The 115,343-nt window shown below is 51.6% G+C and carries 98 protein-coding genes and 3 pseudogenes (2 of these 101 cut by a window edge); 88 read left to right on the plus strand and 13 right to left on the minus strand.

Annotated features, from left to right (window positions below):
- From M3194_RS05490 to M3194_RS05525, 8 genes are all read left to right on the plus strand, one after another.
- Positions 1-96 carry the 3' end of an ABC transporter substrate-binding protein gene (locus tag M3194_RS05490; protein ID WP_251652275.1) on the plus strand. 906 nt of this gene lie to the left of the window's left edge, so only the last 96 of its 1,002 coding nucleotides appear in the window; the start codon falls outside the window, past its left edge; the stop codon is at positions 94-96.
- Positions 97-98: 2 nt separating this feature from the next.
- Positions 99-848: an IucA/IucC family C-terminal-domain containing protein gene (locus M3194_RS05495; protein WP_251652277.1), complete on the plus strand. Its 750-nt coding sequence runs from the start codon at positions 99-101 to the stop codon at positions 846-848.
- A gap of 150 nt (positions 849-998) precedes the next feature.
- On the plus strand, positions 999-2,702 hold the full coding sequence (locus M3194_RS05500) for an AraC family transcriptional regulator (protein WP_251652279.1): 1,704 nt from the start codon (positions 999-1,001) through the stop codon (positions 2,700-2,702).
- A gap of 286 nt (positions 2,703-2,988) precedes the next feature.
- Complete coding sequence (locus M3194_RS05505) at positions 2,989-3,798, plus strand: ABC transporter ATP-binding protein (protein WP_251652280.1); 810 nt, start codon at positions 2,989-2,991, stop codon at positions 3,796-3,798.
- Between the two features lie 26 nt (positions 3,799-3,824).
- A complete protein-coding gene (locus tag M3194_RS05510) occupies positions 3,825-4,649 on the plus strand; it encodes an ABC transporter permease (protein WP_251653179.1) in 825 nt (274 codons plus the stop codon).
- Positions 4,650-4,713: 64 nt separating this feature from the next.
- Positions 4,714-6,060, plus strand: coding sequence for an LLM class flavin-dependent oxidoreductase (locus tag M3194_RS05515; RefSeq protein WP_251652281.1), 1,347 nt, complete (start codon positions 4,714-4,716; stop codon positions 6,058-6,060).
- 26 nt (positions 6,061-6,086) lie between these two features.
- Positions 6,087-7,109, plus strand: coding sequence for an ABC transporter substrate-binding protein (locus tag M3194_RS05520; protein ID WP_251652283.1), 1,023 nt, complete (start codon positions 6,087-6,089; stop codon positions 7,107-7,109).
- 30 nt (positions 7,110-7,139) lie between these two features.
- Positions 7,140-8,495: an LLM class flavin-dependent oxidoreductase gene (locus M3194_RS05525; protein WP_251652285.1), complete on the plus strand. Its 1,356-nt coding sequence runs from the start codon at positions 7,140-7,142 to the stop codon at positions 8,493-8,495.
- 58 nt (positions 8,496-8,553) lie between these two features.
- Here the strand turns inward: M3194_RS05525 and M3194_RS05530 are convergent, their stop codons facing one another.
- Positions 8,554-9,465: an SDR family oxidoreductase gene (locus M3194_RS05530; protein ID WP_251652287.1), complete on the minus strand. Its 912-nt coding sequence runs from the start codon at positions 9,463-9,465 to the stop codon at positions 8,554-8,556.
- Positions 9,466-9,575: 110 nt separating this feature from the next.
- Between M3194_RS05530 and M3194_RS05535 the strand changes: the two genes are divergently transcribed.
- A complete protein-coding gene (locus M3194_RS05535; RefSeq protein WP_251652288.1) occupies positions 9,576-10,535 on the plus strand; it encodes a helix-turn-helix transcriptional regulator in 960 nt (319 codons plus the stop codon).
- Positions 10,536-10,623: 88 nt separating this feature from the next.
- Here the strand turns inward: M3194_RS05535 and M3194_RS05540 are convergent, their stop codons facing one another.
- The 4 genes from M3194_RS05540 to M3194_RS05555 form a co-directional block, all read right to left on the minus strand.
- Entirely contained in the window at positions 10,624-12,027 is a 1,404-nt protein-coding gene (locus tag M3194_RS05540; protein ID WP_251652290.1) for a family 43 glycosylhydrolase, read from the minus strand.
- A 224-nt stretch (positions 12,028-12,251) separates the two neighbouring features.
- Positions 12,252-14,441 carry a catalase/peroxidase HPI gene (gene katG, locus M3194_RS05545; protein WP_285889151.1) on the minus strand — a complete coding sequence of 730 codons (2,190 nt, stop codon included), beginning with the start codon at positions 14,439-14,441 and terminating at the stop codon, positions 12,252-12,254.
- Positions 14,442-14,588: 147 nt separating this feature from the next.
- Positions 14,589-14,795, minus strand: a complete 207-nt coding sequence (locus tag M3194_RS05550; protein WP_251652292.1) for an alpha/beta fold hydrolase — start codon at positions 14,793-14,795, stop codon at positions 14,589-14,591.
- A gap of 276 nt (positions 14,796-15,071) precedes the next feature.
- Positions 15,072-15,467: a VOC family protein gene (locus tag M3194_RS05555; RefSeq protein ID WP_251652294.1), complete on the minus strand. Its 396-nt coding sequence runs from the start codon at positions 15,465-15,467 to the stop codon at positions 15,072-15,074.
- A gap of 360 nt (positions 15,468-15,827) precedes the next feature.
- Here M3194_RS05555 and M3194_RS05560 point away from each other — a divergent pair, with 360 nt between their 5' ends.
- From M3194_RS05560 to M3194_RS05660, 21 genes are all read left to right on the plus strand, one after another.
- On the plus strand, positions 15,828-17,816 hold the full coding sequence (locus M3194_RS05560; protein ID WP_251652296.1) for an RICIN domain-containing protein: 1,989 nt from the start codon (positions 15,828-15,830) through the stop codon (positions 17,814-17,816).
- Positions 17,817-17,925: 109 nt separating this feature from the next.
- On the plus strand, positions 17,926-19,695 hold the full coding sequence (locus tag M3194_RS05565; protein WP_251652298.1) for a sensor histidine kinase: 1,770 nt from the start codon (positions 17,926-17,928) through the stop codon (positions 19,693-19,695).
- Entirely contained in the window at positions 19,696-21,267 is a 1,572-nt protein-coding gene (locus M3194_RS05570; RefSeq protein ID WP_251652300.1) for a response regulator transcription factor, read from the plus strand.
- Between the two features lie 106 nt (positions 21,268-21,373).
- Positions 21,374-22,300 (plus strand): ABC transporter permease, encoded by a 927-nt coding sequence (locus M3194_RS05575; RefSeq protein ID WP_251652302.1) that lies wholly within the window; start codon positions 21,374-21,376, stop codon positions 22,298-22,300.
- A gap of 19 nt (positions 22,301-22,319) precedes the next feature.
- Positions 22,320-23,222, plus strand: coding sequence for a carbohydrate ABC transporter permease (locus M3194_RS05580; RefSeq protein WP_251652304.1), 903 nt, complete (start codon positions 22,320-22,322; stop codon positions 23,220-23,222).
- A 66-nt stretch (positions 23,223-23,288) separates the two neighbouring features.
- Positions 23,289-24,872, plus strand: a complete 1,584-nt coding sequence (locus M3194_RS05585; protein ID WP_251652306.1) for an extracellular solute-binding protein — start codon at positions 23,289-23,291, stop codon at positions 24,870-24,872.
- A 78-nt stretch (positions 24,873-24,950) separates the two neighbouring features.
- Entirely contained in the window at positions 24,951-27,179 is a 2,229-nt protein-coding gene (locus M3194_RS05590) for an FAD-dependent oxidoreductase (protein WP_251652308.1), read from the plus strand.
- A 27-nt stretch (positions 27,180-27,206) separates the two neighbouring features.
- A complete protein-coding gene (locus M3194_RS05595; RefSeq protein ID WP_251652310.1) occupies positions 27,207-29,645 on the plus strand; it encodes a family 78 glycoside hydrolase catalytic domain in 2,439 nt (812 codons plus the stop codon).
- A 215-nt stretch (positions 29,646-29,860) separates the two neighbouring features.
- Positions 29,861-32,131, plus strand: coding sequence for a helix-turn-helix domain-containing protein (locus tag M3194_RS05600; RefSeq protein WP_251652312.1), 2,271 nt, complete (start codon positions 29,861-29,863; stop codon positions 32,129-32,131).
- Positions 32,132-32,521: 390 nt separating this feature from the next.
- A complete protein-coding gene (locus tag M3194_RS05605; protein ID WP_251652314.1) occupies positions 32,522-34,138 on the plus strand; it encodes an extracellular solute-binding protein in 1,617 nt (538 codons plus the stop codon).
- A gap of 89 nt (positions 34,139-34,227) precedes the next feature.
- Positions 34,228-35,130: an ABC transporter permease gene (locus tag M3194_RS05610; RefSeq protein WP_251652316.1), complete on the plus strand. Its 903-nt coding sequence runs from the start codon at positions 34,228-34,230 to the stop codon at positions 35,128-35,130.
- A gap of 38 nt (positions 35,131-35,168) precedes the next feature.
- Positions 35,169-36,044: a carbohydrate ABC transporter permease gene (locus tag M3194_RS05615; protein ID WP_251652318.1), complete on the plus strand. Its 876-nt coding sequence runs from the start codon at positions 35,169-35,171 to the stop codon at positions 36,042-36,044.
- 46 nt (positions 36,045-36,090) lie between these two features.
- On the plus strand, positions 36,091-37,041 hold the full coding sequence (locus M3194_RS05620; protein WP_251653181.1) for a sugar phosphate isomerase/epimerase family protein: 951 nt from the start codon (positions 36,091-36,093) through the stop codon (positions 37,039-37,041).
- 5 nt (positions 37,042-37,046) lie between these two features.
- Positions 37,047-37,739 carry a hypothetical protein gene (locus M3194_RS05625; RefSeq protein WP_251652320.1) on the plus strand — a complete coding sequence of 231 codons (693 nt, stop codon included), beginning with the start codon at positions 37,047-37,049 and terminating at the stop codon, positions 37,737-37,739.
- Positions 37,736-39,502 carry a hypothetical protein gene (locus M3194_RS05630; RefSeq protein WP_311289768.1) on the plus strand — a complete coding sequence of 589 codons (1,767 nt, stop codon included), beginning with the start codon at positions 37,736-37,738 and terminating at the stop codon, positions 39,500-39,502. The genes M3194_RS05625 and M3194_RS05630 overlap by 4 nt, the downstream gene beginning before the upstream one ends.
- Entirely contained in the window at positions 39,499-41,721 is a 2,223-nt protein-coding gene (locus M3194_RS05635) for a glycoside hydrolase family 88/105 protein (RefSeq protein ID WP_251652322.1), read from the plus strand. Before M3194_RS05630 ends, M3194_RS05635 begins: the two co-directional genes overlap by 4 nt.
- 32 nt (positions 41,722-41,753) lie before the next feature.
- Positions 41,754-42,425 (plus strand): MgtC/SapB family protein, encoded by a 672-nt coding sequence (locus M3194_RS05640; RefSeq protein ID WP_251652324.1) that lies wholly within the window; start codon positions 41,754-41,756, stop codon positions 42,423-42,425.
- Positions 42,426-42,518: 93 nt separating this feature from the next.
- Complete coding sequence (locus M3194_RS05645) at positions 42,519-43,559, plus strand: LacI family DNA-binding transcriptional regulator (protein ID WP_251653183.1); 1,041 nt, start codon at positions 42,519-42,521, stop codon at positions 43,557-43,559.
- 177 nt (positions 43,560-43,736) lie between these two features.
- The gene (locus M3194_RS05650) at positions 43,737-44,816 is read left to right on the plus strand and encodes a Gfo/Idh/MocA family protein (RefSeq protein WP_251652326.1); all 1,080 of its coding nucleotides are present in this window, start codon (positions 43,737-43,739) and stop codon (positions 44,814-44,816) included.
- 95 nt (positions 44,817-44,911) lie between these two features.
- Complete coding sequence (locus M3194_RS05655) at positions 44,912-45,406, plus strand: VanZ family protein (RefSeq protein ID WP_251652328.1); 495 nt, start codon at positions 44,912-44,914, stop codon at positions 45,404-45,406.
- A gap of 25 nt (positions 45,407-45,431) precedes the next feature.
- A complete protein-coding gene (locus M3194_RS05660) occupies positions 45,432-45,683 on the plus strand; it encodes a helix-turn-helix domain-containing protein (RefSeq protein ID WP_251652330.1) in 252 nt (83 codons plus the stop codon).
- A gap of 271 nt (positions 45,684-45,954) precedes the next feature.
- On the opposite strand, the gene M3194_RS05665 is transcribed toward M3194_RS05660, so the two are convergent.
- Entirely contained in the window at positions 45,955-46,782 is an 828-nt protein-coding gene (locus M3194_RS05665; RefSeq protein WP_251652332.1) for a helix-turn-helix domain-containing protein, read from the minus strand.
- 118 nt (positions 46,783-46,900) lie between these two features.
- Here M3194_RS05665 and M3194_RS05670 point away from each other — a divergent pair, with 118 nt between their 5' ends.
- Entirely contained in the window at positions 46,901-48,958 is a 2,058-nt protein-coding gene (locus tag M3194_RS05670; protein WP_251652334.1) for a beta-galactosidase, read from the plus strand.
- A 62-nt stretch (positions 48,959-49,020) separates the two neighbouring features.
- Here M3194_RS05670 and M3194_RS05675 read toward each other — a convergent pair whose 3' ends face one another.
- A complete protein-coding gene (locus tag M3194_RS05675) occupies positions 49,021-49,884 on the minus strand; it encodes an AraC family transcriptional regulator (RefSeq protein ID WP_251652336.1) in 864 nt (287 codons plus the stop codon).
- Positions 49,885-50,069: 185 nt separating this feature from the next.
- On the opposite strand from M3194_RS05675, the gene M3194_RS05680 reads away from it, so the two are divergent.
- The 15 genes and pseudogenes from M3194_RS05680 to M3194_RS05755 all read left to right on the plus strand — a co-directional run bounded on the left by M3194_RS05680 (position 50,070) and on the right by M3194_RS05755 (position 69,424).
- Positions 50,070-52,043, plus strand: coding sequence for an alpha-L-rhamnosidase-related protein (locus tag M3194_RS05680; RefSeq protein WP_251652338.1), 1,974 nt, complete (start codon positions 50,070-50,072; stop codon positions 52,041-52,043).
- A gap of 475 nt (positions 52,044-52,518) precedes the next feature.
- Positions 52,519-52,845: pseudogene (locus M3194_RS31200) on the plus strand (ATP-binding domain-containing protein); the annotation flags it as partial.
- A 107-nt stretch (positions 52,846-52,952) separates the two neighbouring features.
- Positions 52,953-53,090 carry a hypothetical protein gene (locus M3194_RS05690; protein WP_251653217.1) on the plus strand — a complete coding sequence of 46 codons (138 nt, stop codon included), beginning with the start codon at positions 52,953-52,955 and terminating at the stop codon, positions 53,088-53,090.
- Positions 53,091-53,214: 124 nt separating this feature from the next.
- On the plus strand, positions 53,215-54,054 hold the full coding sequence (locus M3194_RS05695) for a helix-turn-helix transcriptional regulator (RefSeq protein ID WP_251652341.1): 840 nt from the start codon (positions 53,215-53,217) through the stop codon (positions 54,052-54,054).
- A gap of 175 nt (positions 54,055-54,229) precedes the next feature.
- Entirely contained in the window at positions 54,230-55,183 is a 954-nt protein-coding gene (locus M3194_RS05700) for a glycoside hydrolase family 43 protein (RefSeq protein WP_251652343.1), read from the plus strand.
- Between the two features lie 200 nt (positions 55,184-55,383).
- Positions 55,384-57,129, plus strand: a complete 1,746-nt coding sequence (locus M3194_RS05705) for a type 2 periplasmic-binding domain-containing protein (protein WP_251652344.1) — start codon at positions 55,384-55,386, stop codon at positions 57,127-57,129.
- 91 nt (positions 57,130-57,220) lie between these two features.
- Entirely contained in the window at positions 57,221-58,135 is a 915-nt protein-coding gene (locus tag M3194_RS05710) for an ABC transporter permease (RefSeq protein ID WP_251652345.1), read from the plus strand.
- A 19-nt stretch (positions 58,136-58,154) separates the two neighbouring features.
- Entirely contained in the window at positions 58,155-59,054 is a 900-nt protein-coding gene (locus tag M3194_RS05715) for a carbohydrate ABC transporter permease (protein WP_251652347.1), read from the plus strand.
- 22 nt (positions 59,055-59,076) lie between these two features.
- Complete coding sequence (locus tag M3194_RS05720; protein ID WP_251652349.1) at positions 59,077-60,819, plus strand: glycoside hydrolase family 2 protein; 1,743 nt, start codon at positions 59,077-59,079, stop codon at positions 60,817-60,819.
- A gap of 302 nt (positions 60,820-61,121) precedes the next feature.
- On the plus strand, positions 61,122-63,170 hold the full coding sequence (locus tag M3194_RS05725; RefSeq protein WP_251652351.1) for a GxGYxYP domain-containing protein: 2,049 nt from the start codon (positions 61,122-61,124) through the stop codon (positions 63,168-63,170).
- Positions 63,171-63,485: 315 nt separating this feature from the next.
- Complete coding sequence (locus tag M3194_RS05730) at positions 63,486-64,475, plus strand: cell wall hydrolase (RefSeq protein WP_251652353.1); 990 nt, start codon at positions 63,486-63,488, stop codon at positions 64,473-64,475.
- Positions 64,476-64,766: 291 nt separating this feature from the next.
- Complete coding sequence (locus M3194_RS05735; protein ID WP_251652355.1) at positions 64,767-66,617, plus strand: assimilatory sulfite reductase (NADPH) flavoprotein subunit; 1,851 nt, start codon at positions 64,767-64,769, stop codon at positions 66,615-66,617.
- Positions 66,618-66,695: 78 nt separating this feature from the next.
- Complete coding sequence (gene cysI, locus M3194_RS05740; RefSeq protein ID WP_251652356.1) at positions 66,696-68,420, plus strand: assimilatory sulfite reductase (NADPH) hemoprotein subunit; 1,725 nt, start codon at positions 66,696-66,698, stop codon at positions 68,418-68,420.
- Between the two features lie 302 nt (positions 68,421-68,722).
- A pseudogene (locus M3194_RS31815) lies at positions 68,723-69,170 on the plus strand (transposase); the annotation flags it as partial.
- 11 nt (positions 69,171-69,181) lie between these two features.
- Positions 69,182-69,424: a transposase gene (locus M3194_RS05755; protein ID WP_251652360.1), complete on the plus strand. Its 243-nt coding sequence runs from the start codon at positions 69,182-69,184 to the stop codon at positions 69,422-69,424.
- A 99-nt stretch (positions 69,425-69,523) separates the two neighbouring features.
- Here the strand turns inward: M3194_RS05755 and M3194_RS05760 are convergent, their stop codons facing one another.
- Positions 69,524-70,687 (minus strand): ROK family protein, encoded by a 1,164-nt coding sequence (locus M3194_RS05760; RefSeq protein WP_251652362.1) that lies wholly within the window; start codon positions 70,685-70,687, stop codon positions 69,524-69,526.
- Positions 70,688-70,897: 210 nt separating this feature from the next.
- Between M3194_RS05760 and M3194_RS05765 the strand changes: the two genes are divergently transcribed.
- The 39 genes and pseudogenes from M3194_RS05765 (at position 70,898) to M3194_RS05955 (ending at position 107,443) form a co-directional block, all read left to right on the plus strand.
- On the plus strand, positions 70,898-72,166 hold the full coding sequence (locus tag M3194_RS05765; protein ID WP_251652363.1) for a nickel pincer cofactor-dependent isomerase, group 22: 1,269 nt from the start codon (positions 70,898-70,900) through the stop codon (positions 72,164-72,166).
- Between the two features lie 27 nt (positions 72,167-72,193).
- Complete coding sequence (locus M3194_RS05770; protein WP_251652365.1) at positions 72,194-72,967, plus strand: SDR family oxidoreductase; 774 nt, start codon at positions 72,194-72,196, stop codon at positions 72,965-72,967.
- Between the two features lie 8 nt (positions 72,968-72,975).
- The gene (gene larE / locus M3194_RS05775; RefSeq protein ID WP_251652367.1) at positions 72,976-73,785 is read left to right on the plus strand and encodes an ATP-dependent sacrificial sulfur transferase LarE; all 810 of its coding nucleotides are present in this window, start codon (positions 72,976-72,978) and stop codon (positions 73,783-73,785) included.
- Between the two features lie 69 nt (positions 73,786-73,854).
- On the plus strand, positions 73,855-75,327 hold the full coding sequence (locus M3194_RS05780; protein WP_251652369.1) for a gluconokinase: 1,473 nt from the start codon (positions 73,855-73,857) through the stop codon (positions 75,325-75,327).
- A gap of 27 nt (positions 75,328-75,354) precedes the next feature.
- Positions 75,355-76,113: a nickel pincer cofactor biosynthesis protein LarB gene (larB, locus tag M3194_RS05785; protein ID WP_251652370.1), complete on the plus strand. Its 759-nt coding sequence runs from the start codon at positions 75,355-75,357 to the stop codon at positions 76,111-76,113.
- Entirely contained in the window at positions 76,110-77,030 is a 921-nt protein-coding gene (gene larC, locus M3194_RS05790; protein WP_251652372.1) for a nickel pincer cofactor biosynthesis protein LarC, read from the plus strand. Before larB ends, larC begins: the two co-directional genes overlap by 4 nt.
- A 26-nt stretch (positions 77,031-77,056) precedes the next feature.
- Positions 77,057-77,545: a nickel pincer cofactor biosynthesis protein LarC2 gene (larC2, locus tag M3194_RS05795; RefSeq protein WP_251652374.1), complete on the plus strand. Its 489-nt coding sequence runs from the start codon at positions 77,057-77,059 to the stop codon at positions 77,543-77,545.
- 11 nt (positions 77,546-77,556) lie between these two features.
- The gene (locus tag M3194_RS05800; RefSeq protein WP_251652376.1) at positions 77,557-78,201 is read left to right on the plus strand and encodes a HupE/UreJ family protein; all 645 of its coding nucleotides are present in this window, start codon (positions 77,557-77,559) and stop codon (positions 78,199-78,201) included.
- Between the two features lie 219 nt (positions 78,202-78,420).
- Positions 78,421-78,765 carry a hypothetical protein gene (locus tag M3194_RS05805; protein WP_251652378.1) on the plus strand — a complete coding sequence of 115 codons (345 nt, stop codon included), beginning with the start codon at positions 78,421-78,423 and terminating at the stop codon, positions 78,763-78,765.
- 207 nt (positions 78,766-78,972) lie between these two features.
- Positions 78,973-79,422 carry a hypothetical protein gene (locus M3194_RS05810; protein WP_251652380.1) on the plus strand — a complete coding sequence of 150 codons (450 nt, stop codon included), beginning with the start codon at positions 78,973-78,975 and terminating at the stop codon, positions 79,420-79,422.
- On the plus strand, positions 79,415-79,675 hold the full coding sequence (locus M3194_RS05815; protein WP_251652382.1) for a hypothetical protein: 261 nt from the start codon (positions 79,415-79,417) through the stop codon (positions 79,673-79,675). The genes M3194_RS05810 and M3194_RS05815 overlap by 8 nt, the downstream gene beginning before the upstream one ends.
- A 1-nt stretch (position 79,676) precedes the next feature.
- Positions 79,677-81,032, plus strand: coding sequence for a phage tail sheath family protein (locus M3194_RS05820; protein ID WP_251652384.1), 1,356 nt, complete (start codon positions 79,677-79,679; stop codon positions 81,030-81,032).
- Positions 81,033-81,035: 3 nt separating this feature from the next.
- Positions 81,036-81,485: a phage tail tube protein gene (locus M3194_RS05825; protein ID WP_091187394.1), complete on the plus strand. Its 450-nt coding sequence runs from the start codon at positions 81,036-81,038 to the stop codon at positions 81,483-81,485.
- Between the two features lie 29 nt (positions 81,486-81,514).
- Entirely contained in the window at positions 81,515-81,952 is a 438-nt protein-coding gene (locus tag M3194_RS05830; RefSeq protein ID WP_251652386.1) for a phage tail assembly chaperone, read from the plus strand.
- Positions 81,953-82,036: 84 nt separating this feature from the next.
- Complete coding sequence (locus tag M3194_RS05835; protein WP_251652388.1) at positions 82,037-82,186, plus strand: hypothetical protein; 150 nt, start codon at positions 82,037-82,039, stop codon at positions 82,184-82,186.
- Positions 82,159-85,230 (plus strand): phage tail family protein, encoded by a 3,072-nt coding sequence (locus M3194_RS05840; protein ID WP_251652390.1) that lies wholly within the window; start codon positions 82,159-82,161, stop codon positions 85,228-85,230. Before M3194_RS05835 ends, M3194_RS05840 begins: the two co-directional genes overlap by 28 nt.
- Positions 85,220-85,870, plus strand: a complete 651-nt coding sequence (locus tag M3194_RS05845; RefSeq protein WP_251652392.1) for a LysM peptidoglycan-binding domain-containing protein — start codon at positions 85,220-85,222, stop codon at positions 85,868-85,870. Before M3194_RS05840 ends, M3194_RS05845 begins: the two co-directional genes overlap by 11 nt.
- On the plus strand, positions 85,867-86,829 hold the full coding sequence (locus M3194_RS05850) for an XkdQ/YqbQ family protein (protein WP_251652394.1): 963 nt from the start codon (positions 85,867-85,869) through the stop codon (positions 86,827-86,829). The genes M3194_RS05845 and M3194_RS05850 overlap by 4 nt, the downstream gene beginning before the upstream one ends.
- Before the next feature lie 25 nt (positions 86,830-86,854).
- Entirely contained in the window at positions 86,855-87,334 is a 480-nt protein-coding gene (locus M3194_RS05855) for a DUF2577 family protein (protein ID WP_251652395.1), read from the plus strand.
- Positions 87,335-87,351: 17 nt separating this feature from the next.
- Entirely contained in the window at positions 87,352-87,810 is a 459-nt protein-coding gene (locus tag M3194_RS05860) for a DUF2577 family protein (RefSeq protein WP_251652397.1), read from the plus strand.
- A 25-nt stretch (positions 87,811-87,835) separates the two neighbouring features.
- A complete protein-coding gene (locus M3194_RS05865) occupies positions 87,836-88,237 on the plus strand; it encodes a DUF2634 domain-containing protein (RefSeq protein ID WP_251652399.1) in 402 nt (133 codons plus the stop codon).
- 1 nt (position 88,238) lies between these two features.
- Complete coding sequence (locus M3194_RS05870; protein WP_251652401.1) at positions 88,239-89,249, plus strand: baseplate J/gp47 family protein; 1,011 nt, start codon at positions 88,239-88,241, stop codon at positions 89,247-89,249.
- On the plus strand, positions 89,246-89,974 hold the full coding sequence (locus M3194_RS05875; protein ID WP_251652403.1) for a hypothetical protein: 729 nt from the start codon (positions 89,246-89,248) through the stop codon (positions 89,972-89,974). The genes M3194_RS05870 and M3194_RS05875 overlap by 4 nt, the downstream gene beginning before the upstream one ends.
- Positions 89,975-90,038: 64 nt before the next feature.
- On the plus strand, positions 90,039-90,554 hold the full coding sequence (locus M3194_RS05880) for a hypothetical protein (RefSeq protein ID WP_251652404.1): 516 nt from the start codon (positions 90,039-90,041) through the stop codon (positions 90,552-90,554).
- A 12-nt stretch (positions 90,555-90,566) separates the two neighbouring features.
- Positions 90,567-92,627, plus strand: a complete 2,061-nt coding sequence (locus tag M3194_RS05885) for a DUF4815 domain-containing protein (protein WP_251652406.1) — start codon at positions 90,567-90,569, stop codon at positions 92,625-92,627.
- An 11-nt stretch (positions 92,628-92,638) separates the two neighbouring features.
- A complete protein-coding gene (locus M3194_RS05890; protein WP_251652408.1) occupies positions 92,639-93,802 on the plus strand; it encodes a hypothetical protein in 1,164 nt (387 codons plus the stop codon).
- Between the two features lie 19 nt (positions 93,803-93,821).
- Positions 93,822-93,995: a ribbon-helix-helix domain-containing protein gene (locus tag M3194_RS05895; protein WP_251652410.1), complete on the plus strand. Its 174-nt coding sequence runs from the start codon at positions 93,822-93,824 to the stop codon at positions 93,993-93,995.
- 3 nt (positions 93,996-93,998) lie between these two features.
- Positions 93,999-94,337, plus strand: a complete 339-nt coding sequence (locus tag M3194_RS05900) for a hypothetical protein (RefSeq protein WP_251652411.1) — start codon at positions 93,999-94,001, stop codon at positions 94,335-94,337.
- Between the two features lie 4 nt (positions 94,338-94,341).
- Positions 94,342-97,119: a DUF2190 family protein gene (locus M3194_RS05905; protein ID WP_251652413.1), complete on the plus strand. Its 2,778-nt coding sequence runs from the start codon at positions 94,342-94,344 to the stop codon at positions 97,117-97,119.
- A gap of 31 nt (positions 97,120-97,150) precedes the next feature.
- Positions 97,151-97,825 carry a glucosaminidase domain-containing protein gene (locus M3194_RS05910; RefSeq protein WP_251652415.1) on the plus strand — a complete coding sequence of 225 codons (675 nt, stop codon included), beginning with the start codon at positions 97,151-97,153 and terminating at the stop codon, positions 97,823-97,825.
- A 564-nt stretch (positions 97,826-98,389) separates the two neighbouring features.
- A pseudogene (locus M3194_RS05915) lies at positions 98,390-100,174 on the plus strand (glycosyl hydrolase family 18 protein); the annotation flags it as partial.
- Complete coding sequence (locus tag M3194_RS05920) at positions 100,163-100,534, plus strand: fibronectin type III domain-containing protein (protein WP_251653185.1); 372 nt, start codon at positions 100,163-100,165, stop codon at positions 100,532-100,534. The pseudogene M3194_RS05915 and the gene M3194_RS05920, both read left to right, overlap by 12 nt.
- Before the next feature lie 75 nt (positions 100,535-100,609).
- Entirely contained in the window at positions 100,610-101,731 is a 1,122-nt protein-coding gene (locus M3194_RS05925; RefSeq protein ID WP_251652417.1) for an S-layer homology domain-containing protein, read from the plus strand.
- 216 nt (positions 101,732-101,947) lie between these two features.
- Entirely contained in the window at positions 101,948-102,973 is a 1,026-nt protein-coding gene (locus tag M3194_RS05930) for an ATP-binding cassette domain-containing protein (RefSeq protein ID WP_251652419.1), read from the plus strand.
- Positions 102,970-103,773: an ABC transporter permease gene (locus M3194_RS05935; RefSeq protein ID WP_251652421.1), complete on the plus strand. Its 804-nt coding sequence runs from the start codon at positions 102,970-102,972 to the stop codon at positions 103,771-103,773. Before M3194_RS05930 ends, M3194_RS05935 begins: the two co-directional genes overlap by 4 nt.
- Positions 103,774-103,942: 169 nt before the next feature.
- Positions 103,943-105,106, plus strand: a complete 1,164-nt coding sequence (locus M3194_RS05940) for an FAD-dependent oxidoreductase (protein ID WP_251652423.1) — start codon at positions 103,943-103,945, stop codon at positions 105,104-105,106.
- 164 nt (positions 105,107-105,270) lie between these two features.
- Complete coding sequence (locus M3194_RS05945) at positions 105,271-105,693, plus strand: hypothetical protein (protein WP_251652425.1); 423 nt, start codon at positions 105,271-105,273, stop codon at positions 105,691-105,693.
- A 21-nt stretch (positions 105,694-105,714) separates the two neighbouring features.
- The gene (locus tag M3194_RS05950) at positions 105,715-106,074 is read left to right on the plus strand and encodes a winged helix-turn-helix transcriptional regulator (protein ID WP_251652427.1); all 360 of its coding nucleotides are present in this window, start codon (positions 105,715-105,717) and stop codon (positions 106,072-106,074) included.
- Positions 106,075-106,270: 196 nt separating this feature from the next.
- The gene (locus tag M3194_RS05955) at positions 106,271-107,443 is read left to right on the plus strand and encodes an MFS transporter (RefSeq protein WP_251652429.1); all 1,173 of its coding nucleotides are present in this window, start codon (positions 106,271-106,273) and stop codon (positions 107,441-107,443) included.
- A gap of 94 nt (positions 107,444-107,537) precedes the next feature.
- Here M3194_RS05955 and M3194_RS05960 read toward each other — a convergent pair whose 3' ends face one another.
- Positions 107,538-108,422: a helix-turn-helix domain-containing protein gene (locus M3194_RS05960; protein ID WP_251652431.1), complete on the minus strand. Its 885-nt coding sequence runs from the start codon at positions 108,420-108,422 to the stop codon at positions 107,538-107,540.
- 294 nt (positions 108,423-108,716) lie between these two features.
- Between M3194_RS05960 and M3194_RS05965 the strand changes: the two genes are divergently transcribed.
- From M3194_RS05965 to M3194_RS05975, 3 genes are all read left to right on the plus strand, one after another.
- Entirely contained in the window at positions 108,717-109,646 is a 930-nt protein-coding gene (locus M3194_RS05965) for an ABC transporter permease (protein ID WP_251652433.1), read from the plus strand.
- A 66-nt stretch (positions 109,647-109,712) separates the two neighbouring features.
- On the plus strand, positions 109,713-110,534 hold the full coding sequence (locus M3194_RS05970) for a carbohydrate ABC transporter permease (RefSeq protein ID WP_285889174.1): 822 nt from the start codon (positions 109,713-109,715) through the stop codon (positions 110,532-110,534).
- Positions 110,535-110,610: 76 nt separating this feature from the next.
- Positions 110,611-112,284: an ABC transporter substrate-binding protein gene (locus tag M3194_RS05975; RefSeq protein ID WP_251652437.1), complete on the plus strand. Its 1,674-nt coding sequence runs from the start codon at positions 110,611-110,613 to the stop codon at positions 112,282-112,284.
- A gap of 67 nt (positions 112,285-112,351) precedes the next feature.
- Here M3194_RS05975 and pstB read toward each other — a convergent pair whose 3' ends face one another.
- From pstB to M3194_RS05995, 4 genes are all read right to left on the minus strand, one after another.
- Positions 112,352-113,110, minus strand: a complete 759-nt coding sequence (pstB, locus tag M3194_RS05980; protein WP_251652438.1) for a phosphate ABC transporter ATP-binding protein PstB — start codon at positions 113,108-113,110, stop codon at positions 112,352-112,354.
- A 218-nt stretch (positions 113,111-113,328) separates the two neighbouring features.
- Entirely contained in the window at positions 113,329-114,216 is an 888-nt protein-coding gene (pstA, locus tag M3194_RS05985) for a phosphate ABC transporter permease PstA (RefSeq protein ID WP_251652439.1), read from the minus strand.
- The gene (gene pstC / locus M3194_RS05990) at positions 114,213-115,115 is read right to left on the minus strand and encodes a phosphate ABC transporter permease subunit PstC (RefSeq protein WP_251652441.1); all 903 of its coding nucleotides are present in this window, start codon (positions 115,113-115,115) and stop codon (positions 114,213-114,215) included. Before pstC ends, pstA begins: the two co-directional genes overlap by 4 nt.
- Before the next feature lie 93 nt (positions 115,116-115,208).
- A protein-coding gene (locus M3194_RS05995; RefSeq protein ID WP_251652443.1) for a phosphate ABC transporter substrate-binding protein crosses the window boundary here: on the minus strand, positions 115,209-115,343 show its 3' end. The gene runs 801 nt beyond the window's last position; the window shows 135 of its 936 coding nt (coding positions 802-936); the start codon falls outside the window, past its right edge; the stop codon is at positions 115,209-115,211.

Consider the following 115,343-nt stretch of genomic DNA (forward strand, 5'->3'; position numbering starts at 1 on the left):
AAGGTGGACACCACAACATGGATCGCCTATTATGGTCCCATCGCGAACAGCATGATTATTGATCAGGCTGCGGAAGCTTTGCTGGGGCAGCTATAGGGATGGATCCATTTCTGTCCTCCGACGCTTGGGCAGAGCTTGCCAGCGATTATAACCTGGCAGTTGGCGAGGTTCCCAAGCAAAGTCTCAAGTCGCTGGCCTTAAGCGAGCTGATGGAGGAGGAGACCTGCAAAGCATACATAGATTGGCTGATGGGTCATATTGGCGCTTCTCATGCCAGCGTGGCCTCCTCCATGCTTGTCAAAAGATTGGGAAGACTGCTTGTCGCACCTGTGCTTAGCGCCATGTCCTATTACAATCAAGGGATGGGCATAAAGCTCGAGCACTGCCAATTGTTTCATGCGGATGCTTCCGCTGCCGGAACGACTTTTCCTTTTGCGACGCTGACGGATGTTACGGTCACCACGCCTGATGCTCATCGTCGAGAGACGTGGCGGGCTGAAGTGCTCCATCAATTGTTCGCCGAACGATTGACCCCGCTCATGAGGAATATAGCTGAGGCGGGCTCGGTATCGATGGCGATTTTGTGGGAAAATGTGATGGTTCGCATCGCTCCCGTGTTTGCTTGCGACAAGAACCAGGACGAAGAATGGAACCAGCGGGTACGGGAGGATTTTTTCTTTCTTGCAAGGGAAGCTCCCGGCGAGTTGTTTGGCATGAGGAAAAATCCTCTAGCCTCCTTTGCGGAGACTAGAGATGGCTGTCAACTTGCGGGACGAAGCAGGCGTCTGACTTGTTGTCTCTATTATCAGATGGCACCGGAATATTGCTTGAAGTGCCCAAAGCTATAATCCGCCTAATGTGACTTAAGAACCTTTTTAACCATTATGAAGCGTCGCAATTGACTATGAAAATCATTTTCATTTAAAATGAAAGAAGCGGAAAATGATGCATAACAAGCGTATAGCTCCATGATGACAACAGGTTTGGAGATGTGTTGGATGCCACTACAGGAACAATTACCGCCATGGAACGATATGGCGGTCAAGGTGCTTGAGGTTCAGCGGGAAAGCTTGCTTCCGGGCAGCGATTTCCGCCATTATGCCATGCCGGCCAATATGCTGTTTTTTGCGCGCAGCGGACACGGAAGACTGCTTATAGACGGGACCTCTCATACGATTACCCCCTTTTTTATTTGCCATGCCGGCAGGGATGCGGCTGTCAATCTGGTGGCGGATACGGAGCCGATTGAATATATCGCCATTTATTATCGGGCAGAGCTCATGCCTTCTTCCGGCAGAGAGCTGCCCTCTCATCACGATTTGCAGATTGCGTTTGGCTTCAGTCCTTCCAAGCGGCTGTCATTGCATCAGGTTATGGAACAAATTGAGCACAAATGGAGCATGAGCAACGGAATGGAAGGCTTTCATGCCAACGCGCTCCTGCAAAGCTTGCTCTACGAGCTGCTCAAGCAGCAGCTGGCGGTGGGCTATCAAACCCCGTCAGAGGCAGTAAGCATCGTAACGAAGCACATTGACGCCCATTATAATAAGCCGTTAAGATTGGATTCATTGGCCGAGCTAGTGCATTGCAGCTCCAGGCAGCTGCAGAGGTGGTTCAATCAGCGGCTGCAGCTTGGACCTATGGAGTATGTGATAAAGGTCAGAATGAACCATGCGGTACGGCTGCTGCAGCATACCGAGGCAACGATGCAAGAAATTGCGCAAAGCACCGGCTATCGCGATCTATATTATTTCAGCCGCGCTTTTAAGATTTATTACGGGCGAGCTCCGCTCGACTTTCGCCGGGCTTACCATTCCGATGAAGTTTTTGCCTATCCGGCTTCGCATTCGATAGACAATGCTATCGTTATTAAGCATGTAAAAGGAGAGCTTCGGCTGCCTGCGCCGCCAAAGCGCATTGCCGTGCTTGATGTTCAATATGCGGACCAGCTGTTCGCGCTAAACGAATTCCCTGCCGGCAGCGTGGGGATAGGGGGTGCCGAGCTCTCCTGCTTCCCCGATTATTTGCAGAACAAGCTGGGGCAATTTACGGTGCTCGGAACTTGCGAGAAGGTTAATATGGATGCTATTGCGGCATTGCAGCCCGATCTAATTATTTGCACGGATTTGCATGAGAAGCTTTATTCGAAGCTAAGCCAGCTCGCTCCGGCCCTGATGTTTGGGCGCAACGAGGATTGGCGCAAAATACTGGCTATCTTTGGCGCGCTCATGGGTAAAAGGCAAAAGGCCGACCAAGTATTACTGGAGTACCGCGAGAAGACGGCAAGGTTGTCCGACAAGCTTGCCGAGAAGCTGCGGGGCCAGCATGTTGCTTTAATCCGCCCGCGTGATACGTCGATTCGCCTCCATACGGCAACGCATCGCACGGGCGCCGTCTTGTACGAGGATTTGGGATTGCCTGCGCCATTTTATATTACCGGGGACTCCGTCTCCGATACCGCATACCATATTTCGCTTGAGGATCTGCCTGAAGTGAATGCCAGCCATTATTTTCTGCTCAGCAATGACATGTTCAAGGAGCAGGTAACGGATATGCAGAAAAGCGTGGAGTGGAATTCGCTAAACGCCGTAAAAAGGCAGTGCGTGTATACCGTGGATGCTTCAACCTGGATAGGGTCTTACGGTCCAACGGGCATTAACCGCATTGTGGATGAGGTGGCTCGATCCTTGCTTGGAGCTTAGGCAGCAGGATGAGCTTGGCGTAACGGATAAAGAAAGGATTGCGCCGAATTGGAGTTTGCTATGACCAAACCCCTTCAAAATTGGCCTAAATGTCCTATATTGACAACTGAAATGTTTATGCTATATTAATCTCATGGTTTTACTTGGTATTATATGGGTTGAACGGATGGAGCATCCAAAATAGTAATCGCTGACCGGGTAACTGGAAGCGCAGAAGGCCAATGCTTGTTGTGGCCAGCTGCGCTTTTTTGTTTTCTGCCAGGCTTAAAGAGAAAGGGTGAGAGAAATGCCGGCGAATGAAAAAATCAGGTTTGAGAACGTAGCGAAGAGCTTCATCGTGCGCGATCCGAAGCAAAAAGGGGCGACGCAGTCTTTCACAGCGGTGAAGGATTTGAGCTTTACCGTGAAGGAAGGCGAATTCATCACCTTGGTAGGACCAAGCGGCTGCGGCAAATCAACGCTGCTCGACTTGATCAGCGGGTTATCAAGTCCATCCAGCGGACGTATCTGCATGGACGGCAAGGAAATTACCGGCCCCGGTCTGGATCGGGGGATTGTATTTCAGCAGTATGCTTTATTTCCGTGGAAGACGGCACGCGGGAACATCGAGTTTGGACTGGAAGCTAAGGGAATACCAAAGCACGAGCGCAAGGAGTTAGCCGAGCATTTTCTGTCGCTGGTTGGACTTAGTGCCTTTGCCAACCGCTATCCCCATGAGCTGTCCGGAGGAATGAAGCAGCGCGTAGCGATTGCGAGAAGCCTTGCATTCAACCCGGATGTTCTGTTAATGGATGAACCGTTCGCGGCGCTGGATGCGCAGACGCGGGAGACTTTGCAAAGCGAGCTGCTCCGAATCTGGCAGAAAACGAAGAAAACAATCATTTTCATCACGCATGGGATTGATGAGGCCGTATATCTCGGAGAACGCGTTGTTGTTCTGACTCCGGGGCCGGGAACTGTGAAGAAGATCGTGGACATCCCTCTTAAGCACCGGCTGGAGGATGCCGATATCCGCTCTCATCCGGAATTTGTGAAGGCGCGGCATGAGGTGTGGAACTTGCTTCACGAGCTGGAATACCAAGGAGCTTATATTTAATTTTTCAAGGAGAGGAGTGCATGAATATGGAAAACGTGAAAGCCGTTCCGGCAGCCCTGCAGACCAAAAGGATTAAAATTAACTTTCCGCTTAACCTCCGAAAGCTGTTCAAACAATCTATCGTGCTTGTCTTGTTAGCGCTGGTATGGGAGTTCGCTCCGCTTACGGGATTTGCGGACCCGGCCTTTTTACCACCATTCACGGATGTCATTCAAGCGCTTTGGAATCTGATCTTGTCCGGCGAATTGTTTCATCATTTTGCTGCCAGCATGGTTCGTTCCTTAAGCGGGTTTGCCCTGGCGCTCGTTATCGCCATCCCGTTAGGACTTACGATCGGCTGGTATCCTCTTGCCAGAGAACTCTTGAACCCGGTGATGGAATTATTCCGTAATACAGCGGCATTAGCCTTGCTCCCGGTATTTATGCTGATTCTCGGAATAGGGGAGACATCCAAGATTGCTATCGTCTTGTTCGCCTGCACATGGCCAATCCTTCTCAATACCATTGCCGCTGTAGGAAACGTGGATCCTTTGCTGATCAAATCGGCACGCTCCATGAACATCTCCTCGTTCAAGCTGTTTGTTAAGGTTATCCTTCCGGCTTCCGTGCCTACGATCTTTACCGGCATCCGGATGGCGGGAACGGGGGCGATACTGGTCTTGATCGCAGCTGAAATGGTAGGGGCCAAGGAAGGGCTCGGTTATCTCATTACCTATTCCCAGTACAACTTTGAAATTCCCGAAATGTTCGCTGGCATCCTCACGATCGCTTTGCTTGGCCTTATAATTAATCAGGGCCTAAGCATGATGGAACGCAAATTGTCCAAATGGAAGCAGCAAGTAAACGGATAACCTTATTTTTTTGAACCAAAAGTTGATTAAAAATATAGGATTAGTAGGAGTTGGAGTGAGTTATATGTCTAATAAACAAATGAAGCTTGGTGCTTTCTTTAACCTGCCGGGTCATCATGTGGCCAGCTGGCGTTATCCTTCCACGGATCCCCGCCGAACCCTGGACCTGGAGTATTTGAAGGAGCTGGCGCAGACGGCGGAACGGGGCAAATTCGATATGATCTTTTTCGCCGATATTCTTGGTTTGAAGCGCCTTGGGAATTTCGCGACCTCAACGGTTAAGCTCGATCCGCTTATTATTATCGCTGCGCTTGCTGCGGTCACCCGCAATATCGGTCTGACGGCGACTCTGACCACCACTTATAATGAGCCGTTCCAGGTAGCGCGCAAGTTCGCGGCCATCGATCATCTATCCGGAGGACGCGCAGGCTGGAATGTGGTGACCTCCGGCAACGAGAAGGAGGCACAGCTGTTCGGCAAGGAGAAGCATCTTGAGCATGCGCGCCGCTACGAGCGGGCAGAAGAGTTCGTGGAGCTTACGAAGAAGCTGTGGTTCTCGATCGAAGAGGAGGCGCTTGTCATCGATAAAGAGAATGGCCGCTTCCTGGCTGTGGATAAGGTTCATCCCGTGGATCATCACGGGGAGTGGTTCAAGGTACAAGGCTTGCTAGATGCCCCTTCAACGCCGCAGGGACATCCCGTTATCGTGCAGGCGGGGTCTTCGGAAGCGGGGAAAGAGCTGGCGGCGAAGACGGCCGAAGTGATTTTTACCGCATGGCAGACGCTGGAGGAAGCGCAGTCTTTCTACCGGGATGTGAAGGGACGCCTCGCGAAATACGGCCGGCAACCGGATGATCTGAAGGTAATGCCCGGCGTATTTATTACGGTTGCCGGAACCGAAGCGGAGGCCATCGCAAAGCGCAAGGAGCTAAACAGCTACATTTCGCCGGAAGTCGGCCTGGAGTACTTGTCTAATTTTATTGGGGTGGATTTGAGCGGTTACGATGTTGACGCGCTGCTTCCCGCAAGCGGGGAGATAGAGGATAAGACCAATCCGCAGACCCGAACGAATATCATTAGGGCTTTGGCGGAACGCGAAGGCTTGACTACCTTGCGCGAGGTTTACGAATTTATCGCGGGCGCACGCGGTCATCGGGAAATCGTTGGCACGCCTGCGCAGATTGCCGATCAGCTGGAAGAATGGTTCTTGAATGACGGGGCGGACGGATTTAACGTGATGCCGCCCACGTTCCCGGAAGGCCTAAACGATATTGTCGAGCTTGTTATTCCGGAATTGCAGCGCCGCGGATTATTCCGAACGGAATACGAAAGCAACACGCTTCGCGGAAATTTGGGATTATCCATTCCCGTAAATCCGTACCGGAAGCAGCCGCAGCAAACGAATCATTAAATAAGAATAGGTCGGGGGATTGCCATATGAAAAAGAAACGGTTCAAACAGACAAGTTCATTCTTGCTAACCTTGGGATTAATCAGCGCGCTTCTGTCCGGCTGCTCGGAGGACAAGGCGAAGCCGGGCGAACAGGATAAGGTATTGCAGTACAACGCGGCGCCTGGAAGCGTATCGTTTCCGGAGCTGGCGAAGGATCTTGGCTATCTTGGGGATCTGGAGCTGGAGTCGATCGGGAGCACCACCGGCGGACCGGAAAGCATTCAATTGACGGCAACCAAACAGATCGACTTTGGATCGGCTTTTAACGGGGCCATTATCAAATCCATCTCGCAAAACGTCAAGATCAAATCCGTTATCGGTTCATACGGCAGCGATAAGAACACCTACATAGGTGCTTATGTGCTAGAAGGAAGCCCGATCAAATCGCCTAAAGATTTTATTGGTAAAAAAGTAGGCGTCAATACGCTTGGCGCGCATTTGGAATTTGTGACGAAGGATTATTTGCGCAAAGGCGGCTTGACCGAGAAGGAAATCGAACAAGTAACGCTGGTGACGATTCCGTCCGCAAATGCGGAGCAAATTCTTAGAAGCAATCAGATCGACGTGATCTTATCCAGCGGTATAGCAAGAGACCGTGCCCTGGACAAGGGCGGCATTGTCGAGCTCTTCAAGGATATCGACGTCTACAAATCCGAGTTCACGGCAGGAGACTACTTCTTCCGGGAGGAGTATATCAAGAAAAACCCCGACACCGTCAGGCAGTTTGTTGAAGGGGTGGCCAAGGCTATCGAATGGGCACGCACAACTCCCCGGGAAGAGGTCATCAAACGGTTCGAAGAGATTATTAAGAAACGCGATCCTAACGAACCAACCGACAACCTGAAATATTGGAAGAGCACAGGAATTGCTCTAACCGGCGGCGTTATAACGCAGGATGAATATCAGGTCTGGATAGACTGGCTGGTAGCTAACGGCGACCTGAAGAAAGGGCAAGTCAAGGCTGAGGATCTGTATACAAACGAATTTAATCCATACGACAAGAAATAACCAAATATAAAAGAGACGGAGTGGAGAAGAATGACGTTGAGACAAATAAAGCTTGGAGCCTTTATTATGCTTCCCGGGCATCATGTGGCAAGCTGGAGACAGCCTTCCTCAGGCGCGGACCGTACCTTTGATCTGGCCTATTTAACGGAGATCGCCCAAACGGCGGAACGCGCCAAGTTCGATATGATCTTCTTCGCTGATGGGTTCGGCTCCAATCTGAATGCGCATTCCAGTTCGGCGCTTAAGCTTGACCCGGTTGTTCTAATTTCCGCGCTTGCAGCCGTCACGGACAAAATCGGGTTAGCCGCTACTTTGACGACTACTTATAACGAGCCTTTCCATGTTGCGCGTAAATTTGGATCCATCAACCACCTGTCGAATGGCCGTGCAGCCTGGAATGTCGTGACATCGGCCAACGATAAGGAGTCCTTCTTGTTTGGCAAAGAGAAGCATCTGGAGCATGCCAGCCGCTATGAACGGGCAGAGGAATTTGTGGAGCTTGTTCAGAAGCTGTGGCTGTCAATCGATTCGGATGCAATCGTCATCGATAAGGAAAACGGGCGTTTCCTTGATGTCGATAAAGTACATCCCGTTGATCATGAAGGGCAATGGTTCAAAGTAACGGGAACGCTGGATTCTCCGTCTCACCCGAATGGCAACCCGGTTATCGTGCAGGCCGGCTCCTCGGAAGCGGGCAAAGAGCTTGCCGCCAAGACGGCGGAGGTCATATTTACCGCATGGCAGACGCTGGAGGAAGCGCAGGCCTTCTACCGGGATGTCAAAGGACGTCTTGCCAAATACGGACGTGATAAGGACGAATTGAAAATTATGCCTGGCGTCTTCATTACGGTCGCCAAGACGGAAGAGGAGGCGCTCGCGAAGCAGAAGGAGTTAAACGGCTATATCTTGCCTGAGGTTGGGTTGGCTTATCTGTCTGCCTTCACGAATACCGATTTGTCCGGCTACGACGTGGATGGGCCGCTGCCGGAGTTTGATGCGATTGAGGACAAAACGAATCCGCGCATCCGCTACAACATTATCCGCGAAATTGCCGAACGGGAGAATTTAACCTCCATTCGGGCCGTATACGAACGGATTGCCGGAGCCCGCGGACATCGCGAAATCGTCGGAACGCCTTCGCAGATCGCCGATCAGCTCGAGGAATGGTTCTTGAATGAAGGCGCGGATGGCTTCAATATCATGTCCCCGTATTTCCCTGGGGGCTTCGAGGATATTATCGAGCTTGTTATTCCGGAGCTGCAGCGGAGAGGCTTGTTTCGCACGGAATACGAGAGCAGCACGCTTCGCGGGAATTTAGGTCTTCCTCTACCTGTGAAGGAGAGCGTGCAGGAGAGCGAGAAGGATCGGGCGGTTGCTCGCCATTAAATCTTTGTACGCAAAAAACGCAACCCGGAAGGGTTGCGTTTTTTGCGCGGCTGCCGGGTTATTTATAACCGCTGACGTCTGCTGGTTTCCCCGCCTCGATGACCTCAACCAGATAAGGCATGCAGTTCGGCCGGGAGCCGTCTAGATCCGTGAAGCCATATACCTGCGCAAGCTGGCCGCTGGAGAGGGATTGTCCGCTCCAGCGCGTAACATCGGGATCCCCTGCAAGCGCGGCAACGGCGCGGCCCACATAACGGGGAGATTCGGAGATCAGAAAATGGGGCTCTTCGGAAGTTGCATCCTGCCAGTTCTCTTCTGTCACCTTGAAGTGCTCCAGCATGATCTCGGAACGAAGCCAGCCGGGCGTAAGGGAGACAGCAGCGCAATGATAGGGCTTAACCTCTTGGGCAAGCCCCCAAGCCATGCGAATGATAGAAGTTTTGGCCATGTCGTAATACATGGACAATCGGTAGTGCTGCTCATTGTATTCGGCCGTTCCGTCCGTCATCTCCACGATCAGCCCGTTCTTGTTCTTGATCAGGAGGGGAAGAACGTAATGACTCGTAATCAGATGGGTATCGATGGCGAGTCTCAGCAGACGTAGTCCTTTCTCAAGCGAATGCTCCCACACCGGAACATTCCATTCTACGAGATATTCGCCTCCCCAAATATCGTTGACCAGAATATCAAGCCGTCCTTGCTCCTGCTCAATGCGGTTCGCCAAGGCCTGTACCTGTTCAGGGACCAGGTGGTCCACCTGCACGGCTATCCCTGTTCCGCCTGCTTTGGTCACAAGCTCCGCCGTTTCCTCAATGGTTTCCGGACGGTTATATTCGGAGGTTTGCGTCCGAGTCGTACGTCCGGTCACATATACCGTTGCGCCCGCTGCACCTAGTTCAACGGCTATGCCACGCCCGGCTCCCCGTGTTGCTCCGGCTACCAAAGCGACTTTTCCTTGTAATGGTTTCATTGTAAGCCTCCTTATTATCTTGTTGAAACTTAAGATCATTGTAGACTATAATGACGACATCTTTTGTCATATATAAAATAATGATTCGCGCAAAGTGAAGGTGAAGCGGAATGAGGGCGGACCGCCTGCTTAGTATTATGATTTTGCTCCAGAATCATGAAATAATGACAACAAAGGAGCTGGCCGGCAAGCTGGAGGTATCGGATCGGACGATTTTGCGGGATATGGATGCATTAAGCCTTGCGGGGATACCGGTTGTTGCGGACCGAGGGAAAGCAGGCGGATGGCGGCTGATGGATCACTTCCAGAGTTATTTGAGCGGGCTCAAGCTGGAGGATACGAAGGCCTTGTTTATCCTTCCCTCGGAACAAATGCTGGAGGATTTGGGCGTAGAGGTGGATGGACTGGGGATTCGGCAGAAGCTGCTGGCTTCGTTGCCTGGTTCTACGAAAAGCGAGGCTCGGCACTATATGGAGAAAATCTATATGGATACCGGAACCTGGAAGCCGGCCGGTGACAAGAATAAAGCATTGCTCACGATTCAAACCGCGTTATGGGAGAATGCCAAGCTGGACATCGCTTACCAGAAAGCCGACGGCACCAGCTCGCGAAGAATCGTTTGTCCTCTTGGATTAGTGGCAAAAGGAAGCTCCTGGTATCTGGTTGCCATGAATGACGCTGGCGAGTATCGGAGCTTCAAGGTGTCGAGAATTACTCAGGCTGAAGCAACAGCAGAGTTATTTGCCAGACCGGATCAGTTTGACCTCGCTAAGTATTGGAAACAAAGCAAGCGGGATTTTGCAGGCTCGCTTCCTGCCTTTGAGGTGGAGGTTGCTGCACATCCCTCCATTATGGGCCGTCTCACCTTTACGGACCGATTTGTAGAGAAGGTGGATTCGCATAAATCGGCGGAGGATGGGTGGGTTCCCGTAACCCTTTGTTTTAACACGGAGCAGGAGGCTGCGGAATATGTACTTGGCTTTGGCGGAGCTATCAAGCTAGTGCAGCCGGAGTATTTGATCGAGAAGGTCGTGCAGCAAGCCAAGGCCGTAATGGCCATGTACGAATAGCTAATAGCTATTTCAACTTAGGTTTGTGCATGAGAAAGAAAAAGAACCGCAACCAGTCTGGTTGCGGTTCTTTCTGTATGTCGCTTGGTTAATTAGCGGGGAAGATATCAAAGCAATCCAGTTCTCCGTATCCTTCGCCTTTGGAGAAGCGAATTTTGTTCCAGCCCGCGTTCAGTGCGAGGCGCGTGACGGAAGCTCCCCAGTTCTCCCAGCCCTTGTTGGCTATGTACAAGTTACTCGGGCTCGCGTTATTGACCGTCAGGACTAAGTATGACCAATCCAATCCGGTTGTCCCGTTACCCGTTCGTGCGGACATCACATAATCTCCGGCTGTTGCCGCATAGACGTCAAACTCTACATAACTATCTGCCGTATCGATATGGCCGGCTTTACTGCCGCCGGAACCGTTCGGACTGGAGGAAGCATAAGCAACGCCTCCAAATACGCCGGCCTCTCCTTCATAACGGGAACGGACCGTGTCTCCGGATGGAATGGCGATTGGGGTATTCGGGGCAGAGGGAGCTCCGAGATTCGGAGTGTTGTCCGTGTTCCAAGTGAACTTCTGTGCGCGGATTTCTCTATTCCATCCGCCTCCGGCATACTTGGCCGTATGATACACGATCCAATCCTCCGTGCCGTCCGGTGATTTCGTAAAGGAATGATGACCGGGACCGTATAAGCCGTTGCCGGATTTGAAGATCGGCTGAGCGCGTTTGCTCCATGAGGCGGCTTGCAAGAGATTGCTGCTCGTATTTGCGGTAATAAGCCCCAAGCAATAGCCGTCCGTCCAGCTTCCGCTTGCGGAGTAGACGAGGCTAATGACGCCGTTGCGAACAATAACCTGAGGTCCTTCGTTAACGGAAGGGGAGGTGTTGGTCTCCCAGGAATAGGTTGGATGCGCGATCTCGACCCGAGCCGAGTCGATCGTCCACGGATTGCTCATATGGGCAATGTACAGCTTCTGCGAAACATTCGTTGTTCCTTCCCAACCGGACCAGATGAAATACAAATGGTTATTGGCTTGCAAGACGGTTCCGTCGATTGCCCAACGGTTCGTAGAATCGGTAATTTGACCTTTATTGACCCAGGTACCCGTCATTGGATCGGCAGAGGTGTTCTCCAATACGTACATGCGGTGATTGTCGTTGTTGCCGTCATCCTTGGCGAAATAGATATACCAGGCACCGTTGATGTAATGGATTTCTGGAGCCCAGACGTTGCAGCAGCCGGTGGAGATCACTCTCTTCGTGCCGGCATCTACCCCGGTAAGCGATTTGGATTTCCAGATCGTCACGTCGCCGCCAGTTGTCTTCGTGAAGTAATAAAAGCCGTCGGTATGCTTGTAGATCCAAGGGTCTGCGCCGTCCTGGAAAATCACGTTGTAAAAGTTGCTGCTTTGCGTGGAGGGAGTTGCGTTTGCCGCACCTGGCACAAGGAGAAGCAGGAGCAGGAGAAAAGCCAAACCTTTGATAGCGGTTACACGAAATTTCATTATGACACCAACCCTTCGCATTGAATTTATATTCAGGTATAGTTAATCATTTCCAATCGGGCGGTAACAGGACATGATTATAGATCGTGCGGACATATTTTTAGTCATGCCAAGCTGCAAGAACGGCTTCCGTTTTGGAGGGCGGATCGTCTATAAAGAGAGCAGCATGCAAAGAGCCCGTTGAGTAATCTCAACAGGCTCTTATATGTCTATAAGGTATGCAATTAGTTCGCTTGAAGATCGTAACGATCGGCGTTCATTACTTTCACCCATGCCGCAATAAAGTCGCGCACAAACTTCTCTTGGTTATCGTCCTGGGCATACACTTCAGCAATGGCACGAAGTACGGAGTTGGAGCCAAATACGAGGTCTACCCGGGTTGCCGTGCGGTCGACTCGGCCAGTCGTACGGTTGCGTCCATAATAAATGCCGCCGTCTCTTGGCTCCCATGCCATATTCATGTCGAGCAGCTTAACGAAGAAGTCGTTCGTGAGTGTGCCTACACGATCCGTGAACACGCCATGCTGGGTGCCGCCGTGGTTCGTGCCGAGAACGCGCAGGCCCCCAACAAGAGCGGTCAACTCCGGTGCGGTAAGATTAAGAAGTTGAGCTTTATCTACCAGCAGCTCTTCCGCGCTTACGCTATATTGCTTCTTCAGATAGTTGCGGAAACCATCCGCCACAGGCTCGAGCACGGCAAAGCTTTCTTCATCGGTCTGTTCCTGCGAGGCATCGCCGCGTCCCGGAGCGAAAGGCACCGTAACGGCAAAACCTGCGTCTTGCGCGGCTTTTTCGACTGCAGCGCTGCCGCCAAGCACAATCAGGTCGGCGATGCTGACCTTCTTCTCCAGATCCTCCTGAATGCCCTCCAGAATCGTCAAGACCTTGGTAAGCTGCTGCGGCTGATTGACTTCCCAATCCTTCTGCGGGGAGAGACGAATGCGGGAGCCGTTGGCGCCGCCGCGCATATCGGAGATGCGGAAGGTGCTGGCCGAAGCCCATGCCGTGGTAACCAGCTCGCTGATTGTGAGACCCGAATCCAGAATTTTGCCTTTCAGCTCCGCAATTTCTTCATCGGATAAGGTATAGTCGGCAGCCGGTACAACGTCCTGCCAGATGAGCTCTTCCTCGGGAACCTCCGGACCGAGATATCTGGCGCGGGGACCCATGTCCCGGTGAGTCAGCTTGAACCATGCGCGTGCGAAGGCATCGGCAAACTCTTCCGGATTCTCATGGTAGCGGCGCGAGATTTTCTCGTATTCCGGATCAATGCGCAAGGCCATGTCCGCCGTAGTCATCATCGTTGGAACACGAACGGATGCATCCTCCGCATCTGGTGCAAGATGATTCTCATCCGGATTAATGGCTGCCCAGATATGAGCACCGGCCGGGCTTTTTGTCAGCTCCCATTCATAGCCAAACAGCATATCGAAGAAGCCGTTATCCCATTGCGTAGGATTAGGCGTCCAAGCCCCTTCAACGCCGCTCGTAATCGCGTCGCGTCCTTTGCCGGAGCCATGCGCGCTCAGCCAGCCAAGGCCTTGGGCTTCAAGAGGGGCCGCTTCGGGGTCGGGACCAACAAGAGAAGCATCGCCTGCGCCATGTGCCTTGCCAAAGGTATGGCCGCCGGCAACCAGCGCCACCGTCTCCTCGTCATTCATTCCCATGCGGCCAAACGTTTCGCGAATATCGCGGGCGCTGCCGGCAGGGTCCGGCTTGCCGTTAGGACCTTCCGGATTCACATAGATCAGGCCCATTTGAACAGCCGCGAGCGGGTTTTCCAAATCCCGGTCACCCGTGTAACGGTTGTCGCCCAGCCATTCTTTTTCGTTGCCCCAGTAAATATCTTCCTCCGGATGCCACACGTCGGCGCGTCCGCCGCCAAATCCGAAGGTTTTGCCGCCCATGGACTCGATAGCGACATTGCCCGTCAGAATCATCAGATCCGCCCAGGAGATTTTATTGCCGTACTTTTGCTTGATCGGCCAGAGCAGCCGGCGCGCTTTATCGAGATTGCCGTTATCCGGCCAGCTGTTAAGCGGAGCAAATCGCTGCGTGCCGCTTCCGGCACCGCCGCGGCCGTCGCCTGTCCGATATGTACCCGCAGAATGCCATGCCATACGAATAAAGAACGGACCGTAATGGCCAAAGTCGGCCGGCCACCATTCCTGGCTGTCCGTCATCAAATTGCGCAGATCCTGTTTAAGAGCCTGGTAATCCAGCTTCTTGAATTCTTCCGCATAATTAAAGTCTTCACCCATAGGATTCGATTTTCTGTCATGCTGGTGCAGAATGCCGAGGTTTAACTGGTTAGGCCACCAATCTCTATTTGAAGTACCAGTAGATTTGAAACTTGTAGCGCTTCCATGCATCACCGGGCACTTACCTGCGTTAGAAGGAACGATAGCGTCCATACGATCATCTCCTATTAGTCTTATTGAAGTGGCAAATGAAAGAAAAAAATTTGCACTTATCCTCTTTATAAAACGATATGAAACCGAAATCAATCCCAGTCGCGAAAATTCATCCAATCTTCACGCAAATCTGACAATTTGATAGGGTTAAATGGTTTTCGAAACGAGAAAATCAAGCACCTCTCTTATATACTCGGCGGGAAATTCTACATTAGGCAAATGGACGGCGGGGAACATGACGAGCTTCGAGCCCGATACCGGCTCCGCAATTCGTTCACTATGGCTTGGCAGAGTAACGGTATCGAATTGGCCGGCTATGATGAGCGTGGGACTGTTGATTTCATGCTTGCTCATCGTCATCAATCTCCCTTGCGGATCTCAGGAAGTGATAACAGGGTACCGGGAGAATACAATTATTTGATGAAGGTGGTAACCGAGACAAGCGGAACGATGGCTCAGTTTTGGATGCCTGCAATAAGTACGGCTTCTCGCTTCCCCTAATTGTGCTGACAACCCCGTTCGAGAATAGAAGCCTGGCTCAGCCCTTATCAATTACGAGGGAGATGCCATAATAACAAGGAAGGGCCGTCTCCCGTCATCATGGATGACCTTGAGACAGCCCTTTATTGTTTACTGCTTCGTTATCATCCAAGTGACCCCGTACGGATCGATCGCTTCTCCGTAATAAGCCCCCCATGGCTGAAGAGCAAACGGATATTTGCTTACTCCGCCTTCGCTCAGCTTGGCATAAGCCGACTCGGCTTCCGTTACATCATCATAGCTGAGGGAAAGACAAATACAACGGTTGTACGCGGCTTCATCGAAGGCGTCGGCCATCATTAACGGATTGGTACCGGCTACCGTCAAGGTCAGATGCATGACTTTATCCTTCATAGCCTCCGGCGTGCCCGGCGTCTCGCCGTATGTAGTGAGGAACTGAATTTCGCCGCCAAGCGCCTCTGCGTAAAACTTCGCTTGACCTCTAGCATCCTTTGACATCAAATAAGCATTCAGTTTTGCTCCCATTATTGTTCAACAACCTCTCTCATGAAATTTTTGACTTTCTATAGTAACGACGAAGGAACGACAGCGAAATCGACAAGCAAATATAAAAAAATATTTTCGATAAAAATCGACATTTTTCGAAATGTGTTCATTGAAATATAGCTCCTCGCTCGTACAATAGGATTAATATCTTATACTCCGTTGATTTGTTCTATATTTCGTTGCGCGCCTGCATGTTCAAAGCTTGAAACCATGCTCTACACTGAACTAGCAGAAAGCTTGAAAGCGCTTAAAGAATCCCTTGCTGCACGGGAGGAGAGATAGGTTTAGGGAGTAACTTCGGGAACAGATCAACAATAAGAATAATAAGGAGTGTATATGATGACCAACGCAAGACGTTCAACAAAGCTGTTTTCTTTATTTATGGCGGCATTATTTATTCTCTCAAGCGCGATAGTGGTCCAGCCTGCGCATGCGGCTTCAAACCCGGTAACGATCATTAACAACACGGACAAGCTGGACACCGATGGCAACGCGATTTGGGCGCAGGGCGGCTGGGTCATGAAGGAGGAAGGGGACAATACCTATTACTGGTATGGGATGGATTTCGAGACGTCCGGCCTCAAAAAGATCAACGTATATACCTCGGCAGACATGAAGAATTGGACGGGTCACGAGGATATCGCGGACTTTTCCACGATCAATCCGAAGCTTGTTGCGACCAATGATCCCACGCCGCAATTTGCTCATAGTCAATGGGTCGGCAGACCGCTCGTGAAGTACAACGCTATACTGGACAAGTACGTGCTGTTTGCCGAATGGGGCAACGGTGACGGCAACCGCAATAAAATTGCGATTTTTACAAGCGATTCCGCGACGGGTCCGTTTACTTATGAGAAGTACATCAGTCGTCCGGGCGGCAATAAAATGGGTGATTTAGGCTCCATTTTCACGGATTCTGACGGAAGCACTTATTTGACGTATACGAATGATACCACCTACACGAATGACGGTATTCAGATTGCCAAGCTGACGGCCGATTTCATGAACGTTCAGGAAGTAACCAAACAGCTCATGTCAACGGGGCCTTACAAAGAAGCAACCTCTCTGTATAAGTACGGCTCCAAGTATATGATGATGGCCTCCAGGACAAATGGCTGGTCGTCCAGCGAAACGTACTGCTATTCCGCAACCAGCTTGAGCGGCACTTGGAGCTCTCCTTATCAATGCGCAACAAGCCCGTATTCGGGCATTTCCTTCGACACGCAGATTGACCAGGTCTTGCCGATTCAAGGAACAGAGGGCACTATGTACATGTTCATCGGAGACACCTGGAACAAATTCGGCGGAACTACTGGCGTTGGCCGCAATAAATGGTACCCGTTGACCTTCGACGGCAATGGCAATCCTACCATCAATGGCTATGCGCAGTGGAATCTGGATGCTGCGGCGGGCACCTGGTCCCCTTCTTCCCTGCTCAGCCTGACGCAAACCTTTGCGCTGGTGAACCGTAATTCCGGTAAAGCACTGAGCATTGTGGGCAACTCCGCGTCGGACGGCGGCTTGGCCGAACAACGGCCGTATACGGGAGCGGGAAGCCAATATTGGAAGCTGGTAGAGGCGGGCTCCGGGTATTACTATATTCAAAATACGAACACCGGCAAGGTGCTGGAGATTACCGATTCTCTTGCAAGCGACGGTACGGATCCTTCCACGAAAGACGGTACGCAGGCAAGCCAACGGACATTAAACGGCAATGCGAATCAGAAGTGGGAGCTTATTGGCACCGGGGACGGTTACTACAAGCTCAAAAACGCAAACAGCGGCAAAGTGCTGGGCATGAGCGGCGGATCAACCGGAGATGGAGCGCCTGTCATTCAATGGGCGGAATCCGGCTCAACCAACCAGAATTGGAGTCTTGCACCGGTTGCCCATATTGATCTGACGAAGACGTATTCGATTACGAATCTGAATAGTCTCAAAGCGCTTGGAACCGTAAACAATTCCGCCGGAGACGGTGCTCAGATCGAGCAACGGACCTATTCAGCGGATTCGGCAAGCCAGAAGTGGCAGTTCGAATATGCCGACGGCTATTACAAAATTAAAAATGCAAATAGCGGAAAATATATAAGCAACGGCGCTTCCGCCTCGGATAACGCCAATTGCACCATTTGGACGGGTTCTGCTTCTACGGCTCAGCAATGGGTCATCACGGATGCTTACAATGGAAGCTTCGAGATAAAAAGCCGCAACAGCAGCAAATACTTAACGATCAGCAATGAAAGCAAAAATGACGGAGCTTTGAGCATCCAGTTCAGCGAAACGGCGAAATGGAGCCAGGGCTGGATTCTGACTGATGTTAATCCTTAATTTTTATCTGGAAGGTTTTACCGGGGTGCGCCTTAAGGTGTCTCCGGTTTTTTCCGTTTTTAATTCTTGGCGATGCCGTTCTTACCCATCCATTCAAGGCAGGTGTTCTATGGCGCGACTGTTCTCCATTCGCAAATATTTACCATTCACTTATAAGATGATGATTCCCTATCTGGTACTGGTTTTAATCACCGACATCGTCATCGGCTATGTATCGTACGGCATGCTCGTAAAGTCGCGCACGGAGGTTGCCGAGACGGGGATTCGGGCGGCACTCGAGCAAACCAGAAACAATGCCGATTACAGGATGACCGAAATTCAGCGGATTTCGGACCAGCTGTTTGGCAATCTTGCCTTCCAGCAGGCTTTGCAGAGGCATGGAGACAGGCTGGATATGTACTATACCATGATCGATGATATTTATCCGCAGCTGGATGCTCCTTTAGACCTGTATGGCAGCCCAATCCGGCTGACGCTGTATGCGGTTAATCCTGACATCGGGGAAGCGGGCAAGCAGTCTGCCAATGAAACGCCTATTACCAAAAGCGAATTTTTCGTACAATCCTTTGCCTCCCTGAAGAACCGCATCTGGTTTCAGGAGCTGCAGGCGGACAGAAAGGACAACAACGTCTGGATTCAATCCGATACGGATCATAAACTGGACAACGTCTCCCATTTACGAAAGCTTGTTTCGTTCAGCGATTATCAGACCGTTATCGGTTATATCCGCATCACCGTTAACTTTGACGGTCTTCTCAGCAATTTAACGAAATATCCGGAAGAGCAGGGCCTAGGCCTGCGCGTCATCGACCGTTCCAATAATGAAGTCCTATACTCTCGCACGCCATTTGCTGCCTCGAAGAGTGACGCTGCCTATTTGAATTTGCGAGAAGATCTCGACGAGACTCCATTCGCCATTGAAATTCAGGTGCCTCATGAATACTTGAACAAGGATGCCAAACGCCTGCAGCTCACGCTTGGCTTGATTTGCGCGATCAGCTTTATCGTCATGGGAGCTATCGGCTTCGCGGTAGCTGCCTTGTCGGGCAGAAGAATGAAGCGGATTGTCTCCCATGTCCGTTCGTTCCAGGACGGCAATCTCGAGCGGAGGCTCATGATGAGCGGCAATGACGAGTTTGTCCTTATTGCGCATTCCTTCAATAATATGGCGTCAAGCATCCAGAACCTGATTCAAGATGTATACAAACAGGGCATACAGAGGAAACAGGCGGAGCTTGAAGCGCTGCAGGCGCAGATCAATCCCCATTTTCTATACAATACGCTGTCGACGATCAGCAGCCTGAACAATCTGGGCAAAACAAGGGAAGTAACCGAAATGGCGAAGAAGCTGTCCCGGTTCTACCGGCTGACGCTTAACAACGGGCAGGTGCTTATTCCGCTTCACAAGGAGCTCGAGCAGGTTCAAGCCTATCTCGACATCCAGAAGGTCAAATATGCCGACTCCTTTAAGGTGTATGTGGATATGGAGCCCGAAGTAAGCGAGGTCAGAATCATTAAGCTTCTATACCAGCCATTCGTTGAAAATATATTCAAGCACGCATGGTTTGGGGATACGATAGCCATTCGCCTCACCGCAAAGCGCGTTGGAAACGATCTGGAATTAAAAATTATTGATACGGGCATCGGCATGCAGCAGGAAACGATTAACAAAGTTCTTCGAAGCACAATGCAGTCCAACACTTATGGCTTCAAGAACGTGGAAGACCGAATCAAGCTGCGGTACGGTCCCGAGTATGGCGTGCAAATGGCCAGCGTATATGGCGGGGGCACAACCGTAAGGCTGCTGCTTCCTATTCAGACAGAGGCTAGTGAGCTAAGCGACGAGACAAGCTACCCCGAAATAAAGGAGAGAAAATAAATGGACATCACGATGCTGCTGGTAGATGACGAAGCCATTGATCTGGAATGGCTGCAGGTGAGGGTGGCGAACGGAGGTTTTCAAGGGCTTCGGATAGTAGGAACGGCGAAGAGCGGATTTGCCGCGCTTACGATGATGGAGCAGGAGAGGATCGACATTATCCTGACGGATATACGCATGCCGATTATGTCGGGAATTGAGTTTGCGCGGAAAGCGAAGGAGCTTCAGCCGGATGTCCGCATCGTTTTTATAAGCGGCCACGAGGATTTCAATTACGCCAAGGAAGCGATTCAACTGAAAGCTCATGATTATTTGTTAAAGCCCGTGGATGATCTCGATCTGGAGTCAACGGTAGCCGGCTTATGCGCGAAAGTAAGAGAGGACCGCCGCAACCGTTCCACGGTGCAGGAGGCGCTTCCTTACGTGCAGCGGGAGTTATTGCTACGCTGGTTCCGCGAAGTCTGCCCGGGAGAGGTTGAAGAAAGGGTGGCGGAGCTTCTGGCGCCTTATCTGGACGCGGGGGCTGCTGCCGTCTTAATTGAGACGGATGATTTGGAGCGGCATGCCAAGGAGATGACGGTTGAGGAAAAGCGTGCCTTGTGGCTGAAGGTAGAGTCCTTCCTCAAAGCCTTTGTGCAAAAAGAAGGACTTGGCGATTTCATGAACGGCTTCGACAACCGGTTTGTCCTGCTTGCATCGGGATTGGATGAAGACGGTGCCCAGCTGGAGAAGATGATCCGGGCCTTTAAAGAAGCATTCCCGTTTACGATAACGATTGGTCTTGGAGACCGCGCGCACCGGGAGGCGGAGCTTCACGAATCGTACCGCCAGGCAGAGACGGCGCTTAGCATCAAATGGATTATGGGCAAAGACAGAGTAATACGCGAAGTTTCCGCGCGGGCGCTCGTTAAGCCCGCGGCCGCCGGCGTGGAGAAGCTTGTCAATGACATGCTGCAGGCGATTCTCGATTATGACCTCGTCAAGATCGATGACTGCCTGATCGCTTTATTCTGGCAGGACTATGGTCCTCTCCGCAAGAGCGAGGCTTATGATCTGATTGTCCGGATCACGTCCAAGCTGCATAGCGATTTGAAGCTGTTGAACGAGGATTTATACGGTCTATTGAACTGGGATGCGCATCAGCCGGATGTCCTGTTCGAATTCGAGACGATGAACGATATCGTGTCGTGGCTGCGAAGACGCTTCTTCGAGCTGTCCGAGCTCTTGTTCCATAAACGCCGCAAGAAGGACCGCAAGCTTATCGCGGATATTATCGGCTATATGGAAGAGCATTTAGTGCAAAAGGTCACGTTGAAAGAGGTAGCCTCGCATTTTCATTTTACGCCTAATTACCTGGGATACCTCTTTAAAGAAGAGACGAGAGTCGCATTCAGCGATTATCTGAACGACATAAGGATCAGGAAGGCCAGCGTCATGCTGGACGATCCGAGGCTTAAGGTCTACGAGATTGCGGAGAATGTAGGCTATAAGAACGTCATTTATTTTAACCGCATGTTCAAGCAAGCTACGGGAATGACGCCGGGGGAGTACCGGAAGAAGAACAAAATATAAACACGAACGTGGATTTGTTTTAGTTTTAGTTGCTCGGCTTACTTATGTCGAATCCTGTCCCTTTCTTATAATGAAGGCACAGACATAAGAAAGGAGTAGAGCTGAAATGACTGAAAGACGCCATACCTTCTGGCGAGATATCGTGAAATACCGGACGCTGCTATTCATGATATCACCAGCTGTTCTATTAATCCTGCTGTTCTCTTACGTGCCGATGGCGGGCATTGTGATCGCGTTCAAGCAGTTCGACTACAAAGGCGGCATTTTCGGCAGTCCCTGGATCGGATTCGATAATTTCAAGTTCTTCTTCCAATCCGGCGATGCCTGGCGGGTAACCCGCAATACGGCCTTGTACAACATCGGCTTTATGGTGCTCGGCAACGTGCTGCAGATCGCCTCAGCCATCCTGCTGTTCGAGGTTGGAGGCAAATGGTTCCGCAAGCTTATGCAATCCGCTCTGTTCCTGCCTTACTTCATTTCCTGGGTTGTTGTGGGCTCCATTGCTTACAATTTCTTCAGCTACGACGTAGGCACAATCAACAGCGTATTGACATCTTTCGGAATGGAAAGGATCGACATCTATAATACCCCATCCTATTGGCCGTATATTCTGTTGTTCTTCCACACCTGGAAGTTCCTTGGGTACGGCACGGTGATGTACCTGGCCGCCATCACGGCAATCGATACGGAAATGTATGAAGCAGCCGAGATTGACGGAGCGAACGTGTTCCAGCGCATTATGAAGGTTACGGTTCCCAACCTGGCCCCAACCTTCATCATTCTGATGCTGCTGGCCGTAGGGAATATCTTCCGCGGGGACTTCGGAATGTTCTACAACATGGTGGGAAGCAACGGCATGCTGTTCTCCGCAACCGATGTCATCGATACCTTCGTCTTCCGCCTTCTGATGGATACCAACGACTTCGGCATGTCTTCGGCAGCGGGCGTGTATCAATCGGTGCTTGGTTTCGTAACCATCCTGACCGTAAACTACGCCGTACGCAAATACGATAAAGATCGCGCTTTATTCTAGAACGGGGAGGGACAACAATATGAGTGAAGTGGCCATGAAACGCAAACAGAAGGACAAGCTCCTTCTTGACATCATTGGTTATGTGGTACTGATTGCGTTAGCGCTAATCTGTATCGTGCCGTTCGTGATTATTCTGTCGTCTTCGTTCTCCGATGAAGAAGCGATCCGAATGAACGGTTATACCTTGATTCCTAGCATTTTCTCAACGGATGCCTACCGCATGATTTTTAAATATCCCGATGACATTCTTCAATCCTACGCAGTGACGATAACCGTCACCGCAATCGGTACGGCGGTCGGTTTGTTCCTGACGGCCATGACGGCTTACGTGCTTTGCCGCAAAGATTTCAAGTGGCGCAATCATTTCGCTTTCTACTTCTTCTTCACGACGCTCTTCAGCGGCGGATTGGTTCCGTGGTACCTGCTTATCGTGAACTATCTCGACATGAAAAATACGTTGGCGGCTCTTATCATCCCTTCGCTTGTCAATGTCTTTTATATCATGGTCATGCGGGCGTTTCTGGCTGGTATTCCGGATGCGATATCCGAATCTGCCAAAATCGACGGCGCCGGCGATTTCCGGATTTTTATGAGTCTTATTCTCCCTCTTTCCAAGCCGGCTCTCGCAACAGTTGGACTGTTTCTGGCGCTTGGCCACTGGAACGATTGGTATAGCGCGCTTCTGTTCATTTCCGATGATAAGCTGATGCCGCTTCAGTATTACCTGTATCAGATGCTCGGCAACCTTGACGGCATGCGTAAAGCCATGCTGGGCACAGGCGGAGTCGTAGACGTCAATATCCCGGGAGAGAATCTGAAGATGGCGATGACGGTTGTGGCATGTGGTCCAATCCTGTTCGCTTATCCCTTCATCCAGAAATATTTCGTGCAAGGCCTTACGATTGGCGCAGTCAAAGGGTAAACACAGGGCAGCCTGGTTTATTATAAAGTTTTCCTAGTATTTATACATTTTGAGGGGGAAAGCATCATGATGAAGAAAAAATGGGGTCTGGCGCTGACAAGCGTACTGGCGGCATCGCTGATTCTCGGCGCATGCGGCAACAACGGCGGCAACAACGAAGCAGCAAGCAACAACGCGGGCAATAAAAACGGCAATGCCTCAAGCAGCCCTGCTGCTGACGACAAGATTGACACATCCGAAGCGGTTAAGCTGAAAATGATCATGCTTGGACCAAAGCCGGCCGATTATGATCAAGTATTTGGCGAAATTAACAAGCAGCTTCAAGAGAAAGTGAACGCAACCGTTGACGCGGAATTTCTGGACTGGTCCGACTGGGGACAGAAGTATCCGCTGAAATTCGCGGCGGGCGAAGACTTCGACCTTATTTATACTTCGAACTGGGCGCAGTACAATCAACAAGCTCTCAAAGGCGGTTTCCTGGAGCTGACCGATGATCTGCTCGAGAAATACATGCCGCAAACCTGGGCGGCAATGCCGAAGGTGAAATGGGATCAGGCGCGCATTAACGGCAAAGTGTACATGGTACCAGGAAACCAAAGCACGGAGTTTACGGATAAGCTGGTCTTGTACCGCGGCGATCTGCTCGAGAAATACAAGCTCCAGCCGATTGACAGCCCAGAGACCTACAAGGCTTATCTGGAAGCGGTGGCAAAGAACGAGAAAGGCATTACGCCGTACGGTCTGGAAGCAAGCGATTCGAAAACGCATAACCTGGACAAGCAGCTTCTGCTGCAGAAGAACGGCTGGAATATGCTTGGCGATGTTCCACTCGCTTATAAAGTTGACGATCCAAAAGGTCAAGTCTTCAATATGTACGACACGCCGGAGTTTAAAGATCTGCTTGCCTACTATAAAGAGCTTGCCGACAACGGCGGCTGGTCGCGTAACGCTCTGACGAACAAAGGCGATACAACCGGCGATTTCAAGGCGGGCAAAGTTGCCTCGATGTCTCATAACATATCGGCGCTTGGCGGCATTATGGCGTTCGTTAACAACGAGCATCCGGAATGGAAGCCTACGCTTGCCGACCTGTCGCCAGACAGCAAGAAATCGGAAGCGATTTCCACGCAAAACGGTATCGCGGTACATGCCACTTCAAAGAATGCGGAACGCGCGCTGATGGTGGTTGATCTGCTTCAAAACGATAAAACGCTGCATGATCTGATCATGTACGGGATTGCCGGCACTCATTACGAACCGGTTGGGGACAACCAGTTCACGAAAGTAGTGGACAAGTTCGGCAATTACAACACCTTCTCGAACTGGGCTTGGAACTCCCCGCTGAACCGCGTGGATACCACTTTCCCGCAGGCGGCTCAAGATATCCAGAAGAAGTGGGGAACGCAAGTTTACCACTATCCGCTTGAAACCTTTGTCTTCGATAACTCGAAAGTACTGAACGAAATAACGAATGTCGGCAACGTGATGCTGCGTTACGGCGTACCTCTTGAATACGGCCTTATCCCGGATACGGCTAAAGGCCTCGATACGCTGCAAAAACAGCTGAAAGCTGCTGGCATCGACAAGATTCATGCCGAACTGCAAAGTCAAATTGACGCTTTCCTGGCTAATCAAGCTAACAAAGGATAAGTTGTTAACAACAGGATGCAAAGCGCCAGCCGCTTTGCATCTTATTTCTTACAGGGAGAATGGAGGACTGACTGGCAAATGAGAGAGGAAACGGTTAAATCGGATATTACGGTCGTAGGCGGCGGGTTAGCCGGCGTATGCGCGGCTATTGCGGCTGCGCGCCTCGGGCAAACGGTATCGCTTGTTCAGAACCGTCCCGTTCTGGGCGGCAACTCGAGCAGTGAAGTTAGAGTATGGGTATGCGGGGCGACGGGTCACGGAAACAACCGTCATGCCCGGGAAACCGGCATTATGGGCGAGCTGTTTGTGGAGAACCAATATCGCAACAAAGAAGGCAATCCTTATCTATGGGATCTGGTCGTGCTGGAGAAGGTGCGGGCGGAATCCAATATCACCTTGTTCCTGAACACCGACGTTCATGAAGCTGTAGCGGACGGCGACAAGGAAAACCGCGTTATCCGTTCCGCGACCGGCTGGATGATGGGATCGGAAAGACGAATCCGCTTTGAAAGCGAGTATTACCTGGATTGTACGGGGGATGGTCTCCTAGGATTCCTTGCCGGGGCCGAGTTCCGGATCGGACGCGAGGCACGCTCGGAGTTTGGCGAGGATTGGGCACCGGAGAAGGCAGACGACATTACGCTGGGCAGCACGATCCTGTTCTATACGAAGGATGCGGGCAGGCCGGTCAAATACATCGCGCCAAGCTTTGCCAAAGACATTGCAAAGACAACGATCCCGATGAAGCGCGTCATCCGCAGCGGCGATTCGGGCTGTCACTATTGGTGGATCGAATTTGGCGGAGAGCTTGATGCCGTAACGGATAACGAAGCAATCCGCGACGAGCTCTGGTCGGTTATTTACGGCGTCTGGGACTATATCAAAAACTCGGGCAAGTTCGATGCCGACAATATGACGCTGGAATGGATCGGCGCGCTTCCCGGCAAACGGGAATACCGCCGGTTTGTCGGCGACTATATTTTGAATCAGAATGATATCATTGCCCAATCGCGATTCGAAGACGGGGTGGCCTTTGGCGGCTGGTCTATTGATCTTCATCCGCCAAAAGGGATGTATTCGCTTGAAGGCGGCTCCAAGCATTTGCATCCGGACGGGGTATATACGATTCCTTTCCGCTCGCTTTATTCGCGCAACGTAAGCAATCTGTTATTTGCCGGCCGGAATATCAGCGCCTCCCATGTGGCTTTCGGCACAACAAGGGTAATGGGGACATGTGCCGTTGTTGGCGAAGCGGCGGGTACCGGTGCCGCGCTTTGCGTGCAGAAGGGCGTTACGCCTCGTTCATTGTACCGCGAACATCTGCAAGACCTGCGTCAAACCCTGCTGCGTCAGGATGCTTCCGTCATTGGATATGCGAATGAGGATGAGAAGGATTTGGCGCGCAAAGCACGTTTGTCGGCTTCAAGCGAGTTAAAGCAGCTTGCGCTGGAACCAGGCGAGAATGTCTACCAACTGGATAAGGATATTGCCATTGTCGTGCCGCTTGATCCGGGCATGGACGCCATTTCGTTCCTGATTAACAGCGAAGAAGCCACTGAACTGACCGCAGAGCTGTGGGACACGGGGCGTGAGGAGCGTTATATTCCGAATAAACAACAGGCGCTGTCTACCGTTAAGGTAGAAGCCGGACAAGAGCAATGGGTCCGCTTCCCGATTTCCTGGCATCCGGATCGTCCGCAGAACGGGTTTGTCATTCTGAGGGAGAATCCGCATGTGTCCGTTCATATGGCGGCAGGCCCGCAAACAGGTTTGATTATGCTTGAAAACAAAGGAAGAGAACAAACCAATCCCGATCCCGTCATGGTATGGCTTCAGCGTCATGTATTCCGCAAACTGCCAGCTCTTCGGATCGAACCGCAGACGTCCGCGTTCTCGGCCGAAAAGGCGATTGACGGTATGGTGCGTCCGTACGGCGGACCGCATATGTGGTTGTCCGGCCGGATGCAGGAAGGCAAGGAGGAGTGGATTCAGCTGTCTTGGCCGGCTGCGATTGCGGCAGGAGAAATCCACGTGACCTTTAATGATGACGTGAACGAGGACTTGATCAATCTTCATCATCATGAGACGCCGTTTGAAGTGATGCCCGAGCTGGTTAAGGACTATCGCGTTGAAGCGCTGAACGGCGGCGAATGGGTTGAAGTGGCACGCGGACAAAACAATCGTGTTCGCAAGGTTGTACACGTCCTGAGCGGGCAAATCGTAACCGATCAAATCCGCCTTGTCGTAGAGTCGACAAACGGCAGTCCGTTTGCCGAAATTGTAGAGCTTCGTGTTTATGAGGCTTAAAGCTTAGGGGAAAGCGGGTGATATTGGGTGGCCATTTCGCGATTTGCTCGAAAGCATCCTGCGGGATTGGAATGGGGACAGGGGACCAGCATCATTTGGCATCCTGATGAAGTGGAAAATCATTATGAGCATCCCTATCAGTCCTACTGTTATTTCCGAAAGAGCTTTGAGTTAATGCCGGACGGAACGGCAGCAGGCAAGCTCCGGATATTCGCCGATTCGAAATATATGGTCTATGTGAACGGAATGTATGCGGGGAGAGGACCTTGCAGAAGCGATCCCCGCTGGCAGTACGTGGATGAGATTGATGTATCGGAGCTGCTCCGAGCGGGGCGTAACACCATGGCGGTTATGGTCTTGTACTATGGTTACGGGACCGGTCAGTCTATAGACCGAATTCCTGCTTTGGTTGCGGAATTGCGTGTAACGGCTCCGGGGAAGGAGCCCTTCCTCATCGGGACGGATTCCTCGTGGACCTGCCGCAAATCCGATGCGTACGATGCCAGATCTCCCCGGGTGAACGGCTGCCAGGGACCCATTGAGATCTATGATGCCAGACTTGAGCTGCAAGGCTGGCAGCTAACGGATTTTATTGAAGAGGATTGGAAGCGGGCGAAGTCGCGCGGGATAGAATTATCGCCTTTCTGGAATTATATTGAAAGACCGATTCCGTTTATGGAAGAGAAAGAAATCGACGCAGTCAGGCTGGCAAGCCGGGGCAGCGTCCGCCAGCCGGCCGAACGATCGGGAAGAATGCATCTGGATATTATTGAAGAAACAAAGGATATTCAAGTGACCGAGGTTTCCTCCCTGCCGTTTAATATCATGTCTAGGCAGTCCGCTCCGGATGAAGCGGAAGTGCTGACCTACGATTTTGGACGGATAGAGCCTGGTTACCTGCAGCTGGACGTAACAGGAACGGCAGGTACGGTTGTGGATGTCGTGTATGCCGAAGAGCTGTGGAACGGCAGAGCGTATCTTAACGCCAACAATAACCGTTCCATAGACCGGTTTATTCTCAGCGAAGGCCGGCAGCAATTGGAGGTGCGGTTTGGCTGGAAGGCGGGCCGATACGTGCAATTAAGAATAAGGCATGCGGACTCCCGCCCCGTTAACCTGCACCGCGTCGGGCTTCGGACCCGCAAATATCCGATTGACCGGCCGGCTGCTTTCCAATGCGGCGATGAGCGGCTCCAGAAGATCTGGGACATCTCCGAGCATACGATTCGAATCTGCATGCAGGATGCTTTCGTTGATTCCCCAAGCCGGGAGCAGCAGCAGTGGATGGGGGACGGACGCTGGCAGGGCATTTATCAGACCTATTATTCCGGTGACGGAAGGTTGCACCGCAAGCTTCTGGAGCAGATCGGACAATCTCAGGACTGGCAAGGAATGACAGCTCAGCGTTATCCGGACGGCCATCATAATTATCCGCCGATTCCTTCCTTCTGCCTGCATTGGGTAAGCTCGTTCGGAGAGTATGTAAGCGCGTATGGGGATGATGGGCTTCTGGCCGAATGGTGGCCAAACATCGTTCAAGCGCTCCGCTGGTTCTCCGGCTTTGAAAATAAAGAGGGACTACTCGAGAATGTGCCGTATTGGGCTTACGTGGACGCCGGCGAAGCTCCGATCAGCCGATGGCCGGATGTAGCGCGCGGCGGAATCGTAACCTCGCTTAACCTGCTCTATCTGGAAGCCATGCAGAATGCGTTAGCCTACGCTGCGCTCCTGGAGGATCAAGATGCAGCGGGCTACTACAGGCAGGCCTGCAGCCGTCTGGCAGACGGCATCCGGAATAAGCTTTGGAATCCGGAAGAGAATGCCTATACGGAATGTCTGGTCGACGGCATTCCGAGCAGCTTAGTCAGCGAATCTGCCAACGCATTAGCTTTGCTTGTTCTGCACGATGCCGGGGATGAGCGAAGCGATGCGATCTACCGCTCTGTGTTCGCGCCTGAAGCTGCAGGAAAAGCGATTAAGGCAAGCCCTTTCTTTATGATGGTCGTATATCGGGCTTTAATGAAAGCGAAACGGGAAGACCGAATGCTGGAACTTGTGCAGGAGAGATATGGCAGGATGCTTGATGCGGGCGCTACTTCCGTCTGGGAATGGTGGGACTTGTTCTACCGGGACGAGCATAGCGATGAGATTTCCTTCAGCTCTGCCTGCCATGCTTGGGGAAGCATGCCGGTCATGTTATTCCTTCATTCGATCGTTGGCATTCAGCCCGTGGAGGCGAATAACCGGTTAGTGCGAATTAAGCCCCGGCTGATGGGGGATCTGACGTGGGCGGAAGGCTCCATTCCTACCGCTTCAGGTCCATTGGTTGTTCGGGTAGAACGCCAGTCCGTTCGTAGCGAAGCCGGTGCAATAACCTTAACCGTGCCGGAAGGGGTTACGGCTCTCTGCGGCGACTTATCTTACGGAACGGGTAAACACGAGGTTCTTCATTGGAAATTTGACTAGTGCGAAAATAATTTTAGGTCAGCCATCGCAAGGGGCTGGCCTTTTTTACGTTAGCTGCCCGGTTTCATGGATTTACTTAAAGTTTTACTGTAGAAACGGTTTCGATTCAAGGGAAGCCATGCTACAATGTAGGCACAAGTAAACCGCTTTACTCGTTAATCCAAATAGATGTGATAACGCTTACATGTAGAGTCGGGCGTGGCAGGAGGTTGAACATGCTCAAGCTTAACAATTGGTATTTACGGCTGCTCGTATCCTATTTTCCAATTCTGGTGCTTACCGTATCCATGATCATCTTCTTGTCGTTTATTGCGGTGAATGAAATATCCCGCTCAGAGACGGCCAAGGCTGATAAAATCACGACCGGGTACGTCGTAAACAGCGTGGAACGGGCTGTACGCGAAGTCGAATTTAACGTGTTGAAGGAAGCCGAGTCGAACAAGAGCTACGCCGCTTATTTGAACGGGACATCCGAATCAACAACGATTAAATATAATGTCGTCCATAGTCTGCGGGGGATGATTGACAATAATGATCTGGTGGAATCCATCTACTTGTACAGGCAATCGGATGATACCGTGCTGACCTCCAGCGGCGAGACCGAGCTGTCCGAATTTGGCGACCGGGATTTTATTAAGAAGGCTATTGCAAATCGGGAGTACCAGGGATGGTCGGCAAGCCGGGAGTTCCGCGAATACGACGGACTGAAGCCGGTTCAGGTTATTTCGATGTACAAGCAGACGCCGCTTCCGTTCGGGAAAGACGGTATTCTCGTCATTAATATTAATTTGTATGGTGTGGAGCAATTAATCGGAAGCATGACCAACCACCAAGTCTCCTTCATGCGAATCACCGATTCAGCTGCGCAACCCATTTATCCGGGGGACGGCTTGGTTCCGAAAGGAAAGGTGCTGACAACGCTAACCTCGGGATCGCTTGCGTGGACGTTTGAGAGCGGCATACAGGCTGGCCATTTGCTTAGCTGGGTATCGGTCGTCTCCTATGTATGGGTCATTATTGCGGTTCTGACCTTTGTGGTCGCCATTGTGTATATTATTTGGGTTACCCGGCGGAATTATAAGCCAATCCGGCTGATGATGAACCGTATTCAAGCCCTGCACCTCCGGGGCAGCGACGGCACGGCGGTCAAGCTGGACGATATGACGATGATTGACCGCGCGCTCGAGAATCTGATTGTCCAGTCGCAGGACCATGAGAAGGAGCAGCGCGAAAGCATTGTGCTTAGGCGCAGGCAGCTGTTTAATGAGCTTATAAGCGGACAGCGCAGCGAGCAGATGCTGGAACGGCTGCGCAGTCTGAATCTGCTTCCGAGTTCGGGAAGGTTTGCGGCTATGGTCGTCAAGCTGAATAATTACGAGGAATTTCAAGCGGACAACACGCTTCATGAGCAGAACGTATTGAAATTCGCATTAGGAAACGTCATGCAGGAGCTGGCGAATAATGAAGGACTGCAAGGGTGGGGGGAATGGTTGGCATCGGACCGGATCACGTTTGTGTTCGCTTCCGGCGACACCGGCACCCAGATGCTGGATCAGCTTCGCCGAACGGCGGAGGTTGCAAGAGAATGGGTAGAGGGACATTTGCGCTTTAACCTGTCGATCGGGATTGGTTCCATCGGAAATGAGTGGACCGGCATCGGACGCTCTTACCGGGATGCCCTGACCGGGATGGAGTATCAATTCGCCATCGGGCGGAATGCCGTCACGTTCAGCGGGGATATCCCCCAGATTCAGCCGAATGGCATGTTCAACTACACGCAGCAGTGCACGAATTGCGTGCAGGAATTCCGTCTGACGAATGAAAGCTGGCGGGATACGTTCGAGCAGTTGTTCAAGCATTTTGAGACGGACGCCATGAAGGATGAGGATATTCTATCCCTGATACAGCTTTTCCTTCAGATGCTCAGCCGCGAGCTGAAGGAACTGTCGGACACGTTAAACGAATGTCTGGACGGTGCCAAGATTTCGGAATTGCTCATAAGCCTCAGAGGCGCGTCAACGCTTCCGGAGATGAAAGAGCTGTTGTCGGATTACCTGATTCAAGTCTATGAGACGTATGTGGCGATGAGCCAGACCAAAGGCTACAAAACCATGATTACCGAGATCAGGGCTTACATTCAGGAGAACTTTGCCGATCCGGATCTTTCTCTCAAGCATTTGAGCGACCGCTTCGAAATCTCCGGCAAATATGCGAGCCATCTCTTTAAGCTCGAGTACGACATGAAGTTTGTTGATTTCCTCGTACAGCTTCGGATGCAGCAGGCGGAGCGGCTGCTCGCCGAAACGGAGGATACGGTCCAAAATATTGCGCTTCAGGTTGGATATGCTAACTCCATAACGTTTGGACGGGTATTCAAACGGCTGACCGGCGTAACGCCCGGCGAATTCCGCAAGCTGAAGATGCGCCCTTCCAATCTGATTCTTGGCATGCAGGGCAATCGGGAGGCAGCGACTACAGAATCATGACATTCATCTAAAATGACAGCGGCGGTCCGGAAAGAGCCTTTCCTTCGGACCGCCGCTGTATTCTTTTATAATGAAGAACGGGCTGCCGTTCGCGCTTGGCCAAACGCTGGAGTTTATCGCTGGAAACGGCTTTATTGCTGTGTTTTTGCTATACGGTTTATGTCGGGAAAATGATTTATTCTAAGCGCGGGAAGCCTTATGGGGCAAGGCATCGGAGGAAAAGTTTGCACCGCCGAAACTGGTTTATTGTCACCATGCTGCAGTCCGTGTCATACTGAGGCCACTTCCCAAACCCGGACCAACAACATCGCTTGTAAGCGTGTTCAATTAATAACAAAACCGGGTGCAGGAAACAAACCTAAAAGGGATGAAAGAGGGGTTGGGATTCGAATGAAACATAACAAAAGAGGAAGAAAAACAGCCAGCACTCTATTAACAGCTACACTAGCAGGCACCATGCTGATCAGCGCATGCAGCGGCAACGGCGGCAACGAGAAAGCAAACGAATCAACGGGAGGCGAAGCGGCTTCCGGCGGAAAAGCATCTTCACTAAAGGTTGAAGTATTCGACCGGGGCAATTCCCCCGCAGGCTCTTCGATTACAAAAAACTACTTAACGCAGTTTGTTCAGGACAAATTCGGCACTCCTAACAATATCAACGTACAATTCGTACCGATCCCTCGTTCGGAAGAGGTTCAGAAGCTGAACGTATTGATGGCAAGCGGCAGCGACGTTCCGGACATCGTGTTCACGTATGATTCGGGTACCTTCTACCGTTACGCGCAGCAAGGCGGTCTGACGGATCTTGGCGAGTTGCTTGATCAATACGGCCCTAACCTGAAGAAGTTCCTGGGCGACGAAACGCTCGCGTACGGCCAATATGAGGGCAAGCAATTTGCGCTCCCGGCCAAACGCTCCCACTTGGGCAAATACTCGTCGTTCATCCGTCAGGATTGGCTCGAGAAGCTGAGTATGCCGGTGCCAACAACTACGGATGAATTGTACGCGACGCTGAAAGCGTTCAAGGAAAAGGATCCGGGTCAAACCGGCGGCAAAGTGATTCCGCTTGGCATGTCGCTTGCGCCTGCCCAATATGAGCCGCTGATCTGGTCCTTCATCGAGCCGGTAACCGATGATCAGCGTTATACGCTGACCCAGCAGCTTGGATCGCGCGACTATCCGGTCTTGCTGCCAGGCTTCAAGGAAGCGCTGCAATTCATGAACAAGCTGTATAACGAAGGACTCATGAGCGCCGATTTCAGCCTTGACGAAGACAAGAAGAAGCTGAACGAGGACGCTGCCAAAGGCCTCGTTGGTTTCTTCAGCGAAGATGATATGAACCCGTTCTATCCGGACGGTCTGTACGCGACGCTTCAGAAGAATATCCCGGATTCGAAGCTCTCCGCGGTTGATGTTTACACCAACTCCGAAGGCAAGCATCCAAAGCCGGAATACGCGCCAATCGGCATGTTCCTGATGATTCCGAAGAGCAGCCAGCATGCCGCGGAAGCAATCAAATACCTGGATTGGATGGCTTCGGAAGGCAACCTGTTTGATATGCAAAACGGCGTTGAAGGCGAGAACTATACGCTTGAGGATGGCGTTCCTATCGTGAAGGCCGACGCTGCGGACGAGGCGAAGAACCGCATCTACAACTATGGCGATATGGCGATCATCTCGAACGGCAAGCAGCTTGGCGATGCGGACAAGAACGTTGAAGCTTACGTAGTGGGCATGCCGGAAGCTTACCAAGAGGAAACGCGCAAAGCTTTGTCGATCTCCAGATCCGATACCATCAAGCCGGTCCTGTTCGACCGTCCGATCGAGGCGCAAGCGAAATACGGCACGGCGCTTCTTGATAAATTCAACGAGATTATCGTGAAAACAACGATGGTGAAACCGGATCAATTCGAAAGCACATTTGAATCCGTAATGAAGGATTATATGGCAAACGGCGGTCAAGCGATTTTGGATGAGCGCACTAAAGCTTACGAGGCAATGAAATAAGACAGAATCGATGAAAAGGCTTGGAGACGAGGAGCGTCCATGATGCTCGCGTCTCCGGGCATGATCGTAAGTGGACAGGGGTGGATAGGATGAAAGGAACCGCTTATTTACGCAGATATTGGCAATTATACGCATTGCTTATTTTACCGGTCAGTTACTTTATTGTTTTCAAATACGGTCCGATGTACGGCATTCTAATCGCTTTTAAAGATTTCAACTTCTTCCAGGGCATTAACGGCAGCGAGTGGATCGGCTTCGACGGCTTCCGGGAAGTGTTCGCGATGCCGGACTTTTACAAGGTGTTGCGCAACACGCTGATGCTTAACTTTCTGGACTTGATCGTATCTTTCCCGGCTCCTCTATTCCTGGCCATTATGCTCTACGAGCTGAAAATAGGTTGGTTCAAAAAGCTGTCGCAAACGATTTTGTATATTCCGCATTTTATTTCCTGGGTTATAATCGGCGGGATCGTCTACCAGGTATTCGGCACGCAGTCTGGCATGATTAACAATATCATTACGTCGTTTGGCTTAGACGCCATTCCGTTTCTGACGGACAAGAAGGATTGGTTAATCACCTATTTGGTAGTTGGCGTCTGGCAAAGCGCCGGATGGGGGACGATCATTTATCTGGCGGCGCTTACCGGTATTAATAAGGAACTCTTTGAAGCAGCGGATGTGGATGGCGCAGGCCGGCTCAGAAAGATCTGGAGCATTACGCTTCCGTCGCTGAAGCCAACGATCGTAACTCTCCTCATCATCAATCTGGGACACATGATCGCAATCGGATTTGAGCGTCCTTACATTATCGGCAATACCGCCGTTCGGGATTATGCGGATGTGCTCAGCACCTTCGTCTACCGCATCGGCATTGAATCCGGACAATATACGATCGCAACCGTGGTTGGTTTATTCCAGGCTATTGTAGGACTGGTCTTCGTGCTTGGCGCGAACTATACCTCCAAGAAGCTGGCTGACCAAAGCATCCTGTAAAAACTATGCTATCGAAAACGAGAAAGGAGCGATAAGACATGAGAGATCGACACGCCAGCCGGACATTTGATGCGATGAACACTTCTGCGATAATTCTCTTCGTGCTGCTATGTCTGGCTCCGTTTATTCATATAATTGCGATTTCCTTAAGCTCGTCGCGTGCCATCATGTCCGGCGAGGTCAGCATTCTGCCGGTGGAAATCAATTGGGGGGCTTACGAGCAGGTATTCTCGGATATGTCCATGATCCGTTCGCTTGGCTTTACGGTTATGCTGACGGTTCTATTCACGGTATTTTGCATGCTGATGTCCATAGCGGCAGCGTATCCGCTTGCCAAGACCAAATTAAAGGGCCGCAAGATCGTGATGTTCATTATCGTCATTACCATGTTCTTCAGCGGCGGTATTATTCCGGAATACATGCTGGTGCGCAACCTGCATCTGCTTGATTCCATTTGGTCGCTGGTACTGCCCGGACTTATCAGTCCGTTCTATCTCATTATCCTGATTACGTTTATTCAAAATGTTCCCGACTCGCTGGAGGAATCGGCCGAGATCGACGGCAGCTCCTATTTCCGCACCCTGGTCAGCATTATCGTGCCGCTGTCGATGCCGGTTATCGCTACGCTGAGCTTGTTCTATGCGGTTGGCCGTTGGAACGGCTTTACCGACACCTTGATGTATATCACCAGCCCGGAGATGTACCCGCTGCAATTAAAGCTCTACCAGCTGGTTCAAAACAACATGGTCAGCGAATTGATGGCGGCAGAAGGGGCAAGCGGCGGTCAATTGCTGCAGCCGGAAAGCTTGAAGGCGGCAAGCGTTATCTTCGCAACCGTACCGATCCTGATCGTTTATCCGTGGCTGCAGCGTTATTTCGTAAGCGGCGTCATGCTTGGCGCGGTTAAAGGCTAAGCAAACAGGCGGCAATTCGCCGCTATTCATCTGGAGGGCTTAAATGATGGGGAAGGACAAAGGGCAATATTCGTTCTCAACATGCTGGAATATTAAGCGGCATCAGACAGGCAGCGGAATGATCGGGGAGATCAAGGAGCTTGGCTTCCGCTATGTCGAGCTGAACTATAATGTGACCAATGAGCTGTTAACGACCATTGAGCCGATGATTGAACGGGGAGAAATCGGGGTGTCGAGCGTCCATAATACGTTCCCGCATGTTGCGGATCCCGATTACGGAACCGACTCGGTATTGCTGGGCTTCGACGACGAGGAGAAGCGCCAGCGCTCCATCGAGCTGCTGCTCCGTTCAGCCGAATACGCGAACCGGTACGGGGCGAAGGCGGTAGTTGTTCATCCGGGAGAGGTTCCGTTCGACTATAACATCGATCAGGAGCTTAAGAAGATTTATAACGAGCAAGGCCCCGAATCGGCAGGATACATCAAGCTGTGGAGCGAAATGCTCGAGCGCAGGGAATCGTTAGCCGGCCATTATGTGCAACGGATCGGAGACAGCCTCGAGGAAGTATGCGACCGGATTGACGCAAAGGGCTGGGACGTATCGATCGGTATTGAAACCCGCTCGCGCTGTTATCAAATGCCGACGCTTCGCGAAGCGAAATCGGTCTTTGACCGGCTGAAGGGCGCGAGAGTTGGCCTGTGGTACGATTTTGGCCACGGCATGATGATGGAACGGATGGGACTGTACGATAACGCGCGGGATATGGAAGCGATCAAGGACCATGTCGTGGGCATTCATATTCATGAGACGGTGGGCTTGTCGGATCACTGGTGCCCGTATGTGCACAGCGGCGATATGGACTACTTCGACCGTTTCCTCCCGATTATTGCGGCGGCTCCCGTGAAGGTGTATGAGCTGAAGGCTGCATGCACGCCCGAGGACATTGAGCTCAGCCATGAACGGCTGCTCGGTAAGCTCACGGCGCTCGGAGGTTAGGGATCATGGACATGAAGCTCCTGGCAGCTTACGCGCCGCGGTTGTATTTCGATAAGAAGGAACCTTTTTACCCGGCAAGGGTTGGGGTGTCCGTGATTCGTCAGGACGGGCATTCCCCGTCCTTTCGGCGCAGCTTCGAGCATCTGGAAGCCGGAATTGATTACGTGATTGAATTCGCTATTTATTGGGATTATGACATTCAGCATTTATATGAGCTCGAGCATGTCTGGATCTATGTAGACAAGGCTGGCGAGGTTGCGGATGCGGAAGCAAGCTTCCACGGCAAATATTTGAAGGCGCTGCTCCCATACGGCTCGAACCTTGCGGGAAAGACAGTCAATCTTTATTCCCAGCCCGGCAAACATGCTTTCTCGCCGGTGCCGATTCTATTTGAATTGCTGCCGAACGCTAGAATCGTAACGGATCAAGAGGCGGGACGGGATGGCCTGACTTTGCCGGAATGGTATAGGGCCAAAGCGACGTACGATGACCAAACAAATGAGCTGGTACGAGCCTATCAGCAGAGATATCACCGTTTTACGCCAGCCTTTGAATTCGTCCCTTATGAGCTCGCAAAGCAGGAATCCTTGTTTGTTCCATGGGAAGTGCTCTACGAGGAAATACCGAAGCGAATCGAGGCGGAACTGGCAATAATCAGGCATACGCTTGCCGGCTTAAAGGAACCTTGGGAAGGATGATTGCAATGTATGAGAAGCTGGTAGCCGTTAACGACGGCTGGGTCACGCTAGGATTAGACAATCAGATTATAGACAATGAGAGCCGCTTCTACGGCGGAGTGGCTGATCCGGACAGCGGAATTCCGTTCCCCGCCCATACCGGAACGTTAGCCGTAATGGCCATTTGGGGATGCGCGCTCGTAAATCCGGATTCCCGTTATTACCATGACGGGCAGCTGCTTGCCGGTCTTGATCTGGCGGCGGCTTTTATCGTCCGTCAGCAGCATGCCGACGGCACGATCTCGCCGGGCTGGACGAATATGCATTCGCCGCCGGATACGGCGTTTGCCGTTGTTGGGCTTGCTCAGCTTTATGAGCTGCTGGAGAAGCACGAATGGGCAGCTCTGGAGTCTGCCCGCAACCATATCCGCCGCTTCCTGGAGCAGTCGGTTCCGGCGTTGTTGACCGGAGGCTGCCATACCCCTAATCATCGTTGGGTGCTGACGGCCGCCCTTGGTTTCCTGTACAGACTGACCGGAAATGAAGCGCTGGTTGACCGTGCCGATGAATGGCTGGCGGAAGGAATGGATTGCACGGACGACGGGGAATGGACGGAGCGCAGCAACGGTATTTATAACGGCGTAAGCGACGTGATGCTGTATCATACGGCGGAGCTGCTTGGCCATCCCCAGCTGCTGGAGCCGGTCCGCCGCAATTTGCGGATGATGGCTTACCTCATCCATCCGGGCGGGGAAGTGGTAACGGATTATTCCGGCCGTCAGGACTTTGGCCATCGTCATGATATGTCCGGCTATTTATATGTCTCCTGCCTGATGGCGGAGCATGACAAGGATCCGTTGTTTGCCGCGCTTGCCAAGCTGGGAGCGGAAGCGTCCACCCATCCGGGAGCGATTCCAAACAATGCTTTGCTTGGGCTGTTGCTTCAGCCTCACCTGCGCGACTCTGGCGTTGAGGCTTGCAAGTTGCCCGATCATTATAAGGTCGTTATTAACGGGGAATTTGACAGAAAGCATTATCTAGGTCAGATGGAATCGGCGGGACATGGCGGGAAGATCTATCATAGCCGTCTCCATCCCGAATTTGGCGCGCCGGTTGCCCGGCAGCTGGATGGGCAAACAAGCGTAACGGTTATGGCGGAGACCAATTCCTTCTTTGCTCTGCGGCACGGGAAGGCACAGCTGCTTGGCGTTCAAGTAAGCAGCACGTTTGAGCCGGGCTTCATTAAGATGAACGAGATGGAGCAGCTCGAGAACGGCTATCTGCTGTCGGGGACGGAATCGAAGGGCTATTACGGACCGATTGCCACCGATAAACTGCCTGAATTTGCGGCAGGGAAGGTGAGCCCTTGGTATCTGCTGCCGCATCAGCTGCGCGAGGTTACGCATTTGCAGCAGCACCAGGTGCAGGTGGAATTGACCGAAACTGCCGAAGGCTGGAGAATTCGCGTAAGAAACGACAAACCGGATGTGCTGATGACTCAGATTTCCTTCATATTCGGGAAGAATGGACAATTCAGCGGAGGCAAGCGGACGGCTGCGGAGCCGGGAACGCAGTTCTGGCAGGATGGCACGGTGATCTATTCGGCCGGTGAAGACCGGATTGAGCTGGATGGCGGCGCATTTGAACACCGGATGAAATCCATTCGCGGAGCTTCGTATCCGGCTGATTGCGAGACGCTTGTCGTTAACGTGATTACGCCGTATGAACGGACGTTTGATATTCGTCTGTCACCGGCTGCGGGCAAGGGGAGGAACGGACAATGACCGTCTATATAGAGCCCCGGGACAGCGCAAGATATGCGTTTGGCGACGAGGAGCGCCGCATTCTGGAGCTTCTGGCGAGCCGTTATGTCGGCGCAAATCCGCCGGTTCCGTTTGCTTATCGCGCCTTCTCGCATCAAGGCATTTTGCAAGATGAAGAAGGCTTGTACAACATGGAGCTGGGTTCAAGGTGGCCGCAAGCGGCAAACGGCGACTACGCCTACGTGTACGGGCTTGTATGGAGCGACAATGAGCGCTCCATTGATTGCAATCTGGAGCCTATTGGCCCTATACGGCTATATATGAATGATAAGCGGTTGTTCCGTACGTCCGCAGTGGAAGAGATGAAGCCGGATGCCCGCGTTGTTATTCCGATGCTGCTCGCCAAAGGATGGAACCGGATTCTGATCGAAGCGAGGCGTACGCCTGCAGGCTTTGGCTGCCGGTTTGGCGCAGACGAAGCAAAGGTCAGGATTCTGAACGTGCTTGCACCGTTTGCAAGCCGCGACGGAAGCGCGGGATGGGTATTCTCGGAGCCGGTGAAGAAATCTTGCTTCGGAGAAGGGAATTTCCCTAATGAGCGGCAGCCGGAAGAGGAGACCGGCATAAGCTGGCTTCCCCGCACGAAGTGGCTGGAGGCGGAAGAGAAACAGCCAAACCTGGAGCGACAGTACGGGACTCCGGCGGCAACGGTTGCCGGTTACGGCTGGACACGGCTTCCGGTATCCAAAGCTGAATCTCTTGTTCTGGAAGGCCGCGCGTTTGGACCGGCCTCGGTATGGCTCGACGGCAAGCTGGTCTTGGAGCTAGCCGAAGCGGGAGCTTTCCGCGAAAGTCTGAAGCCCGCGTATAGCAGCGGTCATTTATTGATCCGAACGGAGAGCAGCGCGCGAGGGTGGGGCTTCGAGTTCCATGCTTCGGCAGACGGCAAGCCGCTTGCTCTTATACAGCCCGTGCATATTCACGGATATGATGGGAAGTGGCTGTATGCAGGACCAATCGCGGCAAATAAAGAGCTTGACGCATCCGGCGTCTGCGGGCTGACAGCCCTTCTGCCAGCCGTCGATCTGAGCGGCCGGCCTGCCGCCAGCACGTATTGGGAGCTGGATATGCCTCAGACCAGACTTCGTCCGTACTATGAGAACGCGATGCTCAGCAACAAATGGACCGTAGGCACCGCGACCAACTTCGGACGATGGGACTATCCGCTTGGCGTAACGATGTATGGTTTGCTTCGCGCGGCGCGGGAATTGAACCGCGGGGATTGGTCCGATTACGCTCTCTCGCATATCCGGACCTGCACGGATATGTACGATTATTCCTTGTGGGACCGCCAGGAGTACGGCTTCCCCAGCGTCAATCAACAGCTGGTGCTTACGCGGATGCTGGACAACTGCGGCTCGTTTGGCTCTGCGATGCTGGAGGCGTACCTGCAGGAAGGCGGCGGTATATTCCGCCGCATCGCGGAGCCAATCGCGGACTTTATGCTGAAGCGGCTTGAGCGGAGAGAAGACGGCGCTTTCTTCCGGCTGAGCGAAGGAGAATACTTCGACAACACGCTTTGGGCAGACGATCTTTATATGAGCGCGCCTTTCCTGACCCGTTATGCGGTTATTAGCGGTAACCGGGAAGTTATGGATGAGGCGGCCCGGCAGTTTCTGCTGTTCAGAAGCTACCTCTTTATAGAAGAAGAGCGGGTCATGTCGCATGTCTATGATTTCAAATACGGCCAGGCGACAAGAGTACCTTGGGGACGGGGCAACGGCTGGGTGCTGTTCTCGCTGACGGAGCTGCTCGAGCGTCTGCCGGAGGATCATCCGGACCGCGCTGCGCTGCTCGACTTTTTCCGGACCATGTGCCTGGGAGTTGCCGACCTGCAGAGCAGCTCGGGATTATGGAGACAGGTGCTGAACGAGCCGGAAGCTTATGAAGAGGCTTCGTGTACCGCGATGTTCACTTACGCCTTCGCCCGCGGCATCCGCTTTGGCTGGCTGTCTGATGACCGCGATTATGCGGCAGCTGCCAGAAAAGCGTGGAGAGGGTTAACCGAGAATGCCATTGACCGTGCCGGCAACGTGCACGGCGTATGCAGCGGCTCGCGTTACTCCTTCTCGCCGGATTACTATATGCACGACCTTCGCACCGTTGTTAATGACAATCATGGCATCGGCATTATGCTGCTCGCCGGGGTAGAAATCAGCATGCTTAACGGTGCAGGATAAGGCGGGCGCATCTCCAGAAGGGGGGACTACCCTTGTTTGCACTTAAGCTTGGTGCGGCATTAGCCCTCGGATTGCTGATCGGGGTGGACCGTCAGCTTCGGCATAAGCCGCTTGGCATTAAGACAAGTATGGTTATTTCCGTCGCAAGCTGCCTCATTACGATGGTATCCATTGAAGCGGCAACCGCGCTTGCGCACCCGGGCATGACCAATATGGATCCCATGCGTCTCGCGGCGCAAATCGTAAGCGGGGTTGGCTTCATTGGCGCCGGGGTTATTCTGAGGCGGAATAATGATGTGATCTCCGGCCTGACGACAGCCGCAATGGTCTGGTCCGCTTCGGCGCTGGGCATTGCGGCAGGAGCAGGCTTTTATAAGGAAGCCTTCACCGCCGCCGGCATTATCATTCTGGCCGTTAATCTGGTGCCGCAAGCCGTTCGCGCATTCGGACCGTCGAAGCTGCGGGAACGGGACGTATCCGTCTGCATGATCTTCGACCGCTCAGCCGAGCTGGACGGCATGCTCGCCAGCATTCGGTCGGATCATCAAATCAAGCATACGACGATTAAGGACATTGGCGATGGCCGGAAGGAAATCCGGCTCGTCCTGTCGTCCGGGGATCTCTACCCGACAACCTCTGTCTATGAGGAGATGCGCCGGTTGAAGAATGTCCTCTCCGTTGAGGTAGAAAATATAAGCTCCTAATATCATTTATTTCAGATAAACGTTGAAAGCGCTCTCCTGAACGCGCATAATGGACTTAACGATGTTACGCGCGAATGGAGACTGCTGCCAATGATGAAAGCGACCATATACGATGTAGCCAAGGAAGCCGGCGTATCGATTGCTACGGTATCCCTTGTCATTAACGGCAAAGGAAAGATCAGCGAGGAACGCCGCGAAGAGATCAGGCAGATCATGGCGCGTATGGGCTACAAGCCAAGCATGATCGCTTCCGCGCTTACCGGCAAGAAGACCTACGCGCTTGGTCTGCTCGTGCCGGATATCTCGAACCCCTTCTTCGCCGAGATCGCGAGGGCCGTCGAGGACGAGGGGCAGCGTCACGGTTACAGCGTTTTTATATGCAGCACCGATAACAAGGACGAGAAGGCCCTCCATTATGCCGCGCTGCTGCAGCAGAAAAACGTTGACGGCGTCATTATAAGCACCGGCATGAAGGACCTGTCCGTATTAAATCCATTGCTGCAAGGCGGCGTTCCGGTCGCGCTGCTCGCCAGGGAGTTTCCCTCGGTTGAAGTTCCGTCCGTTGTAGTGGACGACTATGCGGGTGGAGCTGCCGCGGCCGAGCATCTCATTTTGCTAGGCCATAGCCGGCTTGCCGTTCTGGCGGAGCAGGATTCAATCAGCAGCAGCAGAGAGCGGGTAAAAGGATTTAGACAGACGGCCGAAGCGGCAGGCCTTGTCCTTGAACCGCTGTTTGTCGTCAGCTGCGGCCATAATGACGGCAAGGACAGGGCGATGGAGCTGCTTCAGATGAAGGACCGTCCTACCGCCATATTTTGCTGCAACGACCTTCTTGCGATCGGGGCGCTCCGTGCGGCAAAAGAGCTGGGACTGCGCATTCCGCAGGACTGCTCAATAATCGGGTTTGACGATACGGTACTCGCTTCCGTAACGGATCCGCCTCTTACAACGGTTGCCCAGCCGATCGAACAGATGGGACAGCGGGCTGTGCAGCTTGTGGTCCGTCGGATTGGACAGCCGGGCGAAGTATCCGAGAGAGTCGTACTTGCTCCTTCGCTTACCATCCGGCAGTCTGCGGCGGTACCAAGCCAAGATTCCCGCTATCACCATCTTCGCGAAAAGACCTCAGGCTGATTGTTCAGCTTGTCTCTAAAGCCCTCGGGTTCGGAACGCATCCGGACTACGGGCTTTTCTTTATTTTTTTGAAGGACAAGTTCCTGATATACTGGGGGAAGAGGTGGGGTTATCGCAAATTTTCCCTGTCGATAAATTTGAGTCTTCAGTACGGAGAGGCAGAAACGGGAGGATTATATGAGCATAGTACGGTTTGGCATAGTAGGGGGCGGCTGGCGCAGCGAGTTTTTCCTGCGCATTGCAAAAGCGCTGCCCGAGCGGTTCGAAGTTGCGGGTGTTGTGATACGCGATGCGGAGAAAGGCCGGGCATTCGAGCAGACCTGGGGAGTGCCGACATTCCGTTCGGTCAAGGCGATGACGGATGCAGCGTCTCTTGCGTTTGCCGTGGTCAGCGTGCCGCGGAAGGCTGCGCCGGATGTGATGCTGGAATTGACCAGCCTGGATATCGCAGTGCTCTGCGAGACGCCTCCCGCCGAGACGCTGGAGGATCTTATCGCCTTATACGGAAAGGTTGGCGGCAAGGGACGGATTCAGGTTGCGGAGCAATATGCCTTCCAGCCCAATCATGCCGGGAGGCTGGCCATCGTCCGCTCGGGCAAGCTTGGCGAGGTGACGCAGGCGCAAGTATCGTCCGCGCACGATTATCATGGCATCAGCCTCATGCGCCGATATCTCGGCATTGGCTTCGAGAACGCGGAGATTCGCGCAGCGGCGTTCACTTCGCCGATTACGGAGAGTCCTGGCCGTTCCGGTCCGTCGGCGGAAAGCCGCATCGTATTGTCGAAGCAGGTTATGGCCTCCTTCGATTTTGGCGGAAAATACGGAGTCTACGATTTTACCGGCGACCAGTATTTCTCGTGGATCCGCTCGCCGCGCGTGCTGGTTAGAGGGGACAGAGGCGAAATCAACAATTTTGATGTCCGTTACCTGCTTGATCACAAGACTCCGGTTCACTTGCAGATGACCCGTCAACAGGCAGGACTGGACGGCAATTTGGAAGGATATTACCTGAAAAGCCTGCATTGCGGCGAACAGGTCGTATACATGAACCCTACCGTACCGGCGCGTCTGACCGACGACGAAATTGCGGTGGCTGCTTGTCTGGAACAAATGGCCGCATATGCTGCCGGAGGCGAGGAATTCTATAGCCTGGCGGAAGCCTGCCAGGATCATTATTTGGCGCTCATGATGCAGCAATCTCTTCAATCGGGCGAAACGGTAACGACGGAGACCCAATGCTGGGCGGAGCTTAGTTAAGAAAAACTTTAGATTTGCCCTGCTTATTTTTTAAACAAATCGCCTTATTCTGATTAAGTCATCGTAAATGGCTTAACAGAAAGGCAGGAATTCGAATGAAGTACACCAAAGGCAGTATCCTATCGGTTCTATTTTTGTTTTATTTATACATTTTGCTCAAGGTAATCTTGTTTAAGTTTAGCTCGGTGAGCATGGCTTATCTATGGCAGCAGCTTCACTGGTCGTTAGAATACCCGCAATATATGGAGTATGGGCTGCAACGGGCTAACTTTACGCCGTTCGAATCGATCTCGCAAAATCTTCACCGGTTGTCGGACCGTAATGACCAAGTGAATTTCTTTGGCAATATCGCGATATTCCTGCCTTGCGGCATTCTTGTCGGTCTATGGACGAAACGCAGCACTACCAACTCGTTACTTGGCGCAGCCACGATTTCTTTTGGCATAAGCCTGGCATTGGAATGCGCGCAGTTTGTTTTTGCGATGGGCAGCTTTGATGTCGACGATCTTATGCTGAATGGTCTCGGCGGGTTGTTGGGATGGTGGATTCTGTTTGTTATACGCAGAGAAAAAGCCCTTGCACAAGTCTAATGACTTGCGCCGGGGCTTTTCTGTTATGCCGCTTGCAGACAAGTTTCATCTCAGTGCAGGGCATTTAAGCGTATTGTTCAAGAAAGAAACAGGGCTGACGATTTCGGACTTTGTGAAGAACCTGAGAATGAAAAAGGCGAAGGAAATGCTGCAGGATCCTACGATCAAGATCTATGAAGTAGCGGAACGAGTAGGATTGCAAACGCCGGCGTATTTTACGTATCAATTCAAGAAAAATGAAAGCTGTACGTACTCGCGAAATACTTTCCCGAAGTAGCTAGGGCTTTCAAAGCCGCATTGCTGCCCGATCGCATGAATGGGAAGCTCCGTGTTCGAAGCATCGAAATAGCGGCTTCCATCCTGCCGTCGCGAAGATAGGCATGCGGCGAAGTTTGTTCGGACTTTTGAAAAAGCCGGCTTAGGTGATATTTGTTGAGATCCCAGATGCGATTCGACATGTCCGTTGTCAGGGCGGTTATCCCCCGCGAAGCTATATGCGGAATCAGTGATTTGCTGCCAGCCGATAGAATCCAGAGTCAGAACGGCTGTCAGGGTCCATACAGCTTTCGGTAAGTCTCCGGCGTCATGCCTTCCTTCTGACGGAACGTAGATACGAAATGGCTCGCATCTCGGAATCCGACCGCTTCGCCGATGCGGCGCACGGTCCAATCCGGCCGGGAAGGAAGCCATTCCTTCGCTTTGCGGATGCGAAGCTGAATAAGATAAGAATAGGCCGTCTGGCCGAACAGTTCCCGGAATCTTTCGTTTAACTGCCGCTCTCCGAGGCCAAGCCGGGAGGCCATATCGGACAGTCCAATCTCCGGATTCGCGAATTCTTGTTCCAGCCAGTCGAGCAGCGCTTGCACCCGCTCAAGACGCTTGGACATGGACGGCCGGTTATCCGTGCGCGCCTCTGTCCGCAGGAGGGTAAGGAATTGATACAAATCGGCCGAGGACTGCCAGCCGGAAGGATCGCTGCCGGACTCGGCGAACGTCAGCATGCTGTTGAGATGGCCGGAGATGCGGTCGCTGCCAGCCTCCCATTGAAATCGTTCGGCGCTGCTCCAGCCAAAGGATTGCACAATACTTGCGGCCATGCTCCCTTGAAACGTAATATATCCCGTCTGCCACCAGCCGTTTTTCGCTTCATACCGATGAGTCGTACCCGGAGCGAGCAGAACGCCGGAGTGCTCCGTCATTTTCCAGGTCTGGCCGTTCACCGTTAGTTCGCCTTCTCCGCTCATCGTCTGAAGCCAATGAAATTGGGGATAGCCGCTTGGCCGGTGGAGCGTCTCTTGATCGGGGTTGAATCCAATGGTCTCCAGCTGCAGCGGCAGAGGCTCCGAGGGGAAGGCAGGTACGACACGTCTCATCATGGGGAACCTCCATATTTTTATATGCGATATCGTTAATTTTATATAGGTAGAAGAAATGTTAAGGCTTACAATATAAGAAGATAATGCAGTTTTATCATATGCAAAGAGGTGTGACAAGATGATAAATGATAAAAAACCAAAGATCTGGTACGGCGGAGACTATAATCCGGACCAATGGGAGAAGGAAGTCTGGGACGAGGATTTGCGGATGTTCAAGCTTGCCGGGATCGATGTGGCGACATTAAACGTATTTGCTTGGGCGAAGAACCAGCCTGACGAGGATACCTATGATTTCGGCTGGCTTGACGAAATGATGGACAAGCTTCATGCGGACGGCGTTGGCGTGTGTCTCGCGACAAGCACGGCTGCGCATCCCGCCTGGATGGCGCGCAAATATCCGGATGTGCTGCAAGTGGACTTCAACGGCAGTAAACGCAAGTTTGGCGGGCGTCATAACTCCTGTCCGAACAGCCCGACGTTCCGCAAATATTCGGCGCGCATGGCGGAAAAGCTTGCCGAACGGTATAAAGATCATCCGGCTTTGCTCATCTGGCATATCAACAATGAGTACGGCGGAGCGGGGAATTGCTACTGCGACAACTGCGAAGCTGCCTTCCGCGTCTGGCTGAAGGAGCGTTACGGTACGATTGAAGCGGTCAACCGCGCTTGGAATACCGCGTTCTGGGGTCATATTTTCTATGATTTCGAGGATATCGTGCTGCCAAGCGGCCGAAGCGAGGAATGGTACGGCGCAAATGGCCGGACGGATACTAACTTCCAGGGACTATCGCTTGATTATATTCGGTTCCATTCCGACAGTCTGCTTCATTGCTACAAGCTGGAGTATGAAGCGGTGAAGAAGCATACGCCGGACATTCCGGTTACGACCAATCTGATGGGCGCCTTCAAGAAGCTGGATTACCACAAATGGGCGAAGCATATGGACGTTGTGTCCTGGGATAACTATCCGCGCTTCGATACGCCGCACAGCTACACGGGCATGATGCATGATTTGATGCGCGGACTGAAGGACGGCCAGCCGTTTATGCTGATGGAGCAGACGCCAAGCCAGCAGAACTGGCAGCCATACAACTCGCTTAAGCGTCCCGGCGTGATGCGGTTATGGAGCTATCAGGCGGTAGCGCGCGGTGCCGATACCATCCTCTTCTTCCAGCTGCGCCGTTCAATCGGGGCTTGCGAGAAATATCATGGGGCGGTTATCGAGCATGTCGGCCATGAGCATACTCGGGTATTCCGCGAATGCGCGGAGCTTGGGGCCGAGCTTGCGAAGCTGGGAGACACGCTGCTCGATTCAAGAGTGAAGGCAAAAGTCGCGATTCTGTTCGACTGGGAAAACTGGTGGGCGGTTGAAATGTCCAGCGGTCCATCCATTGCCCTTAAATACGTGAATGAAGCCCATAAATTCTACGATGCCTTATACCGTGCGGGAATCGCCGCAGACGTTGTCAGAGTGGAAGCGGATTTAAGCGATTATGATCTCGTCATCGCGCCTGTGATGTACATGGTGAAGCAAGGCGTAGCAGCTAAGCTGGAAAAATTCGTTGAAGCAGGCGGCTCGGTCATCTCGACCTACTTCAGCGGCATTGTGAATGAGACGGATCTCGTTACTTTGGGAGGTTATCCTGGGGAGCTCCGCAAGCTGTTTGGCATCTGGGCGGAGGAGATTGACGCTTTGCTTCCTTCCCAGCGCAACAGGCTAGTTCTGTCGGATCATACGCTTGGATCGAAAGCTGAATATGAGTGCGGTATGCTCTGCGATCTGATTCATTCGGAAGGCGCCGAAGTGAAGGCGGTCTACGGGGATGATTTCTACCGCGGCATGCCAGCCCTTACCGTTAACAAGTTTGGAGCGGGCGAAGCCTGGTATCTGGCAACAAGTCCGGAAGAAGCATTCCTGCAGGATTGGCTGCCGAAGCTTTGCGCAGCCCGCGGCATCAAGCCTCTAGTACCTTCAACACCGGAAGGCGTGGAGACTACTCTGCGTACCAAAGACGGTCAAGATTACTTGTTTGTGCTCAATCATAATGCAGCTTCTGTTACGGTCCAGCTTGGTGAAAACGCCGGCATCGACCTTCTGACAGACCGTTCTGTCCAAGGCGGCCAAACGGAGCTTGCAGGTTACGACGTTCAAATCATTAAGTTGAATATAGAATGAGAGCTAGCCGTGCGGGTGTATCTGCACGGCTGGCTCTGCAGTTCATCGTTTATTCGTTTCGTTTACAAGGAAGACTTCCGGTATTCCGTAGGCGTCAAGCCAACATTCTTTTTGAATGCGATATTAAAAGAATCGATGCTCGTATATCCAACCAGCTCCGCAATAACCGCAATCTTATGACTGCTGCCGCGCAGCAACTCGCAGCTTTTCCGAATACGGAGACTTTGAAGAAAAGCGCCAAAGGTTTGATCCGTATACTTCGCGAAGAGCCGCTGAAGCTGTCTTGAGCTCCATCCCGATACGCGGGACAATTCGGACAGCGTTAGGGCTCTATTAAAATTTTGCTCTATATAATCCATGACATGATGAAAGCTCTCGGATGTAGGCAGCTGCGTCTCGTTACCTTCAAACTTCAGCCTGTACACCGTAACAATCAATTGATTCAACAAAGCATACAGCATCGCTTTGGAACCTATATGGCTCTCGGACATTTCCTGAAATAGATGAAGCATGATTCTCTCAATCGACCCATCCCGGTCGAAGACGGAGTAATAGGAAGAGGCATTGCTAATAAGCGAAGCAAGATGCTCCTGAAGGGGCAGGTCTAGAAATACTGACAGCTGCTTGAGCAAATGCAAATCAAACAGGCAATTATAAACGACGGGCGGTTTACTGGTCCGCTCCGTTGAGGCAGGCCGGAATACGTGAGCTGCTCCAATCGGTATAACGAACAGCATCCCTTTATGAATGGGAAAGGTGTCCTGACCAATATGGTGGAAGCCCGTTCCTTCGGCAACATAACTAAATTCTATGAAATCATGCGCATGATAGGGAACCAGAAAATCTTCCGTGAACCGGTTGACCATCATATGCAGATTGTCTTGCAAAAAATGTTGACTCTCAAATACCTGATAGGAATTGTTCATCGGTCGGCTCATTCCTCGCATCTGATATACCTGCAGTATAACCCGTCCATAGTCAGTATGTCATGATTACAGGGGTAAAATGTCGTTATCAGCGGGAAGTTGAAATCATACAGCCGATATAATGGAACCATACTACAGCATATAACCTCCGCAACATGTTGAGGTTCTGAGAGGATGAGTTCGAGATGAGTCAAAGCCCCGAATGGATTTGGTATCCGGGAGATTTTGAGATTTATCATCATTTGCTGCTGAATACGAGGCGAGAAGAACGGTATCATCGTTGGCCTGCTTTCTGGCGGCTGGACGACTGCTATCATAATGTACGTTTCCGCAAAGAAGTAATGTGCGACACTCCGGAAGAAATGACGGTGCATGCGCATGGCAGCGGTCTCATATGGGTGGATGGGAAAAGGTATCCTTTCGGAAAACCAATTAATCTCGCGGCCGGCAGCCATATGATCGAGATTATGGTGGCGCGTACGGATGGTTTGCCCTCTGTCTTCATAGAAGGACAACAGAGCGCAAGTAATTCAACTTGGGAGGCAAATGATTACAGCGTCGATTGGCTGCCGGCCGGATGTAACGGCTTGTACCTGAAGCAAGAGGATGATCCTTCTATTTTTGCTTTTCAGTATGAGGAGATCCTGCCTGTTTCCGTTGAACAAAGAGAGGACGGACTTCTGTACGATTATGGCAAAGAAACCTTTGCCGCGCTGCAATTCGAGAACCTGCAAGTCTCCAAGGACATAAAGCTTTTTTATGGAGAATCGATAGAGGAAGCATTGGATACAGATCATAGCATTATTATTGATACAATTCCGGCAGCAAGCCATTCGTATCGCTGTCATCCGCGGGCGTTCCGGTATATTTTCCTTCAGGGGGTGCAGAAGGAGCAGCTTGAACTAACTGCCATGTACGAGTATTTGCCGCTTGAGCAAAAGGGAAGCTTTGCATGCTCGAATGTTTTGATTAACCAGATCTGGCAGACAGCCGAATATACGCTCCACCTGAACAGCCGGGAGTTCTTCCTGGACGGGATTAAGCGGGACCGCTGGGTATGGTCGGGCGATGCTTACCAGAGTTACCTGATCAATAACTATTTGTACTTCGATCCGGCTATTACGAAGCGGACGATTGTCGCTTTGCGGGGAAAGGATCCAATCGTCCGGCATATTAACACGATTATCGACTATTCCTTTTACTGGCTAATGAGCGTTTACGATTATTATGAAACGACGAAAGATTTGGATTTTATCGCCTCGATCTATCCTCGGATGAAATCCATGATGGATTATTGCATCTCGCGAACAGATGATGACGGATTCATTCGCGGCAGAGAGGGAGATTGGGTATTCATCGACTGGGCGGAAATCGATAAGACGGGCGCGGTGTGTGCCGTGCAAATGCTATACGCAGAAAGTCTAAAGGCGGTGTGGACTTGCGGCGAGCTGATAGGCGCCGGAGAAGAAATATACCTGGAGCGCTACAAGCAGTTAAAGAACCGGATCGATGATAGCTTCTGGGACGAGGAGCAAGGTGCCTATATCGACAGCTTCGAATCGGGTAAGCGGAATATTACGCGGCATGCCAATATATTTGCTTTGTTATGGGATATTGCGGATTCGAAGCAACGGGAGAGCATTATCGCAAACGTGCTTCTTAATGACGAAGTTCCGCAGATCAACACGCCGTACTTCAAGTTCTACGAGCTCTCGGCGATGTGCGGGATTGGTCAATTGGAGTATGTATCGGCGCAGATACAGGATTATTGGGGCGGCATGATGAAGCTGAACGCTACGACCTTCTGGGAGGAATATAACCCGGAGATTACCGGTCCCGAGCGGCTTAGCATGTACGATGACCGTTACGGCAAAAGCTTATGCCATGCTTGGGGTGCAAGTCCCATCTATGTATTAGGACGGTATTATCTAGGCGTGTATCCAACGTCGCCGGGCTACGAGAGCTTTATCGTGGAGCCTCGGCTTGGCGGATTAGAGTGGATCAAAGGCACGGTTCCGGTCAATGGCGGGACGGTCTCCGTTGAGCTGTCGGAGGATGCATTGGAGGTTGCCGCAGACCGGCCTGGAGGGATCTTGCGTTGGAACGGCCAGGACTATCCGCTTGCGATAGATCACCCCATAAAGTTGAGTTTGAGATAAATAGCAATAAGCCGGCAGATTGATCTGGCCGGCTTATTTTTATGTTGAATCTTATAAAATTCCAATAGGTAAATAGACCCAGCGATTCTTTACGGTGTATAATTAGCCAATAAACATCAGGTTCGGGAGTTTTAAACGATATCATTTAAAGCGCTTACATAACTCATTTCAGTATGCGGTCCTCTCCTTATTGTTCAAGTGCAAAAAAAACGATTCAAGGCGACAGCTCCCAATCGGTTAATCCTTATTCCTCCTCTTCGCTCTCGGTCATTAAGATGGTATTTCCTGAGGCACACACGGTAGAGCTGCTCAAGAGTTACCGTTCAACCTGCGAAATTGTTCAATTCATTCAGAAGATTAATCCTGACAGCAAGATCATTCCGATTGAGCGGCATGGCGAGTAGCCCCGGATTTTTCAAGCGTCGGACCGTGACGAAGAAATCATGCAAATAAACGATCTCATTACCGAGTTCATGCAATCGGGGAATCGCAATTTAGGAATTATTTGCAAGACGCAGGATCAGGCGGAAAAGCTATATGGAGAGTTAGGTGTAACCCAAGAACCGATTCATCTGCTTACCTTCAGCAGCGACAGCTTCAGGAGGGAGTTATTATAACCTCTGCCCATATGGCAAAAGGCTTGGAGTTCGACCAGGTTATCGTGCCTTTTGCGAGCGAGTCTAATTACAATTCAGAACTGGATAGAAGCATGCTGTATATTGCTTGTTCAAGAGCCATGCATGCGCTGGCGGTGACCATGCACGGAACCCCTTCTTTGTTCATTCTGGAAATGAACACATGATCGTTTCGTTTTCTAGTTTGTTCTATTAATATGAAGACAGAGCATTGTCCACCAAGTCAACCGTCTGAAAAATGGAGGGGGATATTAGTTAAGCGTAACGATTAGGGATGCCAGAGCTGCTGGAGGACTACGGGGAATTATTTTGCGTCTGGTTTGACGGGGCTTGCGGCGAAGGCCCAAATGGCAAACGTCATTTGAAGGAACAGGAAATTAACCATGCCGTGTACGACCGGTTAAAAGCTTGAATCTATCTGTTGCATCTCCAATCTCTTATTCGAACCATTGCTTGAGCAGCTGCTGGAATAATTGCTATAATTTCCTAATAGGGCTGCAGGAACCACAGCATGTAAAGGCTAAGGGGGATGGAAGATGGAACAGTGTAATGAAGGCTTTATTATAAGCATCGACCGTTTTAAGCCGCATACCTTTCAACCGATTGAAGGAGACGGCATCTTTATCTCACATTCTCATGATTATGATGAATTGACTTTGGTTCTGGATGGAGAAGGGTACTACAGCTCGCCGGAACAAAATATAAAGGTGGGTGCAGGCAATTTAATCCTGATCCCTCCCGGACTTCATCACGGGTTTGTAAGTACGGTTCCTTGGAGAGGAGTCTCCGTTCATTTCAACCATGACCAGCTTCCGCTGCAGTCCCAATACCTGTTCCATGCGGGATACGAGCATAACCGGATTCACTGTATCCAGCTGGACGAGGAGGATACGAATTGGGCAGAGATCAGCATTGGTCAGCTGGAGAGGGAATGGAAGAAAGAGCAAGGCTGCATCGATTCCCATAATATTATGCGAATTGCCTTCGAGACGGCGGTTATCTTGTTCCAGCGCTATAAAACAAACTCCGTCCATGCGGCTGGCGGCAGGAACGATCAGACGATTATCCACGAGGTATTAAAGGAAATTCACGCCAGGTTCTACAGCCAGCTGACCGTGCATGAGCTTGCATCCAAGCATTACGTATCCGAGAGCAATCTGCGCAAAAAATTTTCGGAAATCATAGGCGTGTCGCCAAAACAATATATGATTAATCTTCGGGTAGAAGAGGCTAAAAGGCTGCTGCGGCAGACCGATAAAGCGATTGAATCGATATCCTCGGAGGTAGGCTTCACTTCTTCCAGCCGGTTCTATGATTTTTTCGTCAAAGCCGAAGGAATTACACCGTTCGAATGGCGTAAACAACAATTGAGATAACGCAATAAATCAAACCGTCTCCTAGAGGCGGTTTTTTTTCGACCGTCGAAACCGCTTTGGCTATTCCTTTTTTCGTACAAAAAGTAAAGCGCTTTCGTAATTGTTCATCATACGGAATCTCCTAGATAATAGGAGATGCAAGGAGTAATGAAGGAGCGAGTAAAGGAGAGAGTAGATGGTAAATGCTGAAACGTTTTGCAACCCCGTTGTTGCAAGCGCTGCCGATCCTTGGGTGTATAAGCATACCGATGGTTATTATTATTTCATGTGTACACGGGGGAATCGTCTGGAGCTGACGCAATCGGCCAGTTTGACAGGACTTGCGGAGGGGCAAAGACAAACCGTTTGGACACCGGAGCCTGACGGTCCGTACAGTCATCATTTATGGGCACCTGAAATTCATTTCCTAAATGACAAATGGTATATCTACTACACGGCGAATGATGGCGGAGGAGATGACTCCCGAAGGATCTGCGTCCTAGAGAATGACAATGCAGATCCGCTGGAAGGGGAATGGAGCTGGAAAGGCGCGCTTCCGACTCCTGTACCTGGGCTTGATGGCAGCGTCCTGCAGATGGATGATCGGCTGTACTTCCTTTATGCCGGCTATGGTCACTTTCCGGATTATGGATCAGCGATCTATATCATGCAGATGGAGGATCCTTGGACAATAACCGGTGATCATGTCTTGCTTACGGCTCCAACCCTTGAGTGGGAGAAGCAGGGCGGTATGGCGATTAATGAAGGTCCCGTCATTCTGAAGCGAAACGGCAGAGTATTCCTCATTTATTCGGCGAGCACTACCTGGTCCGAGGATTATGCGCTTGGGATGCTTGCGATGGAGGATTCGGCAGATCCGATGCTTGCGGATTCCTGGACGAAAACGATGGAGCCGGTGTTCCGGAAAAGCGTTGAGCAAGGCGTGTACGCGACCGGGCATAACAGCTTCACCAAGTCGCCGGATGATCGGGAGGATTGGATCGTGTTCCATGCGCTGCCTGCACCGGGTGCCGAGACGAAGCTTCGCGCAACACGTATTCAGAAGTTTGGCTGGAAGCCTGACGGAACGCCTGACTTTGGCATTCCTTATGGCGATACTTATGCCCTGGAGGTTCCTTCGGGCGAATAAGAGGCAGAAATTTTTTTGCTAATTAATACATTTATTTTGTAATTAAGTAGTTTTTTTGTGGATCGGAAAGGGATTGGAATCCTTTTAGGAAGCGGGATTTCCCGCGGATTAACCGCATTAGTTCTAATATTTAAATATGAAAACGTTGACATTCTGGAGTCGCCGATCATTTTAAAAAAATGAAAGCAGGGGGATAAAACATGGGAACGATCAAAAAACGTTTGCTTAACCTGATGCTGGTATCCGTACTAACGGGCTCCGCTTTGGCAGCCTGCAGCAACAACAGTAATGATCCGGAGGAATCCGCCGATCCGGCGGCAACGACCGAAAGCTCGCAGGCACCGGCCGAGACGGCAGCCTTCTCCGACATCAGCCCCACGATCCGCGGCAATAAAGCGCCTACCCAAGAGCAGATGGATGAAGTCAACAATACGTTAAACGATACTTACCTGGGCGATCTGTACGATGAGAAGATCCCAAGCCATTACGGAGCTTATCCTTATAAGAAGGACGTAACGCTGGATATCTGGCTGCCGGCCGACTCGAATATTCCGGATTATAATAACCAAGTCGTACAGAAGCAGGTAGAAAAGCTGACCGGCATCAAAGTGAATTTCATTACGCCTCCGGTTGGCCAGGAAGCGGATGCGTTCACGCTGATGATGTCCTCCGGCGAGCTGCCGGATATTATTATCGAGCCTGAGCGGTATCCGGGTGGGCTTGAAGCCGGCGTCAAGGACGGGGCATATCTGGATTTGACCGATCTGATGGAGAAGAATGCGCCTAACTATTCGGAATGGCGGAACTCGGACGAGACAAGAAGGAAAACAACGGTAACGGACAGCGGCAAGCTTCTGGGCTTCTACGGCATCGCGCCTTATTCCGAGTGGATGTGGTTCGGCATGCTGATCAAGAAGGAAGCATTGGAGAAGACAGGCCTCGAAGTGCCAAACACAATTGATGAGTGGCATACGTTCCTGACGAAAGCGAAGGAAGTCGGCTACAGCGAGCCGCTTAACTATGGTTCGACGTACGGCCAGATCTTTACCGGCATCATCAACGGCGCTTACGGCGTATGGGACTGGACGTTTATGGATGCGGACGGCAAAGTGCAATGGGGACCAGCCCAGCCGAAAGCGAAGGATTACCTGGCTACCATGCAGCAATGGAACAAGGAAGGACTGCTGAACAAGGACTGGGCTACGGCGGACTTCAACCAGCGGATGGCAAGCGCCATCTCGGATAAAACGGCGGTAATGATGGATTCGCCGGATACGATGTGGAGCTATTGGAAGCAGCAGAACAACATTGACTTTGTTGGTGCCCTGAACCCGGTTCTGAATGCGGGAGACAAGGCGGCAACCACGTACAAGAACTTCAAGAGAACGGGCAGATCCGCTGCCATCACAACGCAGGCTGACGATGTAGAAGCGGCTATGGCATGGCTTGATTTTGCTTACAGCAAGAAGGGCTGGGAAATTCTGAACTACGGCGAGTACGGCAAGGTGCATCTGGTCGACGAGACGGGCAAGCCTTACTTCCAGCCGGAGAGCTACATTTATAAGGATCCGGATGGCCAGCCGGTCGCAACGACACTTGTGAAATACCGCATGCACTCCTGGCCTGACATCCGCGACGAGCATAACTCCAACCCGCTGATCGTGGCGGAAGGCAGCTACTCGGGCGATATCCGCAAGAACTGGACGGAGAACATGGATACGAGCGTAGCTATGCCGCCGCTTACGTTTACGCAGGATGAAGCATCCCGCGAAGCGGAGCTAGGCAATCAGCTGTCGACGCTGCGCGGCGAATATTTTGCCAAGATTATTAAGGGCCAGCTGCCGGTAGATGCGTACGACAAATTCCTGAGCGAGGCGAAAAAGATGGGGCTTGACGAGTTCCTGAGCATCCATCAGGCGGCGCTTGACCGGTATAACCAAAGATAACGGCAGGTTCAAACCGGACATGAACGGGCACGGCCGTTTGCGGAATCCGCAGGCGGCTGTGCCCGTACCTGGGAAATAAGGCGGTGGATGCATGAGAACAGGTCTAGTCATTAAAAAGGACGTCAAGAAAAACTGGTTTGTTTATTTATTGGCCGTCCCGGTTATCGCATGGTTTGTTATTTTCTGCTACGGGCCGATGTGGGGATTGTTAATCGCGTTTAAGGATTTCAAGCCGCTGCTGGGCTTCTCGAACAGCGATTGGGTCGGGCTGAAGCATTTTATCGATTTCTTCCAAGGGCCCTATTTCTTGAGGGTTGTCAAAAATACGCTGCTCCTGAATGTCTGGGGTCTTGCGTTCGGGTTCACGGCTCCGATTATATTGGCGCTTATGCTCAACGAAATCCGTGACGGCAAGTTCAAGAAGCTGGTGCAGACGATTACGTACATGCCGCACTTTATCTCTCTTGTTGTCGTATGCGGGATGATACATATTTTTACGGCGGACGAAGGGGTTATTACCCAGCTGCTGCAGCTGATTACGGGCAGGGACTATACGTCGCTGCTTGGTTATTCCAATTTCTTCAGGCCGATCTATACGTTCTCCGATATTTGGCAGAGCATCGGCTGGTCCAGCATTATCTATCTCGCTGCCATGAGCTCGATCGATTCGACGCTGTACGAAGCAGCGGAGATGGACGGGATCGGCAGGCTGAAGAAAATGTGGCATATTACGCTTCCGCAGATCAGCCCGGTTATTATTATCCTATTTATCTTTGCGGTAGGCGGCATCATGGCCTCCAGCTACGAGAAGATTATCCTTCTCTATAATCCGTTGACCTATGATAGAGCGGATGTTATTGCGTCCTACGTGTATCGCAGAGGCTTGCGCGAAGCGAGCTTAAGCTATTCGACAGCCGTTGGACTCGTCAGCTCGCTGGTTAACTTTGCCCTTCTGTGGGTGACGAACAAGATTGCAAGCCGCAAATCCGAAGCGAGCTTATGGTAGGAAAGGGGAGGCCTTAACGATGAAGTACCATTCGATCAGCAGCAAGGCGTTTGACGTCACCATCTATGTGCTGCTTGCCGCTTTAACATTGTGCTGCCTTTATCCGATTGTCCATATTATTTTCGCTTCCGTCAGCGACCCTGCAAGACTGGTTGCCCACAAGGGTGTTCTATTGCAGCCGCTTGGACTTACCTTTGACGGCTATAAGCTGATCTTCAAGGATAACAGTCTATTAGTCGGCTACAAGAATACAATCTTGTATGTAGGGCTTGGAACGTTAGTGAATATGCTTATGACGATTATGGGAGCTTTTGTTCTATCAAGACGGGATTTATATTTCAAGAGATATATCATGATCATCATCACGGTTACGATGTTTTTTGGCGGCGGCTTAATTCCTTGGTTCTTATTAATGAAGGATATTGGCCTGTATAACAATCTGTGGGCGATGATTCTGCCGACTGCTCTGAATACATGGAATATGATCGTGCTCCGCACCGGCTTCCAGTCGATTCCGGCGGAGCTGGAGGAAGCGGCGATTATAGATGGCGCCAGCCAGCTGAAGCTGCTTGTCAACGTCATCATTCCGCTATCCAAGGCAACGCTGGCCGTTATATTCTTGTATTATCTCGTTGGCAACTGGAATTCTTGGTTTAATGCGATGGTGCTGCTGAAGGACCGCGATCAGTTCCCGCTGCAGCTGCTGCTGAAGGAAATTCTGGTCGCGAATGATTCAACGGCAACGACGCAGGGCAGCGCCGGCGGCGTCATTATCGACAGTGCCTCAAGCGCTACCGCCTTCCGGGAGCTGGTGAAGTACTGCACGATTGTATTCTCGACTCTTCCAATTCTGATGGTATATCCGTTCCTTCAGAAGTATTTCGTCAAAGGCGTTTATGTGGGATCGATTAAAGGCTAAGAGCAAAGGAGCTTGCTAACCTATGACACAACCAATTCCCCGTCCCGAATACCCGCGTCCTCAGTGGGTTCGGCCGGATTGGATCAACCTGAACGGGCAGTGGCAGTTCGAAATCGACCATGGCAAAAGCGGGAAAGAACGCGGTTTTCAAGTTGCCGGACATACGCTGTCCGGAGCGATTACAGTGCCCTTCTGCCCGGAGAGCAAGCTCTCCGGGGTAGAGTACAAGGACTTTATGGCATCGGTATGGTATAGAAGGGAGATCAGCCTGCCCGATGACTGGAATAGCGGCCGGATTCTGCTTCACTTTGGCGCAGTCGATTATGAGGCAGAGGTATGGGTGAACGGTACGGCAGTAGGCAAGCACCGCGGCGGTTATTCCTCTTTCAGCTTTGATATTACGTCGGCGGTCATGTCAGGAAATAACGTCATAACCGTGTATGCCGCAGATGACGTGCGTTCGGGCCGTCAGCCGCGCGGGAAACAATGCGGCGGATACTACTCGTCAGGCTGCGATTATACCCGTACAACGGGGATCTGGCAGACCGTCTGGCTGGAGCGGGTGCCGGAGTCCTACTTGGCCGGCATGAAGATTGTTGCGGATCCGGATAATGCTTGCGCGCACCTGGATATACAGCTTGGCGGAGACGGGGGGGAGGCAACGCTTGCTGTTACTGCCCTGTATGACGGTATTAAGGTTGGCTCGGCCAGCATAGCCGTATCCGGCTCGGCGGCCAAGCTGTCGCTTCCGCTGTCCGAGGTTCATTTGTGGGAACCGGGACATCCCAAGCTGTATGATCTTGAATTGAGCTTGGTTCGTAATGGTCAGGCATTCGATACGGTTCAGTCCTACTTCGGGCTTCGTACCGTGAAGCTGGACGGGATGGCCTTCCGGATTAACGGCAAATCCGTGTTCCAGCGTCTTGTGCTGGATCAGGGCTTTTACCCGGATGGCGTCTACACGGCTCCAAACGACGAGGATCTCCGCAAGGATATCGAAATCTCGATGGGGCTTGGCTTCAACGGGGCAAGGCTGCATGAGAAAATATTCGAGCCGCGTTTCCTGTACTGGGCCGATAAGCTCGGCTACCTCGTATGGGGAGAGCATGCCAACTGGGGGCTCGATATTACGACGTCGGAAGGGCTTGCCGGCTTCCTGCCGGAGTGGCTGGAAGGGGTAGAGCGTGATTTCAACCATCCAGCGCTGATCGGCTGGTGTCCGTTCAACGAAACATGGGACCAGGATGGTGCCAAGCAAAATAATGATGTTCTTCGCATCGTCTATGAAGTTACCAAACGGGTGGATCCGACGCGTCCGGTGATCGATACAAGCGGCAACTTCCATGTTGTAACCGATATCTTTGACATTCATGATTATGATCAGAATGTAGAGACGTTCCGGGCAAGATACGAACCGATGAAGAACGGCGGCGAAGTCTATAATACGTTCCCGAAACGGCAGAAGTATGAGGGTCAGCCTTATTTTATCAGCGAATACGGCGGTATCTGGTGGAATCCGGACCAGAAGGACGAGCAATCATGGGGGTATGGCGACAGGCCGGCATCCGAGGAGGCGTTTATCGCGCGTTATGCGGGGCTTACGGATACGCTGCTTGACCATCCCATGATGTTTGGGTTCTGCTATACGCAGCTCTACGATGTGGAGCAGGAGGTCAACGGCCTGTATACCTACGACAGACGGGCGAAATTTGACCCCGGGCTCATCCGGCGTATTAACAGCCGCAAGGCGGCAATTGAGGACTAATATGACGAATAAGGTTATGAGCAAAAGACTTCCGGCTTTTCGGAGGTCTTTTCCTTTTTGCCTCATGGAGGTCTTTTTTTGCGTTTTTTAGGGCATTTATCTGCTTCTAAAGACCCCGGTCACGTTAAAAAGGAACTATTTATTTGGAAATTTTTGTCGAAGTGATTGTAATGATATATATAATATATATAATATGTCTTGTGAGTTGGAAACAGCTACATTGCACCGACTGGGAGGTGGGAAGTCAGCGTTTCGTTTTCGAACAGGAAGCATCACTATTTCATAATACGAGGTGTGGGACAATGATTCGAAAGTTAACGGCAATCAGTTTAGCAGTTGTCAGTACGCTGTCTTTCTCGGCTGGATCTTACGCACAGCCACAGCCGGCGGCACAGGGTTCTACCATTTCTTGGCCGGACAAACAACAGCTTCCGACCTTCAAGCAGCCTAAGCAGCTGGAGGTTGCGGACATTTACGATGCTCCGGGAGATGTGAAGCTGTTATTCTCCACGCTAGAGGGGATCGTGAACCGCAAGGAACCGCGAATCTACCTGCTGGAAAACAAAGAAGAAGGCAAGTTCAAATGGCTGAATGACCTGGACGCGGATTATAAGGTGCGCGATGATTATTTTGACATCCTGAAGCAGTTCAAGAAGGAAGTTAAAGGTCTTATTATCTACGATCCTAACGTACCGGATTCCGTGAACGTGGCAACAACGCTAGCCGGACTTCGCGACAGCGTGGCCGTAAGCCCAGAACTGGCCAAAAAGCTGCAAGCTGCACCATATAGCTTCAAAGTAATCGAGGATTTGCAAGGGAAGTTCAAAGACCGGGTAGATGCTTATACCTGGCAGTATGAGAATTTGTGGAAGGAAACGACTCACCGGATGCTGGTTGGTCTGAGCCCGGAGGTATCGGCACGTCCGCCGGCGAATCAGCCTGACACGTACAAGGTTGTGGCGCAGGAAGAGACGGAAGAGCGCGATGCCAAAAACCGCAAGGTTTACGATCTGGATCTGTCCCAATTCGTAGCGAAGCCAGACGTGTTCGTAAAGTTTGGGGATGCGTTCACGAAAGACGGATGGGGTTCGGCCGTTCATGAAATTACGGTGAAGGCTGACGGCGAGACGATCGCTCATTTCCTGCCGGGTACTGCAGACGAGAAGCCTTACCTGTACGATCCGCAAGGCTCTCAGGTATCGACGGGAAGCGGCGGCCACCGTTTCGCTGATGGCGGCAACTACTTCACGTACAAATTCACTCCGCCTGCGGGCACTACCCAGCTGACAATGTCGGTTGAGATGTGGAATCAGTACAAGGTGAGCGCCACGAACGACCAGCCGTTCTCTTCCCAGACGAAGGAGCCTTACGGTTACCTCCGCGACTATGCTGTAGCGAACAAAGCGATGGTGTTCTGGCTGGATTCCAATGATCCGGCAGAAAAAGAGCTGTTTGAGAAAATTTTGTCCGATGTGAAGCCTGGCACACCTTATCTTGGATGGTTCAGCAATGACTTCCAAGGCGAATTCAGCGGCGTGGAGATTGCTTCGAATCATGGCGTGTACGTGCTTGCGGCGGACTGGTTCAGCAACCTTACGGTCTTCTCCGGCACTAAGCCTAGCTTCTCGAAGCCCAAGGCTCCAAAGCCGGTGAAGCTGGACAATAAAATTTACGTAACGTACACCTTCAGCGAAGGCGATAATCTGCAATACAACCAGCATAGGCTGCGGATCCTGTGGGATGACCCGAAACGCGGCCAGGTGCCGATCAACTGGACATCCAGCCCGCTGCTCTATGACGCTGCACCCGCTATGCTGAATTACTTCTACGGCACGGCAACGGCGAATGATCAAATTATTGCCGGACCTTCCGGAGCAGGTTACTTCTACCCGGCTGCATGGCCGGAAAAAGCGCTTGCCGATTTCCTGAAGAGCACGAAAGAATACCTGACTAAAACCGGAATGAATATTCCTTATGTTCTTAACCGCCTGAATGGCGAAAACCTGCCGCTCAGCAAAGCGAATAACGCAGCTTACCGTGACTTGTATGACGTGCCTGGCCTCTTCATCGGCTGGGATAACTTCACTAAGGTCGACATCGTTGACGGTCTGCCGACTTCCAACATTCAAGGCGTGGGCAGCGCGAACGATGTGAAAAAAGCGCTGGCCGACGCGAAAGCGAAATGGGACGGCAAATCGCCGCTCTTCGTATCCCTCGGCATCCTCGCTTGGGGAATGACGCCTACGGATCTGGCCAACATCTCTGCCGAGCTTGATCCTTCGTACCAGGTTGTCCTCGCCGATCAATACTTCTCGCTGATCCGCGAAGCGAACAAACTGCCGAAAAAGTAATCCAAAGTTCTAGAACAAAGACCTCCGGGAAACAGGAGGTCTTTGTTTGTTTTATTCCTCAAATCTGCCCTGCGAAACTCCGTTAACTATTCTGCCGGTGACGAATAGTGAGATCTCAAACGGTATTATTAATCATATAAATTAATAATAAATGAGAAAGAAATCGATAATTTATGAGAAAAATGAAAGAATTTATGGCGGATTTCGGCTATTCTGTGAAAATGTTAATCCAAACTTCATATTTGCGTGTGGTACAATTACCCAGAGCATGAATGGTTCAGGGCTTTATACCTACATAATTTTAAGGAGGTATATATGATCATACATAGCATGCAAAAATCTGTGAAGATCATGTCTTGTGTAATGGCTTTAGCGCTTCTCTGGCTCAGTGCTGGACCGCTTGCCAGCGTTTCTGCAGCAGAAGCTGGCGCATCGGTAAAAGTGAATGGCGAGAATGCGAAGCTGTCGGATTCCATTATTACACAGAATAACAGAATGTATGTACCGGCCGCGCGCATTGCTACTATGCTTGGCGCGGAATACAGCTGGAACACGGTAAATGAAGAACTTACAATAGATACGGCCTATAATGATGAAGTTGTGTTCGGTAACGGCGTGCCGGTGGTTTATTTCAATGACGGCCGCTACAAGATGGATGCGGCTCCCTTCATGGAGGATGGCAGGATGTATGTGCCTCTCCGCCAGCTTGCCGAAGTTCTCCATGCTAATCTGGATTGGGACACCAACTCGAATGCCGCCGAGCTGACTGAAGTGCAGCGTGCGGTTGTAACCGAGGAGAACGGATTGGCCGAGATCAGCAAGAACGGCGGGATCAGCACGGCAGCGCTGCTCAAGCGCAACGGATTGAACAGCAAGGATCAGGTAAAGCCCGGAACAAAACTAAAAGTCGTTATCCCGTCATTCCTGGATAATCCGGCAGCATCATTTACGCAAAATGATTTGACGCTGCTCGCCAAGATTTCGCAGATTGAAGCAGGAAAAGGGTCTTATGAAGGACAGCTTGCCATTGCGAATGTTATTCTGAACCGGGTGAAGGACTCGCGGTTCCCGGATTCCATTCATGATGTTATCTACTCCGGCAAGCAATTCCCGCCGGCTCATAACGGACTGCTAGACAAGAGCAAGCCAAACGCGAGCGCTCTGCGCGCTGCGAAGGATGCTCTAAACGGAAGGAATAACGTCTACAATGCCGTTTATTTTTTTAATCCGAATGTTACCAGAGGAGCATTCTGGGACAGCCTGGAAGTCGTAGCTACGATTGGCGGCCACAGCTTCGCAAGATAAGCACGTATATATAATAGAAGAGATCGTTTTCGGCAGATGACCGAAACGGTCTCTTTTTTATTTACCAAATAAACGCGATAATGAATCCAGCAACCATAATTAGGCAAAGAATAGAGCAATAATAGGGCTTTTTGCAGCTTTATAAATAAAAGTGATTAATTCTACAGAATATCTTATAGACAATTTTCGACGAATGGATTGAACCTGACGTACGGCTGCGTTAGTATTTAAGTATAGAAAAAACAGAGTATCGAAGTCGGATTTTATAGATTGATGTGAGGTGGATGTTGTTTGCAACTTCAAGTGACGAATAGTCCGTTTACAGGCGAGCAAGCAGAACTGCTTAATAAGCTGCTCCCAACTTTAACAGGATCTCAAATGCAATGGCTGAGCGGTTATTTAGCTTTTTACGGCGCGGGTAATAACACGGCATTGGCATCGGTAGCTGCAGGAGCTGCAGCTGTTGCCGAGGCACCATTGGCCGCAGTGCCTGATTTGCCTCAAGCTCTTAAGGAAGCAACCATTTTGTTCGGATCGCAGACAGGCAACGCGCAAAGACTGGCAGGTCGTCTGGCTGACAAGCTGAAAGGCCAAGGCTTTGAGGTTACGGTGTCGGCGATGAATAAGTACAAAACAAACAAACTAAAAGAAGTCGGCTATCTGTTTATTCTCGCAAGCACGCATGGCGAAGGAGACCCGCCGGATAACGCGTTAACCTTCTATGAGTTCCTGCACGGCAAGCGTGCGCCAAAGCTCGAAGGCATGAAGTTCTCCGTTCTGGCTCTTGGCGATACCTCGTACGAATTCTATTGCAAAACAGGCGCGGACTTTGACACAAGACTAGCAGAGCTTGGCGCTGAGCGGATCGTTGACCGTGTCGACTGCGACGTTGACTTCGAAGATGCCGCATCCGGCTGGTTAACAGCTGTTACTGGCGCAGTTAGCGCAACGGCGGTATCGGCAGCTCCGCAAGCGGCAAGCGCACCCGCGGCTGCGCAAACCTCAGCTGAATCGGAATATACCCGCGCGAATCCGTTTATGGCGGAAGTGCTGGAGAGCTTGAACCTCAACGGCAGAGGTTCGGACCGCGAGACCCGCCATCTGGAACTGTCGCTTGAAGGCTCGGGACTTACTTATGCGCCTGGCGACGCGGTTGGCGTATATGCGAAGAATGACCCTGCATTAGTAGAAAATATTATTGCATTGCAGAACTGGAATGCCGAGGAGAAAGTGGTAACGGGCAAAGCAGGCGAGACGTCTACGCTTCGTGAAGCGCTTCTCCACCATTATGAGATTACGGTATTAACAAAGCCGCTGCTGGAAAAAGCAGTCGCTTTCTCGGGCAACAGCAAGCTGGCCGAGCTCGTTAAACCGGAAAATAAAGAAGACCTGAAGGCTTACCTGAACGGACGCGATCTGCTTGATCTGCTCCGCGATTATGCGCCTTGGACGCTGGCTCCTGCTGATCTGGCTACGTTGCTCCGCAAGCTGCCGCCGCGTCTCTATTCGATTGCGAGCAGCGAGAATGCTCATCCGGAAGAAGTTCATCTGACAATCCGGAAAGTAGAATACGAAGCTCATGGCCGCGAACGCAAAGGCGTATGCTCGGTCTATGTATCCGAGCGTCTGCAGCCTGGCGACAAGCTGCCGATCTTTATCCAGCAGAACCCGAACTTCAAGCCGCCGGTTAATCCGGAGACACCGGTTATCATGGTTGGTCCCGGCACTGGCGTGGCTCCGTTCCGCGCATTTATGGAAGAGCGCGAGGAGACCGGAGCTGAGGGTCAAACCTGGCTGTTCTACGGTGACCGTCATTTCGTAACGGATTTCCTGTATCAGACCGATTGGCAGCGCATGCTGAAGGACGGCGTATTGTCGAAGCTGGACGTTGCGTTCTCCCGTGATTCGGATGAGAAGGTTTATGTACAGCATCGCATGCTTCAGAACGGCGAAGAGCTGTACAAGTGGCTGGAGAACGGCGCGCATGTGTATGTCTGCGGCGACGAGAAGCATATGGCGCATGACGTGCAATCCGCACTTCTGACTATCATTAGCCAGTATGGCGGTAAATCCTCGGAAGAAGCGGCGGCTTACCTGGCTGAGCTTCAGGAACAAGGACGCTACCAACGGGACGTATATTAAGCGCTTGGATAAGAGCGCATCGCAAGAATAGATCAAGAGAGTATGAACCCATATCTATGGGCAAAGGAGCTAACAGCAATGGCAAAGAACCATAAAGTCGAGCCCGTCGGCGGACCGCCGAGCGACGTGGAACATCTGAAACTGGAAAGCAACTACTTGCGCGGCTCGTTGACAGACTCGCTGGCAAACCGGATCACAGGCGGCCTGCCTGAGCTCGACAACCGTCTTCTGAAGTTCCACGGCAGCTATATGCAGGACGACCGCGACTATCGCAATGAGCGCGAGAAGCAGAAGCTCGAGCCGTATTTTCAATTTATGCTTCGAGTCGTTACGCCGGGCGGCGTAGCGACTCCGGAGCAATGGCTTCTGATGGACAGTCTGGCTGACAAGTACGGAACAGGCAGCCTGAAGCTGACAACGCGTCAAGCGTTCCAGCTGCACGGCGTATTGAAATGGAACCTGAAGAAGACGATTCAAGAAATTAACGACGCGATGCTTACGACACTGGCTGCTTGCGGCGACGTTAGCCGTAACGTCATGTGCAACCCGAATCCGTACCAATCGGAGCTTCATAGCGAAGTGTTCCACTGGTCCCAGCAGCTGACATCGCATCTGGCGCCAAAAACGCCTGCGTACCATGAAATCTGGCTGGATGGCGAGAAGGTAGTGGACGGAGCGGAGCAAGGTGAAGTTGAACCGATTTACGGTCCGGTGTACCTGCCGCGTAAATTCAAGATCGGTATTGCGGTACCGCCTTCGAATGACGTGGACGTGTACTCGCAGGATCTTGGCTTTATTGCGATTGTTGGTGAGGACGGCAAGCTGGCCGGCTTTAACGTCAGCGTTGGCGGCGGCATGGGCATGACTCATGGCGACACGGCGACTTACCCGCAGCTTGCTAAAGTAATTGGCTTTATTACTCCGGATCAAGTACTGGATCTGGCGGAGAAGGTTGTCACGATTCAACGTGACTACGGCAACCGTTCTGTACGGAAATATGCCCGTTTCAAATATACGATCGACCGTCATGGCATGCCGTGGTTTATTGACGAGCTGCAAGACCGCTTGGGCTGGGAGCTTGCTCCTGCTCGGGAGTTCCATTTCGACCACACTGGCGACCGTTACGGCTGGATCAAAGGCAAAGACGGCAAATGGAACCTGAACCTGTACGTTCAAGCCGGCCGCGTTGTGGATACGGAAGGCAATAAGCTGAGAACGGCGCTTCGCGAGATTGCAAAAATCCATACAGGCGATTTCCGTCTGACGGCTAACCAAAACCTCGTTATTGCGAACGTTACGACGCAGAAGAAAACCAAGATCGTTGCCTTGCTGAAGGAATACGGCATTGCGGAAGGCTCGAATTACTCGGCTCTGCGCCGCAGCGCCTTGTCTTGCGTAGCTCTTCCGACTTGCGGTCTCGCCATGGCGGAAGCAGAACGCTACCTGCCTTCGCTGATCGATAGACTGGAGCCGATCCTTGCAAATGCAGGGCTTCAGGACAAAGAAATCAATATTCGCATGACGGGCTGCCCGAACGGCTGCGCACGTCCCGCGCTTGGCGAGATTTCGTTCATCGGCAAATCGCCAGGCAAATACAACATGTACATGGGGGCAGGCTTCTCCGGCGACCGCCTCAGCAAGATGTACAAAGAGAACATCGGGGAAGACGAAATTATTGATACCCTTACACCAATCATTCACCGCTATGCGGCTGAACGCAGCGATGGCGAGCATTTTGGCGACTTTGTTATCCGCGCGGGTTATGTGAAGGCTGTAACAGACGGAACAAACTTCCACGAATAAAGAAAAAAAGGGGTGTCCCATAAGTCATGTAAATGACGATGGGACACCCCCTTTGTTTGTATTTGGGCTAAACAGCAGCCTGCGCATGAAATGTTCTTCCGATCGCCATTGCTCAGGGATTCCTTCGAATCAACGAGGTACGGTTGGCATCCCTTCACAAAAGCGAACGCTGACGCTTCTCCAGAATCATTTCATGCTCCGTCTGCCCTTAACCTGTTCATAAAATGCTCAAACAAAAAGAAGCCGACCCTTGTTAAAATGGAGGTACCACCCAACCATTCTAAGTAAAGAGAGGCTTCTTTATGTACAAAGAATATACCATGGATCAACTGTCCTTGCCAATGGACTTACAAGAAGATATCCCCGAAAATCATCTCGTACGCGTCATAAACGATGCGGTCAATCTCTTAGATATGAAGCTCTTCACCAAAGCTTATCCCGGAGGTGGCCGGGACAGCTACCACCCCAAAATGCTCATGAAAGTCGGTTATCTACGCGTATACACAGCGCATCTACTCCTCTCGCCAAATTGCCAAAGCAGTACGTGAAAATATCATGTTTATGTGGCTGGCTGCTAGGCAACGTCCAGATTTCCGGACCATTAACCGTTTCCGCTCTGAACGTATGAAAGACGTTCTAGAGACGGTATTTACAGCTGTTCTTCAGTTTCTCAAGGAAGAGAACTTCATCAAGCTGGAGCACTACTTCTTGGATGGGACGAAAATCGAGGCGAATGCCAACCGTTACACATAAAGGTCAGCATGGAATATCTTCGACTCAAGCAGCAAGCGAGAGAGCAACTAAAGAGCGAGGATGGACATGCCTTGTCGGTTCGACGGATGCATGAGCCGGAAAGTGTGTTTGGCCAAATAAAGAATAACCGGGGATTCCGCAGATTTCTGCTTCGAGGCTTGCCGAAAGTGAGCCTCGAGGTCGGGTGGCTTTCCCTTGCCCATAACTTGCTGAAGAAAGCAGCAAGAGCAAAAATATCGCTGTCAGGGTAACCCTCTGCAGCGATATTTTCATGAAAAAACGTTTTTATTTACCTATGCGAGCCGTCTTTATAGTGAGCGATCACCTTTTGAGACGGCCGCTTTTTCTTGTTAACCTTTGTAGGGCAGGTTCAATACGGGAACCTGCAAGAAGTTCTGGATCGCTAAGGCGCAAGCGCCCAGCGCGCAGGATTTTTTGCCGATTGTGGAGATTTTAATCTCCCGGTAATGACTGACTCTGGAGTTCAAATTCTGTTCAATGATACGCAGGGAATCCGGATAAATCCGTAGCAATTCACTGTCCAGTACAACGACCTCAGGGTTATAAATATTGATAATGTTGTTTAACCCGATCGAGAGATAGTAGATGAACTGCTCCATTATCTCAGTCACTTCTTGATCCTTATCCCGGATCCAGCGTTCGATATGCGCATAAGTGATTTCAACATCCGGTTTCCCGGCACGAAGCAGCTGGAGCACGCTTGTCTCGGAAGCATATTTCTCCCAGCAGCCTTTATTGCCGCAATTGCACGGCTGGCCGCCCGGTACAACAATCATATGGCCAATCTCCCCGGCAAAGCCGTCTCGTCCCCGGAAGAAGGAGTCGTTAATCATCATTCCCATCCCAATACCGGAGTACAGTGTTACGCTTAGCAGATCGTCTGTCTCATGATGGAAAAAGACGCGCTCTGCGAAGGCGCTTAGGTTGGCGTTATTCTCGAGCTTTACTTCAAGGCCAAGCGCATGCTCGAGATCGCGCTTCAGCGGAACATCATGCCAGTCGAAGGAAGGAATATAGTGGATCACTTCATCCGTGGATACAAGGCCGTGAATGGCGATAACGATGCCGATAATGCCGTGCCGGCTTGCTGCAAACCGCTCCCGATAATGCTTGATTTGAGCAATCAGCAGGGACAGAATGTCAGGGTAGGAAGTGGTCTGCAGCTTTATCGTGTCGGACAGGACAAGCGAGCCTTGAAGATCGGATATCGCAAAGGAGATCTGGTCAAATTCCAGATCGATGCCTATCGCGTAACCTGCCTCAGCATTAATGGTTAGCATAATCGGCTTGCGTCCAACCAAGTTATACTCGATCTCCTTCTCAACCACTAACTCTTCGTCGAGCAGATCGGCTACTTGGCCGGATACGGTCGCCCGGGTGAGGGCGGTTGCTTTGGATACATCGGCTCTGGACAGCATGCCTTCCTTCAATATTTCCTTCAGAATCAGAGAACGATTCATTTTCTTTATATAAGAAGCATCTCCGGTAATCATTTATGGTTTCCTCCTAAAAAGAATCGTCACGCGCTTTTTGTGACGATTCTTTACTTCGTAAGCATAAGCTTAAAGAATCGTCACGCGCTTTTCGTGGCGATTCTTACTTCGTTCGTTGACAATGAGGTTGGTGCTTGATACATTGATAATACAATTAATTCGTTTAATAAACAAACAAATTATTCGGGACGAATGGGAGTGATGAGAAGGATGGGTATTTTGCAGGATCTGGTCAAAGACATACCAATTCCACGCATGGCCAAGGTGAAGGTGAACTTTGATGATACGAAGATTGACGACATCGCAGGCGAGCTTCTGCCTAAGCTTCAGCGAGAGCAAATAATAAGCCGGGTTAAGCCGGGCATGGAGATTGCTATCGCCGTTGGCAGCCGCGGGCTGGACCGTCTGGTGGAAATTACGGCGGTTACCGTACAATTTCTGAAGGATGCCGGGGCGAAGCCGTTTATCGTTCCAAGCATGGGAAGCCATGGCGGCGCTACTGCAGAGGGTCAGCGTGAAGTGTTGGCGCATCTGGGAGTGACCGAGGAAACCGTCAAATGCGAGATTCGTTCCTCCATGGAGGTTATTCAGCTTGGAGAGCTTCCGAATGGCCTTCCCGTTTATATTGATAAATTCGCTGCGGCAGCGGACGGCATTGTCGTGATTAACCGGGTTAAGCCGCATACGGCGTTTAGAGGCAATGTGGAAAGCGGTATCATGAAGATGATCAGCATCGGCCTTGGCAAGCAAAGAGGGGCGGAAGCGTGCCACCAGCTTGGCTTCAAATATATGGCCGAGAATGTCCCGGCTATGGCGAAGCTCATTATGGAGCAAAAGCCCGTGTTGTTTGGCGTAGCCTCGATTGAGAACGCTTTTGACAAAGTAAGGTTCATTGAAACGCTGACGCCGGATGAGATTGTAGAGCGTGAGCCGCAATTCCTCGCACAAGCGAAAGAGCTTCTGCCAAAGCTGTTTTTCGACCAGCTGGATGTCCTGATTATTGACCAGATCGGCAAGAACATCAGCGGCGACGGAATGGATCCGAATATTACCGGCCGCTATCCGACTCCTTATGCCCATGGCGGACCGGATGTGAACAAGATGGCGGTACTCGACCTGACGCATCAGACGGAAGGCAACGCTAACGGCGTAGGAACGGCAGATTTTACGACGCAGCGTCTTGTCGACAAGATGGATCTGGAGAAAACGTATGCGAACGGTCTCACGTCAACGGTCGTGGCGCCAACGAAGATTGCCACAACCCTTCCGAACGACCGAGAAACGATTCAAGCTTCGATTAAGACCTGCAATATCTTGCATTTTGACCAGGTGAAGATGGTGCGGATTAAGAACACGCTCGAGATTGGCGAGATCGAAGTGTCGGAAGCGCTTCTTGAATATGTAAAGCATCATCCGCGAATGGAAGTTGCAGTAGACTTATATGAGCTTGAGTTTGACAGTAACGGGAATTTGTTCTAGATCCGAGATAACGGGGAGAGATTAGACATGACATCGAATTTATTTGATTTGACGGGGAAAACAGCGGCCGTTATTGGCGGTAACAGCGTGCTTGGCTCATCGATGGCTGCGGGCCTAGCCGCTCATGGAGCGCATGTGGCTATTGTTGGTCGCAATCTGGAGAAAACGCAGGATGTTGTAGATTCCATAATTAGCAGCGGCGGCCGAGCAAAGGCGTTCCAGGCGGATGTCGTGTCGAAGGATTCCTTGCTGCAGGTACAGTCCGAGATTGAGGCGTGGAGAGGCGGATGCGATATCCTGCTGAACGCGCCGGGCAAGAATAGCGCAACTCCATTCTTCGAGCTGGAGATGGAGGAGTGGGATGACATTATGGAGGTCAATCTGAAAGGGATTGTGCTCACCTGCCAGATCTTTGCCAAGCGGATGATTGAACAGCAGCGGACGGGCAGCATTATTAACATTTCGTCTGTATCATCTACTACGCCGTTGTCCAGAGTGTTTACTTACTCCGTGTCCAAGGCTGGACTTAACAGTGTAACGCAGTTCCTGGCCCGCGAATTCGCCGAGCAGGGAATTCGGGTGAATGCTATTATTCCGGGGTTCTTCCCGGCGGAGCAGAATCGTAAAATCTTAAGCGAGGAACGCGTTGCCTCCATTATGAGCCATACGCCGATGAACCGGTTCGGAACACCGGAAGAGCTGCAAGGCGCAGCCGTATGGCTGGCTTCGGAGAAAGCATCGGGCTTCGTAACGGGAACATTGGTCCGCGTCGACGGCGGTTTCGGCAGCATGACGATCTAGAGAGGGGAATGGGAGTGCCGACTGATAAGTACGTAGCGTTGCAGGATATTCTCCGCGAGATGGGATCGGTTGTTGTGGCCTTCTCCGGAGGGGTGGACAGCACCTTTTTGTTAAAAGCGGCCGTAGAAACGTTAGGAGCAGAGCATGTGCTCGCCGTCACGGCCGATTCGGAGACTTATCCGACCAGCGAGCTGGAGGAAGCGAAGCAGCTGGCGAAGCTGATCGGCGTGCGGCATGAAGTGATCTCGACTTCGGAGCTTGCGATTCCGGGTTATGCGGAGAACAATAAGAACCGTTGTTATTTTTGCAAAAGCAGCTTGTTTGATCATCTGGCACCGCTGCTGGAAGAACGTTCTTTTGCCAATCTCGTGTACGGCGTTATTGCGGATGACAAGAACGAACACCGTCCCGGCATGCAGGCAGCGAAGGAAAGAGGCGTGAGAGGCCCTTTGCTTGAGGCGGATTTATATAAGCAAGAGATCAGGGAATTGTCCAATGCTTTTGGCCTGCCGACATGGGATAAACCGTCGTTTGCTTGCCTGTCCTCCCGGATCGCGTATGGCGAACGGATAACAAACGAGAAGCTTCTGAAGGTAGAACGCGCGGAGGCTTACTTGAAATCGCTCCGTATTCGCCAGGTACGCGTGCGTACTCACGACGAGATTGCTAGAATAGAGGTAGAACCTGGCGATATGCCGCTTGTTCTCGCCCATCACGGAGCTATAGTGGAGCAGCTTCAAGCCTTTGGTTATAAATACGTAACCCTTGACCTGCTGGGATACAAGAGCGGCAGCATGAATCGATCGCTTAATCTATAATTTTGGCCAAAAACGTTTGCTGCTCCTCCTAAGGACGGCGCAGCCGTTTAAGCTTGGGGGAAAAGTCGAATGTCAAAATACGTAATGGGGCTTGATCTGGGCACCACCAGTGCCAAAGCCTGTATCTTTAACCGGGTAGGCCATCTCGTTGCGGAAGCGGAGGAGCTTGTCCTCTCCGAATATCCGAAGGTAGGCTGGGTCCAGCAGGATGCTGCCGCTATCGAGCGCTCGGCCGTTCTGGCCGTGAAGAATGTCGTTCAGAAAGCAGGCATTGCCAAGGATGAGATTGCCGTAATCGGCTTCTCCGCGGCTATGCACTCTCTTGTGCCGGTGAGCGAAGAGGGCATGCCCTTATCTCCCGCGTTTATCTGGTCCGACGGAAGAGGTACCGATCAGGTTGACCGGTTGACGGAAGTAGAGCGGCAACAGTTCTATACGCGCACGGGTACACCGGTTCATCCGATGACACCCTTCATGAAGCTGCTATGGATGAAGGAAACCGGCTTCGAGCCTTATCATCAGGCTGCTTATTTCATGTCCATTAAGGAATACCTGATCTATTGCTGGTTTGGGAAAAGGGTCATAGATTACTCCATGGCATCCGCTACCGGCTTATTTAATCCCTCCGTTCTCGAATGGGATAAAGATATCCTTGAGCTGGCGGGCATCCGTGCTGCCCAGTTATCGGAGATTGTAGCTCCCACAACGTTATTGGGAACGATCAAGGAAGAAATTGCAGCGGAGATGGGCATTGCTTCTGCGGTACCCGTGGCTATCGGTGCAGCCGACGGCCAGCTGGCCAATCTGGGGATTGGCGCGCTTCTGCCGGGAGAGGTTGCGGTATCGGTCGGAACAAGCGGTGCAATCCGGCAGGTAACGAATGAAGCGAAAGTGAGCAGCCGCGGCGAGACGTTTTGTTATTCTTTTACAGAGGATTCCTATATTATAGGCGGTCCTACGAATAATGGCGGCATCGCGCTCCAATGGCTGAAGCAGCTATTGAACGATCAAGGCAGCTACGAGAGCTTCCTTGCGGAAGCCGGACAATCGGCTCCCGGAGCGGAAGGTCTGCTGTTCCTCCCGTACATTAACGGGGAGAGGGCGCCGCTGTGGAATCAACGGGCGAGAGGCAACTTTTACGGAATGACGGTAGCTCATACAAAGGCGCATTATGTTCGCGCCGTACTGGAAGGGATAACGTTCAATCTCTATCAGATTGGACGAGCTCTCGAGCAGCTTGCAGGTCCTTCGCGGAAAATATATGTGAACGGCGGCTTGGCGCGCTCGCCAATCTGGCTGCAGATGATGGCAGATATTTTTGATGCGGAGATTTATGTCTCCGAGAATCATCACAGCGCAGCTTGGGGAGCGGCTTGGATAGGACTTGTAGCCATCGGGGAAGAGAAAGATTTGGCTTCAATTAAGCAGAATATCCCGATGGGCCAAGCGGTTCTTCCCAACCAGGAGAACAGCCTGGTGTATAAGGCCGTTTATGAACGATACGAGAAATTGGCAGCTAGTATTGCAGCATTGTTCGAATAGATCCGATGCGGTTTAAGAGGTGAATACATGCTAGAAGATGTGCTGAGACAGGTGCAGGACGGCAGGCTTAGCGCGGAGGAGGCGGCCAAACAACTGGCGACCTTCGAGAATCTGGGCTTTGCCAAGGTTGATCATCACCGCAAGAAACGCCAAGGCTTCCCTGAGATTGTGTACGGCGAGGGCAAGACGGCAGAGCATATTATCGGAATTGCCAAGTCATTGCAGGCGCAAAATCATGAGGTGTTGATTACCCGGGTGTCTCGGGAAAAGGCGGAGCAGATCCGAAGCAGCTGCCCTGAATATAACTATGATCCTGTAGCCAAAGTGCTGTTCTGGAAGCATTCGGATAATCAGGAGAGCAGGCTTAAAGGATACGTAGCCGTATTGGCAGCCGGGACATCGGATTTAGCCGTCGCGGAAGAAGCGGCCGTTACGGCCGAAGTGCTGGGGAGCCAAGTGCGCCGTTTCTATGATGTTGGAGTTGCGGGCATTCACCGCCTGCTGCATCACGCGGAAGAGATTCAGCAGGCAGCCGTTTCGGTTGTTGTTGCCGGAATGGAAGGGGCGCTGCCAAGCGTGGTTGGCGGGCTTGTCGCCCATCCGGTTATTGCGGTTCCGACAAGCGTAGGCTACGGCGCGAGCTTCAATGGACTGTCGGCGCTCCTTACCATGCTGAATTCATGCGCGTCCGGCATCAGCGTCGTCAATATCGACAACGGATTTGGCGGCGGTTACAACGCTGCCTTGATCCATCAGCTTATTAACAAAGGAGCCGCTGGCTTATGAAAACCTTATATATAGACTGCTTTTCCGGCATTAGCGGAGATATGTTTATCGGCGCTCTTCTGGATGCAGGCGGAGATGCGGTGCAACTGCAGGAGGAGTTGAAGAAGCTCCAGATCAATGACGAGTATGCCTTGATCTGGAAGCATGTGATGAAGAACGGTATCAAAGCGACGAAGTTTGATATTGAGCTGAAGCATGAGGAGCATAGTCATAAGCACGATCATGCGCACGGACATGATCACGATCACGGCCACAGTCACGATCACGGCCACAGTCACGATCATAGTCACAGTCATGATCACGGCCACGGCCACAGCCACAGCCACAGCCACAGCCACAGCCACAGCCACGATCATAGTCACAGTCATGATCACACACACAATCATGATCACGGCCATCACCACCATGATCACCGCGCGTACAAGGACATCGTCCAGCTTATCGAGAAGTCAGCTTTGGCTGATCCGGTCAAGCAAACGGCGCTGCGGATTTTCAAGAAAATCGGAGAGGCCGAAGGCAAGATTCACGGCCTGCCGCTGGAACAGGTTCATTTTCACGAGGTAGGCGCCGTCGATTCCATCGTTGATATCGTTGGCGCTGCCATTCTGCTTCATCAGCTGCAGATTACAACGGTGAAATGTGCTCCCGTACCGGTTGGGGTTGGCCGAATTCGTATCGACCATGGCATTTATCCGGTGCCTGCGCCGGCAACGCTGGAAATGCTGAAAGGCATTCCGATTGAGCAGTCGGCAATCCGGGCGGAGCTGACTACGCCTACCGGTGCTGCTATTGCGGCGGTGCTTGCGGAGAGCTTTGGACCCATGCCTTCGTTCAAGGTTGAGGCTATCGGTTATGGTGCGGGGACAAAAACGTTCCCGGATCAGCCGAATGTGCTGCGCGTCGTAATTGGCGAATAGTTGCGCTAGATAGGAGTCGTGCGTAGATGAATAACCATCCGGCATATGAGCATGAAGACAGCGGCATGATCAAGATGGAAGTAAACCTGGACGATATACCGGGCGAATGGCTTGGTTACGTGATGGACTTGCTATTTGAGGAAGGCGCCAACGATGTGTTTTACACTCCGATCTATATGAAGAAGAACAGGCCGGGGACGATGCTCCAGCTGTTGTGCGCGAGGGAAAAGGCAGATGCCATGAAGGACATCCTGTTCCGGGAGACAACAACGCTGGGCATCCGGTATTATCCGCTGACGGTTCACCGGCTGGAGCGGGTATTCGAGAAGGTTCAGACAGAGTGGGGGCCTGTCACCGTCAAGAAAGGCCTCTATAACGGAGAGGTTGTCCAATGGGCGCCCGAGTACGAGGATTGTAAGCAGATTGCGAATTCTATTGGCATCCCTCTTAAACAAGTTTATGATAGAGTTCGGATGGAACAAAATGGGTATAGAGAAAGAGACAAAAACCTTTAGGAGGATCATGGATGGGGAGTTTAATAACGGTACTGCTTCTTGGCCTGGTATTGGGAATTAAGCATTCGATCGAACCCGATCATATTATCGCGGTCTCAACGATGGTCAGCAATCAGAAGAAGCTGTGGCGCTCTACGTTAACGGGGATATTCTGGGGAATCGGGCATACCAGCACGTTGTTCATCGTTGGCATGGTGCTCGTCCTGTTAAAGGGGGAGCTGCCGGAAGTATGGGCGATGTCTTTGGAGTTTCTGGTCGGAATTATGCTGGTGTATCTGGGCTTCAAGAACTTTGTATCGGTTAAAGCCGCTTACCGGCAATCTCACCAGCACGACAGGTCCTCTCTCGTAAAAGTAACGGTGATCGGATTTATACATGGCCTCGCCGGAAGCGCCGCCATGGTTATTCTGACCTTGTCGACAGTTGAATCTGTGTGGGAGTGCGCATTGTACATTCTGGTGTTTGGCATCGGAACGATTACGGGTATGCTGATCTTCACAACCCTGTTAGGCATTCCTTTTGTGTACAGCAAGTCGAGCATAAGGTGGAACCGCGGCCTGATGCAGGCTGCCGGCACCGTAAGCTTTTTATTCGGGATTTATTATATGTACAACCTTGGGGTTACGGAGGGGCTGTTTGAGTTATGGGTGAAATAACGAAATAACCGCTCGTCAAGGCAAGAGAACGGGAAGAGATCATGGCGTTCCATGATGGTACTCCCGTATTTTTGCGTTTATAGGAAGCCGTTCTATATAGTCCTAAGGAACTGTACACAAAACAGAATAATTTGGTAAAATTAGTATTACCTTTAAATGGATGGTGATGATCAGATAGGTAAGACAGACTATTTTGATGCCGATGGAGGAATGTAGAGCATGCTGCTGCAAGACCATGTTGAGGTGAAAGAATCCGATCGCCAGAAAGTGAAGCAGCTGCTGAGAGCTTACCCGTCAATGAAAGCGATAGTCGATATTTCCGTGTGGGATCATAGGGTTGACCAAATTGCTGAATATGCCGGAAAATGCAAAGCGATCGAACGGGCGCTGGAGGCGCTGCCTTATGAAGGAAAGGAAATTTTGACCCGGTGTTTTTTTGAGCAGAAAAAGGATAAATACATATATGAATTCGTGCTGAAGATACCAAAGAGTACTTATGATGTCTACAAATCGAGAGCGATCCATACGATATCCTCCATTTTAAAAGCAGCCAATATGATCTAACATACGATAGCGAAAACACAAGCTTCCTTCGGGGAGCTTTTTTTATGCCTTTTTTTGCTGGCCGGAGGCTCATCGCCCTTGTCCTGAACAAAAACGAGGCATTCCTTAGGCAGATCTGGTACGCAACTCATACAAGGGATGTACCGAAAGTAAGCCCTGCTCGGCTTACACTGAAACAGATTACCTTCCATAAGGGGCTGATCGATTTTGTTTGCGGATATTCATTCGATTGCGGCCTTTTGCGGGAACCTTATCAGCGCTGAAATGTACATCGGCGATGTTCCCGAAGAGAAGACGATTCCGGCCTTGGCTTTTCCGCCGCCCCGAATCGTAGACGGTCCGGGCAACCTGGCATCATTCCGCAAGACGTACACGCTGATCGTCAAGGTGTTCGAAGACACCGACAGCAAGGCCTTCATGGCTGCGGAGCGTATTGCGGATGCCATCCGCTACCCCCGTTACCGGATCCCTTGCCTGACTGAGGATGGAACGGCTACGGGCGAGTTCATTCGGATCGACAAGCTGGACCTGCAGATGGGCGGTACGGGCGAAGCTCAATTAACGCTGGAGTGGTCCAGACAGATTGGTTTTGAAAGGGAGTCGTACGAGAAAGTAAATACCTTAACGGTTATGGAAAGGGTGAAAAGCGATGCCTAGACCAAGGAAAAGCGAAGTTCAGCCGCCGCCGGCACAAGCGTCCGCAGAAGCAATCGAGAGCGCAACGGTTGCTGGAGCGGAAATAGCGGAGACGCGATATTCTGCACAAAGTTTGCGCCGTAATGCGCGGGAGCTGTTCCGGGTTAATCCGGAAGTGGTTGACGGGGCTCTATACGGAACGAGCGCTCAAGAGCTTACCATTGCGGAAGCGCAAACGTTAATTAAAGCCTATTTGCAAAGGGAGGTTCGTTAAGATGGCGGGAGGAACATGGATTCAAGGCGTAGAGAAGGTAAGGCCCGGTCTGTATATGAATTTCAAAATCGCGGCGCTGGAGCGGATTAAATCCGGCGAGCGCGGAACGGTGACCATGCCCCTTGAGCTGAGCTGGGGACAGTCGCGTACGTTCCTGAAGATTGAGACCGACAGCGATGTGCTGGAGCTGCTGGGCTATGACATCAATGATCCCAAGGTGATCAAGGTCCGCGAAGCGAAAAAGCGGGCAAAGACGCTGCTTATCTATAGGCTGAACGAAGGAGACCGCGCAAAAGCGACATTTGGCACCGATCCAAACGTTACGACGGCAACCGCCGTACATACAGGCATCCGAGGCAATGATATTGCGATTGCATCGGAGGATGATCCATCCGGCGCTGCGAAGAAGCTGGTCAAGACGCTCGTAAGCGGCCGCGTTGTTGATCAGCAGCTCGTCAGCAGCGCATCGGAGCTGAAGCCCAATGCCTGGGTTACGTTCTCGGGCGCAGCCGGCGTTGACAAGACGGCTGGCGCTCCGCTTACCGGCGGCACTGACGCGGCGGTAAAAGGCGAGGACCATACGGCCTATCTGGAAGCAACGGAGACGCAGCATTTTGATGTCATCGCCTATCCGTTCTCGGATCCTGGGTTGAAAATTTCGTTCATCTCGTTTATCAAGCGGATGCGCGAGGAAGAAGGCAAGAAGATTCAAGGCGTGATCGCATCGCCGGTGAATAACGGGGCGTTCGCCAATATCTCGGACTATGAGGGGATCGTGAGCGTGGGGAATGGCGTGGTCCTGCTGGACGGATCATCGCTTAGCGCGCTTGATGCCGTTGCTTGGGTAGCGGGCGCAACCGCCGGCGCTTCCATCATCCAGTCCAATACGTACAGCGCTTATGAAGGGGCCGTAGACGCCAATCCCCGACTGAAGAACAGCCAGGTGATCGAAGCGCTTAAGAAAGGCCAGTTCGTCTTTGTCCATGACGGCGTGAAGGTGAAGGTGGAGCAGGATCTTAACTCTCTCGTTTCCTATTCGCAGACGCGTAACGGCCGTTTCTCCAAGAACCGCGTAGTCCGTGTCCTGGACGCGATCGCGAATGATTTTGCCCGCGTGGCGAATGACAGCTATATTGGCAAAATCGATAATAACGGGGACGGACATGCGCTTCTGAAGGCCGCCGCCAACCAGTATTTACGCGATCTCCAAGACGCCGGCGCCATTCAGAACGTTGATTTCATCAAGGATTTCGAGATTGATACCGTTCGCTCGGTTGGAGATGAGGTCTACGTTAATTTGGGCATACAGCCGGTTGATAGCATGGAGAAATTCTTCTTTACAGTGGAGGTGCGATAAGCCATGGCAAAATTCCGTGCGGATAATACGATTAACGGCCGGGAAGCAAGATTGTTCATTGACAGCGAGGAAATCGGATACGCCAAATCGTTTGAGGCGACGATCGAGAAGAACAAGGTGGATGTGGCGGTTCTCGGCAACCGCTGGCTTGGCAAGAAGACGACTTCCTTAAGCGGTACGGGGACGCTGACCCTCTATAAAGTAACAACGAAGTTCTCGAAAATGCTGCTGGAGTACGCAACGACGGGCAAGGATGTCTATTTCACGCTGCAAGGCGTGCTCGATGATCCGGGTGCCGGACGCGGTACAGAGCGAATAACGCTGCTCAACTGCAATATTGATTCGGTGAAGATCGGCCAGTTCAACGTTGAAGCAGAGGTCCTGGAGGAAGAAATTCCGTTTACCTTCGAAGGGGCGGAAATTCCGGAGGCGCTTAAGGACGGCTTTGAATAATACTCTCAAATTCGGAAGGGGAATGAACCATGACAACAGCAACAAAGTCGATGAATGTATTCATGAAGGGCAAGGCGAAGCAAGCGGTAATCGAAGAGGTTGTTGTATCGCGGCGTTACGAGGACGAGGACGGCAACCCGATTCCCTTCCGTCTGAAGGCCGTAGATACGAAGCGGATTGAAGATTTGCAGGATGAATGCACGGTGCCTCAATTCAAGAAGGGCAAGAAGGTTGGCGAGGAGGTGGACTGGAAACGGTTCGCCTGCCGTCTCGCGGTTGAAACAACCGTATATCCGGATTTCCGCGATCAGGAGCTCCTAAGCAGCTATGGTCTCGTTGATCCCTGCGATCTGGTGAAGGAAATCTTGAACGTTGGCGGCGAATATGCCGAGCTTATTCAAGCGGTTCAGCGCGTCAACGGCTTTGATACCGACTTCGAAGAGCTGGTGGACGACGCAAAAAACTAATCCGCAGTGGTGATTATCATGCGCTGATCTCTCACCGGGTCTGGCAGAAGCATCATCTTGCCCCTCAGGAGCTATGGCAAATGGATGATTACCACCGGGCATTTATTTATGCTTCCGAATTCATCGAGATGGATGCGGAGCGGAAAGCTGCGCGTGCGCAAGGCCGAAGCGGGTAACGTACGCGCGGGGGAAGGAGGCGGTTATGCATGGCAGCGCCAGCCGCAGCCGCATTGACCGGTGCAGGAATTAGGTTAGCCGTAAAAAAAGGCGCTAAGAAAAAGGGAGCAGCCGTTTTTCTAAACAGCTTCAAAACCTTCAAGAAAAAGGGCCTCGGCAAGCAGGCGATGGAGTCTATCTTCGGCAAGAAAACAGCCAAAGCGCCTGCTCAAGCCGCGGAGGAAAAGAAGACAACGCTTGCGGATCACCTGAAAAGCATGCAGGAAGTGTTTGGAGGCGTAGGCGAGCATTTGAAAAGCTTTGGTACCGCTACCGTCGGTGCGGCTGCCGATCTTGAAACCGACAAAATCGGCTTCGATTTTCTGGTCAGCAAGCTGAAGCCTCGCGGGGGCAAAGGCGGGAAAGGAAAAGGTCCGGCAAACGCGGCTGCGCTGGAGAAGTCTTTTGCCGACTATTGGACGGCGCTTCGGGACAATGCCCAGACAACCGCGTTCTCGGCGGATGACGTACTCAAAGGCGGCATGCAGGCTATCAAGCTGACCAAAGGCGATACCGGCAAGGCGATGCAGCTTGTCAAGCTGGCGGAGGATATGGCTGGTTTTAACCCCGGCAAAACGGTTGCGGAGGCCATGGAAGCGATTGAGGCCGCAAACGGAAAGGATTACAAGAAGCTTGAGGAATTCGGCTTTGAATTCAAGAAGGGCAGCTGGAACAAGTTTCTGTCGGATGCGGGCAAGTGGTTCGATGGCGGATCCAAAAAGCTGAACCAGTCCGCAAGCGGCATGTGGGAGATTATTACGGAGGGCCTTAAGGGATCGCTGCAAAATGCAGGGGTAGCCGCTTTGGATCAAGTGAAGCCGATTATGCAGAGGCTTGTCACCTGGCTGACGAACGGCGGCTTCAAGAAGCTGGAGAACATCGCGGTTAAGACCGTTGATGTCCTTGTGAAAAGCTTCCTGTGGCTGGCCGATGTGCTCGGTCCGGTATTCGGCTGGCTGGAGAAGGCGCTCGATTGGATAAGTGCCAATTTCGAGACGTTAAGGCCGATTCTGAACGGATTAGTGGCAGCCTTTGCCGCGTTCACGGTCATCTCGACCGTTGCCTCCATCATCTCGGGAATTGGCGTCTTTATCGGCCTGTTATCTAATCCGATCTTCTGGATTGTAGCCGCCATCGGTCTGCTTACGGCAGCCTGGACGGGCAACTGGGGCGGCATTCAAGATAAAACCAAGGCGGCTGTTGCTTGGATTGTGTCCGCCTATAACGGATTTGTTCAGTCGATGAAGCAATTCATCGATGATACGAAGCAGCTGTTCGCCGATCTCGGAGCCTGGATGAATCAGCTTTGGCAAGATGCCGTTACCGGTGTGAAGCAGTTTGTGAATCAGCTTGTCGCAGGCACGATTGCCCGCTGGAATCAACTGGTCAGCACGGTTGCGCAGCTCGGCCGGCAGCTGCAAGCCTGGCTGTCCCAAACCTGGACCCTTATTGTATCGGCGACGAATCGGCTGCTGACACAAGCCTGGCAGTCGGTTAGCTCGGCTTTTCAAGCCGTATGGACAACGGTCTCGGGTATCATGTTGCGAATCTATCGATTCTATTCGTTGATTTGGAACGGCATGGTAAAGATCGTGACCGGAGCAGGATCGTTAATAATCGGGACGGTCCGTTCGGCCTTCCAAACGGTCAGCGGCATCATAACAGCTGCTTTCGACACGATCGCAGGCATCGGGCAGGCAGCGATGGAGATGCTTCGCGGCATATTTGCTGGCGTCTGGCAAGGAGCGGCAGGCGATCATGCGGGAGCGGTTCAGACCATTCGCAATGCGGTTATGGGAGCGCTAGGCAAAGTTGGGGGACTGCTGAGCGGCTTTGCTTCTAAGTCAATCGGCTATGCCAAATCCTTCGTAAGCGGCTATGCGGCCGGACTGGGTCAGTTGTATCAGACCGTTCAAGATGCGGTAATGCCGGTATGGCAAGCCGTAACGCAAGCCTGGGACGATATCTCAAGCTTTGTGGTTGGAGCAGCCAAAGCCATATGGTCCGGACTCCAAGCGGCGGGTAACGCCATTTCCGCTTTTACTCGCAAGGTCATTGATACGGCCGTCGACGGGATTCAGAGCGGCTTCGAGCGTGCGAGGAGCTTTGCGAGGACATTCCGGCAATGGCTCGGCAATACCATCGATGGAATCATCCAGTCGACTATGGAATCGTTTCAGTCTTTCATTCAGTTTATGGAGTCGATCGGACCGGCAATGAAGGAGTTCCTTAATCGGGCGTTTGATACCTTTGCGAACAAGGCTGTTGAAACCTTTTTCAACGTGTTAGGGGCAATTGATTCCGCTATGCGGCAGATTTGGACGATCATCGAGGACGCATTATCAAGGATTCGGCAGTTTTTCGGCAGCGTCCTGGATACGGTCACCAATGCGGTCGTGAATGCTTTTAGTACGATGTACAACTGGGCGGCGAGTTCGATGAATTCGCTATGGGGAGTCATCTCTTCCGTGCTGTCCGGGCTTGGCGAGTTTACCTTCCTTATGTGGGGAATTATGATCGGCGCCTTTGCCTGGGGAATCCGAATCGTCTATGACCTGTTGACCGGCTTTGCCCAGCAGGCGATGTCCTTCGGCACGCAGTTTATGGAAAGTCTCATTCAAGGGATTCAGTCCATGTACGGAACGCTCTTCCAGACCGTGCAGCAAATATGGGATTCCATCAAATCGATCTTCGGCAGCGCAGCGGCAACGGTGAATATGTCGGTAACGCCGATTAACGGAAGCCATAAAAATGGCCTCAACCGGGTGCCGTTCAACGGTTACGTGGCCCAGCTTCACCAGGGCGAGATGGTACTAACCTCGGATCAGGCGAATCAGTACCGCGGCGGCCAGCTGTCGGCCGAGCAGCAGAGCTCGATGCTTCAGCCGTACGGCCCATCCGGTGCCGGCTCTGTCAACAATTCGAAATCGGTGGAAATCGCGAATTTGGTAGGAGAGATACACGTTCATGACGAGGCGGACGAGAACCGTTTCATCGAGAAGCTGAAGCGGATGCTGGAAGAGGATTTGTTAACGGAAGGAGAAGGCGTCTATGCCGGTTGAGTTCTGGTTCACCTATAACAACGGAGCGGAATCGCTATGGCTGCCCGTCAATCCCTCCGAGCTGAAGGTCACGGCCGGCTCGGCGAATGAGACCGTAACCGTTCAAAGACTCGGCCAGGTGACGGTCATTCAGGATCCGGTGCTGAAGACGTACGAATTCTCTTCCCATTTTCCCCAGCATTATGGTCCGTACTGCGCCTACAAGGATATTCCTCCGCCCAAGAAAGGAATCGACCAGCTCGAGACCTGGAAGTTCAGCGGATTTCCCGTCCAATTCGTTATTATCAATCCCGAAGGGCAGAAGCTGACGGTAGCGGTGACGATAGAGTCGTTGTCTTACCGCGAGATTGCCGGGGATATCGGCAGCATCTATTATGATCTGTCACTTCGGGAGTTTAAGTATACGAAGCCGCGCACGATCGAGACCAAGGAAGAGAACGGGCAGAAGGTCGCGGAGATCAGCAGCAAGGGACAGCGTCCGAATCAGACCGTCAAGCCCAAATCCTACACAGTCAAAAAAGGCGATACGTTATGGGCCATCGACCGGATGGTTGGCGTGCCATACGAGAAAATCGCGGCAGCCAACGGCATTAAACCGCCCTATACGATCTATCCGAACCAAGTGCTGGTGATTCCATGATCCGGGTGATGCTGGTCGACAATGGAAAAACGACGGATGTCACCTCTCTTGTACAAAGCGCGGAATGGTCCGGCAGCTCGCAAAAGGCGGTGCGGAAGCTGACGGTCAGCCTGCTTCACGCCAAGGAAGGCGAATCGAGCCCTGCGATGGTCGCAAACGGAACCGGCATTATGCTGCATGACGGGGAAGAGGAACTGTTCCGAGGCATTGTGTTTAACGCGGAATACAAGCCAAGCAAGCTGAGCCTGACCGCATACGACCAATTGATCTATCTTACGAACAATAAAGACTCCTACGTGTTCAAGAGCATGAAGGCCTCCGCTATTCTAAGCAAGCTGTGCACGGACTTCTCCATTCCTGCCGGAACGATTGAGGATACCGGGCATGTGATCTCCTACATGGTATGCGACGAAGAAACGTTATTCGATATGGTGAAGAAGGCGCTTGCGATAACGTACCGGCAAAAAGGAGTACGGTATTCGCTATATTCCAAGGACGGGAACGTGCAGCTCGTGCCTTACAAGAAAAACAGCCGGAACTGGGTCATCGAGACCGGCATTAATCTCATCGATTACTCGTATGGGGAATCCATTGAAGAAACGGTTACGAAGGTGAAGCTGCAGGGCGGCGAAGAGAAGCAGACCCTTATAGCGACGGCCGAGAACAAGTCGCTGCAGAAGCAATTTGGCGTCCTGCAGCATTATGAGAAGGTTAAGGAGAAGCAGAACCGGGCCCAGCTTCAAGAAGCGGCGGATCTCTTGCTCGCGGAGAAGGGAAAGGTCAAGAAGTCGCTTAAGCTGGATGAGGTTATCGGCATATCCGAAGTCATCTCCGGCACTTCGATTGTAGTCAAAGTGCCGGAGCTCGGCATTGAGCAGACCTTTGCGGTCGAAGAGGATAATCATCAGTTTAACGGCCGGTTTCACAAGATGTCGCTGACTTTAACCGAGATGACTTGAATGGGATGGAGAGCAGGTGAGGCGCTTGTCGCTGGGAGAACTGATTAAGCAGCATAGCATGAAGAGCGCAAGGTCGCTTAAGCTGCTGGAGCTGATGGAGGCGGAGATTACGAAGGATCCTCCGGAGCTTGAGCTTAAGCTGAAGGGAAGCGATAAGCTTCTTATCCCGAAAGAGCTGATTGTGATCGCCGAGCATCTATGCGAGGTGAAGCAGTTGGTCCATCTTAAAGCGGGCAGCAAGACGGAAGTTGGCAAACAGTCTTTTGATATGACGATTACGATGATGCCGCATCCGCTGCCGCCGCCCAATAATACCCCGCATGATCATCCGTCCAAGCTGGAGGTCGCCTTGGCGGACCGGAGCTTCGAGATGAAGGAAGGCGGGCTTCATTATATCAATGACGACAAGAAGGATGATCTTCTGAAGAAGGGCGATAAGGTGATGGTGATGACCTTTGACGGAGGACAGAAATTTTTCATCATCGACCGTATTGTTCAATATTAACGAAGGCGGGTGTATCCATGTCGCTTGGGGACTTAATTAAGCAGCATAGCATGAAGAGCATTCAGGCGATGAAGCTGCCGGAGCTGATGGAAGCAGAAGTTGTCTCGGAGCCGCCCGATCTGAAGCTTAAGCTGAAGGGAAGCGACAAGCTGATTATTCCGAAGGAGCTGATCGTTGTCGCCGAGCGGCTGTGCCGGGTGAAGCGCAAAGTGAATTTGACCAATAGCGGGAAGACGACAATCGGAGCTCAGACGTTCAGCGGCAATACGGATCCGTCGCAGGCCATTCCGCATACCCATCCCTATTCGGTTGAGGTCAAGCTGGCGGACAAAGACTTTAGCCTGGAGGAAGGCGAGCTGCATTACATCAATGACGACAAGAAGGACGATCTGCTTAAGAAAGGCGATAAAGTAATGGTCATTACGTTTGAAGGCGGACAGAAGTTTTTTGTTTTCGACCGGATCGTAACTTACTAATCGCTAACAGGAAGGCGGAGAGCACATGGGGCTTACCCCCGATATCGGGTTTCCGGATGTTATCGTGAAGAAAAAGCCGGTCCTGCGCACCTACAGTCTTGATCTGGAGACGGGCGAAATCGGCCGTCAAATCGATGGACTGGATGCCATCAAGCAATTTATACATAAAGCGATTCAAACGATCCGCTTTGCTTACCCCGTTTATTCTCAGGATTACGGCTGCGAGGTGCAGCTGATGCTGGGCAAAGCGTATACGCAGGGCTTTATTCAGGTGGAAATGATCCGGATGATTACGGAAGCCCTTATCTATGATGAAAGAATCAGCCGTGTCTACGATTTCGAGATCTTGTGGGAGAACGATGAAGTGAAGACGGCCTTTAAGGTTGATTCTGCGCAAGGCATGATCCGGTACGAAGGAGTGTTGTAGCTTGAACGTTGCAAATACGCTTAGCTTCGAGTCGAAGCTGCAGCAGCTGCTTGACCGCGTAGACAACGGGCTGGACAAAAGCGAAGGCTCTATCATTTATGATGCGCTGGCGCCGATCGCCATGCAGCTGTGGATCGAGGAAAGCAAATTCCGCAGTATTCTGGAGCAGGCATTTGCCGTCACGGCCGAAGGAAGGTTCCTTGATCTTATTGCCAAGGATTACGGGCTTGACCGGACGCCCGCGGCAGCCGCATGGGTCGAGCTGACGTTTACCGGGATCGTAAACGCCGTTATTCCGGAAGGGACAACGGTCGGGATCGAGAATTCGGATATTTCCTTTGCAACCACCGGGGAGGCAGTTATAGGAAGCCAGGGCTATACGACGGTAACGGCGAGATGCAAGCAGCCGGGTGTAATTGGCAATGTCAATGCGGATACGATCCGTCTCTTATTTGATCCGGTAAAGGATATTTGGACGGTTAACAATATAAGCCCCGCAGCGGGAGGATTGAATCAAGAGCCGGACGAATCGCTGCGGGGCCGCATTTTGTACCAGAAACGAAATCCCGAGCATGGGGGTACCGAGTCGGATTACAAGCGATGGGCTTTGTCGGTGACCGGCGTTACCTATGCCGAAGCGATTAACTGCAGCCGCGGGCTTGGTACCGTTGATGTTGTAGTAGGGGCGGACGGGGATCTGGAGCATGTGTGCCTGGAGGTGCAGAAATTAATTGAGCTGAAGAAGCCCCTTGGCGTTGACGTCATCGTGAAGCCGGTTATTCCGGAGCCGATGACCGTTAAGGCGAAGGTGATTGGTCTGAATGAAGCAGCCGCGAAAAATGCGGTATACGCGTATTTGCGAACGGTTGATATCGGCGGGACGATCTACTTGTCCAAGATCGTGGCGGCATTAATTACGGCCGGCGCGACCGATGCCTCCATCATAGAGCCGAAAGCGAATCTGGAGCTGCCGATTGACAGGAGCCTTCAGGCGGAGGTGATTATCCTGTGACCTCGCCTCTTATTCAATATTTGCCTGACTACTATCATGAGAGCAGGCAGATGAATGCCATTATGGATGCGGCGGCGCCTGATATTCCCGATGTAGAAGGGCGGCTGCTCCATTCCCTGTTTTTATCCGAATCTCCGGAAGAATGGCTGTATCTGTGGAAGCAGGAGCTGCAGGAGGAAGAACGGGAAGCGCTGCTTGCCAAGCTGCGTTCTTCCGGAACCTTGAACAGGGAAACGATTGATGCGCTTGGTTTGTCAGCCCTCGAGACCTTCCGCTTAAGTCCGGACGACGGCTATACCTTATCGGGCGATGATGCCATGTTCCCGGACGGCGAGTTTTTTGGCCCGTTAATTACAGCCATCTATGTGAATCCGGAGCAGGTCGAGGTGGTCCGGAAGCTGATTCAGATCAGCGGTTTTGCCGGCTTCAAATATTGGCTCGCGGTTACGATGAAGCAGTATGTCAAGCTGGACACTCCGAAGTCCGGGACGCTGCGCAGTCTGTATCCGGGACCGGACCGGGAAACGAAGCTGAACTATGAAGAGGTGAGCGGTTATAAGGTGAGTACCGGCCTTGCGGCAACGCTATATTCCGGCAGCAAGGCCGAAGCGGAGCGGGGGGCCTGGTGGTCGCCGGGGGTGTTCTTCACCGATAACCTGTCCTTTACAGAGAAGGAGCTGCGCATTCAGCAGTCCGCTGTAACCGTTGTTCAGGCAAATCCATAGGAAAAGCTTACGAAGCAAGAATTATCGCACGTAAGCGCGATATTCTTTTTAGGAGGAGTAACACATGGGAGTCAGTTATACGGCTTCGGTTGCCGGGATGCGGGCGTTTCAGGCGCTTCATCTCGTACGTACCGACAATATATGGATCGGAATCGGCAAGCAGACACCTTGGAATGAATCGGACAGCGTGCCCGAGGTATCCGGCTCCTCGCTGCTTAGTGAGCCAATCGGCTACAAAAAGGCGGAGAAGGTGCGCTTTGTTATACCTGATCCGGACGGGGATATTATCCAGTTCGAGCAGCGATGGAGAATGATTACGGAGGAGGAAGCGATGCTGAGCCTCGCGCGCTGGGTCTATGTAGCGGCCTGGATTACCGGCACGGAGCTGCCGGCTGTCAGCTATCGGCAAAGCGCCATTGTAACGGAGCTTGCCTTGGCCGAGGATACGCTGCCCGGCAAGCTTGCCGTTAAGGCAGAGGAAGTAAGCAGCCACGGTTATGCGCTGGTCGTCAATAACCGCTCGCCCATTCACCGGACGGAAGATCAACGGGAGTTTCTCGAATTTATTGTGGAGTTCTAGGAGGAGCGTCTAATGAGTGTATACAATCGTTTCGCCCCGGACAAACGCTGGGTTGCTCTGCAGGCGCAAAGCGGCAGACGTTTGCAGTCGGCGGAATTAAACGAGATCCAGTCGCTCTCCCTTCACCGGGATAAGCGGATGGGCGATGTCATATTTGGCTCGGGCCATATTATCGAAGGCGGACAGATCTATGTCCAGGACGATAAGAAGAGGGTTATTATTTTCCCTGCAACCGTCTATTTCGACGGTGTCATCCATGATATCGGGGAGAAGAGAATTCCAATCGAAGGCGTAGGCGAGGAGATTATCGGCCTCAAGATTACGTACTCTACCATCACCTATGAAATGCAAAAAGATCTGCTTGATCCGGCGGTTGGATATGCCAATTTCGGTTCGCCGGGCATGGATCGGCTGGTTGTCACCCCCGAATGGGTATTGAACGACGCGGCGGCTATTCCCATGTACCGGTTGTCCGATGGGGAAGCGGTCACCGCGAAGGTTCCTCCGGAGCTCGAAGGCTTCACGCCGGTGCTTGCCAGAAGAACCTATGACACAAGCGGAAGCTTCCTCGTCTCGGGCATGGACGGATTTATTGAACCAGCCGAAGGCGATTACGTAACGCTCGTTATCGAAGCGGGCAAAGCTTACGTGTTGGGCTACGAGATTAATAGGCTGGTGCCAACTAGGATTAAGCTAAAGAAATCGCTTGATTCGCGAAGAGTATCCGATGAGGTGAAAACCTTTGTTGCCGGCACGACCCACTATTCGCTGAACAGCAAGCCGGTTAAGGCCATTCAGGAGATCACGGCCAGAGTGAGGCTGTCGGATATCAGTATCACGAGAGGCGGATCAACCGCTCAGGATGTCCTGCCAACGGATGCCGTTGTTGATATTGTAAGTATCGTGCAGGGGACGAAGACCTATGTGAAGGGCAAGGATTATCAGCTTGCCGAGAACAGCGTGGACTGGTCGATCGGCACAGCCCGGCCTAATATCGGCGAGACGTACCGCGTCACCTTCGAATATATGAAGCAGATGGCGCAGGGCACGGATTACAAGCTGGAAGCGGGAAAAAGCGAGGTTACTTGGCTGAGCGGGGATCTGCCGGTGGCCGGTTCGATCTTTAACGTTACCTATGATTATTACCTGTCGCGCAAAGACGCATTCTATCTGACGGCAGACGGGCAGATTCAGCTTGTGACCGGTCAATCGGATGTTCATCCGCCTTCGCCGCCGGTCCCGCCGGATGTTCTGGAGCTTGGCGAGCTGCAATATCCGCCTGCAAGCTCCGATGTTGTTGTCGTTAACCATAAGCCGAAGAGGCTGACGATGCTGGAGCTGCGTTCCTTGCTTGACAGGCTGGAGCGTGCGGAATATAACCAAGCGATGCTGGAGCTCGACCGGACGGCCCAGATTTCCGACCCTGCCACGTTCAAGAAGGGCTTTTTTACGGATAACTTCACCAACTTTGAGCGCGCGGATCTTGAGAGAGGCTTCGAAGCTATGATTGATCCCGTTAATCAGACGCTGCAGCTTCCGGTGAACCAGCTGTTCGTACAGATGGAAGTAGAAAGCCTGGATTCGGTGAAGCAGCACGAACGGCTCCTGACCCTTGATTATACGGAGCAGCTAATTATAGATCAGAGCTACGGAACGGAAGCTCTTAATGTTAATCCGTATCAGGTATTTGGCTCCCAGGCGACGATCCGGCTTACCCCTTCCCAGGACTCCTGGGTGGAGACCTCTTATGTCTATCAGACCGTATGGGGATGGTGGGATGCGTGGTGGACCGGGAACCGGTCGGAGACGCGCATCATTCTGGATGAGAATATTCCGTTTATCCGCCAGCGGGTCGTGACCGTATACGGAGAAGGCTTCGAGCCGAACAGCAACAATCTGCAGGCAACCTTCGACGGCGTAGAAGTATCACTCGTTCCGTATTCAGGCTACGAGGCGGGGACAAAGACGGGCACGATGAAGGCTAACGGAGCGGGCAAGTTTATCGCTACCTTTGCCATTCCGCCGAATATCCGGACAGGTACGAGGGAAGTCCGTATTTTTAACTACGTGTAGGAGGGGTAGAAGTGGCCCAGATTCAGAATGAATCAAGAACATCTTATGTCGGTGTCGGCCGAAAACAGATTATTGAGCAGACCTTCTGGCAGGTGCCGTGGTGGAATCAGATTGATCCGCTGGCGCAGACCTTTTTGCTGCCGGAGGAGCGGTTTATTACCAGTATAGAGCTGTACTTCGAGACGAGGGACGCGGATTCATCGGGCGCAAGCGGCTATCAGGCCAAGCCGGTGACCGTGCAGCTTCGCAATGTTGTAAATGGCTATCCGGGCACGACCGTCCTTGCATCCAAGGTGCTGGAAGCCAGCGCGGTAAAGGTGTCGCTGAAGGGTGAAGTGCCGACCAAGTTCGTATTCAGCGATCCGGTTCTGCTTCAGCCCAATGTGGAATATGCCGTTGTCGTGCTGACAGGCTCGAGTCAATATCGCGTATTTGTGGCCAAGATGAGCGGCAAAGACCTCATCAGCGGCAATATCGTTTCCCGTCAGCCGTATACGGTGGGCTTGTTGTTCTCCAGCTCCAACGCAACGGCCTGGACCCCTCACCAGGATATGGATTTGAAGTTCCGGCTGTATGCAGCGGAGTTCAAGAAGCCGTCCGGGAAATTGAACTTCGGAAGCTTGCCGCTGCCGATTGCGATATCCCAGCTGCTCCTCTCGACAAGCCAGGTTGTTCCGCAAGGCAGCAATCTGCAGTGGCAATGGTCGCCAAACGGAACCAGCTGGTATGCGCTGAACGATGCCGGCGTTACGGGACTTGGAACCCTAACCGAGGATGTATACGTTCGTGCTCTGCTGACGGGTAACGCCAAGAGCTCACCGGTCATCCAGACGGGAGCAATTGGCGCCGGGGCGTTGTCCTTTAAGACAAACGGGACTTATGTCAGCAAGGAATGGTTCACAAACGAAACGTTTACGAAGATAACGGTCTACGTCGATTTTCACACGCCGTCCGGTACTTCGCAAAGCGTGGAGTACAGTATTGACGGGGGGACGACATGGGTTGCCTTCCCTACTGGCCGAGTGAGCCAGCAGCTGGGACTCTATACGCAGTTCAAATACGAAGCGCCGGTTGCTGCTTCGCAGAAGGTACGGATTCGGATTAAGCAGGCCAATTCGGTCAACAGCCAGGCTGAGACGCCGAGGGCGAAGAGACTGATGGTGACGCTATCTTAAGAGGAGCGGGGGAGTGGCGATGAGCAAGACGAACCGAATTAATTTGGATCCGGCTGCCCCGGACAGCTTGTACGCCGGAGCGCAGAAGGTGAACCAGGCGCTGGATGAAACGGAAGAGAAGCTCGAGCAGTTGAAGAAGGAAATGAATGTGAAAATAAGCAACGCGCTTTGCCTGCACTGGATGGGAGGATAGAACATGGCTTATGAAGTCTATTCCGCAGTAGATCTCTATGCGGGGCAGCCGGGCATTGCGCTGACGGATCTGGTGACGCTGCAGCAGAAGACGATTCTGAAGAGTATCGTTATCCATAATACAACCAGCATGGGAGCTAAGCTGAAGCTGTTTATTATCCGTCCCGGCAAAACAGCCGGCGCTGAGACGCAGCGGATTGGGACCAGTATCGGCGGAGAGGATACGGTGAAATTCTCGTTTGAGACCGTTTTACCGAAAGGAACGAAGATAGCGGCCTCCCAGGCGATTGCCGGCGCGTTGTCGCTTGATATATCCGGAGTTGAGGTGATTCCGGGTGTATAGCTCCTTGAAAGGTCTCACGAGTGGAGGCGGCGGTACAGCTTACATCAGACGCGCATTCCCGGTTGCGCCCGGGGAGTCGATTGAGCAAGGCGACGTCGTTACCCTTTTTAATAACGAGCTTTATCGCAATGCCGAGCTGCCAGTCGATGCCTTGCCCCGGTTCAGTCCGGATGTTCTCTATCTGAACAGCGAGGAATACAGCATGGTTCTCCATCCGATTGGCGGGAGCAGCTACCTGCATATCGGTACAACGCAAAAGCTCATTTCTATTTACCGGGTTGAGGCGGAAGCAGACGGGCTAATTGTATCCGCAGTAAAGAGACTGCCGATCTATGGAATAGAAGGCATGAATCAGCTCCAATTCAAGCCGCTCTCGGAAGAGATGGGCGTCCTTTGTTATTTGGAACACAATACCTCGTTGTGGACGATGCTGACGATCAGGTGGAACGATAACGGTCTGCAGCTTGGCGAGACGTTCCGGACAGAGCTGTATTCAAACTCAATGACCGCGATCGAGAGTTTGAGCGATAACAGGTTTCTGCTGGTATGGCACTGCACGAAAGCAGCGCCTTGGAGGTTAAAGGCATCCGTATGCAACATCGGCCAGAACGATCTCATCGCCTTTGAAGGGGATGCCACCGAGATTGATTCCGCAGCAAACCTGTACTCGGAATTTGCCTTCAGCAAGCTTTCGGCAGGCATGTTCGCAGCCAGCTACTGGGTGAAAGATTCGGATACAAAGGGCTCTCTTGCGACGAGAATCATTACTTGGAATGGAGAGAGGATCGCGCTTGGCGAGAAGTCCGGCATCAGCACGGGAGTCAGCTGGCAGGTTGAGCTTAAGCACTGGGTGCTGTCTCCGGTCCATTTCATTCTGAGCATAAAGCTGGACTCGGCTTTGACCTTTCATCCAATTACGTTGCGGGAGGCAACGAATATTCCGGTTAACGGAGGGCCGTCAACCGGCAACGTGACCGACTCCTTCTACGATGCGGTGAGAATATCGGATAACCGGTTCGTGACGGCTGTCTGCTATAAAGAATCAGGAGCACTGGTCTTGAATCTCTTCGATACCAAAGACGGGAACATCAAGCAGATTACAGGCAAAGCCGTACTGACCTCGGTCAAAGGCATGTATAGCAATAAGCTGACGCTGACTGCTGTCGGCCAGTCCTTGTTCGTGCTTACTTTCAACCATGAGCCTGAGCGGGACTATGCCTATACCCAGGCTTTAATGTTCAAGATGGCGCCCGACCAGAATATAATCGACGATCTCAACTGGAAAGAGCAGCTGACTAATATATGGGACAGAGGGGCCAGCGCTTACAGCTTCGTCTATTGTCCTTATGCCGCAAGCGGGTTTATTGCCGCAGGCCAAGGCAGGTTGAAGCTGTTCCGCTGCGGGTGGTCCCCGGTCCGTTTTATCAGCTCCGGCATCGGCGAATTCCATTCGGCAACCGGCGATCATAACGTAATCAGCGGAAGCACGGCGTCCGTAGTCTTATCTAACGGCTATGTGGTTATCGCTTATCGGGAGCGGGATACATGGCATGGCAAGCTGTCGGTTCTCCAGCCGGCTGAAGGCGGTTATAAGCCGATACAATCCCATACGTTCTCTTACAGCCATGTCGATAATTTATCCATCGTGGAACTGGCACCCGGCGTAATAGCTCTGCAATACAAACAGCGCATTACGCCTTCCTATGATTCCAATCAGCTGAACAGAGGGAGTTCGTACGAAGAGCTGAAGCTATTAACGGGCAGTATTACAAGCACAGGACTTAGCGGGAAAACAACAACCGGCTTTCGTTTGTCGGAGATGTATATCACCAGTCAATTTTTAAAGCTAGACGACGGTTATTTGCTTCATGTTGGAGTAACTACGAGTTTCTCCGTTACAGCGAGAGTAATCCGCTTCCTGATCAGCGATGCCAGCGTAACTTTTACGCCTCTCGATCAGGTCGAGTACCTGGATTATCAGAGAATGAAGGCTTCGGCCGCTTTGATTGGTCCAAATCTGGCCGCAATCCACACCGATTCCAAAATGATTGTGGTAGAGGTAGGCGAGAACGGCTTATTATGCAAGCTGGCAGATAAGTATTTCGAGCTGAATGACCGTACGACAAAAGGAATCATCGCCGATGGCAGAGGCGGATTTATCCAGTTTACGACCCATAACACAAACGGGGAATTACTGGAGCTTACGCCATACCGATTCGCTAACAATAAGCTGTACCAGCATGCGGAGACCAGATCGGTAAACCGGAAAACTTCAGGCGTAACTATCGAAGCTGGCGCTGACGGCAAAGCCGCGGTATTCTATCAGGCCAGATGGGAGAACGGAAGGGGACCAACGCTTGCCGATCCGCATCAAACGATGTTTCTTGGTCTGCTCGATATAAGCACGGGCTCAAATCCGGAAGACCGGCATTACCCGTTCCCATGCTCGGAAGGCACGCTGCCTGTCTTGCTTCCGCTTGGTAATCAGCAGTATTTCTGCATAGGCGCGGATCCGGACGGCAACCAGATCTATATGACCGCGTATAGTGACGGAGAACGACTGTCCTATGGGAAGCCTTACTTAACGCCGCTTGGGGTAGCCGTATCGGATGGCGCCGCAGGACAACATGTGGAGGTTGCCATTCGGGGAATTGTCGAGATTGCTTCCGCGCTGCGGGCAGGCGCTTCTTACTACAATGGGCAGGACGGGAGCTTGTCCGATTATCCTGGGGGAAGTAAAGTTGGCGTTGCCATAACGGAATATGAACTCTTGATCGAATAATCGCAACAATCGGAAGGAGGTGCCTTGCAACATGACCCAAAAGCTGAATAGACAGGATTTTTTCGCCTTTTTGTCGGATACCGTCGTGAAGGTCTGGAAGGAAGGCTCGCCGCTTCTGCCAAGCGTGCGTATGGCGCAGAATTGGCTGGAGACCGGCGGGAAAATCCATGAATGGAATAATCTTGGCGGTTATAAGGTAGGCAGCGGGATTCCCAATGCTTTTTGGAAAGGACGTACGGTCTGTACTTCCACTTGGGAGGTCTACAACGGGACCCGGGTAACCCAGAAGGCGGACTGGCGGGCGTATGATTCCGTATATGATTTTTACAAAGACCAGGACCTGCTGTTCACCAAAAGCCGCTACGACCGCGTCCGGGCAGCAAAGACGCCGGAGGCGCAGTGCGCAGCGCTGCATGCTTGCGGCTATGCCACCGATCCGGATTATGCCGCCAAGCTGTTGTCGATTATTAAATCCAATAACCTGACGTCGTTTGATCTTATTCAAATCGTTGACGCTCAGGAGGAGAGGGCGGATGAGGACATGGAGACAATTTCGGTGTATGTAAACGGGCAGAAGCTGGATGACGGCTATTATGACGACAAAAAAGGAATTACTTACGTTCCCGTCCGCGCGCTGGCTGAAGCACTTGGAGCGAAGGTGAAATGGAACGGGGAAGAGAAGCGCGTTGATCTGACAAAAAAATAACTGAACAAGCAGAAGACGTTTCTCTCTTGAATGGAGAGGAACGTCTTTTTTTGTGCAATCAAATACCCTCCATTAAAACCTTATAACGTTATAATATCCCTTCATAATGGAATTTTCCACCTTACCAATTTGCCGTTCCTGTTCCATGATGGATTTACTAGAAATTAATAACTTTAATGACATTAACTAACAAGGCGGTGATGGATGGGAAGATTGCCTGCACCAAGCAGCGAGCCGATTGCAGATCCAAATGCAAATCCATATCCAAATCCAATAGAGGTGAAATCATTGAATTTATTAGCGATGAGAAGATCTATCTGGAATCTCCCTTTGTTATTAGTGGTCTCGATATTGACCGGAGTGCTGGCGTTTGCGCCACATGCGCGGGCGGAGGAAGGGGCTGAGGCACCCGTGAAGACCGGACCTGCCAATCTGCGTATCGCCAAGGATGATAATGGCGCGGATATCGTCACCCATAACTCGGTAAAGATCGCTTGGGATCTGGTTGGTGACGAAACGAATAACAATGATATTGATGTCTGGAACGCAGATACGAATGCATGGATGACCTGGGGCGACCGGAGTAAACAGGAAATCGGCGGATTAACGCCGGAGACGACGTACCGCGTGTATATTACGTGGTTTGCCGACCGGCCGTCGCTCGAATACAAAAGTAATGTCATTGAGTTTACGACCGCTCCCGATACGAGCGAATATCCCGAGCCTCCGCTTTCCCCGCCGGGGCATCTGCATGCGGCAGCGGTTACCGATACAAGCATTACCCTCAAGTGGTCAGGCAGTCCGGGAGCCAACGGGTATGATCTCTATGTGAACGGCGGCTGGGAGCAGGGGATATGGGACGGATCCAATACGGTATCTTATACGCTTCCCGAAGGCGGCAATACTGCCGGTACCGTATACAAGTTTGAGGTAGGCGCTCAGAATCTGCCGAAGGTATCGGCAAACAGCAACGCCGTGACGGTAACGTGGGGAGAGCTCGCCGCCCCAAGAGGGTTGCAGGCCGTAACCGCAACGAGAACGACCGTCTCGCTTGGATGGGCGGAGACGGCCGGAGCGACCGGTTATGATATCTATGCCAACGGCCAGCTTCTTGGCTCGAGCAGCGAGAACCGTTATGTGGCGACCGGACTTATGGAAGGGAACAGCTACAGCTTCAAGGTTGCGGCGAAAAATGAGCTTTGGCGTTCTCCCGAGAGCGTGGAGCTGGACGTTGTTCCCGGTGCCGATTATAATATCGTCACCTATTATACGCTTTGGTCTCCTAGCAGCACGGGACGAAACTTCCATCCGTCTGATGTAGACGTAACGCAGATTACCCATGTCAATCTCGCTTTTGCGGATTTATGCTGGAGAGGATTTGGTTCCGGCGCTGCGGCTTGCCAGAATGCCTCGATTCCAACTCAAACGGATTATGTTTATGACGGCGAGATCATTGTAGGGGATCCGTCGTCGGATTTGGCGCTGTTTGAAGAATGGGCGGCGATCCGGGATGCCAATCCTCACCTGAAGCTGCTAATCTCGGTTGGCGGGTGGTCCTGGTCCAATAATTTCTCGAATATGGCCAGCACGGAAGAGACCCGGCGCGCCTTTGCCAATTCCGTCGTGAAATTCCTTAGAGCTTATAAGCTTGACGGCGTAGATATCGATTGGGAATACCCGGTAGAGGGCGGCGAAGAGGATAATTCGCATAACCCGCAGGACAAGGGAAATTTCGGCTTAATGGCGCAGACCGTAAGAGAGGCACTTGATGCTGCCGGCTCGGAGGACGGCAAATATTATTTGCAGACGATCGCTTCGGGGCAAGGGGATAACTTTGTTGTCAATTCGAATCTTGGTGAAGCATCCGACCATCTGGATTTTATCAATATTATGACGTATGACTACAGCGGAAGCTGGGATACGCTCGCCCATCACAATTCTCCTCTTTATTTTGACAAGAATCATCCGAAGGATTATGCAAAGCGCAACAACGTGCTGGGTGCCGTGCTGGCCGAACTGAACGGAGGCGTGCCGAATTATAAAGTGAATATAGGCATTCCATTCTACGGCAAAGGCTGGACCGGCTGCGAGGCTGGGGGCTAGTATGCGGCATGTGCAAGCGCAACTCCATTTGGCACATGGGAGAACGGCATATTTGATTATACCGATATAGAAGTAAACTATCTGAATCATGAAGGCTACGAGCATGCATGGAATAACGAAGCCAAAGTCTCGTACCTGTACAATGCGGCCAACGGCGTGTTCCTTACTTATAACGACGAATCTTCGATGATGTATATCGCATCGCTTGCGAAGTCGCTTGATTTGTCGGGAGTCATGAGCTGGGATATTAGCGGCGACCGTAACCGGGTATTAACGACGCGGCTCGCGAAGGATCTTCCTGTCAGCGGCGTTCCCGATGCCGATGCGCTCTCAGCGCCAGCCGGCCTGCAAGCCGCCTCCGTCAGCAGCCGCAGCATAAAGGTCAATTGGAATGCGGCAGAGGGTGCAACAGCCTATGAAGTCTATGTCGATAAAGCGCTGGCCGGTACAACTGCCGGCACAGATTTTAATCTTACGAACCTTGCTCCTGACACGAATTATGCCATTGAGGTGCTGGCGGTTGAGCAAGAAGGCGATACTCTCGTAAACGTATCAACCTTCAGCAATCCGCTTACAACCAAGACAGCGCAGGTGAATAACGCTTAGCCCGGGCCTGCCGGACAGGAAGGACTGGATACGCTAGTTGTCAAAGACGGAGATAAGCTGCTGGTCAGCCTTCCATTGGATGCGGCGCTGAAAGAGATTGCATCCTCCACATCCCGGGAGTTCCCGATTCTAGTAACTGGGGAAGGCAAGCAGATCGAAGTGTCCGCGGCAAAAGAATGGATAGCCGCAATTGCAGCTAAAGACAAGGATGCGGTTATCATTGTCCGCTGGCAAGGTTCGGCATTCTCCATTCCTGCTGCAGCGTTACCGGCAGGGACGGATATCCGAATCGTAATCGGAGCTCCGGAGCCGGGAGTAACGGATGCATGGACGAAGCTGCTTCAAGAAGAAGGCTTCATACCGGTTGCCGCCCCGCTGACCTTTAAGGTCGAAGGGAAAAATACAACCGGAGCCTACGGCGAGATAACCGATTTCGGCAATAACCTGCTTTCCCATACCTTTATTGTCAAAGGCTCCGATATCCATAAAGCTCAAACGGCCGGCGTCGTTTATCTGCCGGAAACAGGCGAGCTTCGCCCGGTGCCCGTTCTGTTCACGGACAACGCCGACGGAACGGTAACCGTGGATCTCAAGCGTAAAGGCAACAGCGTCTACGGATTGGTCGAGACGACGGTTTCCTTCACGGATTCGCTTGCGGCTTGGGCACAGCAGGATGCGTGGCAAGCAGCAGCCAAGCTGATCGTTACAAGCGATGCGGGCGGCAAGTTTGACGGAGCACGAGAGCTGAACCGTGCGGAAGTGACTTCTTTGATCGTCAGGGCGCTGGGTATCTTGCCTGACCGCTCCGCTGCGGGTACAGCCTTTAAAGATGTGGCGGCAGAATCCGCTTATGCGGCCGATATTGCCGCTGCGAAGGAAGCTGGCCTGATCAACGGCCGAGGCAGCGGTCTCTTTCACCCAACCGCGTCTGTCACCCGCGAGGAAGCGGCCGTCATTCTGGCGAAAGCACTGGCTTATGCGGGGATTTCCGCACGAACCGATTCCAATGCGCTGAACCGCTTCACGGACCGCAACAAAGTATCCGGCTATGCCGTATCCTCCGTTGCCCTGTTAGTCGAAAGAGGAATTATGAACGGCGTATCGGCAAGCCGTCTTGCTCCGCAGGCAACCGTCACCAAAGAGCAGGCAACCGTGCTTATCATGAAGACGCTCCGGTCTGCCGGATTGTCCGACTAACTCAATGAACCGCCCGGGACAACGGGCGGTTTTGTTGTTTTTCGTGCTCCGGACTAAACGGGAATACATCTGGAGACTGATTTAGCAGTAAATGAATTGAATTAAGATTAGTACAGCGATGTTCAAGGCTATTTTCAAAAGTAACCTTCGTTTAAATTCAGTTTAAAAATGTACGTTAGGATTACGACATCAACAATTCTTGGGAGGAAACAGGAAATGGAATATAAAAATGCAAAGCAGCCAAACAACGGCGACTGGGCGGTCGAAGCGCATGGTCTAGTCAAAGTGTTTGGCGACAACAAAGCCGTAGACGGCGTTAATCTGAATGTGAAAGCAGGCTCTATCTATGGCGTGCTTGGTCCAAACGGAGCAGGCAAAACAACAACGATCCGCATGCTGGCGACGCTGCTGCGTCCGGATGCCGGCTCGGCACGGATTTTTGGACATGATGTGGAGAAGGAGTCTCAGATCGTCCGTCAATTGATTGGGGTTACCGGACAATACGCATCGGTTGACGAGTCGCTCAGCGCAACCGAAAACTTGGTTATTTTCTCCCGCTTGCTTGGACTGGGACGTTCGGAAGCAAGGAAGAAAGCAGCTGAGCTTCTGGAGGAGTTCGGGCTGACGGAAGCTGCGAAGCGCCCGCTTAAGAACTTTTCGGGCGGCATGAGACGCCGTCTGGACTTGGCTGCAAGTCTAATAGCACAGCCGCCGCTTATCTTCCTGGATGAGCCAACAACCGGCCTTGATCCGCGGACCCGCGCTCAAATGTGGGATACGATCCGCCGGCTGGTGAATACGGGTTCTACGGTTCTGCTGACCACTCAATACCTTGATGAAGCCGACCAATTGGCCGATCGGATTGCCGTTATTGACCGCGGCCATGTTGTTGCGGAAGGCACGGTAGATGAATTGAAGCATTCCGTAGGGACTTCTTCCTTGCATCTGAGAGTCGAGAACCAATCCGATATGGAAATAGCGCGTTATACGGTGGAGCATGTGCTACAGGTTCAAGCTACCTTAACAAGCGAAGCTGCAAAAATTACAGCGCCTATGGCTAATGCCGACCTGGTTACGGATCTGTTGATCGCGCTTCGAGAGAAAGGCATTACCTTGTCCGAGGTCAGCGTTCAGAAGCCAACTCTGGATGAAGTGTTCCTGACAATCACCGGTCACGGGGTTGAAGAGAAAGCCAAAGAAACGGGCGCGGAAACAAAAAGAGCGGAGGCTGTAAACGTATGAGTTCATCAGTAAAAACAGGTCATTTGAAAAACCACACCAGCTTTATCCAAACCCTGCGCCATTCGCTTACGATGGCATACCGGGGCATCTTGAAAATCCGCCGTACCCCGGAGCAGCTGTTTGACGTTACGCTGCAGCCGATTATTTTCACCTTGATGTTCACTTATATTTTCGGCGGGGCGATTTCCGGTGACGTGCAAAGCTATTTGCCGGTTATCATACCGGGTATTCTGGTTCAGACGGTTATTACCACGTCCATCGTAACCGGGGTTCAGCTCCGGGAGGATATGGATAAAGGCGTCTTTGACCGGTTCAAATCGCTGCCGATCGCGCGGATAGCGCCTCTTGCCGGAGCGCTGCTTGCCGACACGATCAGATACACGATTGCAACCGTCCTTACGTTCTCCATGGGCTACATTATGGGTTACCGTCCCGACGGAGGCTTCGGAAACGTTGTTCTTGCTGCCTTGCTCGTTATTTTTGTCTCGTGGGCGATGAGCTGGATCTTTGCTTTCTTTGGCGTTATCTCCCGTACGGCTTCCAGCGTGCAAGGGATCTCGATGCTCGTATTATTCCCGTTAACGTTTATGTCCAATGCATTCGTGCCGGCAGATACGATGCCGAATTGGCTGCAGTGGTTCGTAAACATTAACCCGGTTTCGCATGTTGTCTCCGCTGTTCGCGAATTAACCAATTCCGGCACGGTTGGCTCGGATCTTGTTTGGTCCTTGGTAGGTGCCCTTGTTATCGTTGCGGTATTTGCTCCAATTACGGTGCGCGCTTATATGCGGCGGACATAAAATTTCATCTGAGGAGATGGCCTAGCCGCCATCTCCTTTTGCTATTATTTTTACTGCCTGAGGCTTGGTTATTTACAAAAATGCAATTCCGTTTAAATTCAGTTTAAGCGGCAGCGTTACTATATCTGTGTAAGGAAAAACAACAGACATGGATATAGGAGATGGTCATATGACTACAATAAATAAAACACAGAAACAAATCGCGATTATCGGCGGAGGCCCTGGTGGACTTACGCTTGCATTAATCCTGCAAAGACATGGCATTAAGGCAACGGTATATGAGCGCGAAGCGCAGGATGCAAACGGCCAGCGAGGCGGGTCGCTCGACATTCATGAGGATTCCGGTCAAATGGCGCTGAAGGAAGCGGGACTCCTTGAACAGTTCCATGCCATTGCCCGTTATGAAGGGGAGGACTTCCGTTTATTCGATAAGTCCGGCAAGATTTATATGGACGAAAGGGCGGAGGCGGGAGAGACAGGCGGCCGTCCGGAGATAGACCGCGGAACGTTATGCGGTCTCCTGTTGCAGGATTTGCTGCCGGATACGATCCGCTACGGCTATAAATTGACGGAGGCAATCCCGCTCGAAGGCGGTCGGCATGAACTACATTTTGATAATGGGGAGACGGCAACGGTTGATCTTGTCATTGGTGCGGATGGCGCGTTCTCCAAGCTTCGTCCGCTTCTGACAGATGCTAAGGCCTCCTATGCGGGATTAACGATGGTGGAGCTGCATGTGGATGCCGAGGCAAATCCTGAGCAGGTAGCCTTTAATGCAAGGGGCAAGGTATTTGCGCTGGACGATCATAAAGGAATACTTGCGCAGCTGAATGGGGACGGTAAAATCAAAGTTTATCTAACCTTCACGGCCGAGCAGAGCTGGCTGGATACATGCGGAATACCGTTTGACCAGCCGAAGGAAGCGAAGCGGCAGCTGCTTGACTATTTCGGAGATTGGTCGGAGGAGCTCCAGAACTATATTCGTTTGTCCGAGGAGCTCGTTCTGCCAAGAAGGATCTACATGCTGCCGGTTGGACTTAAGTGGGAGCATAAATCGGGCATTACGCTGATTGGAGACGCCGCGCATCTGATGTCCCCCTTTGCGGGCGAAGGCGTTAATCTGGCGATGAGGGATGCTGCAGAGCTTGCGCTTGCCATCGCAGATCATGAAGACATGAATCAGGCAGTCGCAGCTTATGAGCGGAAGATGTACGACTATTCCTCGCATTCTGCGAAAGATTCGGATAGTAACCTGAAGCTGATGTTCTCCGAGAATGCGGCTGTGAAGCTTAAAGCGCTGTTTGATCGGCTGCATGCGGAATTCGCTCAATAAAAAGGACGAGAGAGGCTGTTCCAAGAGTCACGCAAGTGACGAGGGTACAGCTTCTTTTTTTTGCATAGAGTGTATATTCTAGTCAGCAAGACGGTGTGCAGATATGGATGATTGTGGTAAAGTCAGCATATAGAAAATGAACTTTCGCAAATGGAGAGGATCAATTGTATAAGCTCGCATGTATGCTGTTATTGCTTGCTTTTGTTCTTGTCGGCTGCAGTCACTCAACTTCCTTAATGAAGGAAGTAGGCCAGCAAAAGCTGAATCATGATGTTAGCATGTTTGTCGAGCGGAATAAAAGCAAGAATGGCATATATTTATATTCTGCTACTGGTATGAATGAGTATTTAATCGTGAACTACTCAACTGCAGAACAAGGCGAGAAGGTGAAGCTTCTTGCTGGTATGCATGCGGAAATACAAAATGACGTCTTAGCGATTCTCATGGATGTTTCGGAAACCTCTGATCTTAAAGATGACCGAATAAAGCCAATCTCGATTTATAAGATTAATAAGCATGATAGGGCTGACGCCATAAAGGTCTTTATTAATGGACAAGAGACGCCAATTGATATAGTCGGCAGTTGAGACAGTTAGGAGGTTATCAACATGGAAGGCAACAGCGAAGCGATCGGCAACGAAAACACAGGCTCTAGCATTTGCGAAGTGCTGCAAATATTGGGGGCCAAATGGGCGTTTCTTGTGCTGGAGGAGCTGATGAACGGACCTCTCCGGTTTAATCAGCTGCAAAGGAAGGTATCCATTGTGAAGACGCAGTCCTTAACGAATACGGTCCGCCACTTGGAGAACAATGGCCTCGTTGTCCGCACGGTTTTCCCGACGGTGCCCGTAACGGTGGAGTACGCTTTGACGGAGAAGGGCAGGGACTTTCAAGCCGCGCTTAGAGAGATGGAGAAATGGGTGCAGAAATGGGGCGACTCCCCTAATCCCAGGCTCAGTAAATCATAAGCAGCAAGCTAACGTTTTAACCGCAGGAGCTATCCGCTCTTGCGGTTTTTTTTGTTGGATATCCGCTTACCAAACGGTAAGTAACTCCAAAACGATGGATTATACCAAAATAAATTGCGTTCTTACTTAAAGTAAGCAACCCCGATATAATCCAATTAAATCAAATGAATCGATGGAGATGGAAGGAAGTGTTGATATGAATCGTCTGGTCATTTACCTCTTAATGATAGCGGTATTCTTCACCGCAACCTCGGAGCTGGTCATTGCCGGAATCTTAAACGTGTTAGCCGATCAAATGCATATTTCAGTCAGCCTGGCCGGTCAGCTGATTACGGCTTATTCGCTCGCTTTTGCGATTGGAACGCCGATTATTATCGCAGTGACGGCTAAGCTGCCGAGGAAAAGGCTCTTGCTGATTGCAATAGCGGTGTTTATAGCCGGCAATTTCCTTTCGATTGCGGTCAGCGGGTTTGTATGGTTGATGGCCGCAAGGATGCTGCTTGGCGTAAGCTCAGGCGTGTTTATGGTGGCTGCATTTAGTGCCGCAGCCAAGCTGGTGCCGGTTGAAAAGATTGGCAGCGCGATCGGTACGATTATACTCGGGTTCAGCAGCGCGATGATATTGGGCGTACCGCTGGGTGTTGCGTTAACTAACCTGTATAACTGGCAGATGATCTTTTTGTTCCTTGGGGCAGGAGGCATTGTAATTCTCATTGGCCTGGCTCTGCTGCTTCCGCAAATCGAAGGAGATGCCCCGGTTCCTTTCCGGCAGCATCTGGGGGTATTGGCCAATCCGGTCATCTTATACGCTTTGCTGCTTGTCCTGTTCCGGGAGGCGGGCAATTCGGTGATGTTCACCTACATCGCTTCGTTCCTAGGCGATATTCTTCACAGAAGCACTGCTGAGATTGGTCTTACGATGCTGCTGTTTGGATTGGCCGGTGCAGTAGGCTCCAGGATCGGAGGCTCTGCCGTGGATAAGTGGGGAAGCGCCAAGCTCATTATGATCGGAGTCATGATCCATGTCATTGCGCTTCTGCTGCTTCCTTTAGCGATTCATTCCTTCCCGTTTGCCATGACCTTGCTCTCGCTCTGGATAATGTCGATGTTCACCTTAGGTCCAGCTACGCAAACCTACTTCATCGAGCGGGCACCGCAATCGTCAAATCTCATCATCAGCTTGAACATTTCCGTCACTCAAATAGGCATCGCCACAGGAGCCAGCGTTGGCGGGCTAGTTGTTAATTGGCAGGAGACCGTCCTGTATAATCCGCTTGCAGCCGGCCTTGTCCTCATCCTGGCTCTCGCCGCAGCCGCTCTCTCCATCCGCAAGAGCGGTCAAAGCGTTCCTAAAGCAAAGCAAACTTAACAATAATGACCGTGCGGATATTTTGCCGCACGGTTATTTGCTTACTCTTTAATAACGGTTAAACGCAAACGGTTCAGATGTGCAGGATGTACATTTATCTCGTTTTTTGTATCCCGAGGTTACTCCCGTGCAAAGCCTTATACTCCGAAGGCGTACATTTCTTGTATGTCTTGAACACGCGGTTGAAGGTTGGGAGGCTGCCAAAACCGGATCGCATGGCGACTTCCATAATGGACAGATTCGGATCGGTCAGCAGCTTTTCCGCATGCATAATGCGATGCTGAATCAGGTAGTCGTAATAGGACAATCCCATGTACTGCTTGAACATGCGCGTGAAATGATACTTGCTGAAGCCCGACAGCTCGGCGAGCTCCTCGACGCAAATATCCTCCGTGCAATGCTCGTTCATATAGTTGCAAACCTGCAAAAATTTATCGATGTATTTATGCTGCTTATTGCTCTTCGTACGGGGGAATCGGCGTTCCTCATGCATAAAATTGCGGCTCAGCGACACGAAGAAGTTGATGAGCTTGGCATAAGTGGAAGCCTCCTTCAGCATCGTATGGCTGAAATATTCATTCACCAGCTCAAGCAGCATGGGTCTTAACAGTCCGTGCAGCTCTTTATTTTGTTCTGCCGTAATCAGGAAGCATGGGCGAAGCAAATGAAAGGTTGAATCAAACCCGTTCAGCGAGTACAGCAGCGAGCAGTCGAACTGGAGGATCAGCCGAGTCCCGGAATCGGGGGCGAAGATCTCATGAAGCTCGCCCGGAGGCAGAACCAGAATATCGTTCGGATAGAGGACAAGCTTGGTCTCGTCAACGATAACCGTATAGATGTTGTCGAGCGGCATGATGACTTCCACGGCGGTATGCCAATGTATCGGATAGTTCTCGACTTCCTTATTCAGGAAAATCCTTATTCCTAGGTGTTCACCGTAAGATACGGTTTCTTTGGCTCCGTTAAGGATGGGGATCAACTATCACACTTCCTCTCGTTAGTAACTAATCAGATAATGGCATCCTCTTCTTTTAAAATCAATAAGTCTATCAAAAAAGGCAATATTTGATAAGTCGACAGCTATATTTACGAAGAGGGTCAAATCAAATATCGCTATAATAAAGCCAATGAAAGCGAATACATTTGTTGGGAAATGACTTCTATTTTGCATTATTTCATCATGAAGTCCACATGACCATGCGACTAAAGTAGTTAAATATAGCTATTTCTGATCGGTCAGTAGACGTAATGGACTAGAGGAGAGTGGAGATAAATGGAAGGCTCAAGCAAAGTATTGGATGTCTCACCGCTTTGGAAGCATGTCAGAAAAGAGTGGAAGCTGTATTCCTTCCTCGTTCTTCCCATCATTTATTTTCTCATTTTCAAGTACGCTCCCATGATCGGGAATGTAATCGCTTTCCGAAAGTACAGGGGAGGCCCTAACTTCCTTGGAACGGAGTGGGTAGGCCTGCAATATTTCCGGATGTTTATGAAGGATCCCACCTTCTGGCGGGCGTTCTGGAACAACATCTTCCTAAGCGTTGCTTATCTGGTTGTCCGTTTCCCGTTAACCTTGATTTTTGCGCTTCTGATTAATGAAATTCGTCGGCTGAAGCTGAAAAAGTTCGTCCAGACCGTCTCGTATCTGCCGCATTTCATCTCGATGGTTATCGTGGCGGGCATGGTCAAGGAGATGCTCTCCGCTTCCGGCCCGATTAACGCGCTGCTTATGAACTTCGGCATGGATCCGATCCCGTTCATCTCGCTCCCGCAATGGTTCCCGGCCATCTATATTTCCTCCGGCATTTGGCAAGGTCTCGGCTGGGGAACAATCTTGTATCTGGCCGCGATGACCGGAATCAACACCGAGCTGTACGAAGCCGCAAGAATCGATGGCGCCAGCCGGTTGCGGCTTGCCTGGCATGTTACCATTCCGGGTATTCTGCCTACGATCATGACGCTTCTCATTCTGGATATCGGCGGTATCATGGGCTCGAACTTTGAGAAAGTATTGCTCTTGTACAATCCGCTTACTTACGAATCGGCGGACGTGATTTCCACCTATGTATACCGGATGGGTATTACCGGAGGCAACTTCAGCTTTGCAACGGCTGTCGGCCTGTTCGAAGGAGTTATCGGTCTCATTCTGGTAACGATGGCCAATACGATTTCCAAAAAAACGACGAAGTCCAGTCTGTGGTAGGAAGGAGCGCTTAACGTGAAGGAAACCTCATCTTCCCGTATCTTTCAAGGTATTAACGGGTTAGTCATGACCGTAGTCGTGCTGTTCACCTTATATCCGTTTATTTATCTGATCGCGCAGTCCTTTAGCTCGGAAGCCGCTGTATATGCCGGAAAGGTATCCTTTTATCCGGTCGATTTCACGGCCCTTACCTATAAGGTTATCTTGAGCAAGCCGGATTTCTTCCGCTATTACGGCAATACGATTCTATACGCTGCAATCGGAACGTTGATCTCCGTTACGGCGACAGCCATTATGGCTTATCCGCTCTCCAAGGAAAAGCTGCGTCTTAACAAGTTCTTTATTCCGTTCGTTTTGTTCACCATGTATTTCGGCGGCGGTCTGATCCCGAACTACATTATGGTCGCGAAGACGCTCGACATGCGCGACACGATCTGGGCTCTTGTTATTCCCGGTGCCATAAGCGCCTTTAACGTGATATTGATGAAAACCTTTTTCTCCAGTCTTCCGAATGAACTCGAGGAATCGGCGAAGGTAGACGGGCTTGACGTGTATGGCATCTTTCTCCGGATTACGCTTCCGTTATCGAAGCCCATTCTCGCTACCATGGTACTGTTTGTCGTAGTTGGCATCTGGAACAGCTGGTTTGATGCATCGCTCTATATCCAATCAAAAGAGAAGTGGCCGGTGGCGCTGTACCTGCGGCAGGTTATCGAGACAGCGATCAGCCCGACGGAGATTGGCGCGAGCTCCGAGCAGGCGAATCAGATTGCCGCAACCGTCAAATCAGCAGCCATGGTCCTAACCTCTTTGCCTATTATTTGTATCTATCCTTTTGTGCAGAAGTATTTCGTGCAAGGCATGATGATTGGTTCGGTAAAAGGCTAAACCGCGATATAACCGGAACGGCCGCGAGGCAGGTTCTGTTATATAAGTTCGATAACTATTAAAAGGGAGGCACGGCATGAAAAGATTCAGTAGAGCAATGGGAATGATTGTGTCAGTCATGATGGTATTGTCTGTAATGGCGGCGTGCAGCGGCAATAATGGGAATTCCGGCGGCAATAACAAACCTGCGGAATCGAATGCAGCAACAAATGCAACCCAGTCAGAGACGGAGGATTATACCTTTGGGGAGGATATTACCTTCCACTCGAATGAACCGGTTAAGTACTCCATGATGTACAGCGACCATGAAGCCTATCCTTACAAGGAAGACTGGAGATTATGGAGCGCGATTAAAGAAAAAACAAACGTAGAGTTTGATCTGGCCACCACGGCAAGAACGGAATACGAGAATCAGAAATCACTGCTCGTAAACAGCGGGGATGCTCCTTATATCATTCCAAAAACGTATGAAGAAGGAGCATTTGTTGCCGGCGGACAAATCGTGCCGATCAGCGATTATGTACAATATATGCCTAACTTCCAGAAGGCCGTCAAGAACTGGGGCATGGAGGAAGATCTGAAGGTGAAGATGCAGGCTGACGGCAAATACTATGTACTGCCTGGTTTGTGGGAAGCGCCTGGCGGCGGCTACTCCTATATTATCCGTAAAGATATTTTCGAAAAAGCAGGCGTAGACCTGTCCAAAGAAGCGACATGGACCTATGAAGACTTCTATGCCGCAATGAAAAAGGTAAAGGAATTTACAGGCAAAAAGTACGTGTTCTCCGATGAATTCAAAGGCGAGTCTACCTTGAATATTGCTGCCGTTGAATATGGGGTAACCGCGGGCTGGGGCAAAGCAAACGGCATGCGCTTCAACCATGATACCAATCAGTTCGAATTTGCGAATAACACACAGGACTTCAAGGACTTTGTCTCCTATTTCAACAAGCTGATTACGGAAGGCATTATGGATCCGGAATCGTTCACGCAAGAGGATGATGCCGCGAAATCCAAATTCTTCAAAGGCGATACCTTTGTTCTTAACGGCAACTACCAGCTGCTGGCCGATTATCAGACAAAGATGGAAGATCCAAACGCGGAGCTGTATATGATTACGCAGCCGGGCGGTCCAAAAGGTCAGCTGATGGTTGAAACTTCCCGTCTTGAGAACGGCATTATGATCAGCCAGAATGCGCTGAAGGATTTGGGCGAAGAGAAATTTATCAAGATGCTTCGCTTCGTTGACTGGCTCTGGTATTCGGAAGAAGGACAAACCCTCAGTCTGTGGGGCGTAGAAGGCGAGACGTACACGAAGGATGCAAGCGGCAATATTACGCTTAATCCGGACATCACTTACAATGGCATGAATCCGACAGCCGCGAAAAAACTGAATGCGGACTATGGCTTCGGCGGCGGCGTATTCGCTTACGGCGGTACCTCCAAGCTTAGAATGTCCAAAATGACTGAAGGGGAAAAAGATTTCGTCTCCCGCGTCCTGAATAATCGCGAGCCTCGCAAGCTGGCACCGCCGATTATGGGCACGGCGGACGAGAGCGAGCAGTTAAACCTGATCTCGAAGCCGCTGATGGACTTTGTCAGCACAATGACGCTCAAGTTCATTACAGGCCAAGAGAAGCTCGAGAACTACGATAATTATGTAAAACAAGTACAAGCAAACGGCAGCGACCGTTACGCGCAAATGGCCAATGAAATCTTCGGCAAGACGAAGAGCGTTCTTGGATACTAATTCATAAACAATAAGGGCTAGATGAACCTGACCGGTTCTTCTAGCCCTTATTGTTTGTATTCTTTCATCATCCGAAACGGCCGGTAATGTAATCATTCGTCCGTTGGTGGGTCGGATTGGTAAAGATCGTTTCCGTCTTATCGTATTCAACCACATGACCATTCAAGAAGAAAGCGGTTTTGTCCGATACGCGTGCTGCTTGATGCATGTTATGGGTAACAATCACGATGCTGTAATCCTGCTTCAGCTCCGAGATCAATTCCTCGATTTTGGAGGTCGAGATCGGATCCAGCGCCGAGGCCGGTTCGTCCATCAGAATGACATCCGGCTTAACCGCGATCGTGCGCGCGATACAAAGGCGTTGCTGCTGGCCGCCGGATAAAGCAAGAGCGGACTTGTGCAGGCGGTCCTTCGTTTCCTCCCAGATCGCTGCTTTGCGAAGCGACTGCTCGACGATCTCGTCCAGCTGCTTCTTGTTCTTGACGCCGTGATAGCGCGGGCCAAAGGCGATATTCTCGTAGATCGATTTGTGGAACGGATTGGGACGCTGCCATACCATGCCGATATTTTTGCGGAGCGCGACAACATCGGTGCTTGCGCCGTTAATATTCTGATCCTTAAGCCAAATATCGCCTGTTACGCGGCAGGAAGGGATAAGGTCGTTCATCCGGTTAAGGCTTCGCAGGAAGGTCGATTTGCCGCAGCCCGAAGGACCGATTAGAGCGGTAACTTCCTTTTCTTCAAAATCAAGCGAGACGTCGTGAACGGCATGCTTTTCTCCATAATGAACGTTTAATTGTTTGGCAGACAATGCGATTTCTGTCACGCTGAGTACCTCCTAAAAAGAATTGTGAAGCAATTCTTGCTTCGAAAGCATGAGCTTAAAGAATGGTGAAGCAATTCTTGCTTTGAAAGCATGAGCTTAAAGAATGGTGAAGCAATTCTTGCTTGTAAGCATGAGCTTAAAGAATGGTGAAGCAATTCTTGCTTCGTAAGCATGAGCTTAAAGAATGGTGAAGCAATTCTTGCTTCGTAAGCATGAGCTTATTTCGAAGCTGTAAATCTGTTATGCATGTATCGTCCAAGCGCCCTTGCGCCTAAGTTGAAGAGAAGTACCGTAATGATAAGTACGGCCGAAGCACCTGCGGCAATTTGCGTAGCATCCGGTGCGAGACCTTCCGAGTTAACCTTCCAGATATGAACGGCAAGCGTTTCAGCCGGACGAAGCGGGTTCAGCGGCGAATCGGAATGGAGCGGATTCCAGTCGCTGAAATCAAGACGCGGGCTGCTCATGCCGGCGGTGAACAGGAGCGCTGCCGCTTCCCCGAAGATCCGGCCTGCAGCCAGAATCGAACCGGAGAGTACAACGGGCAAAGCGATAGGAAGCTGTACGGAACGAATCGTTTTCCACTTGGAAATCCCAAGCGCAAGACTTGCTTCCTTCTGCTGTACCGGCACGCTGCGAAGGCCTTGCTCGGTAATCCGCACCATAAGCGGCAGGTTGAAGATTGTGAGCGCAATAGCGCCGGATAACAGGGAGAAGCCCAGGTTAAATTTATTAACGATGACAAGAAGGCCAAACAAACCTACGATAATCGAAGGGAAGGAGGACAATACCTCGACTACCAGACGAATAGCGGAAGTGATTTTGCCCGCTTTCGCATATTCGCTCATATAGATACCGGCACCGATACCAAGGGGCACGGTAATAATCATGGTTAATACGAGCAGGAACAGCGAGTTGAACAGCTGCGGTCCAATACCGCCGCCTTTGCGGATCGTCTCCGGCGGGGAAGTCAGGAAGTGCCAGCTGATATGGCCAAGACCCCGGAACAAAATGTAGCCCAAAAGTCCAATCAGGGCGAGAGCAATTAAGCCGGTAATGGTAACAATAATGCCTGTTGCAACTTTATCTGCGGTTTTGGCGCTCATAGCTTCTTCCTTCCTTCCAGCCAGCGAATGATAAAGACGAATACGAAGGTCATCAGCATCAGAATTAATGCAAGCGACCAGAGGGCGTTATTTTGAACGGAGCCCATCGCCGTGTTGCCCATGCTAAGTGTAATGGCACTGGTTAATGTTGAAGTCGATTGGAATAGGGAATGCGGGATATGGGGAGCATTGCCGATAACCATCTGTACGGCTAGTGCTTCGCCAAATGCTCTCGCGATACCAAGTACAATACCTGTCATCTGCGCGGGAAGCGTAGTTGGCAGGACGATGCGATATATGGTTTGCCAACGGGTTGCGCCAAGCGCGTACGAGCCTTCTTTCAAGCCCGCCGGCAGGGAAGCCAGCGCGTCCGTTGCTATAGTCGTAATTGTGGGTAAAATCATAAAGGCAAGTACAAGCGAGCCTGCTGCGATACCGACGCCTTGGCCGGGGAACAGATCGCGGAATAATGGTACGATTACGCTTAAGCCAACAAATCCGTATACAACGGATGGGATGCCGGCAAGAAGCTCAATAACCGGCTGCATAAATGTACGGCCGAGCTTTGGAGACAATTCAACCATAAACACTGCCGCGCAGAAACCAAGCGGAGCAGCTATGATGGCTGCGAGAATCGATGTACTGAAAGATCCAAAAATAAATGGCAATGCGCCAAAGATCGGCGGTTCGCCTTCTGGTTGCCACTTCAATCCTGTTAACAAATCCTTTACATTTACGCCGTTTACGATAAAGGTACTAAGTCCTTTTGATGCGACGAAGTAAACCATCGAAAAAATGGTGATGATAAGAAACAAGATGCAGATGAATGTATAAACTTTGCCAACCCATTCCTCCGCAAGATGCGGCGTGGCTACTTCCCGATCATTAGACTTCTTCATCGTGACCACCCTTTACTTAGTGTACATATAGGCATGCAGTCAAGAGACGAGCTGACCCGCCTCTTGACTATGCCTTTATTTATTTTTGTTCAATTATTTCGTTACAGCGCCTGCAGCATCGCGTTTAACTTCCATTTTGCTGATTGGAATGTAGCCCATTTCAACTACGTCGCCTTCATCGTTTTGAACATCTTCAGATACCATGTAATCGAGGAAAGCTTTAGTAGC

The organism is Paenibacillus glycanilyticus, assembly GCF_023715145.1.
Taxonomy (GTDB): domain Bacteria; phylum Bacillota; class Bacilli; order Paenibacillales; family Paenibacillaceae; genus Pristimantibacillus; species Pristimantibacillus glycanilyticus_A.

Excerpts from the sequence above, each read along its gene's own strand:
- M3194_RS05495 (WP_251652277.1), top strand. The coding sequence starts at position 99 with ATGGATCCATTTCTGTCCTCCGACGCTTGGGCAGAGCTTGCCAGCGAT.
- M3194_RS05500 (WP_251652279.1), top strand. The coding sequence starts at position 999 with ATGCCACTACAGGAACAATTACCGCCATGGAACGATATGGCGGTCAAG.
- M3194_RS05505 (WP_251652280.1), top strand. The coding sequence starts at position 2,989 with ATGCCGGCGAATGAAAAAATCAGGTTTGAGAACGTAGCGAAGAGCTTC.
- M3194_RS05510 (WP_251653179.1), top strand. The coding sequence starts at position 3,825 with ATGGAAAACGTGAAAGCCGTTCCGGCAGCCCTGCAGACCAAAAGGATT.
- M3194_RS05515 (WP_251652281.1), top strand. The coding sequence starts at position 4,714 with ATGTCTAATAAACAAATGAAGCTTGGTGCTTTCTTTAACCTGCCGGGT.
- M3194_RS05520 (WP_251652283.1), top strand. The coding sequence starts at position 6,087 with ATGAAAAAGAAACGGTTCAAACAGACAAGTTCATTCTTGCTAACCTTG.
- M3194_RS05525 (WP_251652285.1), top strand. The coding sequence starts at position 7,140 with ATGACGTTGAGACAAATAAAGCTTGGAGCCTTTATTATGCTTCCCGGG.
- M3194_RS05530 (WP_251652287.1), bottom strand. The coding sequence starts at position 9,465 with ATGAAACCATTACAAGGAAAAGTCGCTTTGGTAGCCGGAGCAACACGG.
- M3194_RS05535 (WP_251652288.1), top strand. The coding sequence starts at position 9,576 with ATGAGGGCGGACCGCCTGCTTAGTATTATGATTTTGCTCCAGAATCAT.
- M3194_RS05540 (WP_251652290.1), bottom strand. The coding sequence starts at position 12,027 with ATGAAATTTCGTGTAACCGCTATCAAAGGTTTGGCTTTTCTCCTGCTC.
- katG (WP_285889151.1), bottom strand. The coding sequence starts at position 14,441 with ATGGACGCTATCGTTCCTTCTAACGCAGGTAAGTGCCCGGTGATGCAT.
- M3194_RS05550 (WP_251652292.1), bottom strand. The coding sequence starts at position 14,795 with ATGAGCAAGCATGAAATCAACAGTCCCACGCTCATCATAGCCGGCCAA.
- M3194_RS05555 (WP_251652294.1), bottom strand. The coding sequence starts at position 15,467 with ATGGGAGCAAAACTGAATGCTTATTTGATGTCAAAGGATGCTAGAGGT.
- M3194_RS05560 (WP_251652296.1), top strand. The coding sequence starts at position 15,828 with ATGACCAACGCAAGACGTTCAACAAAGCTGTTTTCTTTATTTATGGCG.
- M3194_RS05565 (WP_251652298.1), top strand. The coding sequence starts at position 17,926 with ATGGCGCGACTGTTCTCCATTCGCAAATATTTACCATTCACTTATAAG.
- M3194_RS05570 (WP_251652300.1), top strand. The coding sequence starts at position 19,696 with ATGGACATCACGATGCTGCTGGTAGATGACGAAGCCATTGATCTGGAA.
- M3194_RS05575 (WP_251652302.1), top strand. The coding sequence starts at position 21,374 with ATGACTGAAAGACGCCATACCTTCTGGCGAGATATCGTGAAATACCGG.
- M3194_RS05580 (WP_251652304.1), top strand. The coding sequence starts at position 22,320 with ATGAGTGAAGTGGCCATGAAACGCAAACAGAAGGACAAGCTCCTTCTT.
- M3194_RS05585 (WP_251652306.1), top strand. The coding sequence starts at position 23,289 with ATGATGAAGAAAAAATGGGGTCTGGCGCTGACAAGCGTACTGGCGGCA.
- M3194_RS05590 (WP_251652308.1), top strand. The coding sequence starts at position 24,951 with ATGAGAGAGGAAACGGTTAAATCGGATATTACGGTCGTAGGCGGCGGG.
- M3194_RS05600 (WP_251652312.1), top strand. The coding sequence starts at position 29,861 with ATGCTCAAGCTTAACAATTGGTATTTACGGCTGCTCGTATCCTATTTT.
- M3194_RS05605 (WP_251652314.1), top strand. The coding sequence starts at position 32,522 with ATGAAACATAACAAAAGAGGAAGAAAAACAGCCAGCACTCTATTAACA.
- M3194_RS05610 (WP_251652316.1), top strand. The coding sequence starts at position 34,228 with ATGAAAGGAACCGCTTATTTACGCAGATATTGGCAATTATACGCATTG.
- M3194_RS05615 (WP_251652318.1), top strand. The coding sequence starts at position 35,169 with ATGAGAGATCGACACGCCAGCCGGACATTTGATGCGATGAACACTTCT.
- M3194_RS05620 (WP_251653181.1), top strand. The coding sequence starts at position 36,091 with ATGGGGAAGGACAAAGGGCAATATTCGTTCTCAACATGCTGGAATATT.
- M3194_RS05625 (WP_251652320.1), top strand. The coding sequence starts at position 37,047 with ATGGACATGAAGCTCCTGGCAGCTTACGCGCCGCGGTTGTATTTCGAT.
- M3194_RS05630 (WP_311289768.1), top strand. The coding sequence starts at position 37,736 with ATGATTGCAATGTATGAGAAGCTGGTAGCCGTTAACGACGGCTGGGTC.
- M3194_RS05635 (WP_251652322.1), top strand. The coding sequence starts at position 39,499 with ATGACCGTCTATATAGAGCCCCGGGACAGCGCAAGATATGCGTTTGGC.
- M3194_RS05645 (WP_251653183.1), top strand. The coding sequence starts at position 42,519 with ATGAAAGCGACCATATACGATGTAGCCAAGGAAGCCGGCGTATCGATT.
- M3194_RS05650 (WP_251652326.1), top strand. The coding sequence starts at position 43,737 with ATGAGCATAGTACGGTTTGGCATAGTAGGGGGCGGCTGGCGCAGCGAG.
- M3194_RS05655 (WP_251652328.1), top strand. The coding sequence starts at position 44,912 with ATGAAGTACACCAAAGGCAGTATCCTATCGGTTCTATTTTTGTTTTAT.
- M3194_RS05660 (WP_251652330.1), top strand. The coding sequence starts at position 45,432 with ATGCCGCTTGCAGACAAGTTTCATCTCAGTGCAGGGCATTTAAGCGTA.
- M3194_RS05665 (WP_251652332.1), bottom strand. The coding sequence starts at position 46,782 with ATGATGAGACGTGTCGTACCTGCCTTCCCCTCGGAGCCTCTGCCGCTG.
- M3194_RS05670 (WP_251652334.1), top strand. The coding sequence starts at position 46,901 with ATGATAAATGATAAAAAACCAAAGATCTGGTACGGCGGAGACTATAAT.
- M3194_RS05675 (WP_251652336.1), bottom strand. The coding sequence starts at position 49,884 with ATGAACAATTCCTATCAGGTATTTGAGAGTCAACATTTTTTGCAAGAC.
- M3194_RS05680 (WP_251652338.1), top strand. The coding sequence starts at position 50,070 with ATGAGTCAAAGCCCCGAATGGATTTGGTATCCGGGAGATTTTGAGATT.
- M3194_RS05690 (WP_251653217.1), top strand. The coding sequence starts at position 52,953 with ATGCCAGAGCTGCTGGAGGACTACGGGGAATTATTTTGCGTCTGGTTT.
- M3194_RS05695 (WP_251652341.1), top strand. The coding sequence starts at position 53,215 with ATGGAACAGTGTAATGAAGGCTTTATTATAAGCATCGACCGTTTTAAG.
- M3194_RS05700 (WP_251652343.1), top strand. The coding sequence starts at position 54,230 with ATGGTAAATGCTGAAACGTTTTGCAACCCCGTTGTTGCAAGCGCTGCC.
- M3194_RS05705 (WP_251652344.1), top strand. The coding sequence starts at position 55,384 with ATGGGAACGATCAAAAAACGTTTGCTTAACCTGATGCTGGTATCCGTA.
- M3194_RS05710 (WP_251652345.1), top strand. The coding sequence starts at position 57,221 with ATGAGAACAGGTCTAGTCATTAAAAAGGACGTCAAGAAAAACTGGTTT.
- M3194_RS05715 (WP_251652347.1), top strand. The coding sequence starts at position 58,155 with ATGAAGTACCATTCGATCAGCAGCAAGGCGTTTGACGTCACCATCTAT.
- M3194_RS05720 (WP_251652349.1), top strand. The coding sequence starts at position 59,077 with ATGACACAACCAATTCCCCGTCCCGAATACCCGCGTCCTCAGTGGGTT.
- M3194_RS05725 (WP_251652351.1), top strand. The coding sequence starts at position 61,122 with ATGATTCGAAAGTTAACGGCAATCAGTTTAGCAGTTGTCAGTACGCTG.
- M3194_RS05730 (WP_251652353.1), top strand. The coding sequence starts at position 63,486 with ATGATCATACATAGCATGCAAAAATCTGTGAAGATCATGTCTTGTGTA.
- cysI (WP_251652356.1), top strand. The coding sequence starts at position 66,696 with ATGGCAAAGAACCATAAAGTCGAGCCCGTCGGCGGACCGCCGAGCGAC.
- M3194_RS05755 (WP_251652360.1), top strand. The coding sequence starts at position 69,182 with ATGGAATATCTTCGACTCAAGCAGCAAGCGAGAGAGCAACTAAAGAGC.
- M3194_RS05760 (WP_251652362.1), bottom strand. The coding sequence starts at position 70,687 with ATGATTACCGGAGATGCTTCTTATATAAAGAAAATGAATCGTTCTCTG.
- M3194_RS05765 (WP_251652363.1), top strand. The coding sequence starts at position 70,898 with ATGGGTATTTTGCAGGATCTGGTCAAAGACATACCAATTCCACGCATG.
- M3194_RS05770 (WP_251652365.1), top strand. The coding sequence starts at position 72,194 with ATGACATCGAATTTATTTGATTTGACGGGGAAAACAGCGGCCGTTATT.
- larE (WP_251652367.1), top strand. The coding sequence starts at position 72,976 with ATGGGAGTGCCGACTGATAAGTACGTAGCGTTGCAGGATATTCTCCGC.
- M3194_RS05780 (WP_251652369.1), top strand. The coding sequence starts at position 73,855 with ATGTCAAAATACGTAATGGGGCTTGATCTGGGCACCACCAGTGCCAAA.
- larB (WP_251652370.1), top strand. The coding sequence starts at position 75,355 with ATGCTAGAAGATGTGCTGAGACAGGTGCAGGACGGCAGGCTTAGCGCG.
- larC (WP_251652372.1), top strand. The coding sequence starts at position 76,110 with ATGAAAACCTTATATATAGACTGCTTTTCCGGCATTAGCGGAGATATG.
- larC2 (WP_251652374.1), top strand. The coding sequence starts at position 77,057 with ATGAATAACCATCCGGCATATGAGCATGAAGACAGCGGCATGATCAAG.
- M3194_RS05800 (WP_251652376.1), top strand. The coding sequence starts at position 77,557 with ATGGGGAGTTTAATAACGGTACTGCTTCTTGGCCTGGTATTGGGAATT.
- M3194_RS05805 (WP_251652378.1), top strand. The coding sequence starts at position 78,421 with ATGCTGCTGCAAGACCATGTTGAGGTGAAAGAATCCGATCGCCAGAAA.
- M3194_RS05815 (WP_251652382.1), top strand. The coding sequence starts at position 79,415 with ATGCCTAGACCAAGGAAAAGCGAAGTTCAGCCGCCGCCGGCACAAGCG.
- M3194_RS05820 (WP_251652384.1), top strand. The coding sequence starts at position 79,677 with ATGGCGGGAGGAACATGGATTCAAGGCGTAGAGAAGGTAAGGCCCGGT.
- M3194_RS05825 (WP_091187394.1), top strand. The coding sequence starts at position 81,036 with ATGGCAAAATTCCGTGCGGATAATACGATTAACGGCCGGGAAGCAAGA.
- M3194_RS05830 (WP_251652386.1), top strand. The coding sequence starts at position 81,515 with ATGACAACAGCAACAAAGTCGATGAATGTATTCATGAAGGGCAAGGCG.
- M3194_RS05835 (WP_251652388.1), top strand. The coding sequence starts at position 82,037 with ATGATTACCACCGGGCATTTATTTATGCTTCCGAATTCATCGAGATGG.
- M3194_RS05840 (WP_251652390.1), top strand. The coding sequence starts at position 82,159 with ATGGCAGCGCCAGCCGCAGCCGCATTGACCGGTGCAGGAATTAGGTTA.
- M3194_RS05845 (WP_251652392.1), top strand. The coding sequence starts at position 85,220 with ATGCCGGTTGAGTTCTGGTTCACCTATAACAACGGAGCGGAATCGCTA.
- M3194_RS05850 (WP_251652394.1), top strand. The coding sequence starts at position 85,867 with ATGATCCGGGTGATGCTGGTCGACAATGGAAAAACGACGGATGTCACC.
- M3194_RS05860 (WP_251652397.1), top strand. The coding sequence starts at position 87,352 with ATGTCGCTTGGGGACTTAATTAAGCAGCATAGCATGAAGAGCATTCAG.
- M3194_RS05865 (WP_251652399.1), top strand. The coding sequence starts at position 87,836 with ATGGGGCTTACCCCCGATATCGGGTTTCCGGATGTTATCGTGAAGAAA.
- M3194_RS05880 (WP_251652404.1), top strand. The coding sequence starts at position 90,039 with ATGGGAGTCAGTTATACGGCTTCGGTTGCCGGGATGCGGGCGTTTCAG.
- M3194_RS05885 (WP_251652406.1), top strand. The coding sequence starts at position 90,567 with ATGAGTGTATACAATCGTTTCGCCCCGGACAAACGCTGGGTTGCTCTG.
- M3194_RS05895 (WP_251652410.1), top strand. The coding sequence starts at position 93,822 with ATGAGCAAGACGAACCGAATTAATTTGGATCCGGCTGCCCCGGACAGC.
- M3194_RS05900 (WP_251652411.1), top strand. The coding sequence starts at position 93,999 with ATGGCTTATGAAGTCTATTCCGCAGTAGATCTCTATGCGGGGCAGCCG.
- M3194_RS05910 (WP_251652415.1), top strand. The coding sequence starts at position 97,151 with ATGACCCAAAAGCTGAATAGACAGGATTTTTTCGCCTTTTTGTCGGAT.
- M3194_RS05920 (WP_251653185.1), top strand. The coding sequence starts at position 100,163 with ATGAGCTGGGATATTAGCGGCGACCGTAACCGGGTATTAACGACGCGG.
- M3194_RS05930 (WP_251652419.1), top strand. The coding sequence starts at position 101,948 with ATGGAATATAAAAATGCAAAGCAGCCAAACAACGGCGACTGGGCGGTC.
- M3194_RS05935 (WP_251652421.1), top strand. The coding sequence starts at position 102,970 with ATGAGTTCATCAGTAAAAACAGGTCATTTGAAAAACCACACCAGCTTT.
- M3194_RS05940 (WP_251652423.1), top strand. The coding sequence starts at position 103,943 with ATGACTACAATAAATAAAACACAGAAACAAATCGCGATTATCGGCGGA.
- M3194_RS05950 (WP_251652427.1), top strand. The coding sequence starts at position 105,715 with ATGGAAGGCAACAGCGAAGCGATCGGCAACGAAAACACAGGCTCTAGC.
- M3194_RS05955 (WP_251652429.1), top strand. The coding sequence starts at position 106,271 with ATGAATCGTCTGGTCATTTACCTCTTAATGATAGCGGTATTCTTCACC.
- M3194_RS05965 (WP_251652433.1), top strand. The coding sequence starts at position 108,717 with ATGGAAGGCTCAAGCAAAGTATTGGATGTCTCACCGCTTTGGAAGCAT.
- M3194_RS05970 (WP_285889174.1), top strand. The coding sequence starts at position 109,713 with ATGACCGTAGTCGTGCTGTTCACCTTATATCCGTTTATTTATCTGATC.
- M3194_RS05975 (WP_251652437.1), top strand. The coding sequence starts at position 110,611 with ATGAAAAGATTCAGTAGAGCAATGGGAATGATTGTGTCAGTCATGATG.
- pstA (WP_251652439.1), bottom strand. The coding sequence starts at position 114,216 with ATGAGCGCCAAAACCGCAGATAAAGTTGCAACAGGCATTATTGTTACC.
- pstC (WP_251652441.1), bottom strand. The coding sequence starts at position 115,115 with ATGAAGAAGTCTAATGATCGGGAAGTAGCCACGCCGCATCTTGCGGAG.